The organism is Microbacterium sp. Marseille-Q6965 (assembly GCF_946151065.1).
Lineage (GTDB): Bacteria > Actinomycetota > Actinomycetes > Actinomycetales > Microbacteriaceae > Microbacterium.
In genome coordinates, this window is record NZ_CAMGZA010000003.1 from 169,855 (window position 1) to 280,947 (window position 111,093).

A 111,093-nucleotide genomic window follows, 5' to 3' on the forward strand; every position below is an offset into this window, starting at 1 on the left:
CGATGCCCTGCTCGAACGCGTCGCGGTCGCCCTCACTCAGGAGCTGCCGCCCGAGGAAGAACAGCTGCAGCCCCTCCAGCGGCGCGCCCGTGCGGGCCTGCTCGGCCTCCGCGCGCTGCCGGAAGACCCCCGTGTCGTCGTGCGTCAGGTCGGTGAGCGTGGCGTACATGAGGTTCGGCTCCGGCGCACCGGGGGCGCTGTACGGGTCGCTGGCCGAGACCTCGGTGTAGTGCTCCCACACCGCCTGAGTGGCGGGATCCGCGGAGCCGTAGAGCTTCTCGAGGGTGTCCTCGGTGATGCCCTGCGACTCGTTCAGGGGGTACAACGTCCAGTAGTTGCCCGCGTCGAGGAGCACCTCGTCGATCGCCGCCATGACGGCCCGCTTGTCGGACAGGGATCGGATCGGTTGCTCGGTCGCCCACACCGGAGCGCTGTACTCCACGAGCATCGACTCCCCGCCGTATCCGTTGCGCTCCGGGCGGGTGCTCTCGTCCGCCACCCGTACCCAGGTGAAGCCGAATCGCGCCGAGAGCTCATCGCGGATGAGTTGCGACAGCTCCTCGAAGCGCGCCCTCACCTGCTCGAGCGAGTCGGCCTGCAGCACGAGATCCGGGTCGACGTCGCGCACCCCGGGATACGCCCGCTCGCCCTGCTCCTCCACCGTCGTGCCGTCGTACGCGCCGGCGGCCGAGGAGCGCAGCGCGCTCGCGGCACCGACGGTGCCGACGTTGAACAGCACCACGGTGGCGAGGGCGAACGCGGCGATCGGACGGGCGCCGGGCAGGAACAGGGCCGCGACGACGACCGCCGCGACGACGAGCTGCAGCGCGAGCATCGTGGCGCCGTAGATCGCGTCGGTGGCGCCGCGGGCCAGCATGACGAGCAGCACGAGCGCGAACAGGATCGCCGCGCCGAGCGCGACCCACCCGAGCCAGTGACGCCGCGCGCGCCCGCCCACCCGCGCCGGGGGCGGCACGGGCGCGCCGGCGGGCAGCAGCTCGGGGGCGAAGGGCGAGGAGGGGAACCGGCGCGGCCGCTGGTAGCCGCCCGGAGGCGGCGTGGGCGGCGCGCCCTCGTGGTGGGAGACGAAGCGGGCCCGATTCACCATGGCTTGTCCGTTCCGCTCCCGGAGCCCTCGCCGTCGTCGCCCTGCTCGCGCTCCTCGGCTCCGCTCTCGAGCTTCTCCTCGATCTCGTCGAGCTTGTCCTGCTGCTCCTGCTGCTCCTGCTCGCTCGGCTGGTCTGGCTCATCCTCGCCGGAGTCGCCGTCCTGGGGCGGCGGGTCCTGCTGCTTCTGCTGCAGGCGGTCCTGCTGCTCGTCCTGTGTCTGCGCGTTCTCGCGCTCGGGATCGGGCGACTGCGCGTCGGCCTCCGGGGAGCGACACTCCTCCGGCAGCGACACGTTCAGCGCGAGCGCCTCGGCGTAGAACTCCTGCGCGCGCGCCGGGTCGTCCGCCGCGTCGCCCTGGCGCTCGATGACGAGCGCCAGGTTCAGCTGCACGGCGCACACTTCGAGCCCGTGGGCCAGCGGCAGCGCGCGCTCGAACTGCGCGCGCGCCTCCGGCAGACGCTCCATGCCGGCCAGCCCGACCCCCTGGTTGTAGGGCGCCTTGTAGGGCTCGAACCAGTTCAACGGCTCCTGGCCCAGCGCGGCCACGACGGTGCGACCCGGGTCGCCCTGCACGTGGGCCGTGATGGCCTGGTGCGCGAAGGCGTACATGCTGAGGATCTTCACCACCACGACGAGCCCGGCCACGGCCAGCGGCGCGAAGCCGATGAGCAACCACATGCGCACCCGGTTGCGGGTCATCGCGCACCTCCCTTTGCGGGGCGAGCCAGCCGGAGCGTGCGTCCGATCCGCGTCGACGCGACGAGGACCTCGGCGAGCAGCAGGACCGCGACCGCGATCGCGAGGATCCACGACAGCTCGGTGCGGGCGCCGGGCGTCGCCTGGTCGGCGACCGTGGTCGTCTCGGCCGGCGCCGCGGGAAGCTCGGGATCGTCGCCCGCCTGCCGGTGCTGATACGGCACGCCCAGCTGCTCGGCGATCGTGCCGAGCGCCGACTCGTCGATGCGCGACAGGGCCGGTTCGCCGGTACCGGGGTCCTCGAGGTACTCGCCCGACGGGCCGTCGACTCCCGCATCGACGCGGGGGATGCGGCCGCCCTCCGCCGTGCCGTATCCCAGCACGGCGCCGCCGTCGACGAGCTCGGCGCTGCCGGCGAACGACTCCGGCTCGTCGGCGGCGGTCTGCTCCCCGTCGCCCAGGTAGAACACCATGCGCGCGCGGCCGGCGGCCGACTCCTGCGCGTTGCGCAGCGTCTGCTCCAGCACGGGCGCCGCGATGCCGATCGAGCTCCCCGAGGCCCGGTCGGCCGGCGGCGGGCTCATCACCTCGATCGAGGCCATGAGCGCGCTCGTGTCGGTGGTGAGGGGCAGGCGCAGCTGGGCGCTGTCGTCGAAGGCGATGAGCGCGAACCGGGCGCCGGGGTACTCCGCGACGATCGCGCGGACGTCCGCCGCCACGCCATCCATGCGGCGCTCGCCCTCCTCGCCCGCCCAGTCCTCCGCGAGCATGCTCGCGGTGTTGTCGAGCGCGATGACGATGTCGACATCGGTGGCGACCGAACGCGCGGCGCCGTCGGGCACGCCGGGGCGGAAAGCGAGGGCCGTGCAGGCGAGCACGAGCGCGATGCGCAGGGCCCAGGTGACGCGATCGGCACCGGCGCGCGCCCTCACCAGGGCCCAGACGGCCGCCGCCAGCACCGGCAGGCACAGGGCCAGCAGGAGCACGGGATGCAGGACGGGCAGGACGGTCACAGTCTCACCCTCCAGGCGACGAGGATCAGGACGAGCACGAGGATCAGCGTGACGACGATCCAGAGCGTGGGCTCATCGGTCCACACCACCTCGATCTCGCCGCGCAGGGCCGTGGCCTCCTGCTGCTGCACCTGGTCGACGATCTCGGAGACGGTGGTCGTGCCGCGCAGGCCGTAGGCCTCGCCGCCCGTCGCCTGCGCCGCCGCGACGAGCTGCTGCGAGAGCTCGTCCTCGCCCTGGATGGGGTTGAGCGAGAACACCCGCACGCCCACCGAGGCGGAGTACGCCGCCGCCTCCTCGAGCGTCAGCACGCTGGCGCCGGCCACCTCGTTATCGGTGGCGAGGATGATCGAGCGCGAGCGCTCCTCATCCGCGTGGTCGAAACGCATGGCGCAGGCGGCCAGGCCGTCTCCGATGAGCGAGGCGCCGGGCCCGTCAAGCGTGCCGAGCCAGTGCTCCGGCGTCACGTCGCCATACTCGAAGCTCTCGCGCATCGACTGGAGGTGCTCCCGCACGAAGGCGTAATCGTCGGTGAGGGGGAACACCTGCACGGGCGACGCATTGAAGATCGTCAGCCCGATCCGCTCGCCCTCGAAGCCGTCGACGAGCTCCAGGAAGACGTCGAGCACCTCCTTGTCGACCTCCGTCATCGATCCGGAGACGTCGAGGCACAACATGATGTCGCGGCTGGTGTTCTCGGGCACGATCGTCTGCGCCGCCATCGGACGCGACACGATCACGCCGCTGGCGAGCGCCGACACCCCGGCCAGGGCGGCGATCGCGGCCAACCCGACGGCCCGGCGGCGCGTGGCCCGCCGGACGGCGGGGAGCTCGCGCAGCCGCTCGGCCCGCGCGACCAGCCGGCCCTCGCCGCCACGCGCGCTCCGGCCTCGCAGCAGCCCCCACGCCAGGCCCGCCCCGACGGCGACGACCACGGCGGCGGCGACGGCGATGAGGGGCCAGATGCTCGTCAATGCCATGCGTTCACCACCTCACGGGCCGCCCCGGCGCCCGCGTGCGGGTCGATCACGGGTCCGCGCCCGAACAGGCTGGGGTAGTAGTGGCGCTTGACCGCGTCGACGAGGGCGGGGTGCACGCCGTGGGCCTCGAGCTCGTCGAGCGACATCACGGGCGTGGCGATGCCGGTGTACTCGTTCACGAATGCGCGCGTGAGGCCGCTGAGCTCCTGGTTCGCCCGGCGCGGGCTCAGGGCGCCGTCGGCGTAGGCGCGCTCCACCTCGTCGATGCGCCGCAGGTAGCCCGCGCGCAGTTCCTCGAGCGCCTGGGCCGTGGGCAGCGCGGTGTCGGTGGCATCGGCGCGCGGTCGCCGCGGGCGGGTGAGGAACAGGATGAGCCACACGGCCAGCACGATGAGGAGGAGGATCGCGGCGGCGAGCAGCAGCCAGCCGCCGCCGTACTGCACGGGCGGGTAGAGCTCGTCGGCGGGCGCGGTCAGCCGCGCCGCCGCCTCAACGCGCGCCGACATGGGCGGCCCTCCTGTGCAGCAGCGCGACGAGGCGCGGCACGACGTCGTCGTGCGTCGACACCTCGGTGTGGCTGATCTCCAGCGCGTTGAGCGTCTCCGCGCGGCGGGCGTCCTCCGCCTCGCGCTCGGCCGCGAGCTCGCGGCGCACCGCGTCGTCGCCGTGCAGGAACTCCGGAACGCGCCAGCCGCTGTCCACGTCGCGCCGCGCGCCCCGCGAGGCGTGGTCGAGCACGGGATCCGCGTCGCGCACCGTGATCCAGAGCACGTCGTGCTGCACGCGCAGCCGGCGCAGGGCGGCCGCGTGCTCCTCGCTGATCGGGGCCTCGTCCGTGACGATCACCACGATCATGCGCCGCTGCACGGTGCGCGCGATGGTGCGCAGCAGCGCCGCGCGGTCGCTCGGCGCCGAGGCCGGCGTGCACGCACCCTCGATCGTGCGCAGCGCGTGCTCGAGCGCGCCCTCCGATCGGCGTGGCGGGGTGCGGCGCACCTCGGCGGCATCGCCGTAGAGCACGCTCACGTCGTCGCCGTGTCGCACGCTGAGCAGGCCCAGCGCGCCGACGGTCATGATCGCCAGCTCCTTCTTCGAGGTCTCGTCCGGCGCCACCGCCGCCATGCGCCGCCCCGTGTCGACCGCGAACAGGATCGTGTGCATCCGTGTGGCGCGGGAGCGCTTCACGAGCAGGGTGGACAGCCGCGCCGTCGCGCGCCAGTCGATGTCGCGGATGTCGTCGCCGTGCTCGTAGCGCCGCAGGTCCTCGAAGTCCAGGCTGCGCCCGTGCAGCAGCGAGGCGTACGCGCCGTCGAGCGCATGCACCGACTTGCGTCGCGAGTGGATGAAGAGCCGGCCCTTCACCCGCGTGAGCAGGGTGGCCATGGGCTTACGGGGTGGGCACCGACTGGAAGATCGCGTCGATGAGGTCCTCGCTGCGTACGCCGTCGGCCTCGCCCTCGAACGTGAGCAGCACGCGGTGGCGCAGCACGAGGTGCCGCAGCGCGCGCACGTCCTCCGGCAGCACGTGCGTGCGGCCGTTGATGAGCGCGAGCGCGCGGGCGGACTGCAGGAAGGCGATGCTCGCGCGGGGGCTCGCGCCGTACTTGATGTACCGCGCCTTCTCCTCGCCGATGTAGGGCGCGGGGTTCCGCGTGACGTACGCCAGACCCACGATGTAGTTCCGGATCGCGTCCGAGACGTGGATCCGGCGAGCGACGTCCTGCATCAGCAGCACGTCGTCCAGCGTGGCCGTGCTCTGCAGGTGACGGTCGGGGTCGAGCACGCCCGTGTCGATCCGCCGCAGCACCTCGAACTCCTCGGCGGGGCTCGGGTACTCGACGATCTCCTTGATGAGGAAGCGGTCCAGCTGCGCCTCGGGCAGCTCGTACGTGCCCTCCTGCTCGATCGGGTTCTGCGTGGCGATGACGAGGAACGGCTTGGGCAGGTGATGCACCTCGCCGCCGATCGTGGTCTGGCGCTCCTGCATCGCCTCGAGCATGGCGCTCTGGGTCTTGGCGCTGGAGCGGTTGATCTCGTCCAGCAGCACGAAGTTGGCGTGCACGGGGCCGAGGACGGTGCGGAACGTGCCGGTGGAGGCGTCGTAGACCTGGTTGCCCGTGATGTCGCTCGGCAGCAGGTCGGGCGTGCACTGGATGCGCTTGAAGTCGGCCGCGACGGTGTCGGCGAGCGTGCTGGCGGCGGTGGTCTTGGCCAGTCCCGGCACCGACTCCAGCAGGATGTGTCCGTTCGCGATGAGCGCGACGAGCAGGCTCGTGCGCAGCCGCTCCTGCCCGACCATGCGCAGCGAGTACGCGCTCGCGATGTGGTCGAGGACCTCGCGCGCGCGGGCCAGTTCCTGCTCGGTCGGTGCGGCGCTCGTCGCGGGCATCGGCTCCCCCTACCTGTGTGCTGAACGCAAGACGCATGGTGCCGCGGCGCGGGCGGCCCTTCGTCAGCCTACGTGCGCGGGGGCGGCGCGCGCCTGGTGGAGTTCTGCCCTGTGCGCCACCCGCGGAAAGCGGACCGAGCGGGCTGTCGGGGCCGCTCGGTAGGATCACGGGGTAGCGCACCCGATCAGAGGGGGAACCCGTGCCAGGCATCGTCATCGTGGGCGTCCAGTGGGGCGACGAAGGCAAGGGCAAGGCCACCGACCTGCTCGGCGACCGTACCGACTGGGTGGTGAAGTTCAACGGCGGCAACAACGCCGGCCACACCGTGGTGATCGGCGACGAGAAGTACGCGCTGCACCTGCTGCCCTCCGGCATCCTGTCGCCGGGCGTCACGCCGGTCATCGGCAACGGCGTCGTCATCGACCCCGAGGTGCTCTTCGCCGAGCTCGATGCCCTCTCCGCCCGCGGCGTGGACGTGTCGAAGCTGCGGGTGAGCGCGAACGCGCACCTCATCACGCACTACCACCGAACGCTCGACAAGGTGACCGAGCGATTCCTCGGCAAGAAGCAGATCGGCACGACCGGCCGCGGCATCGGCCCCGCGTACGCCGACAAGATCAGCCGCGTGGGCATCCGCGTGCAGGACCTGTTCGACGAGTCGATCCTGCGCCAGAAGGTGGAGGGCGCGCTCGACCAGAAGAACCACCTGCTCGTGAAGGTGTTCAACCGGCGCGCCATCGCGGTCGAGGAGATCGTGGACGAGCTCCTCTCGTACGCCGAGCGCCTGCGGCCCATGGTGGCCGACACCGGCTACCTGCTCGACGAGGCGCTGCAGCGCGGCGAGGTCGTCGTGTTCGAGGGCGGTCAGGCCACCATGCTCGACGTCGACCACGGCACCTACCCCTACGTCACGTCGTCGTCGGCGACGGCCGGCGGCGCCGCCACCGGTTCGGGCGTGGGCCCGAACCGCCTCGACCGGATCGTCGGCATCGTCAAGGCGTACACGACGCGTGTGGGCGCCGGCCCGTTCCCCACGGAGCTGTTCGACGAGCAGGGCGACTGGCTGCGCGCGAAGGGCTTCGAGTTCGGCACGACGACGGGCCGCGCTCGCCGGGTGGGCTGGTACGACGCGCCCATCACGCGCTACGCGACCCGGATCAACGGCATCACCGACCTCGTGCTCACGAAGCTCGACGTGCTCACGGGCCTCGAGCAGATCCCCGTCTGCGTGGCGTACGACGTGGAGGGGCGCCGGTTCGACGAGGTACCCGTGAACCAGACCGACTTCCACCACGCGCGGCCGATCCTCGAGCACTTCCCCGGCTGGAGCGAGGACATCTCCGGATGCCGCACCTTCGAGGATCTGCCGCAGACGGCGCAGGACTACGTGCTCGCGCTGGAGCGGATGAGCGGCACGCGCATCTCGGTCATCGGCGTCGGCCCGTCTCGCGACCAGGTGATCGTCCGCCACGGCCTCGTCGACTGAGTTTCGCCCGGGCCTGGTCGGGGCCGGGCGTGGCGCCGCGCGAGCGGGCAGGATGGGCGCATGAGGTTCTTCATCGGCGGCCGCGGGGCCGACCTGGGCGGCGAGGGCGTCGGGATCGGTGTGGTCACGGCGGGCGAGGCCGAGTCGCCGCTCGCATCCGGCGCGCTCGCGCATCGCGGCGACGCGGTGGAGGTCCCGTCGCCGACCTGGCTCGCGCCGCACCCGTCGGCGCCCGTCGTGTACGCCGCGCTTGAGGGCTCGGGTCGGGTCGCCGCCTTCCGCCGCACGGGCGAGGCGACCCTGCAGCCGCTGGGCGAGCAGGTCGACGCCGGCGAGGCCGTGTGCCACGTCGCGGCGGCACCCGACGGCTCGCGCCTGGTCGCCTCCTGCTGGGGCGACGGGCGCGTCGTGCACATCCCGCTCGCGCGCGACGGACGCCTCGGCGATCCCGCGATCGCCCCCGCCGCGCGCGATCCGTACCGCCCCGCCGATCCCCTCTCGTCCGTCGCCGGGCAGGACGCCGTCGACGCCGTCGCCGGCGGCGAGGACCCCGCCGAGATCGCGGCGCGGCTGCTGCGCCAGGCCTCGGGCGAACCGGAGCCCGCGCTCCCGGACTGGGCGGGGGCCGTGGACCTCAGCGCGCTCGTGGCGGGCGGAGGGGATCCGAGCCGGATCGCGGCGATGCTCGCGGGCACGGATGACGGCTCGGACCCGGCCGCCGAGCTGCGGGCGCTCCTCGGCGGGACGACGGACCCGTTCGACGATCCCGCCGTGCGAGACCTCCTGCGCCGCGACGCGAGCGGGAGCGAGGGCGATGCGCTCACCGACGCCCTGCGCGGCGCCGCGCCCGCGCCCGCCGAGCCGCGGCCGTCGCGCGCGCATGCGGCGCTGTTCCTGCCCGACGGGCGCGTGGCGACCACCGATCTCGGCTACGACCTGGTGCGAATCTGGCGGGTCGGCGCGGCCGGCCTCGTGCCCGATCACGAGGTGGTGTTGCCCTTCGGCACGGGCCCGCGACACCTGGTGCTGCACCCGAGCGGCTTCGTCTACGTGGTCACGGAGCTGTCCTGCGAGGTGTTCGTGCTGGCTCGCGCTGCCGACGGTCGATACGTCCTCCGCGCCGGCGCGCAGACCGGCGCGGCCGAGGGCGACACGGCCGCCGAGCTCGCGCCCTCCCGCGACGGCGCCTTTCTGTATGCCGGCCTGCGTGGCAGCGACACGATCTCGGTGCTCCGTGTCGCCGGCGACGGCGATCGCCTGGAGCGCGTCGCGCTCGCCGAATCGGGCATCGTCACCCCGCGACATCACGTCATCGTGCGCGACACGCTGCTCGTGGCCGGACAGGGATCCAGCGAGATCGTCTCGCTTCCGCTCGACGAGCGCACCGGGTTCCCCGGCAGCGTCCGGCAGCGCCTGGACTACCCGACTCCCACGCGCATCCTCCCGCTCGCACGCTGAGCGTCAGGAGGGGCCCATGCGCAGGGCGCCGTCCATGCGGATCGTCTCACCGTTGAGGTAGTCGTGCTCCACGACCGCCAGCACGAGGCGGGCGAACTCCTCGGGGCGCGCCAGACGCCTCGGGAAGGGGACGGACGCCGAGAGCGAGGCGGCGACCTCCGGGCCGAGCGAGGCCAGCATGGGGGTGTCGACGATTCCGGGGGCGATGGTGTTGACGCGGATGCCGTGGGGCGCCAGATCCCGCGCCGCCGGCAGCGCCAATCCCACGACCCCCGCCTTCGACGCCGCGTACGCGGCCTGGCCGATCTGGCCCTCGAACGCCGCGACGGACGCCGTGTTGACGATCACCCCGCGCTGCCCGTCCCGGCCGGGCTCAGCGCGGGCCATCCGCTCCGCTCCCAGGCGCAGCACGTTGAACGTTCCGACGAGGTTGACCTCGACCGCCCGGCGGAACAGGTCCAGCTCGTGCGGGCCACGCGAGGACAGGATCTTCCGGGCCGGCGCGATGCCCGCGCAGTTCACGACGACGCGCAGGGCCGGATCCCCGTCGCCCAGCACGTCGAGGGCCGCGGCGACGTCGGCCGGCTCCGTGACGTCGCCGCCGACGTAGCGGACCGCGTCGCTCCATGTGCGTCCCTCCACGGCGGGCGGCAGATCGAGGGCGACGACGAGGGCGCCCGACGCGGCGAGAAGCTCGACCGTCGCGGCGCCGAGGCCCGAGGCACCGCCGGTGACCAGGGCGGCGGTGTTCGACAGCTCCATGATTCCTCCTGCCTCGTCGCGGGGGGTGGACGCGGGCCCCGCATCCTGTGACCATTCGAAGGGATCGACGCGTCGATGTCGAGGGCGACGCGCAGGCGAAGGGGGAGCGCACATGCAGAACGCGGTGATCGTCGACGCCGTGCGGACCCCTTCGGCCAAGGGCAAGCCGGGCGGTGCGCTCGCCGAGATGCATCCGGTCGATCTCGCGGCGCATGTGCTCGCGGTGCTCCTCGAGCGCAGCGGCCTGGAGTCGACGCAGGTCGACGACGTGATCATGGGCTGCGTCAGCCAGCTGCGCGATCAGGGCTCCAACATCGCGCGTCAGGCGGTGCTCGCCGCCGGGTTCGCCGAGTCGGTGCCCGCGGTGACCATCGACCGGCAGTGCGGATCGAGCCAGCAGGCCGTCTCGTTTGCGGCGCAGGCCGTCATGGCGGGTGCGTATGACGTCGTCATCGCCGCGGGCGTGGAGTCCATGAGCCGCGTCCCCCTCGGGTCGTCGGCGGAGGGCTCGGTGCGGGCCGACGGGATGGCGCGGAGGTACCCGGACGGACTGGTCGGGCAGGGCGTCTCGGCCGAGCTGGTCGCGCGCAGGTGGGACCTGTCCCGCGAGCGCCTCGACGCGTACGCCGCCGAGTCGCACCGGCGCGCTGTCGCGGCGTGGGACGCGGGCCTGTTCGACTCGCAGGTCGTGCCCGTGCCGGTCGGCGCCGGCGCCTTCGACCGCGACGAGACGATCCGCTCCGGTACGACGCCCGAGGCGCTGGCCGCGCTGCCGCCCGCCTTCCGCACGTCCGAGCTGGAGCAGCGCTTCCCCGAGCTCACCTGGGACATCACGGCAGGCAACTCGTCGCCGCTCACCGACGCCGCCTCCGCCGTGCTCATCATGAGCGAGGAGGGCGCCGCGCGGCTTCGGCTGCGCCCTCGCGCGCGGTTCCACGCCTTCAGCGCCGTCGGCGACGATCCTCTGCTCATGCTGACGGCCCCGATCCCCGCCACGCGGCGGGTGCTCGAGCGCGCGGGGCTGTCGCTCGACGACATCGACGTGTACGAGGTCAACGAGGCCTTCGCCTCGGTTCCGCTGGCCTGGGAGGCCGAGTTCGGCGCCGACCCCGCACGGCTCAACCCGTGGGGCGGCGCGATCGCGCTCGGGCACGCCGTGGGCGCATCGGGTACCCGACTGCTGGGCACGATGCTCGCGTACCTCGAGCACACGGGCGGACGATACGGGCTGCAGACCATGTGCGAGGGCGGCGGCATGGCGAACGCGACGATCATCGAGCGCCTCTGATCGCCGCGCGCCGATTCTCCCCTTCTCGGCATCGGGCCACGGCCGACGTCTCGCCCGGCTCGGTAGGCTCGCCATATGAGCACGCCCGAGGATCCGTACGCCGCCCTGCTGCGCCTGCGCGCCAGCATCGACAACATCGACGCGGCGCTCGTCTATCTGCTCGCGGAGCGGTTCCGGGCCACACAGCAGGTGGGGCTCCTCAAGGCGCAGCACGACATGCCCGCGTCCGATCCGGACCGCGAGCGCCAGCAGATCGCGCGCCTGCGCGAGCTCGCGGAGGCGGCTCACCTCGACCCGGAGTTCGCGGAGAAGTGGTTCAAGTTCGTCGTCGCCGAGGTCATCCGGCACCACGTCGCGGCGGGTGCCGAGGAGAACGAGCGGCCGTGACGGCGCACGCCGATCCCGCCGAGCAAGGAGCAGCATGACCGTCATCCACCCCGTCCGAACGTATCGCAGCGACGAGCCGCTGCCCCGTGAAGAGCAGCTGGCGTGGAAGATCGCCGCGGTCGCCGCCGATCCCGTCGATGTCGAGGACGACGTCGCGGAGATGATCATCAACCGGGTCATCGACAACGCCGCCGTCGCCGCGGCGTCGCTGACGCGCGGGCCGATCAACGCGGCCCGGGCCCAGGCGCTGGACCACCCCGTCTCGCGCGGCGGCGCCGGGGCGACCGTGTTCGGCTGCGCCGTCGACCGGCTCACCAGCCCCGAGTGGGCGGCCTGGGCCAACGGCGTCGCGGTGCGGGAGCTGGACTACCACGACACGTTCCTCGCGGCGGAGTACTCGCACCCCGGCGACAACATCCCGCCGATTCTGGCCGTGGCGCAGCACGTGGGATCTGACGGTCGCGCCGTGCTGCGCGGCATCGCGACCGGATACGAGATCCAGATGGACCTCGTGCGCGCCATAAGCCTGCACAAGCACAAGATCGATCACGTCGCGCACCTGGGCCCGTCGGCCGCCGCCGGCATCGGCACGACGCTGGGACTCGCGCCCGAGGTGATCTACCAGGCGGTGAGCCAGGCCCTCCACACCACCACGGCGACGCGCCAGAGCCGCAAGGGCGAGATCTCCACGTGGAAGGCCCACGCGCCGGCCTTCGCCGGCAAGATGGCGGTCGAGGCGGTGGATCGCGCCATGCGAGGTCAGACGAGCCCGTCGCCCATCTACGAGGGTGAGGACGGCGTCATCGCGTGGCTGCTCGACGGGCCGGAGGGCCGGTACGAGGTGCCGCTGCCCGCGGCGGGCGAGCCGAAGCGCGCCATCCTCGACTCGTACACGAAGGAGCACTCGGCCGAGTACCAGGCGCAGGCCTGGATCGACCTGGCGCGCCGCCTCGGCGCCGAGCGCCCCGAGATCCGCGACCCGCGCAACGTCGAGAGCATCGTGCTGCACACGAGCCACCACACGCACGTCGTCATCGGGTCGGGATCGGGCGATCCGCAGAAGTACGACCCGACGGCGTCGCGCGAGACGCTCGATCACTCCATCCCGTACATCTTCACGGTCGCGCTGCAGGACGGCGGCTGGCACCACGTCGACTCGTACGCGCCCGAGCGCGCCGCACGCCCCGACACGGTGCAGCTGTGGCGCAAGGTCACCACGGCCCTCGACGAGGAGTGGACGCGCCGCTATCACTCCGAGGACCCGGACGAGAAGGCGTTCGGGGGCCGGGTGGAGATCCGCCTCACCGACGGATCGACGATCGTCGACGAGATCGCCGTCGCCGACGCCCACCCGCTCGGTGCGCGGCCGTTCGCGCGCGCCGACTACATCCGCAAGTTCCGCCTGCTGGCCGAGCCCGCGCTCGAGTCGGACGAGATCGAGCGCTTCCTCGACCTCGCCCAGCGCCTGCCCGAGCTCACCGCCGACGAGGTGCGCCTGCTCACGATCGTGGCGCGCCCGGGCCTGATCGAGCAGGCCCCGAGCCCGAGGGGGTTGTTCTGATGCTGTACGCCCAGACACCGGCTCACGAGAAGCGGCGACTGTTTCGCGAACGCCTCGATTCCGGTGAGCTGCTGCGCTTCCCGGGCGCGTTCAACCCGCTGTCGGCGCGCCTGATCGAGCGAAAGGGCTTCGACGGCGTCTACATCTCAGGAGCGGTGCTCTCGGCCGATCTGGGGCTGCCCGACATCGGGCTCACCACGCTGACCGAGGTCGCCGCACGTGCGCAGCAGATCGCGCGGATGACCGAGCTGCCGGCCATCGTCGACGCCGACACCGGTTTCGGCGAGCCGATGAACGTCGCGCGCACCGTGCAGACCCTGGAGGACGCGGGCCTGGCGGGGTGCCACATCGAGGACCAGGTCAACCCGAAGCGATGCGGACACCTCGACGGCAAGGAGGTCGTCGACGAGCACACGGCGCTGCAGCGCATCCGCGCCGCCGCCGACGCTCGGCGCGACGCGAACTTCCTCATCATGGCCCGCACCGACATCCGCGCGATCGCGGGGCTCGATGCGGCCGTGGAGCGCGCGCGGAAGCTCGTCGATGCCGGCGCCGACGCGATCTTCCCCGAGGCGATGGCCGACCTCGCCGAATTCGAGGCGGTCGCGAAGGCGGTCGACGTGCCGATCCTGGCCAACATGACGGAGTTCGGCAAGAGCGACCTGTTCACCGTCGACCAGCTGCGCGACGCCGGCGTGCGGATCGTGATCTGGCCGGTTTCGCTGCTGCGGATGGCGATGGGCGCCGCCGAGCGTGCGCTCGATACGCTGAACGACGAGGGCCGGCTCACGTCTCGTCTCGGCGAGATGCAGCACCGCGCCGACCTGTACGACCTGCTCGACTACGCGGGCTACAACACCTTCGATTCGGGCATCTTCGACTTCGAGATCACCAGGTGATCCGACCGATCTGCAAGGGAGCGCCGGTCATGACGGAAGACATCAAGAAGGGCCTCGCGGGCGTGGTGGTCGACACGACCGCCGTGTCGAAGGTGAACCCCCAGACGAACAGCCTGCTGTACCGCGGCTACCCCGTGCAGCAGCTGGCCGCGACGCAGCCGTTCGAGGCGGTCGCGCACCTGCTGTGGCACGGCGAGCTGCCGACGGACGAGGAGCTGGCCGCGCTGCGCGCCGAGGAGCGCCGGCACCGCGCGCTCGCCCCCGAGGTGCGGGCGGCGATCGACCTGCTGCCGCTCGAGGCGCACCCGATGGACGAGGCGCGCACGGCCGTGAGCGTGATCGGGGCGGGCGACACCGCGGGATCCGCCTCGGTGATGGACGCGCTCGGCACGCCCGAGCAGAACCTGGAACGCAGCGTGCGGCTGTTCGCCGCGCTGCCGGCCATCGTGGCCTACGGCCAGCGCCGGCGCCGTGGCCAGGAGCTCATCGAGCCGCGCGACGACCTCGACTACGCCGCGAACTTCCTGTGGATGACGTTCGGCGAGGAGGCCGATCCGGTCGTCGTCGACGCGTTCAACCGGTCGATGATCCTGTACGCCGAGCACTCGTTCAACGCCTCGACCTTCACCGCGCGGGTCATCACGTCGACGCTGAGCGACCTGTACTCGGCCGTCGTCGGGGCGATCGGCGCCCTGAAGGGCCCGCTGCACGGCGGCGCGAACGAGGCCGTCCTGCACATCTTCGACGAGATCGGATCGGCCGAGAATGTCGTGCCGTGGCTCGAGAACGCCCTCGCCGAAAAGCGCAAGATCATGGGCTTCGGGCACCGGGTGTACAAGCGCGGCGACTCCCGCGTGCCCACGATGCAGGCGGCGCTCGAGAGCCTCGCCGCCCACTACGACCGCCCCGACGTGCTCGAGCTGTACCGCGCCCTCGAGCGCGAGTTCGTGGAGCGCAAGGGCATCTACCCCAACCTCGACTACCCGTCCGGGCCGGCGTACAGCCTCATCGGCTTCGACACCCTCACCTTCACGCCGCTGTTCATCGCCGCGCGGGTGACGGGCTGGACCGCCCACATCATGGAGCAGCAGGCGTCCAACGCCCTCATTCGCCCGCTGTCGGCCTACAGCGGCCCGGACGAGCGGCACGTGGAGGGCTACGTTCCCACGCAGGCCGAGCGCGAGGCGACCGAACGCGAGGCCGAGGCCGGCTGATCGGACGGACGAGAGGGGGACGGATCCGTGGGATCCGTCCCCCTCCTCGGCGAGGGTGACGCGGCTACACCGTCGCCTTGCGAAGCGTCGCGTAGGCGCCCACCGACAGGACGGCCGTGAGCAACAGCCCCCACAGCGTGAGGAGGAAGGGGCCGGTCTCGGTGAACCACCCGATGACGGCGGGCCACGACTCCGTGCGCGTGATGACGAAGATGGCCACGACGAGCGCGAGGCCGAGGGCGGTGAACACGGTCGAGAGCACGAGGGTGCCGAAGCGCTTCCACACGGTCGCCGCCCAGAAGCCGATCACGTACAGCAGCAGGGTCACCGTGAAGTAGGTCAGCCAGGCCGAGGCCCAGCCCGGCTCGAAGAACCACTCGAGGTAGGCGATGCGCCCGTTCATGCCGTAGCCGTTCGTCACCCTCTCGATGCCCGCGAGGGCGAGGAAGATCGTCGCCATCATCGCCGCGCCGATCGCACCGACCACGAGGGTGCCCACGAAGAACTCGCGCCGCGTGATGCTCATCGCCTGCGAGAACGGGAACGTGAGCGTCATCGCCTGGATGCCGAGGGCGACGAAGTACCAGAGGGGGGCCTGTGCGGCGCCCGTGGGCTTGACGCCGTCGCCCGGGATCATCGCGAAGATCAGCAGGCAGATCGCAACGGTGCCGGCCATGATCAGCAGCGGCACCCAGACGAACGACTGCGTGTTGATGAGTTGCAGGCGCACGACGCTGAGGGTGCGGCTGCGGATGCCGGAGCGCGCAGGGGCGGTGGTGGTGGTCATCGCAGTGCTCCTTCCGTGGAAGTGGGGGAGACCCCGGCGGCGTCGCCGGAGCGCTGGGTCAGGCGCACGATCAGCTGCTGGAGGGGAACCGGCGCGAGGTCCAGCCCCGCGTCGGCGACCTCGCGACGTTCCACGGCCGACAGCTGTCCGAGGAACGTGACCGACGCCACGCGCCCGAGCGACTCGCGGTGCAGCACCTCGCGGCCGCGGATGAACCCCTCGATGAGCGCGGCGTCGCCGACGATGTTCGTGGCCTGCTCGCGCGCCTGGTCGACGGGCTGGTCCATGATGATGCGACCCTCGTCGATCACGAGGACCCGCTCGATGAGGTTGGAGATCTCATCGATCAGGTGGCTCGACAGCAGAATCGTGCGCGGGTGCTCGGCGTAGTCCTGCAGCAGGCGGTCGTAGAACACCTGCCGGGCGACCGCGTCCAGGCCGAGGTACGGCTCATCGAAGAACGTGATCTCGGCGCGCGAGGCCAGGCCGATGATCACGCCGACCGCGGAGAGCTGACCGCGCGAGAGCTTCTTCGTGATCGTCTTCATCGGAAGGCGGAAGTCGTCGATCAGCTCGTCGGCCAGGCCCTGATCCCAGTTCGGGAAGAACAGGCGGGCCGACGCGAACGCCGTCCTCGCGTTGGCCTCGTCCGGGTACTTCTGGCTCTCGCGGACGAAGCACACCCGGCGCAGCACCCGGGCGTTCTCGTACGGGTTCTCGCCGAACACCTTGACCGAGCCGCTCGTGGGGAAGTTCTGAGCGGTGAGAATCGACATCGCCGTGGTCTTCCCGGCGCCGTTGCGGCCCAGGAAGCCGTAGATCGCGTTGCGCTCGATCTGGAAGCTCACGTCGTCCAGGGCGAGCTTGTCCTTGTAGCGCTTGGTGAGGTTGTGCACCTCGATGACGGGGTCCATCACGGTCCTTCCGTGTCAGGTGGTGGGCTGGTTTGCGTGCTCGCTGATGAGCGCGCGGACATCGTCGGGGGAGAGGCCGATCCGGCGGGCCTCATTCAACAGCGGCAGCACGTAGGCGTCGGCGAACGCGGCGCGGCGCTCGGCGAGCAGCAGCTCGCGAGCCCCCTCGGCCACGAACATGCCGATGCCGCGGCGCTTGTAGAGCACGCCCTTCTCGACGAGCATGCCGACTCCTTTCGCGGCCGTAGCCGGGTTGATGCGGTGGAACGCGGCGAGCTCGTTCGTCGACGGCGCCTGCGTCTCCTCAGGCAGCGTGCCGTCCACGATCTCGTCCTCGACGCGCTCGGCGATCTGGAGGAACAGGGGCCTGCCGTCGTCGGGCACCGCGTCTCCCATCGGTTATGTGGTTAGTTACTTGAGTAATGAACCATGAAAGCCGGGCGCTGTCAACAGGGAGGACGATCGCACCGCGCGGAGTAGGGTGACGAGGGTGGGCAGCAGAATCCCGTCGATCGCCGAGGTCGCGGGCGACGCCGGTCGATTCACGGACTACAGCGTCCCCGACGCCGGGATCCGCGCCATCTACACGCAGGAGAGCATCTGGCAGGCGTGGCTCGACGTCGAGGTCGCCCTCGCGCAGGCCGAGGCGGAGCTGGGCGTCGTCCCCGCCGACGCCGCGGCTCGCATCACGGAGGTCGCGCGGCTCGAGAACCTCGACCTCGGGCGCGTCGTGGAGGGCATGCGCATCCAGGGTCACCCGCTCATGCCGCTCATCGAGGAGCTCGTGCGCGTGGCGGGCGAGCCGCGGGCGGGTGGGTGCACTGGGGCGCGACGAGCCAGAACATCACGCAGTCGGGCAACGCGATCCTCATCAAGCGCGCCCACCGCATCATCAACCAGCTCCTGCTGGACTGCCTCGAATCGATGGCCGACCTCGCCGAGCGTTCGGCGACGATGATCATGCCCGGGCGCACGCACGGGCAGCACGCCGTGCCGATCACCTTCGGGCTCAAGGTGGCGACCTGGATCGACGATTTCCTCCGCGGGCACGATCGGCTGCGCCGCGGCGTGCAGCCGTGCCTGCGCGTCATGATGGCAGGCGCCGTGGGCAGCTTCGGCTCGCTCGGCTCCGTCGGCCCCCGGGTGCAGCAGCGCGTGGCCGAGAAGCTGCGGCTGGATCCCATGCCCGTGCCCTCGCGGGCCCTGCTGTCGCCGCAGTCGGCCTACATCTCCGACCTCGCCCTCGTGGCGGCATCCGCGGGACGGATCGCCATCGAGATCGAGACGGGCATGCAGACGGAGTTCGGCGAGGTCTCCGAGCCGGTGCCCGAGGGGTCCGTGGGCAGCTCGACCATGCCGCACAAGCGCAACCCCAAGCTCTGCGCCGACGTGCTCGACCTGTCGGCGCAGGTGCGCGCCCTCGCTCCCGAAGCGGTGGGTGCCGTGATCCACCCGCACGAGGCAGACGGCGGGGCGACCGCCAAGCTCGAGACGACCATGGCGAACGCGCTCATCGCGATGGGCGACATGCTGATGCGGCTGAAGATCGTGCTGCGCGGGCTCGAGCTGTTCCCCGACCGCATGCGCCGCAACCTCGAGCTCAGCGGGAACATGATCGGCTCGGAGGCGGTCATGCTCGCGCTCGGCGAGGAGATCGGCCGCGACGAGGCGCACCGGATCGTGTACGAGATCGCCATGCAGGCGATCCGCACGGACGAGGACGACTTCGAGGAGCTGCTCATCGACGATGAACGGGTGGCGGGAGCGCTCTCGGCGCCGCAGATCCGCGAACTGCTCGACCCCACCAAGCACGTGGGCCTCTCGCCGCGGATCGCGCGCGACGCCGCGCACCGCGCCCGTGAGGCCGTCGCCGGCCGGTGAGGGGCCGCCCGGCGCGGGGACGGATGCCGGCCGGGCTTACGCTGGGCCGGTGGCGAAGAAGCGAGTGACCCTGCGCGATGTGGCGCACGCGGCCGGGGTGTCGCGCACCACCGCGTCCAACGTGGTGGCCGGCGTCGGCCGCGTGTCGGATGAGACGCGCGAGCGGGTGCGCGAGGTCATGGCCGAGCTCGGTTACGTCTACCATCAGGCGGCCGGCTCCCTGCGCCGCCGTTCGTCGCGCAGCGTGGGCGTGGTGGTGACGAACATCCACCGCCCCCACTACGGCGAACTCCTCATCGGGCTCGAGTCCACGCTCACCGAGGCCGGGTACACCCTGCTGATGGTCTCGACGATGGACCGCGTGGACCGTCAGCGGCGGGCAATCGCGACGTTGCGCGAGCACGACGTGGCCGGCGTGGCGATCATCCCGGCCACGGGTTCGGACACGGGCCTCATCGACGAGCTGCGCGAGTGGGGCGTGCCGAGCGCCTTCGTGAGCCGGCACGTGCCGGCCGGCACGCATCCGTACATCGGCATCGACAACGCCGCCGGCGCCTATCTGGCGGTGCGGCACCTGCTCGAGCACGGCTGCCGGCGCATCGCCTACGTCGGCAGCTTCCCCGGGGTGTCCTCGCGGCAGGAGCGCGTGGCGGGCGCGCGGCGCGCGATCGACGAGAGCGGCACGGACGCGACGTTCGAGCAGTTCGAGGGCGAGCCCACCGCCGAGGGCGGACAGTCCGTGGCGCGGCGGATGATTCGCGAGGGGGCGCTGCCCGACGGCGTGATCTGTCATGGCGATCTCGTCGCGCTCGGTTTCGGCCGCGAGCTGCACGACGCCGGGCGCGGTGGCGACGTGCGGGTGATCGGCTTCGACGGCCTCGCGCAGACGGCCTTCTGGACCCCCGCCCTCACGACCGTGGACACGCATGCGGCCGACATCGGGGCCGAAGTGGCGCGCGCCCTTCTCGCGGCGATCGACGCGGACGGCGAGGTGGCATCGCGGATGCTCGAGCCGCGGCTGATCGTGCGCGAGTCCTGCGGTCCGCACGAAATCTCCTGACGGGTGTTGGTGGATCGATCCGCCACCCTGTAGGGTGCATGCTGGATCGATCCACCAGCGGTCGATAACACCCATTTCCGGTCGATGGACGACCGGCACACCGCGCGCCAAAGGGGGCACCTGGAATGAACCGCAAGATCATCGTCGCGACGGCATCGACCGTCGCCCTCGGTCTCGCTCTCACCGGCTGCGGTCTGCAGCCCTCGGGGTCGGGATCGGCCGGTGGCGACGGCACCGCAGAGCCGCAGGGCACCGTGACCATCTACTCCCCGCGACCCTCGGCGATCACCGACGAGATCATCCCCATGTTCGAGGAGGCGTCGGGCTACGACGTGCAGCTCGTGACCCTCGGCGCCGCCGAAGTGGCCGACCGCATCCGTGCCGAGGCGAGCAACCCGCAGGCCGACGTGTGGTGGGGCGGCACGCCGTCGCTGTTCACGCCGGCGGCGGAGGAGGATCTCATCGAGCCGTGGGGCGACGCCGTGCTCGACCTCGTGAACGACGAGTACCAGTTCGACGACGACAAGTGGGTCGCCGAGATGCTGCAGCTGCAGCTGATCGCCTACAACACCGAGATGATCGACGAGTCCGACGCGCCCCAGGACTGGGACGACCTGATCGACCCGAAGTACGCCGACCAGATCATCATCCGCGACGTGGCCGCCTCGGGCACGATGCGAGCGATCTACGCCGCCATGATCGATCGCTTCTACGAGGAGGACGGCAACCCCGAGGGCGGGTACGAGTGGCTGCGCGCCCTCGACGCCAACACCAAGGCCTACGCGGCGAACCCGGAGGACCTCTACCTCCGGCTGGAGCGGCAGGAGGCGGCGATCACCCTCTGGAACCACCAGGACATCATGGCCCAGGCCGCGCAGGGCGCCTCGTTCGACATCATCGAGCCGGCGTCGGGCTCGCCCATCAACACCGACGGCATCGCGAAGGTGGCGGGCGCCCCCAACCCGGAGGGCGCCGAGGCGTTCGCCGAGTTCCTCTTCAGCGCCGAGACCCAGGACTGGCTCATCAACAACGCGTTCCAGATCCCCACGGTCGACGTGGACTCCGAGCCGGACTGGCTGGCCGAGCTGAGCCTGAAGGAGCTCGAGTACGACAAGGTGCGCGTCGCCGAGCCCACGAGACCGAGGCTGATCGAGTACTGGACCGAGCACATCAAGGACCAGGGCTGATCCCCACCCGCCATCGCGGGCACTCCCGCCCCGGCCGGCCGCGCTCCGGCCGGGGCTCCCCCCACCGCGGCCCCGCGGGCCCCAGCAGAGACGAGGAAACGACGTGATCCCCATCCACCTCGACGGCGTCAGCAAGACCTATGGCGAGCAGGCCGACGCGCGGCCGACCGTCACCGTCGATCTCACCGTGGAGGCGGGGGAATTCTTCACCCTGCTCGGACCCTCGGGCTGCGGAAAGTCCACACTGCTGCGGATGATCGCGGGCTTCGTGGCTCCCACGGACGGCCGCATCCGCTTCGGCGACGTCGACGTCACGCGCACGCCCGCGCACAAGCGCGGCATCGGCATGGTGTTCCAGAACTACGCGCTCTTCCCCCACCTGTCGGTGGCCGACAACGTGGCGTACGGGCTCAAGCTGCGCGGCGTCGGCAAGGCAGATCGCGTCACGCGCATCGACCGGGCGCTCGAGCGAGTGGGCCTGGCCCGCTACGGCAAACGCCGCATCGACCAGCTCTCGGGGGGTCAGCAGCAGCGCGTCGCGCTGGCGCGAGCCATCGTGATCGAGCCCGAGGTGCTGCTGCTGGACGAGCCGCTGTCCAACCTCGACGCCAAGCTGCGCGAGGAGACGCGCATGCAGATCCGTCAGGTTCAGAAGGCGGCGGCCACCACGGCGATCTACGTCACGCACGACCAGTCGGAGGCGATGGCGATGAGCGACCGTATCGCGGTGCTCGCCGACGGTCGCGCGCACCAGGTCGACACCCCGCGGCGGATCTACGCCGAGCCGGCGACCGCCTTCGTGGCCCGGTTCATCGGGCGCAGCAACGTCGTCCCCGCCGTCGTGGTGCGCGCCGAGGCCGACGCCGCCGTCGTCCGGATCGGCGAGAGCGAGGTGGTGGTGCGGCGCCACCCCGACGTGGCGGTGGCTCCCGGTCAGCCGGTCGAGGTGTCGCTGCGCCCCGAGGCGCTCCGGGTGGTCGGCGAGGCCGACGCGGCGCTGCACGGCGTCGTGAGCTCGCTGGAGTTCCTCGGCTCCACCGCGATGCTCGAGGTCGACGTGGCCGGTTCGGTCGTGTCGGTCTCGACGCCCGACATCGATGTGGCAGCCGGCTCCCGCGTCGGGCTCGGCGTGGATGCGCGAACGGGGTGGCTCATCCCGGAGTCGGCCACCGATGGGGCCGGACGATGAGCACCGTCCTCCAGACCCAGACCGAGGTCGTCGCCCTCGAACGCACCGAGCCCGGCGGCCCCCGCCGCCGGCGACGGCTGACCCCGGGGGAGCGGTTCGTCGTCTTCCTCGCTCTGCCCATCTTCGCGGTCATCGTCTTCTTCGTCGTGCTGCCGATGCTCCAGACGGCGGTGCACAGCACGGGCGGCGCGGGGCTGTGGCAGAACTACGCCACGTTCTTCACCGGCGCCACCTCGAGAGCGCTGTGGACCTCCGTGTGGATATCGGTGGCCACGGTGGCGATCTGCGCCGTGGTCGGCACGGCCCTCGCGGTGCTGCTGACGCGCTTCGACTTCCCGGGGCGCCGGCTGCTCGACGTCATCTCGGTGCTCCCGCTCGCGCTGCCGTCACTCATCGGGGCGCTCGCGTTCACGCTGCTCTACAACGAGACCGGCATCTTCCCCCGCGCCATCGAGCAGCTCACCGGCATCGACGCCGGCGCCGTGTCGGTCACGGGCGTCAGCGGCGTGCTGCTCGTGCACGTGCTGACGATGTACCCGTACTTCTACCTCTCGGTCTCGGCCGGTCTCGCCGGCATGGACACGTCGCTCGAGGAGGCGGCGGCCGGTCTCGGGGCGCCGAAGTGGAAGGTGTGGACCACCGTCGTGCTGCCCATGCTCACCCCCGCCATGGTCGCCGGCGCGCTGCTGACCTTCATGACCTCCATGGCGTCGTTCACCGCACCTCAGCTGTACGGCGTCACCATGCTGACGAACCGGATCGTCGAGACCCGCGTCAGCGGCAACTACGAGCTCGCCTCGGCGCAGTCGACGGTGCTCGCGATCGTCTCGATCGCGTTCCTGTTCCTCATGCGCTGGTACCAGGGGCGTCAGACCTACCGCAGCCTCTCCAAGGGCATCCAGCGGGGGCGCACCCGGACCCGCGGCTGGCGGTCGGCGCTGGCCGGTGTCGTGAGCGCGTTGCTCGCGGCGATCCTCGTCGCCCCGGTCGCGGTGATCGTCCTCGTGTCGTTCTCCCAGAACCGCAGCTGGACCACGCAGGTGCTGCCGCCCGCGTACACGCTCGAGAACTACGCGTCGATCTTCACCGACCCCGACGCGTTCCTGCCCATCAACGTGTCGCTGCAGATGGCGTTCTTCGCCACGATCGCCGCGGTGGTGATCGGCGGCAGCGCCGCCTGGATCGTGTCCCGCTGGCCGCTGCGTCGGGGCCGCGGCGCCCTCGACGCCATGGTGATGCTGCCGTGGGCCCTGCCCGGCACGGTCATCGGCGTGAACGTCGCGACGGCGTTCGCCTCTCCCACCCCGGTGAACCTGGGGCTCGTGCTCATCGGGTCCCTGTACATCCTCCCGGTTGCCTACTTCGTGCGTTACGTGCCGCTGGTGTTCCGCGAGACGTCGGCATCCATCGACACGATCGATCCGTCGGTCGACGAGGCGGCGCAGTCGCTCGGCGCCTCCCCGCTGCGCTCGATCGTCACCGTCGTGATGCCGCTCGTGTGGAAGGGCCTCGTGGCGGGCGCTCTGCTGGCCTTCATCGACGGCGTCGGGGAGTACGTCGCCTCCGCGGTGGTCTACCCGGCCGGGTTCCCGCCCATGTCGATCGAGATCTACAACCGCATCTACTCGAGCGACTTCGGCTCGGCCGCCGCCTACGGCACGCTGCAGATCGCGATCATCTTCGTCGTGCTGCTGGTCATGAACCTCATGGAGCGACGACCGAAGGGCGACGAGGCGGCCCCCGTCGTGGCCGCAGCGGCCGGGATGCGATGAGAGCGCCCGACGCGGCCGCCCCGACGATCGCCGAGATCGCCGGGGAGGCCGACCGGTTCACCGATCATCGAGTGCCCGACGCGGGCATCCGGCGGCTGTTCTCGGAACGCAGCGTGTGGCAGGCGCGGCTCGACGTGGAGGCTGCGCTCGCGCGCGCCGAGGCCCGCCTGGGGATCATCCCGCACGCCGCCGCGGAGCGGATCACCGAGTGCGCCCGCGTCGAGGCGTTGGACGCGGCGCGGATCGAGGCGGCCACGCGTGTGCAGGCCCACCCGCTCGTCCCGCTCGTCGAGGAGCTCACGCGGGTCGTCGGCGGCGACGCCTCCGGCTGGGTGCACTGGGGCGCGACGACGCAGAACATCATGCAGTCGGGCATGGCCCTGCTGATCCGCGACGCGCACACCATCGTCGCCGCGCTCATCGGTGACTGCCTGACGGCGCTGGCGGAGCTCGCCGAGCGCTCCGCCGACATGATCATGCCGGGGCGCACGCACGGCCAGCACGCGGTGCCCATCACCTTCGGTCTCAAGGCGGCCACGTGGATCGACGACCTGCTGCGGGTGCGTGACCGCATCGACCGCGGCGTCGAGCCGTGCCTGCGCGTGATGATGGGCGGTGCCGTGGGGAGCTTCGCGTCGCTGGGTGACCGCGGGCCGGAGGTGCAGCGGCTCGTGGCGCGCGACCTCGGCCTCGGGGTCATGCCGATCCCCTCGCGCGCCGTGCTGTCGCCGCAGTCGGGGTACGTCATGGACCTGTCGCTGCTGGCGGCCGTCTGCGCGCGCATCGCGGTGGAGGTCGAGACCCTCATGGGCACCGAGTTCGGCGAGGTCTCGGAGCCCGTCCCCCCGGGGTCCGTCGGGAGCTCGACGATGCCCCACAAGCGCAATCCCAAGCTCGCGCCCGACATGATCGAGCTGTCGGCGCAGATCCGGGCGCTCGCACCGGAGGCGGTGCAGGCGCTCATCCACCCTCATGAGGCCGACAGCGGGGCCACGGCGGCGCTCGATGCGGCCATCGAGCAGGCGCTCGTGAAGACCGGCGATCTGCTTGTGCGCCTGCGGATCGTCGTGGAGGGGCTGGAGCTGTTCCCCCTGCGGATGCGGCGCAACCTGCAGCTGAGCGGCTCGATGCTCGGGTCGGAGTCGGTGATGCTCGCGCTGGGCGAGCGCATCGGCCGCGACGAGGCGCACCGCATCGTCTACGAGCACGCGATGCGGGCGGCCACCGAGGGGCTCGCCTTCGAGGAGCTGCTCATCACCGACCCTCGTGTGGCGGGGACCCTGGGGGCCGAGCGCGTCGTCGCGCTGCTCGATCCCTCGGCCCATGTCGGGCTCTCGCCGCGCCTCGCGCGCGAGGCGGCCGCCCGCGCCCGCGAGGCCGTCGGCTGAGCGGACGGCGACCGCCCGCGCTCAGGCCGCGCCGGCGAGCCACCGGACGACGTCGCCGGCCGGGCCCTCCGGGGCGGAGCGGAAGCCCGTGCCCGCCCACAGGTGCGCGACGTCGGCGTCGCCGGCGCGCACGGCCGCCTGCCGCAGCTCGCGCGTGAGGTGGTGCACGGCGGGGTACGCGACCGGCGCGAGGGCGCCGTACTCGTCGATGAAGCGGTTTCGCAGCGCTCGCGCAGGCCTGCCCGTGAACGCGCGGGTCAGCACCGTCTCCGTGAAGGCGGGATCGGCCAGCGCCGCCCGATGCACCGGGTTGGTGCCCGCCTCGTCCGTGCGCAGCAGCAGCGTGCCGATCGCCACGGCCTCCGCGCCGACGGCGAGGAGCCGGTGCGCGGCCTCGGGACCGTCGACCCCGCCGGCCGCGATGAGCGGGAGCCCGACGGCGGCGCGCACGTGCTCGACGACCTCCGTCGTGGGCACGTGACCGGGCATGCGCTCGGGCTGGTGAGCGGCGCTGTGCCCGCCCGCGTCGGGGCCCTGCACGACGAGGCCGTCGACGCCCGCCTCGGCCGCCGCCAGCGCCTCCTGGGTGGTGGTGACGCTGGCGAGCACCCGCGAGCCGGCACGCCGCAACGCCGCGATGTCGTGGGCGGACGGCAGGCCGAAGGTGAGCGAGACCACGGGCACGGGGTCGTTCACGAGCAGCGACAGCTTCTCGGCCCACGCGTCGTCGTCGGCGACCGGCGTCGGGTCGAGGGCGATGCCGTAACGCTCGGCCTCCGCCCGGATCGCGCCCGCGTAGGCGGCGAGGACGCCCTCGTCGGGAAGGTCCGGTGCCGGGACGAAGAGGTTCACGCCGAAGGGCGCGCCGTGTGCGCGCAGCCGCGCGATCTCGTCCGCGAGGCTCGCCGGCGCCTGATAGCCGCCGGCGAGGAAGGGGAAGCCGCCGGCGTCGGCGACGGCGGTGGCCAGCTCGACGGTGGTCGGGCCGCCGGCCATCGGAGCGGCGACGATCGGCACGCGGGACTCGAGCAGGGGAGTGGGCATGCGAGGCTCCTTCGGTTCGATCCCCCCACGCTACGCCGCGCGTCACGAACGGTCATCCCGGTGCCCGTTCCCCGTGGCCCTGCGAGGATGGAAGCACGCCCTTCCGTTCGACCGAAGGATTCTCGTGACCGACATCCGCCCCGACGCCGGCGCCGCGCCGGCCGTCTACGTGCTGCACGACAACCCCGACTGGATCCCGCCGCTGCGCGAGGCGTTCGACGAGCTGGGAGTGCCGCTCGTGGAGTGGGTGCTCGAGGAGGGCTCCGTCGACCTCGCCGGCGAGCCGCCCCAGGGCGTCTTCTGGTCGCGGCTCTCGGCGTCGAGCCACACCCGCGACCGCGCCCACGCCAAGGACTACGCGCGCGCCGTGCTGCGGTGGCTCGAGTCGCACGGCCGACGCACCGTGAACGGGTCATCGGTCGTGGAGATCGAGGTGTCGAAGGTCGTCCAGTACTCGCTGCTGCGCGCCGCCGGCTTCACCGTGCCGCACACCGTCGCGGTGTTCGGCAGGGCCGACCTCAAGCGCCGCGCGCGCGAGCTGCCGGTGCCGTTCATCACCAAGCACAACCAGGGCGGCAAGGGCCTCGGCGTGCGCCGGTTCGACAGTTACGACGCGTTCGACCGGTACGTGGACTCCGCCGAGTTCGAGGAGGCCTCGGACGGGATCACCCTTCTGCAGGAGTTCGTCGAGTCGGCGGATCAGTCGATCACGCGCGCGGAGTTCGCGGGCGGCGCCTTCGTCTACGCCGTGCGGGTGGACACATCCGCGGGATCGTTCGAGCTGTGCCCCGCCGACGCCTGCCAGGTCGACTTCTCCGCGCAGGCCGTGTGTGCCGTGCCCGGCTCGGAATCGACGCAGGACGCGCAGGCGGCGGCCGCCGCCGGCACCGCGGCGTTCCGCGAGCGCCTCGACATCGACGCGACCGATCCGCTCATCCGCCGCCTGGAGGCGTTCCTCGCGGCGCACCGCATCGAGATCGCGGGCGTCGAGTTCATCGAGAAGGCCGACGGCACCCGCGTCGTGTACGACGTGAACACGAACACGAACTACAACAGCGACGTCGAGGCGCTCACGAACCGCTCCCCGCGCCTCGCGCTCGCCCGCTTCCTCGGCGCCGAGCTGGCCAAGGCCGCCCCCGCCCTCGTCTGACGCGGCTGCGGCCGCGCGCTAGCACGGTGTGACGGCGCCGTCGACCGCGTCGCCTGCAGCGCCACGCCGGTTACGCTCGTCGAAGACCGCCGGCGATCGTCGCCGAGCCGGTTTCCCGTGGGACGGTCGTGAACCGTGCCCCCGACGCTGATGGAGAGCCCCATGCCGCAGCTGCACCCCCACCTCGTGCCGATCTTCGACGAGATCGTCCGCCGCAATCCGGGCGAGCCCGAGTTCCACCAGGCGGCCCGTGAGGTCATCGAGAGCCTCGCCCCCGTGGTCGAGCGACACCCGGAGTACGCCGACGCCGAGATCCTGCGGCGCCTGTGCGAGCCCGAGCGGCAGATCATCTTCCGTGTGCCGTGGGTGGACGACGCCGGCCGCACGCAGGTGAACCGCGGCTTCCGCGTGGAGTTCAACTCCGCGCTCGGGCCCTTCAAGGGCGGCCTGCGCTTCCACCCGTCGGTGAACCTCGGCATCGTCAAGTTCCTCGGCTTCGAGCAGATCTTCAAGAACGCCCTCACCGGCATGCCGATCGGCGGCGGCAAGGGCGGCAGCGACTTCGACCCCAAGGGCAAGTCCGATGCCGAGGTGATGCGGTTCTGCCAGTCCTTCATGACGGAGCTCTACCGCCACATCGGGGAGTACACCGATGTGCCGGCGGGCGACATCGGCGTCGGCGGACGCGAGATCGGCTACCTGTTCGGGCAGTACAAGCGGATCACCAACCGCTACGAGTCGGGCGTGCTCACCGGCAAGGGGATCAGCTGGGGCGGGTCGCTCGTGCGCACCGAATCGACCGGCTACGGGGCGGTCTTCTTCGCCCAGGAGATCCTGCGCACGGGCGGCGACTCGTTCGACGGCAAGCGCGTGGTGGTCTCGGGCGCGGGCAACGTCGCGACGTACGCGATCGAGAAGGTGCATCAGCTCGGAGGCACCGTGGTGGCATGCTCCGACTCGAGCGGCTACGTCGTCGACGAGGCCGGGATCGACCTCGAGCTTCTCCGCGAGGTCAAGGACGTCCGGCGCGCCCGCATCCGTGAGTACGCGGAGGCGCGTGCGGGGGCGACGTACGTGTCGGACGGCTCGATCTGGGATGTCCCCGCCGACGTGGCGATCCCCTCCGCCACGCAGAACGAGCTTGACGAGAGCGGAGCGGCCGCTCTCGTGCGGGGCGGCGTGAGGATCGTCGCCGAGGGGGCCAACATGCCCACCACGCCCCAGGCGATCCGCGTGCTGCGGGAGGCGGGCGTCATCTTCGCACCGGGCAAGGCCGCCAACGCCGGCGGGGTGGCCACGAGCGCGCTCGAGATGCAGCAGAACGCCTCGCGCGACGCGTGGACGTTCGAGCACACCGAGGAGCGGCTGCACGAGACCATGCGCGCCATCCACGACCGGTGCCTCGAGACCGCCGAGCGGTACGGCGCGCCGGGTGACTACGTGGTCGGCGCCAACATCGCCGGCTTCACCCGCGTCGCCGACGCGATGCTCGCCCTCGGCGTGATCTGACGCCACCGGCGCCGGACCGCGGCTCCCGCATGTGCGCGAGCCGCGGTTCCCGGGTCAGCGGACGACCGCGACGCCCCGCGGCGCGAGCACCGGGCCGCCGACGAGGTACTCGCCCTCGATGCCGTCGAGGCGCACCTCGTCGTCGGTGCGGTTGATGAGGAAGCGCATGCGCACGTCGCCGGCGCGGCGCACCGCCAGCTCGACGGTGCCCCGCAGCGGCTCCGGCAGCTCCGACTCGACGCCCGCGCGCTCGAGCAGCAGGGGCAGCAGCGCGCCGAGCCCGTCCACGCCGAGGCGCGTCGAGACGTATGCCGCCGCACCCTCGTCGACGGGGCGCCACGTCACCGCCGCGCCGCCCTCGAGGTCGCTCTCCGTGTAGCGGGCGAGCACCTCGACGTCGTCGGCGACGACATCGACGGGCTCGCTCCACAGCGAGCCGCGCGCGCCGATCGAGAGGCCGATCGTCTCGCCCTCCCACAGCGGGCGGAACTCCTCCACGCGCACGCCGAGCAGCTCCCGGAAGGCCCCCGGGTACCCGCCGAGCCACGCGCGGTCGTCCTCGTTCACGATGCCCGAGAAGTAGGTCGCCACGAGGCTGCCGCCGCCGCGCACGTACGACTCCAGACGCGTGCGCAGCCCCTCCGGCACCGCGTAGAGCACGGGCGCGATGACCATCCGGTAGCCGGACAGGTCGGCGTCGGCGGGCAGCACGTCGGCGCGGATGCCGGCGTTCAGCAGGGCCGTCCACCACTCCACGGCTTCGCGGCGGTAGCGCAGCCGCTCGGTCGGGTGGGAGTCGAGCTCGCTGCCCCACCACGAGTCCCAGTCGAACAGGATCGCCACCTGCGACGGGTCGCGGTCCGAGCCGGCGACGGGCTGCAGGTCCTGCAGCAGGCCGCCGAGCCGCACGACCTCGCGGTACACGCGCGTGTCCTCGCCGCCGTGCGGGACCATCGACGAGTGGTACTTCTCGGCCCCGGCGGCCGACTGGCGCCACTGGAAGTAGCAGACCGCGTCGGCTCCGTGGGCGACGTGCGTGAGCGAGTCGCGCACGAGCTCGTTCTCGCGCTTGGGCCGGTTGATCGGCTGCCAGTTGACGGCGCTCGTGGAGTGCTCCATGAGGAACCAAGGCCGCAGTCCCGCGACGCCGCTCGTCAGTGCCGCGGAGAAGGCGAGCTCATCGCGTCCCTCGGTGACGTAGTGGTCGTTCGAGACGAAGTCGACCTCGTGCGCCCAGTCGGCGTAGTCGGCATGCCGGGTCTCGCCCATGATCATGAAGTTCGTCGTCACGGGGATGTCCGGGGTGATGCGGTTCAGGATCTCGCGCTCCGCGATCAGGTGGTCCTTGAGCGCGTCGGACGAGAAACGCGCGAAGTCGAGCTGCTGCGTCGGGTTGGGGAACGCGTACGAGCGGCGCGGCGGCAGGATCTCGTCGAACGAGCCGTAGCGCTGCGACCAGAAGGCCGTTCCCCACGCGTGGTTGAGACGATCGATGCCGCCGTAGCGCGCCTCGAGCCACGCGCGGAACGCGCGCGCCGCGTCGTCGGAGTAGTCGTAGGCGTTGTGGCAGCCGAGCTCATTGTTGACGTGCCACGCGACGATGCCGGGGTGGGCGGCGTACCGCTCGGCGAGCTTCTCGACGAGGGCGAGGGCGTAGCGGCGGAAGACCGGTGACGTCGGGCGCCAGTGCTGCCGGCCGCCGGGCCAGGCGGTGGCGCCGTCGGCGGTCTGGGGAAGCACCTCGGGGTGTGCCGTCGTGAGCCACGGCGGCGGCGAGGCCGTCGCGGTGGCGAGGTCGACGCCGATGCCGTTGGCGTGCAGGAGGTCGATGACCTCGTCGAGCCACGCGAAGTCCCACTGGTCCGCGGCCGGCTGCAGCTTCGCCCACGAGAAGATCGCGACCGACACCACGTCGACCCCGGCCTGCTTCATGAGGCGGACGTCCTCGTCCCACACCTCCCGCGGCCACTGATCCGGGTTGTAGTCGGCGCCGTAGGAGATGCGTCGGGGCGTGCCGTCGGGCGTGCGAAGCCAGCGGTGATTCTGCATGCGGGAGGGAGGTCCTTCGGTGTCGTCAAAAAGGGAATGGGGCGGGGTCCGGCCGCGGACCCCGCCCCATCGCGGGTCATTCGATGGTGAAGCCCTGCTCGGTGCCGTAGTCCTCGAGCGTGGACTGCCAGGCGGCGAGGCCGTCGGCGATGGTCGTCTGGCCCAGGAACGCCTGGCCCACCGAGTCGCTGAAGACGGTGTTGGCGTACACCTGGTAGGGCAGGTACTGCCAGCCCTCGACCACGGCGGCGGACGAGGCGGCGAACACCTCGTTGGCCTTCTGGCCGCCGAAGTAGTCGAACTCGACGTTCAGGAACTCCTCCGACTCGAGGTCGGCGACCGTCGCGGGGAAGGCGCCGCCGTCGAGGCGGGTCTGCACGCCGTCGCCCGCGTTCGCGTACTCGATGAACTCGTAGGCGAGCTCCTTGTTCTCGGCGTCGGCCGGGATGGCCAGCGAGCTGCCGCCGTTCTCGGACGACGTCTCGACGCCCTCCTCCCACTGCGGCATCGGCGCGACGCGCCACGAGCCGGCGCCCTCGGGCGCGCTGCCCTCGAGGTTGGCGGGCATCCACGCGCCGATCGGCAGCGTGGCGATCGTGCCGTCGGCGAGGCCGGCGAACCACTCGTCCGACCAACCGGAGATCGGCGAGACGAGGTCCTCGTCCAGCATCGTCTGCCAGACCTCGGCGTAGCGCTGTGCGCCCTCGTCGCCCGTGAGGTCGAAGCCCACCGTGGTGTCCTCGACGGTCCACGGGGTGCCGCCGGCCTGCCACATGATGGAGGCGGCGAGGCCGGCGTCACCCGAGTCGTTCGTGATGTAGACGTCCGGGTTGGCGGCGTGCAGGTCGCGCGCGGCCTGGAGGTACTCGTCCCACGTGGTGGGCACCTCGATGCCGTACTGGTCGAAGATGTCCTTGTTGTAGAACAGCGCCATGGGGCCCGAGTCCATCGGCAGCCCGATGATCTGGTCTCCCGACTGCACCGACGACCAGGGGCCGGGGGCGTAGGTGCCCTCGTACTCGTTGGCGCCGTACTCGGTGAGGTCCTGCAGCGCGCCCTGCAGGGCGTACTGGGGCAGCGCGTAGTACTCGACCTGCGCGACGTCAGGAAGGCCCGTGCCGGCCGTGATCGCGTTCGACAGCGCCGTGTACGAGTCGATGCCGGTGCCGACGTTGACGAGCTCCACCGTGACGCCCGGGTTCTCGGCCTCGAAGTCCTCGACGACCTGGTCGAGCGTGGGCTCCCAGGCCCACACGGTGATGGTGCCGCCCTCCTCCAGGGCGTCGTCGGTGTCGGTGGCGCCCCCGCCGGTGCAGCCGGCCAGGGCGAGGGTGGCCACGCCGGTGACGGCGGTGCCGATCAGGACGCGACGCGTCCGGGGTGTGATCCGGGTCATGTGATTCTCACTTCTTCGTGTGGGGTGGGGTGGGGATCATTCCTTGACGGAGCCGGCCGCCAGGCCGGACTGCCAGTACCGCTGCAGGAAGAGGAACGCGATGATGAGCGGCACGATCGTGAGCAGCGATCCGGTCAGCACGAGGTCGAAGATCGCCGTGCCGCCCGCGGTCGCCGCCTGCGCGTTCCACTGGTTCAGACCGATGATGAGCGGATACCAGTCGGGGTCGCGCAGCATGATGAGGGGCAGGAAGTAGTTGTTCCAGGTGGCCACCATGGTGAACAGCAGCACCGTGACGAACCCGGGCGCGAGCAGACGCAGCGCCACCTGCCAGAAGATGCGGAACTCGCTGGCGCCGTCGATCCGCGCGGCCTCCATGAGCTCGGTCGGGACGGCCTCGCTCGCGAACGTCCACATCAGGTACAGGCCGAACGGCGAGATGAGCGACGGGATGATGACCGACCAGGGCGTGTTCGTCAGGCCCATCGAGCTGAACATGAGGAACGTCGGCACCGCCAGCGCCGTGCCGGGCACCGCGACGGCGCCGATGACGACGGCGAAGACCGCGCGCTTGCCGGGGAAGTCGTACTTCGCCAGCGCGTAGCCGCCGAGCACGGCCAGCAGCGTGGCGCCGCCGGCGCCGACGACGACGTAGAGCAGCGTGTTGCCGAACCAGCGCAAGAAGATGCCGTCGTCGTACGTCAGGGCGCGGCCGATGTTGTCGAAGAGCGCGAACTCGTCGCCGAACCACAGGCCGAAGCTGCTGAAGAGGTCGCTCTGCGTCTTCGAGGCGTTGATGAAGAGCCAGATGAGCGGGATGAGCGAGTACACGAGCACGATGGCCGTGAGCACGGTGAGCGTGATGCTGCGGCGCGGCTTGTCGACGGTGCCGACGGAACGGCGGCGCGTGGTGGTCGGCGAGAGGGTGAGCAGGCGGGTGGTCGTCATGTCAGTCGGCCTTCCGCATCCCGCGCAGCTGCACGACGTAGGCGATGATCATCGTGATCAGGCCCATGATGATCGCGACGGTCGCGGAGTAGTTGAGCTGCTGCCCCGCGAACGCGAGGTTGTAGGCGTAGAGGTTGGGCGTGAACGAGGTCGTGATCGCGTTCGGCGCGAGCGACTGCATGATGCTGGGCTCGTTGAACAGCTGGAAGCTGCCGATGATCGAGAAGATCGTCGCCACGACGAGGGACCCGCGGATCGCCGGAAGCTTGATGGCGCGGATGATCCGGAACTGGCTCGCACCGTCGATCGCCGCCGCCTCGTAGAGCGAGGAGGGGATGACGCGCAGCGCCGAGTAGAAGATGAGCATGTTGTAGCCCAGGAACTCCCAGGTGACGATGTTGCCGATCGAGGCGAGCACGAGCTCGGGCGACAGCAGGTCGGGCAGCTGGATGCCGAAGAAGTCGTTGAGGTTGCCGACCAGACCGAAGCGGGTGCCATACATGAAGCCCCACATCAGCGCCGCCACGACCGCGGGCACGGCGTAGGGGAGGAAGATCGACAGGCGGAAGAACCCGGCGCCGTACAGCCGGCCGCTGTCGATCGCGAGGGCCGCGAGCAGCGACAGGAAGAGCATGATCGGCACCTGGATGAGCAGGAACAGCCCCACGCGGATCACGCCGGCCCAGAACGCCGCGTCGCCGAACGCCGCGACGTAGTTGTCGAGGCCGACGAAGGCGTTGCCGCCGACGAGCTGGTTGCGGAACAGGCTCAGCCAGAGGGCGTACAGGATCGGCGCGATGAAGACGAGGACGAACACGAGCGCGAAGGGCGCCAGGAACCCCCATCCCGTCCATCGTCCGCCCGCATGACGCGTGCGACGTGCCGGGGGCCGGACCGGTCCCGTGATCGCCGTCGGTGGTGGTGACGTCGTCGTCATCGCTGCAGCTCGCCTCCTCGCGTGGTCGCCGCGCTGATGTTTACGCAAACATCATCACATATCGCGAGCGCTCGCAACCCGAGCGGACGCGATACGGTGATGCCACCATGTCTGAGAATCGGGTGCGCCGCGAGACCCGGCGCGTGTCGATGGCCGACGTCGCCGCGCGCGCCGGGGTGTCGATGCAGACCGTCTCGCGCGTGGCGAACGGCACGGCCGCCGTCGTGCCCGAGACCCGTCAGCGCGTGCTGCGCGCGATGAGTGAGCTGGGCTACCGGCCCAACAGCGCGGCGCGCGCGCTCAAGCTCGGCTCCTTCCGCACGCTCGGCGTGCTCTCCCACACCCTCTCCACCCTCGGCGATGTGCGCACGATCGAGGCCATCGCGCTCTCGGCGGCGGCCGAGGGGTATGCCACGACGCTCATCCCCGTGCACGCCACCAGTCAGGCCGGGGTGGATCGGGTGTTCTCGCGCCTGCAGGAGCTCACGGTCGACGCGCTCATCCTCAACATGGAGGCGCCGATGCTCGCGCACGCGGCGGAGATGCTGCCGCCGGGCGTTCCCGTCGTGTACATGGATCCCGACGTCGCCGAGGCGCAGGTCATCGTCGACACCGACCAGGCCGGTGGTGCGCGCCAGGCGACCGAGCACCTGCTCGGGCTCGGGCACCGCACCGTGCACCATCTGGCCGGGCCCGAGACCTCCCGTCCCGCCGCGCGCCGCATCGAGGGCTGGAGCGCCGTGCTGCGGGGCGCCGGCCGCGAGGTGCCGCCGATCGTGCGCGGGGACTGGAGCGTCGAGTCGGGGTACCGTGCGGGCCGGGCGTTCGCCGCCGATCCGGCGTGCACGGCGGTGTTCTGCTCGAACGACCAGATGGCTCTCGGTCTGTATCGCGCCCTCGCGGAGGCGGGGCGCCGCGTGCCGGAGGACGTGAGCGTGGTGGGCTTCGACGACACCGCCGACGGGCGAGGCTATGCGCCGCCGCTGACCTCGGTGCACCAGGACTTCGCCGACGTGGGGCGCCGCTGCGTGGCCTCGGCCCTCGACCTCGTGCGGTCCGGACCGCCGCCGCGGCCGCAGATCACGATCGTCGGCACGGAGCTCGTCGTGCGCGAGAGCACCGCCCCGCCCCGCTGACGGGACGGCGGCGGGGCGGCTCAGGCCGCCTGCACGTCGATGATCATGGCCTGCTGCGGCGCGAGCGCCGGCAGCGGCAACCCCACCGTCGTGAGCGCGACGGCGGGCACCGTGATGCCACCGGCGCTCCGAGCGGCATCCACCCAGGACGGCTCGACGTCGCTCATCGTGCGCGCGGGGCCGAACTCCTCGCGGATCCGCACGCGCACCCGATCCGACGCGACCCCGGTCAGGCCGGGCAGGGTCACGACGCCCGAGCGTGTCTGCGGCACCGTCTCGGTGCGGCTCCACCGATACACCGCGCGGGTGCCGTCGTGCGCCACCACGCCCTCGAGCGCCGCGCCCGCATCGAGGCCGTCGGCGTGCACGACGCGGCCGGAGTGCAGCAGGGGCCGCAGCTCTCGGTACAGCGAGCCCCACGCGCGGATCGCGTCCAGCTCGTCATCGGAGCACTCCAGCAGGTTCCACTCCACGCCCGCGTGCCCGAACAGGGCGGTGGCGAGGCGGTAGGCAAGGCCCGTGGTGCGACCCGTCGTGTGTGCCGTGGGCGGGCCGACGTGCCCGCCGATGAGCTCGGGCGGCAGCAGCAGACCCGTCCACTGCTGGATGCGCGCCCGCTCGACCGGGTCGTTGCAGTCCGAGGCCCACACGCGGTCCGTGCGCGCGAGGATCCCCAGGTCGATGCGGCCGCCGCCGGCCGAGCACGACTCGATCTCCAGCCCGGGGTGCCGGCGACGCAGCTCGTCCATGAGACGGTACAGCGCGAGGGTCTGCTCGCGCACGATCGGGCGATCCCGGCCGTCGCGCTGCGCCACCGCCTCGAGCAGTTCGCGGTTGTGATCCCACTTGAGGTAGGCGATGTCGTACTCGTCCACGAGCGCGGAGATCCGATCCCGCAGGTAGGCCCACGCGTCCGGCCGCGAGATGTCGAGCACGTGCTGCCCGCGCATCGTGCCGCCGCGTCCCCGGGACGGGCCCAGAACCCAGTCCGGATGGGCCCTTGCGAGGTCCGAGTCCTCGCTGATCATCTCGGGCTCGAACCACAGTCCGAAGCTCATGCCGTGCCGACGCAGGATCTCCACGAGCGGGGAGAGGCCCTGCGGCCACACCTCGGGCGAGACGAACCAGTCGCCGAGCCCCCGCGTGGCGTCGCGGCGCGCCCCGAACCAGCCGTCGTCCAGCACGACCCGCTCCACGCCCACGCGCGCCGCCCGCTCGACGAGCCGCTCCAGCGTCGGGAGGTCGTGGTCGAAGTACACGGCCTCCCACGTGTTCAGCACGAGGGGGCGGGGTGACACCGGGTGACCGGGTCGCGCCCGCAGCCGGTCGTGCAGCCGCGCCGCCACCCCGTCCATGCCGGCGTCCGACCAGACGTACAGGACGGTGGGGGCACGGTAGGCGTCGCCCGGCGCCAGGACGACCTCGCCCGGCGCGAGCCCCTCACCCGCGCCGATGACGCCGGCATGCGACCCGGCTCCCTCGGGGAGGCGCTCGGCGAGGTAGCGCTGATCGCCGCTCCACGCCAGGTGCGTGGCCCACACCTCGCCCGACCGGAACCCGAAGCCGGCGGTCCCGGCCATGAGGAGGAACGGGGAGTCGTGGCCGGGCCGTCCGCGCCGTGACCGCCGCACGTGCGCGCCGAACCCGAACGACGAGCGCTGTGGCGCGCGCTCCCGGCACCAGCGACCCGTGAAATCCAGCAACTCGGCGGCGCGCTCGGGCACCGGCATGAGCGCGAGGGCCCCGTCGAGGGTGTACGGCGCGGCGTCGTCGGCCAGCGTCAGGGCCTGCTCGACGGCGAGCACCCCGTGGCGATCGAGGGTGAGCCGGATGTCGGCCGTCAGCCCGGTGATCTCGTCGGCGAGGCGCACGTGGAGCCGCTGCGTGCCGCCCTCCTCGCCCACCTCGTGCGAGACCAGCCGCGGCCGCGGCGTGGTGGCCGCACCGCTCGCGTGCCCGGAGACGGAGGGCGTGCCGACCCAGCCGTCGCGTTCGGTGGCCCACAGCGACAGCACGCGCGGCACGTCCGGCTCGGAACCGGACGTGCCGACGGCGTCGTACGCGGCGAGGTCCCGCAGCGCCGCGGTGCCGAGGTCGCCCACGTCGGCGCCCCAGTGCACGATGCGCGGCACCGCCCCGTCGAGCGCGACGACGACGCTCGTCCCCGCGGCGCGCAACAGCACCGGGGAGGGCGTGTCAGACATCGCGACCGGCGCCCGCAGACGCGGTGACGGGGAAGATGCGCGGCTGCGCGAAGCCGGCCTGCGCGAAGGCGTCGGTCACCGCGCGCGAGACGTGCTCCTCCGCACCGGCCTCGACGAGGGCGATGGCCGCGCCACCGAAGCCGCCGCCCGTCATGCGTGCGCCCAGGGCGCCCGCGGCGACGGCCGCGTCGACGGCGGTGTCGAGCTCGGCGACGGAGATCTCGAAGTCGTCGCGCATCGAGGCATGGGAGGCCAGGAGCAGCTCTCCGATCGCGCGCGGACCCTGCTCGCGCAGGGTGCGTACCGTGTCGAGCACGCGCTGGTTCTCGGTGACGATGTGGCGCACCCGTCGGAACGTCACCTCGTCGAGCACGCTCCGGGCGCGGTCGAGGTCGTCCACGCCCACGTTGCGCAGCGCCGGCACGCCGAGGTGGGCGGCTCCGCGCTCGCAGGCCTCGCGTCGGTCGCGGTAGCCGCCCGTGGAGTGGGCGTGCTTCACCTGCGTGTCGATGACCAGCAGCACCAGTCCCTCGCGCGCGAAGCCCAAGTCCACGGGCTCAAACTCGAGCGAGCGGCAGTCCAGGAACGTGCCGGCGTCGACGCGGCCGAGCATCGACGAGACCTGGTCCATGATGCCGGTCGGAGCGCCGACGGCCTCGTTCTCGGCGGTCCTGCCGATCTGCGCGAGCTGGATGCCCTCCAGGCCCAACTGCCACAGCTCGTCCAGGGCGAACGCGGTCGCCCCCTCGATGGCGGCCGACGACGACAGCCCTGCCCCGACGGGCACGTCCGACGCGAAGGCGATGTCGAGACCCGCGACGGTGTGCGCGCCCCGGCCGGCGGCGTCGAGCGCGGCCCAGGCGACGCCGAGCGGGTACGCCGCCCACTCGGGCACCTCGCCGCGCTGAACGGCGGCGCCGGCGTCGCCCGCGAAGACCGTGGCGAGCCGGGCGATGGGCATCTCCACCGGGTGGTCCGGGTCGAACGTCGAGGCGACCCGGACGATGTCGTCCGCACGCACGCCGACAGCGGCGTAGGTGCGTCGATCGATCGCGAAGGGCAGCACGAAGCCCTCGTTGTAGTCCGTATGCTCGCCGATGAGGTTCACGCGCCCGGCGGACGACCACACCCCGGCGACCGGGGCGCCGCTGAGCGAGGCGAGGAGGTCGCGAGCCTCGTCGAGGGCGCTCACGCGATCTCCCCGACCTCGGCGATGGCGGCGCGCAGCCGCTCGGCGGACTGCTCCGGCGGGATGTCTCCGACCCAGGCGCCCATGGCGGCCTCCGACCCCGCGAGGAACTTCAGCTTGTCGGCCGCGCGACGCGGCGACGTGAGCTGCAGATGCAGCCGGGCGCTGTCGCGCGCCACGTTGACGGGCGCCTGGTGCCACGCCGCGATGTACGGGGTGGGCGTGTCGTAGAGGCGGTCCACGCCGCGCAGCAGCCGCAGGTACACCCGAGCGAGCTCATCGCGCTCGGCGTCGGTCAGCTCGGCGAAGTCGGCGGCGTGACGACGCGGCGCGAGGTGCACCTCGACCGGCCAGCGTGCGGCGAAGGGGACGTACGCGACCCAGTGCTCCGCCTCGAGGACCACGCGGGGGCCCGCCAGCTCGAAGTCGAGGATGCGGGCGAACAGATCGCGGCCCTCGCGCTCGATCGACCGCAGCAGGAGCTGCGTGCGCGGGGTGATGTACGGGTAGGCGTAGATCTGCCCGTGCGGGTGGTGCAGCGTGACGCCGATCGCCTCGCCGCGGTTCTCGAACGGGAAGACCTGCTCCACGCCCGGCAGGGTGGAGAGCACGGCCGTGCGGTCGGCCCAGGCCTCGATCACCGTGCGGGCGCGCGTGACCGACTGCGTGCCGAACGACCCCTCACGCTCCGGGCTGAAGCAGACCACCTCGCACCGGCCCACCGACGTGAAGGTGCGGCCGAGGCCGGGGGCCTCGAGGTCGCCCGGCGGGTTCTCGCCGGCGGGCGCCTCTCCCGTGGCCTCGGCCAGAGCCGGCCCGAACGAGGGGGAGCGGTTCTCGAACACCACGACGTCGTACTGGCCCGGGACCTCCGACGGGTTCGTCGGGGTCTGCGGGGCGAGCGGATCCAGGTCGGCGGGTGGCAGGTGTGCGCGGTTCTGGCGGGCGGCGGCCACCGAGATCCAGTCGCCCGTGAGCACGTCCCGCCGCATGGTCGCCGTCGCGGGGCGGGGGTCGAGGGTGCGCTCGTCGACGCGTCGCTCGGGCGGCAGCGTCGTGCCGGCGTCGTCGAAGTAGATGAGCTCTCGACCGTCGGGCATGCGCGTCGAGCGCTTGACGACGCCCGCGCCAAGCGGGGTGGGGGAGGGTGTCACGACGGTGGGAGTCACGACGTGATCCTACCTACGGTGCGACCGGGATCAGCGCTCCACGGCGGGGGCGACCTTGTGCTCGAGCACCTCGATCGCGTCGTCGGAGAGCGCGATGAGACCGTCCAGCTCCTCGCGCACGCGCTTGTAGGCCACCTGGCGCTCGGAGGCGGTGGCCGATTGGTCGACGGCCACCTGCAGCAGCTGCCGCGCGCGTTCCAGCCGCCGGCGCTCGGAATCCGTGAAGCCGCTGTCGCGCACGCGTCGCGCGTCCTGCTCCGCCACGTCGAAGGCCACCTCGAAGTCGTGCACGGCGTCGCGGTACTCGGCCAGCGTCTCGGGATCGATGCGGGCATCGGCTGAGGCGGGGCGGAGGGCGTCGGCGGCCTTCTTGGCCCGCAGGAACGCGGCCGTCAGGGGCTGGCGCCCGTCGCTCATGGTCGGGAAGGCGATCAGCTTGGCCACGTCGAGCTCGTAGTCGAGCCAACGGCGTGTGACCTCGTCGTGGGTGTCGAGCAGCCGCCGCAGCCGCTCCACCCGGCCCTTCCGGTCGAGTTCTTCGATCGGCTCGTCGCCCGTGCGACCCGCCGCGATCGCCTTCGCCTGGGCGCGGGCGGCCAGCTCGGCGGTCTTCGCCTGGCTGCGTGCCTGGATGAGCTCGAGCCTGCGCTGGTGGCGCAGCTTCGATTCCTTGCGCCACCAGGACCCGAACCCGTTGGCGGCAGCGGCGACGGCGGCGCCGAACGGGAAGATCAGCCACCAGTAGTCGCCGGCCCAGGTCAGGAACTCGCCCACTTGCTCAGCGTAGGGGCTGTGGTGCGGCGACGACCACCGGCCGCCCGCCGTCCGGCGCTCTCGGCCCGGGGTTTGCGCGCGAAGCCCGATCCTCCTACGCTGGCGTGCAGCTACTGCAACGATGTTGCGTAGACCGCAACAATCCCCGACGAAGTGGATGACACATGGCCAAGTCCCGCACTCGACTGATCCTTCTCACCGTCGCCGCGGCGACCTCGGCGGCCCTCGCTCTCACGGGCTGCGCGAACCGCAGCGGAGGCGGGGGCGGCGACGCCGCCGACTTCCCCTCGAAGCAGATCACGTTCTACACGCCCACCCAGGCGGGCGGCGCGACCGACCTCACGGCGCGGACCCTCGCCGAGGAGCTCGAGGCCGAGCTCGGGCAGGCGCTCGTCGTCGACAACCGTCCCGGCGGGGCCGGCTCGGTCGGCATGGCCCACCTGGCGGGCCTCGAGCCCGACGGCTACTCGATCATGGTGTTCCCCGTGGAGGTCAGCCTGCTGGGCCACCAGGGCTACGACACCGACCCGGCGGACTACGACTTCCTGGGCATCGTGAATGAGCAGCCAGGCGCGATCGCCGTCCCCGCCGACAGCCCCTACCAGACGCTCGAGGACCTCGTCTCGGCGGCCGCCGAGCAGCCGGGCTCCGTCACCGTCTCGAACGCCGGTCCCGGTTCGATCTGGGAGGTCGGCGCGCTCGAACTGGGCCGTGTGGCGGACGTCGAGTTCCAGGGTGTGCCGTTCGACGGCGGCGCGCCCGCCGTGACCGCGGCGGTCGGCAAGCAGGTCGACGCCGTCGTCGCCGGCGCCGCGGAGATGGCGCAGGCGCACGCCGACGGCCAGCTGCGCGTGCTCGCCGTCTTCACGGAGGAGCCGGTGCCCGTGCTCGAGGACGTGCCGACCGCCGGTGACGCGGGCTTCGACGTCGTCATCGGCAGCTGGGCCGCCATCGGCGCCCCGGCAGGCCTCGACGACGGCGTGAAGGAGACGCTGGAGTCCGCGCTGGAGGTCGCCGCCACGAGCGACGCCTACACCTCGTTCATCGAGAAGAGCGGGAACATTCCCGTCTTCGTCGGTGCCGACGACGCGGCCGAGTTCGTGCAGGCCGAGCACGAGCGCTTCGCCGAGCTGCTCGCCGAGTGATGAGCGGCGCAACGGTGCTCCCCGAGGAGGTGACCGAGGTGACACAGGACGATGCGACCGCCGAGGCGGACTCGCCCGCCGCGGGCTCGCGGCCCCGCGAGATCGCGATCGGGGTCGGCGTGGCCGTGCTGGGCGCGGCGGTGCTGCTCGCCGTGCAGGCGCTCCTTCCCGAGGCCGGCCGAGACGCGTTCGGGCCGCGCTGGTGGCCGGGCGGCCTCGCCCTCGCCCTCACTGCGCTGGGCGTGGCCCTCGCGATCGTCGGCGGCCTGCGTCCGGCGGCGGCCACGGAGGACGCCCCGACGCGGCGCGGCATCGTGCGCCTCGTGATCCTGCTCGCCCTCATCGTCGCGTACGGCGCGGCGTGGCAGTTCATCCACTTCATCCCCGTGACGCTCGTGCTGTCGTGCGCCGCCGCCGTGGTGCTCGGAGCGCGCGGATGGAAGGGCCTGATCGTCTTCCCGATCGTCATCACCGCGATCCTCTTCCTCCTGTTCGGCGTGCTCCTGGGGGTGCCCCTGTGAACCCGTTCCTCTCCGGGCTCGAGGCCCTCCTCGACCCGACCATTGCGCTGTGCCTGGTCGTCGGCGTGCTCATCGGCACGATCGTCGGCGCGGCGCCCGGCATCACGGCGACGATGGCGGTCGCGCTCGCCGCCGGCTTCACGCTGACCATGGAGCCGCTGCAGGGCCTGTCGGTGCTGCTGGCCATCTACGTCGCGGCGCAGTTCGGCGACCGTGTGCCCTCGATCCTCGTGAACACCCCGGGCACCCCGGCGTCGATCGCGACGACGTTCGACGGCTATCCGATGGCCAAGCAGGGCCGAGCGGGAATCGCCCTGACCAGCTCGGCGATCGTCTCGGCGGTCGGCACGCTCATCGGCGTGGCGATCCTCATCTTCCTCGCCCGGCCGATCTCCTCTGTCGCCCTGAGCTTCGGACCCGCCGAGATGTTCGCCCTCGTCGTGTTCGGCATGACGATGATGGTCGGCGTCTCGGGCGGGCGCATCATCAAGGGCCTCGCGGCCGGCGCGTTCGGTCTGCTGCTCGGCACGGTCGGCAACGACCCCATCAGCGGCGCCCAGCGCTTCACCTTCGGGATCCCCGAGCTCAGCAGCGGCATCCCGTTCATCGCGGCCATCATCGGCCTGTTCGGGATCGCGGAGGTCTTCAACCAGGTGGTCTCGTCGCGTTCGGGCGAGCTGCCCGCGCCGATCACGCAGCTGGGCCGCTGGTGGCCCAACCGCGAGGAGCGGCGGGAGCTGCGCAAGCCCACGCTCATCGGCTCGGGGGTGGGTGCCGTGGTCGGCGTCATCCCGGCCGCGGGCGGTGACATCGCGGGGGTCGTGGCGTGGGACCAGGCCCGGCGCGCCTCGAAGCACCCCGAGGCGTTCGGCAAGGGCGCGCTCGAGGGCGTCGCGGCGGCCGACAGCTCCAGCGCCGCAACGATGGGCGGGTCGGTGACGACCACGCTGTCGCTCGGCGTGCCCGGTGACTCCGTGATGGCCGTCATGCTCGGGTCCATGGTGGTCTGGGGCCTCCAGCCCGGCCCGGGGCTTCTCACGAGCCGTCCCGATCTCGTCTTCAGCCTCGCGGGAATCATGATCCTCGCGACGCTGCTCGCGCTGGCGCTGGCCCTCGTGCGGATGCGTGGCGTGGTGAAGCTGCTCGCGATGCCCACGCACTACCTGTCGGTGGTCATCCTGCTGTTCTGCATGGTGGGCACCTACGCGGTGTCGAACTCGGTCTTCGACGTGATCCTCATGTTCCTGTTCGGGCTCGTGGGTCTCGCCATGCGCCGGTTCGGCTTCCCCGCCGGCCCGCTCGTGCTGGGGCTGATCCTGGGCCCGCTCGCGGAGTCGAACCTGCGTCGCGCCCTGCTCATCGACGGTGTCGGCACCTTCCTGACGAGCCCCATCGCCATCGCGCTCATCCTGCTCAGCGTGGGGGCGGTCGTGGCGCCCCGCATCCGCTCCCTCATGAAAGGACGCGCACGTGAGCTCGACAGCGTCTCGGCCGGCTGACGCCGCCCCGCGCCCGAGCGTGCTGTGCCTCGGGGAGACGATGGCGCTCGTCACGCCGCGGGAGGCCGTGCGGCTGCGGACGGCCGAAACGTTCGCGATCAAGGCGGGCGGCGCCGAGTCGACGGTGGCGATGTATGTCGCCGATTCCGGTCACGTCGCCCGCTGGGTCAGCTGGCTCGGTGACGACCCGCTCGGAGAGCGCATCCTCGACGAACTGCGCGCGCACGGCGTCGACGTGTCGGCCGTGCGCCGGCGGCACGACGCGCCCACGGCGGTGTACCTCAAGGATCCCGGCGACGGCGACACGACCGTCTACTACTACCGCGCGGGCTCGGCCGCGTCGCGGATGGACGAGTCGGTGTTGCGCGACATCGACTGGTCGGGCGCGGCGGTCCTGCACGTGACGGGCATCACGGCAGGCCTCTCCGAGAGCTGCGCCGGCATGCTCGCCGCGGTGGTGGCCGAGGCGCGGCGGCGCGGCGTGACCGTCTCGTTCGATGTCAACTATCGGCCGCGGCTGTGGCCCGTCGAGACGGCGGCGCCGCGGCTGGCGGCGCTCGCGGCCGGGGCCGACATCGTGTTCGTGGGGCGCGACGAGGCCGAGACGCTGTGGGGCGACGGCGACGCCGCCCGGCTGCGGTCGGCGCTGGGGATCGCCGGCCGGCTCGTGGTCAAGGACGGCGACATCGGCGCCACGGAGGTGTGGAGCGAGGACGGGATCGACCGCCGCGCCTTCGTCCCGGCCAATACGGTGGATGTCGTCGAGCCCGTGGGTGCGGGCGACGCCTTCACGGGCGGCTACCTCGTGGGCCTCCTGGAGGGGGAGGGGCCCGAGGGCCGTCTTCGCCGGGGGCATCGTTTCGCGGCGCGCGCGCTCGGCAGCACGCACGACTTCGTCCCCCGAGGAGCGGTCTGAACATGTCGCAGAGCATCCACCGTGCCGCCGAGATCCTTGAGCTGGTGAGCGTCGAGCCGCGCACGCAATCGGAGGTGGCGGCTCACCTCGGCGTGCACCGCTCGACGGCGCTGCGGATGCTGCAGGCGCTCACCGAGACCGGCCTGACGCGCCGGCACGCGGACGGGCGCTACGGCGTGGGGTATCGCCTCAGTGGACTCGCGCGGACGGCGCGCGACCAGTTCGATCTGGCGAACATCGCGCGCGCCACGCTGGCCGAGCTGGGCCGTGAATGCCGCCACACGGTGCACCTGGCCACGCTCGACGGCGATCGCATCGTGTACGTCGACAAGATCGAGCAACCCGGTATGGTTCGGCTGTACTCGCAGATCGGCCAGCCGGTCGTGCTCCACACCGCCGGGGTGAGCAAGGCGATCCTCGCGTATCAACCCGCCGAGACGGTGGATCGCATGCTCGCCGGGCACGAGTTCGCGCGATACACCGACACGACGCTCACCTCGCGGGCGGCGTTCGAGGAGGACCTCGAGCGCACCCGGGAGCGCGGGTGGGCCGTCGACGACGCGGAGTACGAGAGCTTCGTCAACTGCATCGCCATGCCCATCCGCGACGCGAGCGACGAGGTCATCGCGGCCGTGTCGATCACGGCGCTCAAGGCCAGCGCGGAGCTCGAAGACCTCGAGCGCCTGCAGGGTCGCCTGGACGAGGTCGTGAGGGCGATCTCCTATGACATCGGCTGGAGGGAGTCGCCATGAGCGGCATCGCATTCGAGGACCTTTTCGCGCGGACGCCCGTGATGGCGATCCTGCGCGGCTACACGACCGAGCGCACCCTGGAGCTGACGCGTCTGGCCTGGTCGGTCGGCGTGAGCGGCGTGGAGGTGCCGATCCAGTCACCGCAGGGCATCGAGGCCCTCGAGGTTACCGCCGCCGCGGCGCGGGACGCCGGACGGGCGGTCGGGGCGGGCACGGTCGTCTCCGTGGAGCATGTGCGCGTCGCTCGCGCCGCGGGGGCCGCATTCACGGTGGCGCCCGGGTTCGACCCCGATGTCGCGCGCGCGAGCCTCGATGCGGGCATGCCCCATCTGCCGGGCGTGGCCACGGGCACCGAGATCCAGGCCGCCGCGCGCTTCGGGCTCGGCTGGCTCAAGGCCTTCCCCGCCTCGGTGCTCGGCTCACCGTGGTTCACGGCGATGCGCGGGCCGTTCCCGCAGGTGCGGCTCGTGGCCACCGGCGGCATCACCGCGCGCAACGCGGAGGAGTACCTCCGCTCCGGCGCCGACGCGGTCGCCGTGGGCAGCGCGCTGGAGGACGAGTCCCAGCTGCCGCTGCTCGCGGGGCTCGCCTACGCCTCCTGACCTTCCTCCCCACACCGACGACGCCTCCGAGGAGCACGATGAACGCCCACCTGACCCCGCGCTTCGCCCCCGCCGCCGATCGTTACGACTCCATGGAGTACCGTCGCGTCGGGCGCAGCGGGCTGAAGCTGCCCGCCATCTCGTTCGGCACATGGCACAACTTCGGTGACGACACCGAGGTCTCTCGGCAGCGGGAGATGCTGCGGCACGCGTTCGACCTCGGCATCTTCCACTTCGACCTGGCCAATGGATACGGGCCGCCCGCCGGTTCCACCGAGGCGAACGTGGGACGCATCCTTCGCGAGGACTTTGCGGGGCTGCGTGCGGAGCTCGTGCTGTCGACGAAGGCGGGCTACCCGGTCTACCCCGGGCCGAACGGCTCAGGCGGCGGGCGCAAGCACCTCTTCGACAGCCTCGACAACAGCCTGCGCCTGCTCGGCACCGACTACGTCGACATCTTCTACAGCCACCGCTTCGACCCCGAGACGCCGCTGGAGGAGACCGCGTCGGCGCTCGACGCGATCGTCCGCTCGGGCCGGGCCCGCTACGTCGGCATCTCCTCGTACTCGCCGGCGCGCACCCGCGAGATCGCCGGGCTGCTGCGCGAACTGGGCACCCCGCTGCTGATCCATCAGCCCTCGTACTCCATGCTCAATCGCTGGATCGAGGACGGTGAGCCGTCGCTGCTGGAGGTCACGGACGAGGAGGGCGTCGGCGTCATCGCGTTCTCCGGCCTCGCCCAGGGCATCCTGACCAACAAGTACCTCAACGGCGTGCCGGAGGGGTCGCGCGCCACCCAGGGAAAGACGCTGCGGGAGGGCATGCTCAGCGAGGAGAACCTCGAGCGCGTGCGTGCGCTCAACGAGATCGCCGGCCGCCGCGGCCAGACGCTCGCGCAGATGGCGATCGCGTGGGTGCTGCGCGATCCGCGCGTCACCTCCGCGCTCATCGGTGCCTCCCGCCCGTCGCAGCTCGACGACCTCGTGCAGGCCGTGAGCGGGCCCGCCTTCTCCGCCGAGGAGCTCGCCGAGATCGACCGGTACGCCGTCGACGGCGGCGTGAACATCTGGACGGCGTCCTCCGATGCCTGACAGCAACGCCGCCGCCGAGCTGGCGCGCATCGAAGCGGAGGAGCGCGAGCTGATCTTCGACCGGTTCACGCGGGAGGATGCGTGGCGACTCGGGTGCCGCCTCCGCGAGGCGGCGGTCGCGCGTGAGCTGCCGATCGTGATCGGGATCACCGTGGGGCGGCAGCGCGTGTTCCACAGCGCCCTCGCGGGCGCCTCGCCCGACAACGACGCGTGGCTGGAGCGCAAGGCGCGTGCGACGGCGCACTTCGAGCGCTCATCGTTCGGGGTCGGCGCCTGGTTCCGCGCGCAGGGCCGCGACTACGAGCGTGACTCCCGGCTCGACGCGCGCGAGATCGCGGCGAACGGCGGGGTCTTCCCGATCACCGTGCGCGGCGTCGGCGTCGTCGGCACCGTCGGCGTCTCGGGCCTTCCCCAGGCCGAGGATCACGCCTTCGTCGTGGAGCAGCTCAGGGCGTTCCTCACCGCGCAGCCGGAGGGGTGACGACACCCGCCCCGCGGCGAGGGGTGGTGCCCTATCGTGGGGTCCGGCACCGGTGAAAGGACCTCATGAACCCCCTCGTTCCCACCCGGATCGACGCGATCGGCATGGCGGCCGCGCTCGCGGCGCTCGCGCTGGCGATCGCGGCGGTGCTGTCGATCCTGCGCGCCCCCGGGCTCGGCGCGGCCGCGCGGCCGCTGTGGGTGCTCGTCGCGGTCTTCGTGCCCGTTGTCGGGCCGCTCGCGTGGTTCGCCGCGGCGGCCGGTCGCGCGCCCGGCACCCGGGCGTGACGCTCGCCGCCGCTCAGCCGAACAGCAGCGCGAAGGCCGAGGCGCCGCCGCCGGTGACGAGCAGGGTGACGATGACGACCCACGCCACGGTGCGGATGCGACGGTTGCGGCGCTCCGAGTAGACCTCGGCCGATTCGCCGTCGGGCTCCAGCTCGGAGTGGTTGACCGTCGTCACGTCAGACGACCGGCTCCGCGACCGTGGCGCCGAAGTGCGCGGGAAGCGTCGAGGTCGACAGCTGCCGCAGCTCGGCGACCGAGAAGGTGAACTGGTCCTGGACCTCGAGGTTCGGCACCGTGTCCGTCACGCCGATCCGCAGCACGGGGTACTGGCGGCCCGCGCACAGCCCGCGGAACTTCACGTCGTCCTCCCGCGGCACCGAGACGAGCACGCGCCCGGTGGACTCGGAGAAGAGTGCGGTGGCCGCGTCGACGCCGTCGCGCTCCATGAGCTCGGTCAGCCAGACGCGCGCGCCCACGCCGAAGCGCATCACACACTCGGCCAGGGCCTGCGCCAGCCCGCCCTCGGAGAGGTCGTGCGCGCTCGAGATGAGCCACTCGTCGTTCGCCGCGCGCAGCAGGCCGGCGAGGCGCTTCTCGGCGTCGAGGTCGACCGCCGGAGGAAGGCCGCCGAGGTGACCGTGGACGACGTCGGCCCAGGCCGATCCCCCCAGCTCGGTGGCGGTGACGCCGAGCAGGTAGATGTTCTGGCCCGGGTCCTGCCATCCGCTCGGCACGCGACGCGAGACGTCCTCCATGATCCCGAGCACACCGACGACCGGCGTCGGGTGGATCGGGGTGTCACCGGTCTGGTTGTAGAACGACACGTTGCCGCCCGTCACCGGCACACCCAACTCGAGGCAGGCGTCCGACAGGCCCTCGACCGCCTGCGAGAACTGCCACATGACCTCGGGGTTCTCGGGAGAGCCGAAGTTGAGGCAGTCCGTCACGGCGGCGGGCGTCGCCCCCGTCACGGCGACGTTGCGGTACGCCTCGGCCAGCGCCAGCTGGGCACCGCGGTACGGGTCGAGCTGGCAGTAGCGGCCGTTGGCGTCGGTGGCGATGGCGAAGCCGAGGCCCGACTCCTCGTCCACACGGATCATGCCGGCGTCGTCGGGGAAGGACAGCGCCGTGTTACCGAGCACGTAGTAGTCGTACTGGTTCGTGATCCAGCTCGTGTCGGCCAGGTTCGGCGACGCGACGAGCTTCGCGAACTGGTCCTTGAGAGCGGCGGGATCGGTCGGTCGCGGCAGCGCCGAGGCGCTGTCGTCGCGGAGCGCGTCGATCCACGTCGGGTAGGCGACCGGGCGGTCGTAGACGGGACCGTCGACGGCGACGGTCGAGGGGTCCACGTCGACGATCGTCTCGCCGTCCCACGTGATGACGAGGCGCCCGTCGCCGGTGACCTCGCCGAGCACGCTCGTCTCGACCTCCCACTTGCGCACGACGTCGAGGAAGGCGTCGAGCTTCGCGGGGGAGACGATCGCCATCATGCGCTCCTGCGACTCGCTCATGAGGATCTCCTCGGCGGTGAGCGACGGGTCGCGCAGCAACACGTTCGTGAGCTCGACGCGCATGCCCGAGCCGCCGTTGGCCGCCAGCTCGCTCGTGGCGCACGAGATGCCGGCGGCGCCGAGGTCCTGGATCGCCTCGACGAGGTCGTTGCGATACAGCTCCATGCAGCACTCGATGAGCACCTTCTCGGCGAAGGGGTCGCCCACCTGCACGGCGGGGCGCTTGGTCGGGCCGCCGTCGCTGAACGAGTCGGAGGCGAGGATCGACGCGCCGCCGATCCCGTCGCCACCGGTACGCGCGCCGAAGAGCACGACCTTGTTGCCGGCGCCCGTGGCGTTGGCGAGCCGGATGTCCTCGTGGCGCATGACGCCCACGGCGAGGGCGTTGACGAGCGGGTTGGCCTGGTAGACGGAGTCGAAGACCGTCTCGCCGCCGATGTTGGGCAGTCCCAGGCAGTTGCCGTAGCTCGAGATGCCCGAGACCACGCCGTGCACGACGCGCGCGGTGTCGGGGTGGTCGATGGCTCCGAAGCGCAGCTGGTCCATGACCGCCACGGGGCGCGCGCCCATCGAGATGATGTCGCGCACGATGCCGCCCACGCCGGTCGCGGCCCCCTGGAACGGCTCGATGTAGCTGGGGTGGTTGTGGCTCTCGACCTTGAAGGTCACGGCCCAGCCCTCGCCCACGTCGACGACGCCCGCGTTCTGGCCCATGCCGACCATGAGGCGCTCGCGCATCTCGTCCGAGACCTTCTGCCCGAACTGTCGCAGGTACTTCTTGCTCGACTTGTACGAGCAGTGCTCGGACCACATCACGGAGTACATCGCGAGCTCACCGCTCGTGGGGCGGCGGCCCAGGATCTCGCGGATCTTCGCGTACTCGTCGGCCTTCAGGCCGAGCGCCTCGTACGGCTGCTCCTTCTCGGGCGTCGCCGCGGCATTCGCGACGGTGTCGACGACGTGTTCGGTGCTCACGCGCAGGGGCTCCAGACTCGCGAAATGGCGGGACGCCTCGATTCTAGTTCGGCGGGCGGGCCCCGCGGCGCGGACGGGCGTGCGTAGGATCGGCGGAGCGATGGAAGGACGTGCATGCGAATTGGGATGATCGGGCTGGGAGCGCTCGGAGGGATGTACCTGGACCGGATCGCGCGCGGTCTGCCGGAGGCGGACGTGTTCGTCATCGCCGACGCCGAGCGCGCGGATCGCCTCGAGCGCGACGGCGTCGTGATCAACGGGCGCGAGGTGCGCTTCCCCGTCGTGCGTCCCGGGAACGCGGCGGAGGTCGCCGAGCTGCTGATCATCGCGACGAAGGCCGGCGGCCTGGAGGCCGCCATCGAGCTGGCCCGGCCGTTCGTCGGGCACGGCACCCTGATCCTCAGCCTCATCAACGGCATCCACAGCGAGGACGCGCTCGCCGAGGCGTTCCCCGAGGCCGACGTGCTGCTGTCCATGACGGCGGGCAGCGACGTGGTGCGGCGCGGCAACGACATCTCCTACGAGAACTTCGGGCGCATCGCGTTCGGACGCGAGGCCGACGCGCCCGCCGACGACGCGGTGCAGCGCCTCGATGCGCTGCTCACCGAGGCCGACGTGCCGCACGAGGTGCCGGCGGACATGCGGCGGACGATGTGGTGGAAGTTCATGGGAAACGTCGGCATCAACCCGACCTCCGCCCTGCTCGACGCCGAGTACGGAGCGTTCACCCTGCCCGACTCGCACGCGCGGGAGGTGATGCTGGCCGCCCAGCGCGAGGTGATCCGGATCGCCAACGCGCAGTGGGTCGACCTGGGGGAGGCCGACATCCAGACATGGCTGCGCACCGTCTCGACCCTGGCCCCGCGCGGCGAGACCTCCATGCTGCAGGACATGCGCGCCGGCCGGCTCACCGAGGTCGACATCTTCAGCGGGGTGGTCGTTCAGCTGGGGCAGGAACTCGGTATCCCGACGCCGGTGAACGAGATGCTCCTGCACGGCGTGAAGGCCCGCGAGCAGATCCTCGGCGCCGCCTAGGACGCCCGCTCAGGCAGTTCCGCGCATCCCGCGCGCGATGATCTCGCCGACGAGGATGGCGCTGGCCGCGGGGCCCCGCGTCGGTGTGACCGGCAGGATCGACGTGTCGGCCAGCCGCAGCCGCTCCGTCCCGTGCACGCGCCCGGCGCCGTCGGTCACCGCACCGGGGTCGCTCGCGGGGCCCATCCGCGCGCTGCCGCAGAGATGGATGGCGGTGCCGAGGTGGGACCTCACCCAGGCGTCGAGCGCGCGGTCGTCCTGGAGGACGTCCGCCGCGACATCCGTGAGGCCCGCGAAGACCGGTGCGAACTCCCGCCGAGCGAGCAGCCCGGCCGCCGCTCGCACGCCGTGACGCGCGAGCGCCCGGTCGTCCGCCGACGACAGGTAGTGGTGCTCGAGCAGGGGCGGGGCGGTGGGGTCGGGGACGAGGGTCAGGCGGCCGCGCGAGCCCTCGGCCTGCCAGCCGAGGATCACGGGCAGGCGATGCGGCATGCCCAGGCCCGGCAGCAGCTCGTCGAACCGCCGGAGCCCCACGAGCAGTTCGAGGTCGCCCGACGCCGCACCTCTCGCTCGCCAGTTCAGCGCGGTGGCGAAGGGGCTGCCGTCGAGCGGTCGGCGGGCGACGACACCGGGGCGCGCGTGCCACGTGAGCGTGACGTTGGGGTGGTCCGTGAAGTCCCGACCCACCCCGGGCAGGTCGGCGACGACGGGGATCCCGTGCCGGCGGAGCTCGTCGGCCGGGCCGATGCCCGACAGCAGCAGCAGGTGCGGCGTCGCGACGGATCCCGCGCAGAGCACGACCTCGTCGCCGTAGAGCACCTCCTCTCCCGCCAGCTCCACGCCCCTGGCGCGCGTGCCGTCGAAGCGGATGCGCCGCGCGACGGCGCCGCCGCGCACATCGAGGTTCGGCCGCCGCAGGGCCGGCAGGAGGTACTGCATGGCCGCATTGCGCCGCACACCCGCCACGACGTTCTGCGGCACCGGACCCACGCCCGGCGTTCCCGGCGCGTTCTTGTCGGCCTCCAGGGGGTGACCGGCGGCGAGCGCCGCCTCGATGAAGGCACGGGCGACCGGGTGATCGGCGCCGGCCCGGCGCACGGGAGTGGGGCCGTCGCCGCCGTGGACGTCCGTCGCGCCGTAGTCGAGGTCGGTCTCCATCGCGCGCAGCACGGGCAGCGCCGCGGCGTACGACCACGGTGGGCCGCCGGCCGCCGCCCACCGCTCCAGGTCGGTCGCGCGGGGGCGCACGAAGTATCCGCCGTTGATGGCGCTCGAGCCGCCGAGGATGCGCCCGCGCACGAGATCGTAGGCCCGGCCGGGGATGAGCTCGGTGCGATAGGTCCAGGCGGCGGCGTTGCCGGGGGCCGCCGCCGCGACCGTCGTTCCGTCGCGGATCACGGCCGGAAAGTCCGCGGCGCGGCGGGGCGCCGGCCCCGCTTCCAGCAGGAGGACGCGCCGATCCGGGTCTTCGCTCAGCCGCGCGGCGAGCGCGGAGCCGGCCGACCCGCCGCCCACGACGACGACGTCCCAGCCGGCGCCTCGCGTCATGTCGATCCGTTCCCTTCCGGGGTGCGGGAGGGGTCCCCGCCCGCGCCGAAGACGCGATGGAGCTCGGCGAAACCGTCGCGGATGAGCTCGGTGAGCACGCTCGTCTCGTCGCTGAGCCAGTGCTCGTACGCGGCCAGGGTGACGGCAAGGCAGGCGCGACCGATCGTGTTCGCCAGCATCGATGTGGGCGTCGTTCCGAGGCGTCCAGCCGCGAACTCGGCGACCACGCGGCGCCATTCCTCGTAGCGCAGGGCGGAGTGCGCGACGAGCGTGGGCGTGCCGAGCAGCACCGCCATGCGCTTGCGGTGCTGCGGCAGATCCTCGGCGGGGAACCGGTTGAACTCCATGGTGGCGTCGCACAGGGCGTCGGCCAGGGGGACGGAGGGGGGCACCTCGGCGAGGTGCCCGCGCATGCGCTCGAGGAGCGCGTCGAAGTCGCCCCACGGCAGGTCGTTCTTGGAGGGGAAGTAGCGGAAGAACGTGCGGCGCCCGATGCCCGCCGCCGCCGCGATCTCGTCGACCGTGACGGCGTCGAAGCCCCGCTCGAAGATGAGCTCGAGGCCCACACGGCTGAGCTCGGCCGCGTTCGTCACGGGCAGGCGCCCGGCGCGCGGGGTCTCACGCATCCCCATTCGAAAGACCCTCTTCCCTTACGGCACCGAGTGCCATTAGCATCGCGGTCACAGTAACCGCCGTGATCGGCGGACGCAATGGAATCCCGCCGACGAGGGCGATCGATCAGCCGCCAATGGGGGCGGCGGAAGTGGAGAACCATGAAGACTGTAGCCATCACGAACCGTCAGACGCCGCGCGACGACGAGAACTCCGCGCCGCCGGTCGAGAGCGACTCGCTCGTCGAGGAGGTCTCGATCGACGGGATGTGCGGCGTCTACTGACGCCATGACCGAGTTCGACCCCGATCAGGCGTGGCGCCTGCACCCGCAGGTCGCGGTGCGCCCGGAGCCCTTCGGGGCGCTGCTGTATCACTTCGGCACGCGCAAGCTGTCGTTCCTCAAGGACCCGACGCTGCTCGATGTCGTCCGCACGCTCGACGGGCACGTCAGCGCACGGGCGGCACTCGCCGCAGCGGGTGTTCCCGCGGCCGCCGCCGAGCCGTACGTGGGTGCGATGCGCACGCTGGCGGCCTCTCACATGATCGTGGAGCGTGACGCATGACCCTCATCAGCCCGCCGACCGAGACCTCTTTCTCGCCGCCTCGGCCCCAGCGACTCGTCGACCACTTCGAGTACGGCCTCGACGCGCCGATCTGCCTGACGTGGGAGCTCACCTACGCGTGCAACCTCTCGTGCGTGCACTGCCTGTCGAGCTCCGGGCGGCGCGACCCGCGCGAGCTGACGACCGCCGAGTGCAAGGCGATCATCGACGAGCTCGAGCGGATGCAGGTGTTCTACGTCAACATCGGGGGCGGCGAGCCGACCGTTCGCGCCGACTTCTGGGAGCTGGTCGACTACGCCACCGCGCACCACGTGGGCGTGAAGTTCTCGACGAACGGGGTGAAGATCACGCCCGAGATCGCGGCGAAGCTGGCGGCCAACGACTACGTCGACGTGCAGATCTCGCTGGACGGCGCGACCGCCGACGTCAACGACCGGATCCGGGGCCCGCGCTCCTACGAGATGGCGCTGCAGGCCATGGCGAACCTGCAGGCGGCCGGCATGACGAACTTCAAGCTCTCGGTGGTCTGCACCCGCCAGAACATCGGCCAGCTCGACGAGTTCAAGTCGCTCGCCGATCGCTATGGTGCGCAGCTGCGGCTCACCCGTCTGCGCCCCTCGGGCCGCGGGGCCGACGTGTGGGACGAACTTCATCCCTTGCCCGAGCAGCAGCGGGAGCTGTTCGATTGGCTCGTCGCGCACGACGGCGAGGTGCTCACGGGCGACTCGTTCTTCCACCTCTCCGCATACGGGCAGTCGCTGTCGGGCCTCAACCTGTGCGGAGCCGGTCGCGTGGTCTGCCTCATCGATCCCGTCGGCGACGTGTACGCCTGCCCCTTCGCGATCCACGACGAGTTCCTCGCGGGGAACGTGCGCGCACCCGGCGGCTTCCAGGGCGTGTGGCGGACCTCCGAGCTGTTCGCGCGCCTGCGCGCGCCGCAGTCCGGGGGCGCGTGCTCCTCCTGCTCGTTCTTCGACTCGTGCAAGGGCGGGTGCATGGCCGCGAAGTTCTTCACCGGGCTGCCGCTCGACGGGCCCGATCCGGAGTGCGTGCAGGGCTATGGCGAAGCAGCGCTCGAGCAGCGCAAGGGGGACAAGCCCAAGCCCACCGGCGATCACTCGCACCGCACCACGCCGCCGCGCCCGCGCACGGGGATGGGCCCCGTGCGCGTGACCCTGTCGCGTCGCGCGGATCTCGCGGCGCCGCCGGCCTCGGCGTGCGACGAGAGCCCGATCGCGGGATTCCGGCCGCCGAGCCCGATCGAGGGGACGGGACGCGTCGACGCCGTCGAGGACGGCATGTCGACCTGAGCTGACGAGGGCGCCGCGCGAGCGGCGCCCTCGCTCGTTCCGGGCCGCGTCTCGGGACGGGATCGGATCTCCCGGCCGCGTCGGCCGGGACAGTGAGAACGCACGCAACGGAGCGTGCGGGAAGGAGCAGGACCATGGGGATGCTCGAAGGCAAGGTGGCGTTGATCACCGGCGGTTCGCGGGGGCAGGGGCGCGCCCACGCCGTGACCTGCGCGCGCGAGGGGGCCGACGTCATCGTCGTCGACACGCTGCAGCAGATCGGCACCGTCGCCTACCCGATGGCGCAGCAGTCGGATTTCGACGAGACGGTCGCCCAGGTCGAGGCGCTCGACCGCCGGATCGTCGCCGTCGAGGGCGACGTGCGCAATCAGGCCGACCTCGATCGCGCCGTCGAGCGGGGGCTGGCGGAGTTCGGCCGGCTCGACATCCTGATCGCCAACGCCGGGATCTTCTCCCTCGCGCCCGCGCACGAGATGACCGACGAGATGTGGGACGACATGATCGCGGTCAACCTCACCGGCGTCTGGAAGTCGGCCAAGGCGGTGCTGCCGCACATGATGCAGCAGGGCGGCGGATCGATCGTCATGACGTCGTCGATCAACGGCCTCGAACCCGGCGCGAACTACGTGCACTACTGCGCGGCCAAGTTCGGCGTGGTCGGGATCATGAAGACGCTGGCCCTGGAGTACGCGCGGCACGGCATCCGCGTCAATGCCGTGCACCCGGGCGCGATCCTCACGCCCATGACGAGCTGGCAGGGCGCCTGGGACATGATGTCGGGCAAGCCCGCCGGTGAGGGAACCGAGGCCGACATGCTCGAGGCCGGCTACTCGTTCCACGCCCTCAAGGGCCACGGGTTCCTCTCGCCGCAGCGCATCGCCGATGCCGCGCTGTGGCTGAACTCCGATCTCGCGTCGGCCGTCACGGGGATCTCCGTTCCCGTCGACGCCGGCCACCTCCTGCAGCCGGGCTACAACCCCGACCCGGTGAAGGAGTAACGCGCCGCCCGGAGGGACGTGCGCGGCGGATACCGAAGGAAGGGACGCGCCGCCACGACGCCAGGGGTCGTCGGGTGCGCCAGGGAGGTCAACCAGCCGGCCGGCGGTCATCCGCCGGCCCCGTCAGAGGAAGGAGCACGCGATGGGGCGTGTGGAAGGAAAGGTCGCGCTGATCACGGGAGCGGCGCGGGGACAGGGCCGGTCTCACGCGATCCGGCTCGCTCAGGAGGGCGCGGACATCATCGCCGTCGACGTCTGCGAGTCGCTGCCCGGGATGGAGCGCTACTACGCAGGTGCCACCGAGGCCGACCTGGAGGAGACGGTGCGGCAGGTCGAGGCGCTCGACCGCCGGATCGTCGCGCGCAAGGCGGACGTCCGCGATTTCGGCAGTCTCAGCGCCGCCGTGGGCGAGGGCGTCGCCGAGCTGGGGCACGTCGACATCGTGTCGGCCAACGCGGGCATCTTCGCCTTCGGCGACCAGTCGCAGGATGCGTCCGAGGAGGAGTGGGACCTCGTCAACGACATCAACGCGAAGGGGGTCTGGCTCACCGCGAAGGCCGTGATCCCGCACCTCATCGAGCAGGGGACGGGCGGGTCCATGATCCTCACCAGCTCGACGGCCGGGCTCAAGGGCACCCCCAACGTCGTCGCCTACACGGCGAGCAAGCACGCGGTGGTCGGCATCATGCGCACCCTTGCGCTCGAGCTCGCCCCGCACCGCGTGCGCGTCAACACCGTCCACCCGACGGGCGTGGCGACGGACATGATCCAGAACGAGGCGACCTATCGGCTCTTCATGCCGGATGTGGAGCACCCGACGAAGGAGCAGGCAGCACCGATCTTCGAGTCCACCAACGCCCTGCCGATCCCGTGGGTCGAGCCCGTCGACATCTCCAACGCGGTGCTCTTCCTCGCCTCCGACGAGGCCAGGTACATCACGGGCACGGAGCTCAAGGTCGACGCCGGATACACCATCAAGTAGACGCCGCCAGGGCGTCCGAGAGAAAGGAGCACGCAATGGGGCGTGTCGAAGGAAAGGTCGCGTTCATCACGGGCGCGGCCCGCGGGCAGGGCCGGTCGCACGCGATCCGGCTGGCGCAGGAGGGCGCGGACATCATCGCGCTCGACATCTGCGAGGCGATCCCCGAGAACCCGTACAGTCCGGCCACCGAGGAGGATCTGGCCGAGACGGTGCGGCAGGTCGAGGCACTGGATCGGCGGATCATCGCCGAGAAGGCCGATGTGCGCGACTTCGAGCAGGTCAAGGCGGTGGTGGATCGCGGTGTCGCGGAGCTCGGACGGCTCGACATCGTCTCCGCCAACGCGGGCATCTCCGGGTCGCCGAACCGGTCGGAGGACATCCCCGACGAGGAGTTCGTCAACATGCAGGAGATCAACCTCACGGGCGTCTGGCGCACGTGCAAGGCGGCGATCCCGCACATCCGCGCCGGCGGGCGCGGCGGATCGCTCATCCTGACGAGCTCGGACGCCGGCCTGTTCGCCTACGAGAACATCTCGCACTACGTCGCCGCCAAGCACGGCGTGGTGGGTCTCATGCGGACGCTGGCGCTGGAACTGGCGCCCGAGATGATCCGCGTGAACAGCATCCATCCCACCACGGTGGACACCGACATGGTGCAGAACGAGGCGATCTACAAGCTGTTCCGGCCCGACATGGACAGCCCGTCGAAGGACGACTTCGCCGCGGCGGCGACGCAGATGAACGCGCTGCCGATCCCGTGGGTCGAGGCCGTGGACATCTCCAACGCACTGCTGTTCCTCGCCTCGGACGAGGCCCGCTACATCACGGGCGTCGCGCTGCCCGTGGACGCGGGGGCCGCGGTCAAGTGACCATGGCCCGGGTGACGACGTCCGAACGCGACCTGGCCGCGAGCCGGGAGCGGATCGCCGCCCACCTCGTCGGCCGCGAGCGTGAGCTGGAGCTCACGCTCGCGGCCGTGGCGGCGGGGCGCGACATCGTGCTGGAGGGGCCGCCCGGCACGAGCAAGACGACGATCCTCACCGCCATCACGGCGGAGTGGGGGATCCCCCTCGTCTTCGTGGAGGGAAACGCCGACCTCACCCCGGCCAAGCTCGTGGGCCACCACAACCCCGCGCGGGTGCTGCGCGAGGACTACAGCGCCGAGAACTTCGTCGAGGGGCCGCTCGTCGAGGCCATGCGGACGGGCGGTTTCCTCTACATCGAGGAGTTCAACCGCGCGCCGGAGGACACCCTCAACACGCTGCTCACCGCCATGGCCGACCGCTCCCTCACGGTGCCGCGCGTGGGGCGGATCGTCGCGGAGCCGACGTTCCGCGTCATCGCCTCGATGAATCCGTACGACAACGTGGGCACCACGCGACTGTCGACGAGCGTGCACGACCGCCTCAATCGCCTCGCGGTGGACTACCAGGACGCGGAAGCGGAGGAGCGGATCGTCGCGCTGCGCACAGGCGCCACCGGTTCGCTCGGCCGTCGGCTCATCGCCGATGCGGTCGCCGTGACACGGGCGACGCGACGGCATCCCGACGTGCGGCAGGGCTCGAGCGTGCGCGGGGCGATCGATTGCACGCTCGTCGGGTTGCAGCTGGCCGAGCTGCGCGGGCTCGTCGCACCGGAGGACGAGGCGTACCCACCCGCGGTGTTCGACGCCATGCTCGTCGCGCTGTCGGGCCGCATTCACGTGGACGAGGCCGCCGAGACCACCCCGGAACGGGTGCTGCGGGAGATCTGGGAGGACCGGTTCATCCTGGAGCCGCACGCGGCGGCGCCCGGCTGAAGGGAGGTGGAGGCCGACTCGCCGCTGCGGCGGGAGGCGCGGCGTGACCGACCGGCCCGGCCGTTGCGCCGCGTGCCGAAGCGGCTCGATCGGGCGCCGACGGTCTTCGAGGCCGGCGGCGGGACCGGCGGCCTCGTGCTGCGCGCCGCGTCGACCACGGCGCGGGCGGGCGGCGCCGCGCGATCGGGCGATCCCGGCCGCGGATTCACGGACGAGCGCGGTGAGGTCGTCGCCGCCGACGCCGAGGCCGTCGATCCCGACCCCGAGGTGCGTGCGCGGGCGACTCAGATCGCCGCCCGGCTGGCCATGCCCCGCCCGCGGCTCGACGTCACGGCCTCCCGCGGCGCGGGCCAGCTGGCGAGCATGGCCTATCGCGGCGGGTCCGACGACATCGACCTGGATCGCACCATCGAGGTGCTGGCCGAGCGGCCGGTCCCCGAGGACGAGGACATCGTCGTGCGCGACCGTGTGCGCACGCGTCGATCCGTCGTGCTGGCCATCGACGTCTCGGGCTCGATGCGCGGGGAGCGCGTGCGCACCGCCGCCGCCGCGGTCGGGGCGTTGGCGGCAGAGCTCGCGCACGATGCGCTCGCCGTGATCGCGTTCTGGTCGGACGCGGCGATCCTGCAGAAGCTCGGCCACGCCGTACCGCCCTCCGACGTGCTGGACGCGCTCCTTCGCATCCCGGCGCGGGGGCTGACGAACGTGGCCTTTCCGCTCGAGCTGGCAGCGCGGCAGTTGGCCCGGGTGCCGGTGCGCGATGCGCGCGTGTTGCTGCTGTCGGACTGCGTGCACAACGCGGGCCCCGATCCGCGGCCGTTCGCGGCCCGGCTGCCGCGCGTCGACGTGCTCCTCGACGCCAGTGGGGAGAAGGACGTCGAGCTGGGGCGCGAGATCGCCGCGCGCGGACGCGGCGTCATCAAGATCGTCCGGGGTCACCGCGACGTGGCCCCGGCGCTGGGCGAGATGTTCGCCCGGTAGGTCTCGTTTTTGGCACCGAGTGTCATTAACATGTGGGCCACGGCGCGAGGACGCGTCGTGCGAGGGCCGGCGGACGGTCCGCCGGCCACTGCGATGACGCAGGAGGAAGCATGGGAAAGCTGGACGGGAAGGTCGCCTTCATCACCGGGGCCGCCCGCGGTCAGGGCCGCGCCCACGCGGTGAAGCTCGCCAGCGAGGGGGCGGACATCATCGCCGTCGACCTCGCCGGGCCCATCGACTACGTGCCCTACGACTCGCCCACACCGGCGGATCTCGAGGAGACCGTGCGGCAGGTGGAGGCGGTCGATCGCCGCATCGTCGCGGAGAAGGCGGACGTGCGCGACCTCGAGGCGCTCCGCGCCGTCGTGGAGCGGGGCGTCGCGCAGCTGGGCCGGTTGGACATCATCGTGGCCAACGCGGGCATCTGCATCCCCGAGACCTGGGACGCCATCACGCCTCAGACCTTCGCCGCGGTGATGGACACGAACGTGACGGGCGTTTGGAACACCGTGATGGCGGGTGCCCATCACCTCGTCGCCGCGGGTGGCGGGTCGATCATCCTGACCAGCTCCTACGCCGGCAAGAAGATGCAGCCGTTCATGATCCACTACACCGCGTCGAAGCACGCCGTGGTGGGCCTGACGCGCGGCTTCGCCGCGGAGCTCGGCAAGCACCGCATCCGGGTGAACAGCATTCACCCGGGCGCGGTGAACACGCCCATGGGCTCGGGCAACATGCAGCAGGCGCTGCAGCAGGCGGGGGAGACGAACCCGGCGTTGAACGGCATGGGCACGCCGTTCCTGCCGACCTGGGCTGTCGAGCCCGAGGACATCTCCGAGGCGGTCGCCTTCCTCGCTTCCGACGCGGCCGCGTACATCACGTCCGAGCACCTGTCGATCGACGCGGGATCGCAGTACTTCTAGTCCACTCGACCCGGCGCACCGGCGCCGGAGAGGAGCAGTAACATGGCAAACCGCTGGTTCGAGACCGTCGCGCAGGCGCAGCGCCGCGCCAAGCGACGCCTCCCCAAGTCCGTCTACGGTGCCCTCATCGCGGGAAGCGAGAAGGGCGTCACCATCGAGCAGAACCAGAACGCCTTCGCGCGGATCGGCTTCGCGCCCCACGTGGCGGGGCACCAGAGCGAGCGCGACCTGTCGACCACGGTGATGGGCATCCCCATCTCCTTCCCGGTGCTCATCTCGCCGACCGGGGTGCAGGCCGTGCACCCCGAGGGCGAGGTGGCCGTCGCGCGGGCCGCGGCGAACCGCGGCACGATCATGGGCCTGAGCTCCTTCGCGTCCAAACCCGTCGAGGAGGTGACGCAGGCCAACCCGAACACCCTCTTCCAGATGTACTGGTCGGGCTCGCGCGAGGCGATGCTGCAGCGCATGGAGCGCGCGCGGGCCGCCGGTGCGAAGGGCCTCATCTCGACGCTCGACTGGTCGTTCTCGAACGGGCGGGACTGGGGCAGCCCCTGGATTCCCGAGAAGCTCACGCTCACGGCGGCGCTGCGGTTCGCGCCGCAGGCCCTGACGCGGCCGGCCTGGCTCGCCGATTACCTCAAGACGCTCCGGGTGCCCGACCTCTCCACGCCCAACCTGCGGCCGCCGGGCGGCGAGGCGCCGACGTTCTTCGGGGCCTACTACGAGTGGATGACCACGCCGCCTCCCACGTGGGAGGACATCGCGTGGCTGCGCGAGCAGTGGGGCGGGCCGTTCATGCTCAAGGGCATCACGCGCATCGATGACGCCAAGCGGGCCGTCGACGCGGGCGTCACGGCGATCTCGGTGTCGAACCACGGCGGCAACAACCTCGACACCACCCCCGCGACCATCCGCGTGCTGCCGGGCATCGCGGAGGCGGTGGGATCGCAGATCGAGGTGCTGCTGGACGGCGGTGTGCGCCGCGGCAGCGATGTCGCCAAGGCGCTGGCCTTCGGCGCCAAGGCCGTCATGATCGGGCGCGCGTACCTGTGGGGGCTCGCGGCGAACGGACAGGCCGGCGTGGAGAACGTGCTCGATCTGCTGCGGGGCGGACTCGACTCGGCGGTGCTGGGGCTCGGGAAGGCCTCGACCGAGGAGCTGGATCCCGCCGACTTCGTCGTGCCCGAGGGGTTCTTCCTGCGGCTCGGCGACGGCCCCGCGACCCCCGGGCGGCGCACCCCCCGCAAGCCGCCCCGGCCCGCCTCCGAGGAGCACCCGGACGAGGTGACCGCCGCGTCGGCGCAGGGAGCCTGAGGTGACCGCGGGCCGACGGGCGGCGGCGCCGGAGCGCGCCGCGCCGATCGGGCGCCGTGTGCGACGGCGGCGCCGCGCCGCCTCGACCCGCCGCGTGCCATGCTCGGGGGCATGACCGGGATGCTCGCCGATCGCGCGTGGCCGGAGGTCGAGCGGCCGACCCTCCTCGTGCCGCTCGGCTCGCTCGAGCAGCACGGTCCGCACCTGCCGCTCGACACCGACACGCGCATCGCCCACGCGGTCGCGGAGCGGCTCGCGGCGACGCGGGGGCGGGAGGCGCTCGTGGCGCCCGCGCTGGCGTACGGGTCCTCGGGCGAGCACGACGGCTTCCCGGGAACGGTGTCGATCGGCGGGGAGGCGCTGCGGTCCGTCCTGCTCGAATACGCGCGGTCGGCCTCGGCCTGGGCCGCGACCGTGGTGTTCGTCAACGGGCACGGCGGCAACGCGGAAGCCGTGCGGCAGGCCGTGGCGACCCTGCGCGACGAGGAGGCCAGGGCGGTCGCCTGGACGCCGTGCGCACCGGATGAGGGGTGGACGGTCGACGCGCACGCCGGTCGGACGGAGACCTCGCTGCTGCTGCACCTGGCGCCCGAGCACGTTCGTCTCGAGCGGGCGGTGCCCGGCGCGCGCGACCCTCTCGCAGCGTTGCTCCCGCGCCTGCGCCGCGACGGCGTACGCGCCGTGTCGCCATCCGGCGTGCTGGGCGACCCCGCCGGGGCCTCCGCGGAGGAGGGGGCGGCGCTGCTGGACGCCATGGTCGGGCACGCGCGGCGACGGCTGGCGGAGTTCGGGGCGGGACCGTGGTGAGGGCCCCGGCGGACGACGCGCGGCAGGCGCTTCCCGACGGCGCCGTCGTGCGCCTCGCCCGCCGCACGCGCGTCTTCTCCCGGGGCGATGTGCTCGTCGGGGGCGCCCCCCTCCGCGTGACGCGGCTCGCGCCGGCGGCACGCGGTCTTCTCCGGGACGGAGCGATCACGGTACGCGACGCGAAGACGAGGGCGCTCGCGGCGCGCCTCGTCGCGTCGGGTCAGGCGAACCCCGACCCCCGCACGCTTCCGGAGGGCGACCCGAGGCTCGTCTCGGTGGTCGTGCCGGCGTATGGGCGGGCGCGCCAGCTGGGGCGGCTCCTCCGCAGCGTCAGGGCCGAACTCGGGGGCGCTCCCGTCATCGTGGTCGATGACGGGTCGGCGCCGGCAGATGCGGCCGGCATCCGCCGTGCCGCGGAGGCGGGGGGTGCGGAGCTCGTCGTCATGCCGCGCAACGGCGGCCCCGCCGACGCCCGCAACGCGGGCCTGGCCCGCGTGAGGACGCCGTTCGTCCTGTTCGTCGACACCGACGTGGTGCTGCGTCCCGGCGCCGTGGCCCTGCTGCTGCCACACTTCGTCGACCCGCGGCTCGCGCTCGTCGCGCCGCGGGTGACCGGGCTGCCGGCACCGCGACCGACGGCGGTCCTGCGCTATGAGCAGGCTCGATCCTCGCTCGACCACGGGGAGCACGGTGGCCTCGTGCTCCCGCACTCGTCGCTGTCGTGGGTGTCGACCACCTGCGTGCTCGCGCGCGTCAGCGCGCTCGGGGAGGGGTTCGGGGCGGGGATGCGCGTGGCCGAAGACGTCGATCTCGTCTGGCGGCTGGCGGAGGGCGGCTGGCGGGTGCGCTTCGAGCCACTCGCCGAAGTCGCCCACGAGCATCGCGCCCGCCTCGGCCCGTGGGCCGCTCGGAAGTTCGTGTACGGTACGGGCGCGGCGCCGCTCGAGCGCCGACACGGACCGCTCACGGCGCCTGCCGTGCTCGCCCCGTGGGCGGCGGGGCTGCTGGTCGCCGTCGGCGCCCAGCGATCGTGGTCGGCGCCGGTTGCGGTAGGCCTGACGGCAGCGGTGGCCGCGAGCACGGCCCGCCGCGTCGGCGCGCTGCCTCGCCGCGGCCGGCTCGCGGTGCGGCTCGCGGCGCAGGGGGTGGCCGCCACCCTCACGCAGGGCTCGGCGCTCGTGGTGCGTCACTGGTGGCCGGTCTTCGCGCTCGCCGCGGTCGTCTCACGACGGGCGCGGCTCCTCGTCGCCGTCTCGGCGCTCGGCGACGCGGCCATCGAGTACGCGCGGCTGAGACCACGGCTCGACCCCCTGCGCTTTCTCGTGCTCCGGCGCCTTGACGACCTCGCCTACGGCGCGGGTGTCTGGTGGGGAGCGGTGCGAAGCGGATCGCTCCGCGCGTTGGCACCCTTCGTCCGCACCGCGGCCCCTCGCACGGCGTTGCAGCGAGCGGAGGAGACCCGCGCGCGTGCCCTGCTCACCGCCGCGGAGTCGACGCCGTCCCCGATACGACGGCGGGCCTGACCCCTTCGCGTGCTTTCACGCCAGCAACCCGAGCTCGGTCGCAAAGCCGCGGACACGGTCGGCCATGTCATGCGGAACCTCGGCCGCGGCGAAGTGACCGCCCCGCTCGAGCCGCGCAAAGACGCGCAGGTCGCGGTAGAACCGGTGCGCGAGCGATTCGGGGTAGTCCGCCTCGTGGCGCTGGATGAACACCGCGGCGGGCACGGCGGTCGGCGCCATGGGCGTCTCGACGCTCTCGTGATACGGGCGGAAGGAGGAACCGATCGACTGCGTGACCCAGTAGATCGTGGCCTCGGTGAGGATCCGCTCGCGCGAGAGGAGCTGCTCCACCTCGCGCGGGTCGGCCGGCTTCGCTCCCGGTGGGGACCCGGCGGGAACGTCGCTCCACTCCACGAGCTTCTCGGTGAGCCACGCCAGGAGCCCGGTGGGCGAATCGTTGAGCGCGGCGGCCAGGGTGTCGGGCCGCGTGCCCTGGAGGTGCGCGTAGCCGCTCTCGGCGCCCTGATCGGCCTCGAGCCGGGCGAAGAAGGCGCGCTCCTGCGCGTCGCGCGTCGCCGCCCGCTCCTCGTTCGTGGGGAAGTGCGCGTGCGTCGCGATGATGCCCGCCACGTGATCCGGGTGACGTGACGCGAGCAGATCGCTGACGTTGGCCGAGACGTCCTCCCCGTAGGTGAGGTACCGCCCGTAGCCGAGCACCTCGGTCATGAGGGTGTGCATCGTCGCCGCCATCCGTTCCTCCGTCAGCGGCCCACGCCGGTACGGCGACGAGAACCCGAAGCCGGGAAGGCTCGGCACGACGACGTGGAAGTCCGGCAGCAGGCGCGCGAAGTCGAGCTGCAGGGCGAAGGTATGCGGCCAGCCGTGCATCACGAGCAGGGCCGGGGCGGACGGATCCGACGCGCGCCGGTGCACGAAGTGGAGCTCGGCGTCGTCGATGGTGGCGGTGAACTGCGGGCTCTCGTTCAGCCATTCCTCACGGGCGCGCCAGTCCCACGCCGCCCAGCTCGACACGAGCTCCCGCAGGTACGCCGCCGTCATACCGGAGGCCGGGCGGCGCGGGGAGTCGTCCAGGAGGCGCGCCGCGTCGAGCCGGGCACGCAGGTCGTGGAGGACGGTTTCGGGCACGTCGATGCGGAACGGTCGGGGCGCGGCGCTGGGCATGATGCGACGCTACGGGCCGCCTCCGACATCGCCGTCGCGACCGCAGGCGCGCGAGCCGCGGATTCCGTGCGGAGTGCGGAGCGACGGCGGGCGGCGCCGCAAGCCCCCTGACGAACGGCGCGTGTCGACCTAGGCTCGGCGCACGCAAGGACGATTGGAGCGCGAGATGAACGCATCCCGGGTTCTGGCGACCGGCGGGCGTGCGCCCGGCGTGCGCGCCCGACATCGAGGAGGGGTGTGACCATGCGCACCCTCCACGTGGGCCTGCGGGTGAGCGACCTCGAGCGTTCGCTCGAGTTCTACGCCGCGCTGGGCTACGAGGTGCTGGGGCAGGTGCCGGAGACCGACTTCGGCACCCTCGCGATGCTCAAGCTGCCGGGCGACGAGTTCGTCACCCTCGAGTTCGTGCACAATCCCGCCGGCGGGTCGTTCGAGCCCCGCGGCATCAGCCACATCGTCGTGCAGGTCGACTCGGTGGCCGAGGCGGCGGAGCGTTTGAGCGCTCGCGGCGTGGCGACCGAGGAGCCACGGTGTCTCGACCCGGAGGCCGACTTCTGGACCATGTGGCTCACCGATCCCGACGGGTATCGCATCGAGCTCGTGCAGTGGCCCGCCGGTCATGCGCTGGGGATGACGGCGGCCGACTTCGCGGACGACGACGAGGAGGAGTGAGCGGGGGCGCGTCGCCGCCCGGATAGGCTCGTGCGCATGTTCAGCCTCGAGCAGCTGCGGGGGTTCGTCGCCGTCGCGGAGCACCTGCATTTCGGAAGGGCCGCTCAGGAGCTGCAGATGACACAACCGCCCCTGAGCCGGCAGATCCAGAAGCTCGAGACCGATCTGGGCGCGCAGCTCTTCGATCGCTCCAATCGCTCCGTCGCCCTCACCCCGGTCGGTGAGCTGCTGCTCGATCGCGCCCGACAGCTCCTGGCCCTCGCGGAGCGCTCGCGGGAGGCCGTGCGCAGCGCCGCGCGGGGCGACGAGGGATCGCTGACGGTGGGCTTCACCGCGGCGTCGTCGATCTCTGTTCTCGGACCCCTGCTGGCGCGGTTCCGGGAACACATCCCGCGGATCGAGATCGATCTGCGTGAGCGCGTCACCAATCAGCAGCTCGCGGAGATCGAGCGCGGCGCCATCGACCTCGGCCTCGTCCGGAACGCGCCTCGCCAGGACCCGGCGATGCAGGCGCGCGAGCTGTTCGTGGAGCATCTTGCCGCCGCTCTGCCCGCCGGGCATCCGCTCGCGGACGACGAGGGGCCGATCCGGCTCGACGACCTCGCGGCGCACCCGATGATCGGGTACGCGCGCCCCGACTCCGAGTACTTCGTGCGCAAGACCCAGGCGTTGCTCGGCGCCCGCGACGTCCAGGTCGCCTTCCAGGTCAGCCAGATCCTCAGCCTGCTCGCGCTCGTCGGCATGGGTCTCGGGTTCGGGCTCGTGCCGCGCTCCGCCGAGCACATGCGCGTCGACGGCGTGGTGATCCGCGAGCTCGATCTCGACCCGGGCGATGCGGCTCACGCGCGGGTGTCCATTCACGCGGTGTGGTCGCGCGACTCCCGGAACCCGGCGCTGTGGCGTGCGCTCGAGGCGCTCGGTTCGTCGCCGCTGAACGTGTCGTAGGCACTCGATACCTCCGCGGCATGCCCTGATCGCGATATCGCATTGGAGCGGTCCGGCGAGGCCTCCGTATGCTGACGACGCTCAGGGCAGAGGGTTCTGCAGCGAGGCCGGGCAGGCGGCGAAAGGCGGACGATGGGGTCGGGGCACACGACGGCGACGGTGGCGATCGGCGGGTTCACGGGCGATGGCGGCGAGGCGCCGTCCGGCCTGGCGCTGCATGCGTGGCGGGCGGGGACACCGCAGCTCGAGGCGCTGATCGACATCCCGAATCCCACGTGGTTCGAGTGGGACGCCGTGCGGCGGGTGCTCTTCGTCAGTCAGAGCGCGCTCACCACGGTGACGGCGATCGCCATTCCAGGCGGGCCGGAGTCGGCGCGCGTGCTCGATGTGATCGACATCGGGTGCGTGAACCCCGCCCACCTCGCCCTCGCGCCGGACCGGCGGGCGGTCGTCGTCGCCTGCTTCACCGGCGGGGAGGTGATCGGCATCGAGATCGACGAGGCAGGCCGCTTCGTTGCGGTGCGTTCACGTGTCGCGGTGGCGGGGCTCGCCCCGCAGGCGACGCGGCGCAACGCACTCCAGTCCGACGCGGAGCCGCACCAGGTGGTCTTCGCCCCGGGCGGTGCCTCGTTCGACGTACCCGATCGTGCGCAGGATGTGGTCCACCGGTTCCGATGGCGCGGCGGCGGCTCCTTCGCGCATGACGGCGTGGTGTCGCTGCGGCCCGGAAGCGGGCCCCGTCATCTCGTCCGCCACCCGGCACGGCCGGAGGTGGCATATCTCGTCGGCGAGCTCGACAACACGCTCGCGGTCTTGCGCGACGGGCCGAAGGGGTTCGCCCCACAGCACGTGCAGAGCACGCTGCCGGCCGACGTCTTCGGCGATAGCGCGGCGGCCGCAATCTTCACCACCGACGACGGCGAGCGCGTGTTCGTCTCGAATCGGGGGCACGACAGCCTCGCCGTGTTCGACGCGCGCACCGATCCCCTCCGGCCCCGCCCGGAGGGGTGGATCCCGATCGGCGGCCGCACTCCCCGCTTCTGCGGATATCTGGAACGCATCGGCCGGATCGCGCTCGCCGCGCAGGAGTCGGACGCCGTGGCCTTCGTGGCCGACGTCGACGCCGAGCTGACCGGCGAGGGCGAACGCACGATCGTCGCGCACCGAGCGCCGGCGTGCGTACGGGCCCTCGCCCTCTGAGTGCGATACCCAACGCATATCGCACGATGCACATTCATGTGTTGACGGTATGACCGGCCGGCACTTGGCTGAAACACGACCCAACGACGGGAAACCAGACAAGGCACTCGATGACGAACCTTCTCACGAGGACCATCACGACCTCACGTGACGGTCGACCTCCCCAGACCTCCGACATCCCCGTGCTCGCGCGGCGCTCGAGCGCCGCGCGCTGGCGCAGGGGGGCCACGCCCTGGCTGCTGCTGTCGCCCGTGATCGTCCTCATGATCGCCTTCATCGCCGTGCCGGTCGTGTCGGTGTTCTGGGACAGCCTGTTCCAGCGCAAGCTGAGCGAGCCGTGGAACGACGGCTTCGTCGGGTTGGAGAACTACCGCAGGATGCTCTTCGACGACCCCCTCTTCTGGCCGTCGCTGCGGTTCTCGGCCGTGTGGGTGGTGGCCGAGGTGGGGCTGCAGCTGGTGCTGGGGCTCATCATCGCGCTCGTCGTCAACGAGACGTTCCGCGGTCGCGGCGCCATGCGCGCCATCGTGTTCTCGCCCTGGGCCATCTCGGGGGTGCTCACGACCGCCATCTGGATCCTCGTGTACAACCCCGGCACCGGCGTCTTCCGCTTTCTGGCCGACCTCGGGATCGGCACGGGCACCCAGGCCGTGCTCGTGAACCCCGACACCGTCATCCCCGCGGTCGTCGTCGCCGAGCTGTGGCGCGGCGTGCCGTTCTTCGCCATCATGCTGCTCGCCGAGCTCCAGAGCGCACCCCGCGAGCTCTACGAGGCCGCGGCCGTCGACGGCGCGGGCCGCATCAAGCGCTTCTTCCACGTCACGCTGCCGCACCTCAAGACCGCCATCGTCCTCACGACCCTGCTGCGCGGGGTGTGGGAGTTCAACAACGTCGACCTGCTGCTGACCATGACCAACGGCGGCCCGGCCGACATGACGACGACGCTGCCCCTCTACGTGGCCAAGCTCGCGACCGTCTCGCACGACTTCGGGTACGGATCGGCGCTCACGGTCTTCGGGTTCGTGATCCTGCTCATCGTGTCCCTCGTCTACCTCAAGCTCACCGCGTTCCAGAAGGAGCAGGACTGACATGGCCATCGCCGCCCCCGCGCCCCTTTCCGCCGCGCGACGCAAGCCGGCCGCCGTCCGTCTGCGAGAGAGCCTGAGCTTCCAGGGCCGCATCACGCTGCCGATGGCTCTCTACCTCGTGTTCACGGTGGTGCCGTTCTACTGGATCTTCCTCTTCGCCTTCCGTGAGGCCGGATCGACCGCATGGTTCCCCTGGCCGCTGACCTTTGACAACTTCGTCACGGTCTGGAACGAGGTGGGCTACCGCCACTTCTTCTGGAACAGCATGTGGGTCGGGGTGGCGACCACGGCGGCGACTCTTCTGCTCGCGCTGCCCTCCGGCTACGCGCTGGCGCGCTTCCGGTTCAAGGGCAAGGGCGGGTTCATGCTCGTGCTGCTGTGCACGCAGTTCATCCCGGGCGCGATGATGCTCATTCCGCTGTTCCAGGCCTTCAATGCGCTGGGACTGATCAACAACCTCGCGAGCCTGATCATCGCCGACACCGTCTTCGGCCTGCCGCTCGCGATCATGTTCATGCAGTCGTTCATCTCGAAGGTGCCGTTCGAGCTCGAGGAGGCGGCGATGATCGACGGCTGCAGCCGGTTCCACGCGTTCCGGCTGGCGGTGCTGCCCGTCCTCGGACCGGCGACGATCGCCGTGGGCTCGTTCAGCTTCATCAACGCGTGGAACAACTTCCTCTTCGGGCTCATGTTCATCCACACCCAGGAGCGGTTCACCCTGCCCGTGGGGCTCAGCTTCACGATGGGGGAGTTCGGCGTCGACTTCGGTGTGCTCGCCGCGGGCGGCCTCGTCGCGGCGCTACCCGTCATCGTCATCTTCGCCTTCATTCAGAAGTACCTCGTCCAGGGGCTCGGCGCCGGCGCCGTCAAGGGCTGACGCGCCCGCCGACCCGCACCCAACAAGGAGAAAATCATGCGTATGCGCAAGCCGATCGTGGCGCTCGCGGTGGGCAGTGTCGCCCTGTCGCTGGCTCTGGCCGGATGCAGCGGCGAGTCCGCCGCCTCCGACGGCTCCGTCACCATCACGTTCTGGGATCACAGCGGCAACCCCACGCGGGCCGAGACGTACCGGGAGCTCGCCGCCCAGTACGAGGAGGAGAACCCGGGCGTGACGGTCGACTTCCTCACGCTGCCGAGCGACTCGGCGTTCGACAAGATCCAGACCAGCCTCGCCTCGGGAGACGGCCCCGACATCGCCTCGATGAGCGGCACGTTCGTGGCACCGCTGAGCGCCCAGGGCGCCCTCGTGCCGCTGGACGAGTGGTTCGCCGACTCGCCCCTGGCCGACGAGCTCGATCCGGCACTCGTGGAGGTCTCGCGTGCGGACGCCCGCGACGGCAACCTCTACGCGCTGCCCTACACCATGACCAACGGCATCCTCTGGTACCAGACCGAGAAGTGGGCCGAGGCCGGATACCCCGAGGGCCCGCAGAGCTGGGACGACTTCTACGAGGGCGCCGAGAAGCTCACCGACCCGGGCGCCGGTCAGTACGGCTTCGCCATGCGCGGGGGCGCGGGCGGCGTGTTCCAGTTCATGCAGGCGATGTACGCGGAATCGGGCGTCGACCGGCTCTTCGACGACGAGGGGGTCTCGACGATCGACGACCCGGCGAACCTCGAGGCGTTCGAGCGCTACGTCTCCCTCTACAAGACCGCCACGAGCGAGGCCGATCTGGGGTACGGCTACCCCGACATGATCGCGGCGTTCGGCTCGGGCGCCGCCGCCTCCGTGCAGCACAACCTGGGCTCGTACCCCGAGCACGAGGCCGCCCTGCCCGGCCAGTTCGCCGCGACATCGCTGTTCGAGAGCGCCGACGGTGATCGCGTGGTCATCGCCGATCCGGTGCCGTCCTTCGGCATCTTCGAGCGCAGCGAGCACCCCGAGGAGACGTGGGACTTCCTGGAGTTCATGCTCAGTGCCGAGGCCAACGGGGCCCTGAACGAGACGATCGGGCAGATTCCCGCCAACGTCGAGGCCCGCGACGCGGAGTGGATCTCGGAGCGGCAGTCGGTGAGCACGGCGAGCGCCTGGATCAGCGACGAGAAGGCCGTGATCCTCTCCCCGCCCACCTACCTGCCCGACTACGGCACGATCCTGCGCAACGAGATGGAGCCCCAGCTGCAGAAGGTGCTGCTGGGGGAGCTGGACCCGGCCGATTTCCTCACGCAGTGGGCCGACCGGATGACCGAGGAGCAGCAGGAATACATGGAGCAGCAGTGACCGCCAGGATCGACTCCTTCGAGGTCCGCGTCTTCGAGACCGAGACGCGCTCGACCCGCGACCATCACGGACACCGGCATCCCGGTCCGCTCGCCGCCGCCCACGAAGCGCTCGTGACCGTGCGGGACAGCGAGGGCGCCGAGGGGCACGTCCTCACCCCGGTGCGGAACGTCCGCGAGGACGCCTTCGCCGATCCGCTCCTGCGGGGGCTGGTCGGGCGGCCGGTGATGAGCGTGGAGCAGGTGATGCGCGACGTCGTCATGGCACAACGCGGCAACCCGGTCGACATCGCCGATCGGCGCATCGCCGTCGTGGACGAGCTGCTGTGGGACCTCATCGGTGTGCGGGCAGGCGCGCCGGTGTGGCGGCTGCTGGGCGGTGCCCAGGAGAGGGTGCGGGCCTACGCGAGCACGATGTGCGGAGACGAGATCGAGGGAGGCCTGGCCACTCCGGAGGACTACGCGCGCTTCGCGCGGCAGCTCGTCGAGCAGGGGTATCGCGCGATCAAGCTGCACACCTGGTTCCCGCCCGTGGCGTTCGCGCCGAGCGTGAAGCGCGACATCGAGGCGTGTGCGGCCGTTCGCGAGGCGGTGGGCCCCGATGTCGACCTCATGCTCGACGGGTACCACTGGTACAACCGGCAGGAGGCCCTCACCATCGGCCGCGCCATCGAGGAGCTGGGGTTCCGGTGGTTCGAGGAGCCGATGGAGGAGGTCTCGATCACCGCGTACCGATGGTTGAGCGACCAGCTCGACATCCCCGTGATCGGGCCCGAGACCGCCTCGGGGCGGAACCTCTCACGCGGAGACTGGGCGCACTTCGGTGCCGTCGACATCCTCCGCATCGGCCCGCAGAACGGGGGCGGCATCACCTCGTCGATGAAGGCGCTGCACATGGCCGAGAGCCTCGGCATGACCTGCGAGATCCACGGCAACGGCGCGGCCAGCCTCGCCGTGGTCGCGGCCACCTATGCCTCGCAGTTCTACGAGCGCGGTTTGCTGCATCCGCACTCCGACTACGACTGGCTGCCGCCGCACCTGTCGGGCCAGGTCGACCCGCTGGACGACGACGGCGGGGTGACGCTCCACGAGCGCCCCGGGATCGGCCAGCAGATCGACCTCGACCACATCCGACGCCACACCGTCCGCGCGTACGAGGTGACGGCGTGACGACCGAAGGGGGAGCGACGATGACGGAGCGCGTGGTGCTCATCACCGGGGCGGCCGGGCAGGTCGGCCGCATTCTGATGGACAGGCCGCCGCGTCCCGGGTGGCGCTATGTGCTGCTGGACGTCGTCGCGCCCGAGGGCGCCGACCGGCGCGACGACGCGACCGTCGTCATCGGCAGTGTCACGGACGAGGTCCTCGTCCGCTCGGCCATGGCGGGGGTCACCGATGTCGTGCATCTGGGCGCGCTCAGCGTCGAGGACGAGTGGCAGCGCATCGTGCAGGTGAACATCGACGGCACGCGGATCGTCCTCGACGCGGCCCGCGATGCCGGCGTCGGTCGATTCGTCTTCGCGTCGAGCAACCATGCCATGGGCTTCTACACACCGGCCGACGCCCCCGCCGGCGGTCTGCCCGATGACGCCCCGGCCCGCGCCGACACCTACTACGGCTGGAGCAAGGTGGCCGGGGAGGAGCTGCTGCGCCTGTACTGCGAGCGGTACGGCATGAGGGGGGTGGCCGTGCGCATCGGACACTGCTTCCCCGAGCCGCTCACGGGCTCGCGCCTGGCCGTCTGGCTCTCGCCCGCCGATGCGCGCGCGCTCGTCGACGCCGCCCTCGAGAACGACATCGACGCCTTCCAGATCGTCTGGGGCGCGTCGGCGAACACGCGCAGCTGGCTCTCGCGCGAGGGCGGGCGCCGCATCGGCTTCATCGCCCGCGACGACTCCGAGCGGTTCGCGGACCGCTTCCCACCGGAGCAGACGCGGGTGGACCCGACGACACCGCTCGGCGCCCACTTCACCGGGGTGCCGCTCGGCGAGCCGATGCGCACGCGCTGACCGCGCGCTTTCCACGGGCTTGCGCTCCCGCGGCGATGCTCAGAGCGCATCGAAACATATCTATTTGGAGCTGGACAGGTATTGGTGCGCGGTGTGGGCTGAAGACATCAGGCGCTCCGATACGAACGCAGAGAGGCGACGAAAGTGACGAACACGCAGGGCCGGGAACTGGCCGCGCAACTGGGGAGCGGGCTGCTGTCGTTTCCCGTGACGACGTTCGACGAGAGCGGTGATGTCGACCCGGCGCGCTACCGCGAGCACCTCGAGTGGCAGTCGAGTTTCGAGGTGGCCGGCCTGTTCGCGGCGGGTGGCACGGGGGAGTTCTTCTCGCTCACGCTCGAGGAGGTGCGCCAGGTGGTGGGGCTCGCGGTGGCGAGCGCGGCACCCGGTGTGCCGATCCTCGCCCCCGCGGGCGGCGCGACGCGCAACGCGATGCAGTACGTGCGCATCGCGGAGGAGGCGGGCGCGGCCGGCATCCTGCTGTTCCCGCCGTACCTCACCGAGGTGAGCGAGGACGGGCTCTTCGAGCACGTCAGCGCGATCGCGGCCAGCACGGTGCTGCCGATCATCGTCTACGGTCGCGCCAACGGCGTGCCGACGCCGCGGACGGTGGTGCGCCTGGCGGAGAGCTGCCCCAATGTCATCGGATACAAGGACGGCCTCGGCGACCTCGAGCTGATGGCGAAGATCGTCTCGGCCGTGGGTGACCGCCTGCTCTACGTGGGCGGGCTGCCGACGGCCGAGACCTTCGCGCTCCCGTACCTCGAGCTGGGGGTCACCACCTACTCGTCGGCGATGTTCAACTTCGTGCCCGACTTCGCTCTCGGGTTCTATGCCGACGTGCGGGCCCGCGATCACGCCGAGGTCCGGCGCAAGCTGAACGAGTTCGTGCTGCCGTACATCGACATCCGCGACCGCGGGAAGGGGTACGCGGTGTCGATCGTCAAGGCGGGGGTGGACGCGGTGGGACGCTACGGCGGACCGGTGCGGCCGCCGCTGAGCGACCTGACCGCTGCCGAGCGGGCCGAGCTGTCGGAGCTCGTCGCGAGCGTGGCGCTGCCGGAGGCGGTGGCATGAGCGCGGCGCAGACCGTGATCACCGGGGAGCTTCTCATCGACGGGGCGTGGCGAGCGGGCACGGCCGGCGCGATGCGCGCCTTCGATCCCGTGCGCGGGGAAGAGGTGGGACCGGCGTTCGGGATGGCCACGATCGACGACGCGCGCGACGCGGCGCGGGCGGCCGCCGCGGCCTTCCCTGCATTCCGTGCCCTGGAGCCCGCGGCCCGCGCCGCGTTCCTGCGGTCGATCGCGGACGGCCTGGATGAGGCCCGCGACGCCCTCGTGGAGCGCGCGCTCGTCGAGACCGGGCTGCCGGAGGCGCGCCTGGTGGGGGAGGTCGCGCGCACCAGCGGCCAGATGAGGTTGTTCGCCGATGTCCTCGACCGCGGCACGGCGGAAGGAATCCGCATCGATCCCGCGCTCCCGGATCGCGCACCCGCGCCCCGGCTCGACATCCGTCAGCGGAAGGTTCCGCTGGGCCCCGTCGTCGTCTTCGGCGCGAGCAACTTCCCCTTCGCGTTCAGCAACGGCGGCGGGGACACGGCAGCCGCGCTCGCCGCCGGGTGCCCCGTGATCGTGAAGGCCCACCAGGCCCACCCGGGCGTGGCGGAGCTCGTCTCGCGGGTCATCGAGAGGGCGATGCGCGAGCACGGCCTTCCCGGCGGCGTCTACCAGTCGCTGCTCGGTTCGGGACGGGACGTGGGCACCGCCCTGGTGAAGGACGCGAGGGTGAAGGCCGTGGGCTTCACCGGCTCGCGGTCCGGCGGGCTGGCGCTCGTCCGCGCGGCGCAGGACCGGCCGGAGCCGATCCCCGTGTACGCCGAGATGAGCAGCATCAATCCCGTCTTCGTTCTTCCCTCGGCCGCGGACGGGACGCTCGGCGAGGGCTTCGTCGGCTCGCTCACCCTCGGCGCCGGCCAGTTCTGCACCAACCCGGGCCTCGTCTTCGTGCCACGCGACCCGGCGGGCGACGCGTTCGTCGATGCGGCCGTGGCGGCGGTCCGCCGGGCCGTGGGGCAGCCGATGCTGACCCGCGGCATCCACGACGCGTTCCAGTCCGGCTGCCAGCGGCTCGCCACCGTCGCGACCGAGATCGCACGCGGCACGCGCGGTCCGGGGCCCTGCGCCCCGGCCCCGCGCCTCTTCGAGGCGCATCTCGAGCAGTTCCTGGCGCGCCCCGAGCTGTCGGAGGAGGTATTCGGGGCCGCGGCCCTGCTCGTGCGCTACGACGACGCGGAGCGGCTGCCGGAGGTGGCGAGCCGTCTGGAGGGACAGCTCACCGCGACGATCCATGTCGATCCCGAGGCGGAGGATGCGGCGGTGGCGGCGCGGCTCGCGACCGAGCTCGAGCTGCGGGTCGGCCGGATCCTCGTGGGCGGGTGGCCGACCGGCGTCGAGGTCGGCCACGCGATGGTGCACGGCGGACCGTTCCCGTCGACGTCGGACGGCCGCAGCACCTCGGTGGGCTCGCTGGCGATCGAGCGCTTCCTGCGCCCCGTCGCCTACCAGTCCTTCCCGGCGGCGCTCCTTCCCCGGTCCCTCCGCGACGGCACCGCGCTGCCGCGGCTCGTCGACGGGCAGCCGCTCGTGTAGCCGACCGCGCGGCGACACCACCCGCCCGCGGCGCGTCTCGCCGCCAGGGGGGAGGGGGGATCAGTCGCCCGGGTACGCGACGCCCGTGAGCTCCTCTGACAGCCGCCACAATCGGGCGGCGTCGCCCGCGCGCCGGAGCGGCCGGTAGGGCGCCTGCTCGGCCGGCGCACCTCCGAGGTGGCCGGGGCCGCTCGGCCCGTACAGCCGGCCCGGCCGCGCGTCGGGAGAGGTCGCGGCGTGCAGTGCCGGCAGCGCGGCGGTCTCCGGCGTGCCGGCCAGCAGCCCGCGCGCGGACGCCCAGCGGATCATCCGCACCCCTGCCGTGTCATCGGATCGACCGAGTTCGGGGCGGGCGGAGAGCAGGCTGGTCGGGGCCACGCCGGGGTGTGAGAGGTTGCTCGTGATCCCCCAGCCCAGCGCCTCGCTGCGGCGCTGCAGCTCGAGGCCGAAGTGACCGACGGCGATCTTCGACTGGCGATAGGCGCGCATGCCGTTGTACCCGCGGGCCCAGGCGGGGTCGTCCCAGTTGATGCCGCCGCGTGCCGCCGCGATGCTCAATTGCGACGTCACGCGGGCGCGCCCGGCGCGCAGGAGCGGCAGCAGCTGCGCCACGAGCGCGAAGTGGCCGAGGTGATTCGTCCCGAACTGCAGCTCGAACCCGTCGGCCGTCGTCTGCCGCGTCGGCGGCGTCATGACGCCCGCGTTGTTGATGAGGACGTGGATCGGGCGACCATCGGCGCGCAGACGCTCGCCGAGCGCGGCGACGGAGTCGAGCGACGACAGGTCCAGCGGCAGCAGCTCGACCTCGGCGCCGGGCACGGCCCGGCGGATGCTGCCGGCCGCCGCCTCCCCCTTGCGCGGATTGCGCACGGGCAGCGCGAGGCGCGCGCCGGCCCGGGCGAGGCGGGTGGCGATGCGCAGCCCGATGCCGTCGCTTCCCCCCGTCACGACGGCTCGGCGGCCGTCGAGCGGCGGGATGGTGATATCGATGTTCCTGCGCGGCATGTGGGTTCTCCTTCGTGTCGCGTCTCACTCTGCGGTCATCGCCGCACCGCATCCAGGACACGGCAGGTCGTGGATCACGCGACGCACGGGTGCGAGGATCGGTCCGATGACGGGAGGCGCGGTGGCGATCGACAGGAGCGGCCTGGGAGAGTTCCTCCGCCGGCGACGCGGCGTGCTGCAGCCGGAGGACGTGGGTCTTCCGCGCGGGCAGCGCCGCCGAACCGAGGGTCTGCGCCGGGAGGAGGTGGCGGCGCTGTGCCACATGTCCTCCGACTACTACGCGCGGCTCGAGCGTGGTGACGGGCCGCTTCCGTCCGAGCAGATGCTCGCCTCGATCGCGCAGGGGCTGCACCTGACGGTCGACGAGCGCGATCACCTGTTCCGTCTCGCCGGCCACCCGCCGCCGGCGCGCGGTGCCGAGAGCGAGCACGTCTCACCCGGCCTGCTGCGCGTGCTGGATCGCCTGCACGACACGCCCGCCGAGATCGTGACCGAGCTCGGCGAGACGCTCCGCCAGACGCCGCTCGGCGTCGCCCTCACGGGCGACCTCACGGCGCTCGCCGGGCCGGAGCGCAGCATCGGTTTCCGCTGGTTCTCCGATCCCCGCGTCCGCAGCCTGTACCCCGAGGAGGACCACGGCTTCCTCTCGCGGCTGTGGGCCTCGGGCCTTCGCGAGGTCGTCTCGCGGCGTGGCCCACGCTCGCGAGCGGCGCGCATGGCCGAGCTGCTGCTCGAGCGCAGCGCCGAGTTCCGTGAGGTGTGGGCGCGGCATGAGGTGGGCCTGCGGCCGGCCGAGACGAAGCGATTCGTCCATCCCGAGGTCGGGCTGCTCGAGCTGTCGTGCCAGAACCTCGTCGATCCGTCGCAGTCGCACTCGCTGCTCGTCTACACCGCGGTGCCCGGCAGTGAGAGCCACGCGAAGCTCGCGCTGCTGTCGGCGCTCGCGCCGCGTGCCGCCTCCTGACGGGGTCGCGTCGCACGCGGAGGAGGGGCGGCACCTGCGGGGTGCCGCCCCTCCTCATCGGGCCTGCGCGATGCGGCTCACGCCGCGATCGCCGGGGCGTCGCTGCCGCGCTGGATCTCGATCTTGCGGGGCTTGGCCTTCTCGCTGATCGGGATGAGCACGCTGAGCACACCGTTCTCGTAGCGGGCCGAGATCGCCTCGGTGTCGATGCCCTGACCGAGGTTCAACTGGCGCAGGAAGCTGCCGGAGGCGCGCTCGCGCGTGATCCACGAGACGCCCTCGTTGCTGCGCACCGTGCGCTCGGCGCGGATGGTGAGGACCTGGCCGTCGACATCGATGTCCACGCTGCCGGGATCGATCCCCGGCAGGTCGGCGCTGAGAACGTAATGGTCGCCGTCGCGGTACAGGTCCATCGGCATCAGCCGCGGACCCTGCCGGTCGAGCATCTGCTGGGCGACGCGGTCCAGCTCGCGGAACGGATCGAAGAACATCGCCATCGTGATCGTCCTCCTTCTGTCTGGCGCTGTTCACCTCACAGAATCGAGTCGGATCGACTCATTTCGATTATTAGCACTCTCGGGGTGAGAGTGCTAACTTCTCAGCGACTTCGAAGCTGCATCGCTCAGGGCAGCAGGAACCTCAGCACGTTCGCCGCGATCCACGTGACCGCGAGGATCACGGCCGCCACGCTGGCCCAGGTCCAACCCTTCCTGAGCCGCCGACCCTGCGCCGCCACGCCCGGTGCCGGCGCCGGCGGCGGCGGTGCGTGAGCGGCGTCCTCGCGGAACGGCAGCGCGCCGGGAGTCGCCGGCAGGGCCGACGGCGCGACCTCGCGTGCCAGCCGCTCGTCGCGCCAGCGACCCCACTGCGCGAGCTTGTCCATGAGCGCCGCCACCACCGAGAACAGCCAGGCCCACGTCGCCGGGTCGAGGGTCGACGCGCCGCGGCGCATGTACAGGAACAGCCAGTCATCCACGATCTCGACGTCGAGCTGCCCGGCGTGGTCGATGAACCGGGCCATGATGTCGGGCGTGAACAGGTACAGCGCGTCGCGCTCATAGCCCTGCGGGCAGTACAGCGCGAAGTGCCGATCGAAGTCGCCCTCCAGGCTCAGGCGCTGATCCCTGTCGAACGCCGTCGGCAGGTTCGAGCCGAACAGGCTGTTATTGCCGAGTGCGTCGAGGACGATGTGAGGCAGCGGTGCGTCGAGATGGATCGCCACATACCCCCAGTTGTGGATCCGGCGGTTCTTTCCGGAGCCGGTGGTGTACCGGTAGTTGCCGAACTCGACGAATCGCGGCCGCGTGCCGCGCACCCGGTCGCTCGCGATTCGGCCGCTGCCGCGGTTGAAGATGAGCCCGGGCAGCCGCGGGTCGGCCATCCGCGGCACATACTCCATGCCGTTCGCACGCGCGAAGTGGTCGAGGCGGTAGCCGCTGTGGCGCCCACCGCGCACGGCGCGCACCGCCACCGCACCGATGAGCGTCGGCACCGCGAGGAACAGGATCGGCACGATCAGCAGCGGCAGATCGTCGATGCCCGCCCGGGCGAGGATCGGGGGAAGCAGCGCGACCCCCACCAGTGCGAACACGACGCAGAGGGCGATCATGAACCCCAGCACCCAGCCCTGCGCGGCGCCGGGGTCCGGCGTGCCGCGGGCCTTCATCTGCTGGCGCCACGAGCGCAGCGCCTCGGGGTCGATGGGCGAGGTCAGGGGTCGCGCATCGAACGCGTAAACGGAGTGCGGGGCGCGGCTCGGTTGGCTCACCCTGCCACGGTACGACGGCCGGACCCCGCGCCGCGGCAACGGGTTACGGGACCGCGGGTCCCGTAACCCCGCGTTCACGAAGCCGTCGATTCCCGTATCGGCAGTCTCGTAATTGCCGGACACCTTCGGCGCGCACTGTGGAGCCGAGCCCCGGCCCCACCCGAGCGGGCACCCCCTTCCGAAAGGCACCTCATGCGACTCCGTACTCCGCTCGTTCTCGGCGCGCTCGCCGCGGGCTCGGCCGTGCTCCTCGCGGGCTGCTCCGCCGCCTCGGCCGACGAGGCCCCCGACACCATCCGGATGGCCACCCTGCCTCTCGGCGACGACCCCAACGCCGTCACCCCGGTCGACGCCCTGCAGGACCTTCTCTCCGAGGAGACCGGCATGGAGGTCGAGATCACCGACGTGCCCAGCTACTCGGCGGCGATCGAGGCCGTTCGGGCCGGACACTCCGACATCGTCATGATGAGCGGGTTCCCGTCGGCGCTCGCCGTGAACACCGGCGAGGTCGACTCGTTGGTGGCATGGCCGGGCACCGATGAGCCGGTCTCGACCTGTCTCGTGCTCGACGACTCGCCGCTGCAGTCGCTCCAGGACATCACGCCCGACACGGTCGTCGCGTTCGCCGACCCGGCGTCCAGCTCGGGCTACTTCATGCCGGTCCACATGCTCGACGCCGCGGGCTTGACGAAGGACGAGGACTACACGGCCCTCATGTCGGGCGGTCACGACCGCAGCTTCATCGCGCTGCAGCAGGGCCAGGCGGACGTCGCCTGCACGTCGACGATCTTCCCGGCCATGGCCGGTCAGGGTTCGCCGCTGTTCCCGTTCGAGCAGGGCGAGACGCGCTCCCTGGGTGAGAGCATCTCGATGCCCATCGCCATCAGCGTGCTCGGCAGCCAGCACATGACGGACGAGAAGCGCGAGGCGCTGCTCACGGCGATTCCGGCGGTGTGGAACACCGACAACGCCGACGAGCTCGGCCTCTATGTCGAAGGCATCCCCGAGGGTGTCGAGCCGATCCTCGAGCCGGAGAAGGATCTCTTCCAGCCCTTCGTCGACATCGCAGCCGTCGCGGGCGTCGACATCTCGGACCTGGAGTGAGCGCGGTGTCGGCACCCCTCGCCACCCCCACCAACGCCGAGATGCGCGCCCGCATCCCCCTCGTCACGGTGCGCGACCTGCGGGTGCGGTACGCGTCCGACGCCCCCTTCGTGCTGGACGGCGTGGACCTCGACCTGCACCCCGGCGAGATGGTCGCGCTGCTCGGGGCGTCGGGCTCGGGCAAATCCACCCTCATGAGGGCGCTGACGGGGTTCGCCCCCGTCAGCGCCGGCACGGCGAGGGTCGGCGGCTTCGATCTGACGAACCTCCGTCGCGGCCAGCTGCGCGAGCTGCGCTCGAACGTGGGGCAGGTCTTCCAGCAGTTCAACCTCATCGGCCGGCTGTCGGTGCTCACGAACGTGCTCACCGGCTCGCTGTACTCCGCCGGCCCCGTCAACATGCTCGGCACGTTCCGCCGCGCCGACCGCACGCGCGCGCTGGATCTGCTGGATCGTGTCGGTATCGGTCACAAGGCGAACGAGGAGGCCCGGTCGCTCTCGGGCGGGCAGCAGCAGCGCGTCGCGATCGCCCGCGCTCTGATGCAGAACCCGAAGCTGATCCTCGCCGACGAACCGGTCGCTTCCCTCGACCCCAAGATGAGCCGCACGGTGCTGGAGCTGCTGCGGTCGATCGCCCACGAGGAGGGCATCCCGGTGCTGGTCAGCCTGCACGTGCTGCCGCTCGCGCTCGCGCACTCCGACCGGATCGTCGGCCTGCGTCACGGCGAGATGGTCGTGCAGGGCGCCACCTCTCAGCTCGACGCGCACAAGCTCGCCGCCGTGTACGACATCGACGACGAGGAGGACGAGGACTGATGTCGACGATCAACCCGGCCGACGCCGCGCAGGCCGCCGCGTCGGCCCCGCGCCCGCCCCGCCGCAAGGGGGGCGAGCCCACGACGCTTGCCCCGAAGGATCGTGAGCGCCTGGAGCGGGCGTTCCGCATCCCGCGGGCGCGCTTCCTCATCGGTGCGGTCATCGCCGTCGCGATCGTGCTGTGGTCGGCCGACGGCGCGCAGTTCAACTTCCTCAAGCTCGGCGAGGGCGCCGCGAACATGGGCGAGTTTTTGCTGCGCCTGTTCCCGCCCGACTTCTCGCAGTTCGGCCGGATCGTGGCGCTGCTCGTCGAGACCCTGCAGATGGCGATCGTCGGCACCGTGCTCGGTACCGTGCTCTCGCTCATCGTCGCGTTCGGCGCGGCGAGCAACATCGCGCCGCGGTGGCTCTACTACGTGTGCCGCTGGGTGATGAACATCATCCGCGCGCTGCCCGACCTGGTCATCGCGCTGATGTTCGTCTCGGCCGTCGGTCTCGGCCCGTTCGCGGGCATCCTCGCCATGACCGTGGGGTCCATCGGATCGATCGGGAAGGTGTTCGCGGAGGCGATGGAAGCGGTCGATCGCGGGCCCATCACCGCGATGGAGTCGGTCGGGGCCTCGAGGCGCCAGATCGTGCAGTACGGCATCCTGCCCCAGGCGCTGCCGATGCTCACCAGCTACACGCTGTTGCTTTTCGAGGGCAACGTGCGTGGCGCGACGATCCTCGGCCTCGTCGGCGCCGGGGGCATCGGCCTGGAGCTCACGACCGCCATGAACATGTACAACTACGGCCACCTGTCTGCCATGGTGATCTGCATCATCCTGCTCGTCACCGTCATCGACCAGGCCTCGGCCATCATCCGGAGGAAGATCACATGACCACCGCAGACATCCCCGCCATCGACGAGCTCGTCCGCAGCGCGCCCGTCAATCTGCGCGACATGGGCGGCATCCGGGTGGCCGGTGGCGAGATCCGCCAGGGCTTCGCGATCCGCGCCGACGACCTGTCTCTCATCACCGACGAGGTCGCGTCCGAGCTGGTCGAGGCGGGGCTCACCTCCGTGATCGATCTGCGCTCCAACCTGGAGACGCGCATCACCGGCCGGGGCCCGCTCGCGGATCACGCGGTGACCTACCACCACGTGTCGCTCATGCCCGACATCCGTCGCGGCATCACCCGCGAGGACCTGGTGTCGCGGGACTACCGCGGCACCTACGCGCCGATGTATGTGGCGCTGTTCGAGAACGCCGCGCCCCTCATCGTCAACGCCCTCGCCGTCATGGCGACGGCGCCGGGAACCGTCGCGTTCCACTGCGCCGCGGGCAAGGACCGCACGGGGGTGCTCGCGGCCTCGCTGTTGCTCGCGCTCGATGCCACCGACGACGAGATCGTGGCCGACTACGGCAGGACGGGCCCGAACGTGCCCGCCATCCTTCAGCGCACCCGCGCGGTGGTCGGCCCGATGATGCGGGCGCTGGGCGTCGAGATCGACGCCGCCGCCCTGGCCGCGGGGGAGCAGGACTTCCACGAGGACGCCATGCGCCGCACCCTCGACGCCCTGCGGGAGCGCCACGACGGCGACGCGCTCGCCCCCGTGCGCCGCGCGGGACTGAACGAGGCCCTCATCGACATGCTGCGTCAGCGGGCGCTCGCCGCGTGAGCGCGGAGGCACCGCCGGTCGGGATTCCGCCGCGCCGGCGCGGTCCCGGGCGCCCGCGCGTGGAGGAGCACGACGAGCGCATCCTGCGCGCGGCCCTGGAGCTGATCGACTCCGGCCGCGAGGTGACGGTGAACGCCGTCGTCGCCGCCAGTGGCGTCTCGCGGGCCGCGCTCTACCGCCGCTGGGGGAGCGTGACCGACCTCGTCGCAGCGGCGCTGGACCACGGGCGCAACAACGCGATCGAGATCCCGACCGAGGGCGATCTCAGGCAGAACATCATCGACGCGTACTTCACGCGCGGACGCGAGTCGCTCGGGGCCGACTATCCCGACCGTCGCTTCCGCCTGCGTATGCGCCTCGTGATGGCCGACCGCGATCTGCAGCGCACGTACTGGCGCTCGCACGTGAATCGGCGCCGGGCCAGCATCGAACGCGCGTTGCAGGCCGGAATCGAGCGGGGCATCCTGCGGCAGGACCTCGACGTCGACGCGAGCATCGACCTCATCAACGGCGTCTTCTACTACCAGGGCTTCGTGCGAGGCGTTTCGATGGGCGACCCCGAGGCGCTCGCCCGCTGCCGCGCCGCGTTCGAGACGGCCTGGCGCGGCATGCTGGCCTGAGGGGTCTTCTGCGCTGCGCCCGCGGATGGAAGCATCGGGGCATGCTGACGCTGAGCAGACAGGAGGCGCGGCGCATCGCCGTGCGCGCGCAGTTCCTCGACGCCTACCGGCCGCAGTCGCTGCTCGAGGTGCTCGACCAACTCACGGGCGTGCAGATCGATCCGACCACCGCGATCGCCCGCAGCCAGGAGCTGGTGCTGTGGTCGCGCCTGCATGACGCGTTCACGCCCTCCGACCTGACGCACGCGTTGGAGGTGGAGCGCACGGTCGCCGAGCACGTCACGCTGATCCGCCCGATGGCCGACATGGGGGTCGTCCTGGCGGTGGCGGACGAGTGGATCCACCCCTCCACGCACGCGTGGGTGATGGCGAACGCCCACTTCCGCGATCGGATCCTGGAGCGCCTGCGGGCCGAGGGACCGCAGACCACCGCGACGCTGCCGAACGACCCCGAGGTGCCGTACGCGTCCACCGGGTGGGACGACGAGCGCAACGCGGGTCGCATGCTCGAGGTGCTGTGTCTGCGCGGCGAGGTGGCGGTGTCGGGCCGGGAGGGCCGCCGGCGGCTGTGGGACCTCGCCGAGCGCGTGTACCCCGCCGACCTGCACGCCCCGCCACCGGAGGAGGCCCGGGCGATTCGCGACGACCGTCGGCTGCTGTCCCTCGGGATCGCGCGCGAGAAGCCGCTGCGCTCGCCGGCGGAACCCTCGCCGCTCGGACCGATCGGCGAGGAGGCCGTCGTCGAGGGAGTGGAGGGCACGTGGCGCGTGCATCCCGACGTGCTCGCGACGGAGTGGGCGGGCGACCGGGTGGCCCTGCTGTCGCCGTTCGACCGGATGGTCTACGACCGCGACCGCGCGCTCGACCTGTTCGACTTCGAGTACGTGCTCGAGATGTACAAGCCGGCCGCCCAGCGCCGGTGGGGCTACTTCGCCCTGCCGATCCTGTGCGGGGACCGTCTCATCGGCAAGCTCGACGCCAGGGCCGACCGTAAGAAGGGGGTGCTCACCGTCAACGCGATCCACGAGGACATCCCGTTCTCGCCCGCCGATGCCGACGCGGTCGACGCCGAACTCGAGGACCTGGCCGGTTGGCTGGGACTCGAGCTGCGGCGCTGAAGCGGTCGCGAGAGCGCGCAGCTTGGGCCTGCGCGCGCCATGGCAGAGCCGAAACGGGCAGGTAATACGAGCGCCCTACAGTGACGGCATGCTCGACAACGCCACGCCCGGTCACCACGCGGAGGCGTTGCCCCTCAACCGCTACGGCACCGGACCGACGCCGCAGTTCGCTCCGGTGCCGATTCTCCAGCCCGGGGTGTTTCCCCCGCACGACGCACTGCCCGAGATGCCGTACGTGCCCGTCACGCCGGAGACGGTGCTGTGGGGTCGGCTGCCGAGCCGGCGGGATGCTCCGGTCGTCACGATCGCTTCGGGCGACACGATCATCGTCGACACCCTCAGCCATGAGGGCCTCCTTCCCGATCAGGGGCAGGATCCGGCGGCGTTCTTCGCGCAGCACGGCGTGCCGCGCGACGCGGTGTTGCGCGACGCGATCGCGGTCGCCGCATCCACGCCGCGCGACGCGGTGCACGACGGCCCGCACGTCATCACGGGCCCGATCCGCGTCGAGGGCGCCCGCCCCGGCGACCTGCTGCGCATCGCCATCGAGCGCCTCGAACCGCGCGTGCCGTACGGCGTCATCAGCAACCGACACGGGAGGGGCGCACTGCCGGCCGAGCTTCCGCGATCCGGGCGGACGGTCAGCGTCTTCACCCCCGTCGAGGAGCGCGCCGGGGCCCTCCGCGGTGTGCTGCCGAGGGTCGAGGGCGCGCAGCGCGAGGTGGCCTTCCCGCTCGCTCCGTTCCTCGGCGCGATCGGGGTGGCGCCCGACAGCGACGAGCGCCCGCATTCGGTGCCGCCGTCCGAGTTCGGCGGCAACATCGACATCAAGCTCCTCGTCGAAGGGACGGCCATCTACCTGCCCGTCCAGGTCGACGGAGCGCTCGCCTATGTCGGAGATCCGCACTTCGCGCAGGGCGACGGGGAGGTGGCGCTGACGGCCGTGGAGGCCTCGCTGCGCGCCACACTGCGGTTCGACGTCGTGCCGGCGGCGCGTGCACACGCCGAGTTCGGCCGGGTGAAGGGGCCGCTCGTGGAGACCGACGAGTATCTCGTGCCCACGGGCCTCGACCCCGACCTGAACGAGGCGATGCGCAAGGCGACCCGGGCCGCGCTGGATCTCCTCCGCGCGCGCTGGGGGATGGCGGAGCACCTCGCGTACGCCTATCTCTCGGCCGCCGTGGACTTCGACATCTCGCAGGTGGTCGACGGGACGTGCGGCGTGCATGCCCGCATCCGCACCTCCGATCTCTCCGATTCCGTCTTCGCCGCGCGCCCCGCTCGCGGCCCCGGGGCGGGCGGGAGCCGGCGATGACGGACCAGGAGCGCGGGCCGTACGCCGGGGTGCAGGGCGCTGGTGGCGTGCCCGAGGACCTGCTCGCCGCGCTATCGGCATATGAGCGCGCGATCCTCACCAACGAGCTCGACGAACTCGACCGCTGGTTCCTCGATTCCCCGAGCACGCTGCGCGCCGACCATGCGGGTCTGCTCCTCGGTCACGACGAGATCAGCGCTTTCCGTGGGCTTCGGGGTGGCGTGCCCGCTCGGGTCATCGAGCGGCTCGAGTACCGCCGCCTCGGCGCGGAGGCCGCGCTCGTCGTCTCGGTCTCACGGTTCGCGGCCGGGGGCCACGGGGTGCAGACCCAGCTGTGGCAGCTCACCGAGATCGGCTGGCGTATCGCCGCCGCCCACGTCTCGAGCCGTCCCCAGAGCTTCGACCGGTCGATCTGGCGGGCGGTCGGTGCCCCGCTCGTCCACGCCGACGACCCGAAAGGTCCCCTGGGGGGCCTCACCGTGGCCGTGAAGGACCTCTTCGCGATCGAGGGGTTCCGCATCGGCGCGGGCAATCCGGCCTACCTCGACAGCGCCGCACCACAGACCGCGACCGCAACGGCGGTGGCCGACCTGCTGCAAGGGGGAGCGGCGGTCCGCGGCATCTCTCAGACCGACGAGTTCGCCTATTCGATCGCCGGTGACAACCCCCACTACGGCACCCCGCCGAACGACGCGCTGCCGGGAGCCCTTCCGGGGGGATCCTCCTCGGGTCCGGCCAGTGCCGTCGCGATGGGTCAGGCCGACATCGGGTTGGCGACGGACACCGCCGGGTCGGTGCGGGTACCTGCCTCCTATCAGGGGCTGTGGGGACTGCGCACGACCCACGGCCTCGTGCCTCGCGACGGACTGCTTCCGCTCGCGCCGACCTTCGACACGGTGGGGTGGATCACGCGCGATGGGCACACCCTGCAACGGGTGGCCGACTGGTGCCTGCCCCCAAGCGATGCGGGCGCCGCGGACCACCCGCTGCCCTGGCGGATCCGGGTGCCGCTCGAGATGCGGGAGGCCGCCGCGCCGCAGACGCGAGCGGCATTCGACGCGTTCCTCACCCGCCTCGACGCACCGATCGAGCAGGTGAGCATCGGTGACCTGGCGTCCTATCAGCAGCCGTTCCGGGTGGTGCAGGCCGCCGAGGCGTGGCGCAGCAACGGCGAATGGGTTCGTGCCCATCCGGGCGCGCTCGGGCCCGCGGTGGAGGCGCGGTTCCGCGAGGCGGCCCGCGTCACGCCCGAGGAGGAGAACGCGGCGCGGGCGGCGCTCGAACCGCTCAGGGCCCGCATGCAGGCGCTCGTCGCCGACGCTCAGCTCCTCTTTCCCACGGTCCCCGGCCACGCGCCGTCGCGCGATGCGGACGGGGCGGCCGTCGATGCCGTGCGCACCGCGACGCTGCGGATGACGACGCCGGCCGCCGTCGCCGGGCTCCCGGCGCTCTCGTTCCCCGTTCTCCGGGTGCCGCTCGCGCAGCGTTCCGCGCCCGTGGGCGTCTGCGTCGTGGCCCGCCGCGGATGCGACGCCCAGCTCGTGGGTCACGCGCGGCGCCTGTCCTCCCTCGCGTAAGCGCGATCGAGCGCCCTCTGCGCGTGGCAGGCGTTCGCCCGCGACCACGTCGCGGAGCCTCGATCCGCGTCCGGGTCAGGAGTCGTCCGAGGATTCCTCCGAGCCGCCCTCCTGGGCCTCCGTTCCCGCGTCGGCGGCCGCCTCGCTGACCTCGTCGCTCACGACGGGGGTCGGCGGGGCGTCGTCGGCCCTCGCGTCGTCGGCGTGCCTGGAGTGGGGTGTGGGATCGCTCATGGTGTCTCCTCTCGACCTCGCCAGCCTCGCCGCCGGGCGGCCGGGACGCACCCCCTTGACAGAGGAACGACTCCGCCGTCGCGCCCGCGGCGGTGTCGCGCCCGCGGGGTCAGGCATCGGCCGCCCAGGTGTCGGGCGTGCCGATGCGGGTGAGCGGGCGGAACAGGGCCAGCGCGATCGCGACCGCGACAAGCGTCAGCGCGAGGATGAGCAGCGCGGTCGCGAGCCCGACACCCGACAGCAGTGCCGAGCCGACCAGCGGCGCGAGCGGGAACGACGCCGCTCCGGACAGCGCCGCGACCGACGAGAAGCGGCCCTGCATCTGCTCGGGGGTGACGACTGCGGCGTACGAGAAGATCGACGCGTTCAGGGCCGGAGCCAGCAGGTAGGCGACGGTGTAGCAGGCGAGGATCGGCACGTACGTGGGCAGGATCGCCATGGTGAGGAAGGCGAGCGACATCACCGCGATGCAGGCCGGCACGATGACGCCCGTGCGCACCCGGCGCACGAGCACCGGAGCGAGGAACGACCCGATCAGCAGCGAGGCGCCGATCATCGTGCTCAGCAGCCCGATGAGGAAGGGATCGGTGCCGCGCGCGGCGAGATCGAGCGTGACGGCGATCGTCGAGCCGTTGCTCGCCGTGTTGAGGACGATCGCCAGCGCGATCATCACGACGAACAGCGGCTTCGAGGCGACGTAGCGCAGGCCCTCGCCGAGCGCTCGCAGCGGGTGGGTGCGGCGGGCCTCCTGCAGGTCGCCGTTGAGCGGGCGGCGAATGAGGACCGCGCCCACCGCGGCGACGAGGTTGCCGATCGCCGATCCCAGCAGGGGCAGCGCGTGCGACACGGCGTACAGGACGCCTCCGACGGGCCCGGCGAGGAGCGAGGCCACCGATTCGCGCCCCTCGACCGCCGCACGTGCGGTGGGCATCTGCTCCGCCGGCACGACCGCGCGCAGGCCGCCGTCGCCGGCGGGGCCGACGAAGGCGGTGGCCACCTGCGAGCCGAACGAAACCAGCGCGAGGTGCGCGGGGTGCAGCGCGCCCATCCACAGCGCGGCGGCGGCCGTGAGCCACAGCGCGGCGGCGGTGCCGGCGGCGAGGAAGATCAGTCTGCGGCGATCCACCCGGTCGGCGATCACGCCGGCCGGCAGCGTCGCCACGAGGTAGCCGGCGCCGCCGATCGCGGAGATGATTCCCGCGTAGAGGACGTCGCCGGTGATGGCGAGCGCCACGAGGGGAATGGCGAATCCGGCGATTCCCATACCGAGCGCGCGCGCCGTCAGGCCGCTCATGAGCAGCAGGTACGACCCGTTGCGCAACAGTCGCGGCGGCGTCGTGCGCCCGGGGTCGGGGGCAGGGGCGGGCGGTTCCGCGACGGCGGGTGCGGAACCGCCCGCGGCGGCGAGCGCGGTGTTGGGCGGCATCGAGGTCATATCGCGACGATAAACCCGCAAGCGTTGTTGCGCAATAGATGTTGCGCAACTGGTGCTGCGCGTCTCGGTAGGCTCGGATCATGACGGAGGAATACCGGCCCTTCGAGGTGACCGAGGTCTCGATGATGCGCGCCCTGGCCCACCCCGTCCGGCAGCAGATCCTCGCCGAGCTCGTCGGTCGCCGGCACGCCCGCGCCGCAGATCTGGCGGGCGCCCTGGATCTGCCCGCGAACTCCGTGAGCTTCCACCTGCGCACGCTGGCGAAGGCCGGACTGATCGTCGAGGCGCCGGAACGGGCGCGCGACCGGCGGGACCGCGTCTGGAAGCCGCTGTCTCTCGACGGCTATCGGGTCAGCAAGAACTCGCCGGAGGCGCGCCTGGTCACCGAGCCGGTGCTGCGCTGGCTGCGCGCGCTGCTCGTCGGCGAGGCCGACGAGTTCCTCGGGGAGCCGCAGGAGACGGTGCGCATCAGCAACATCAGCCAGGTGCCGCTCACCAAGGCGGAGGCCGAGGAGCTCGCGGCGGAGGTCGACGAGCTCGGCAAGCGCTGGGCGGTGCGGGTGCGCGACGCGCGCGACGCCGACCCGGGCACTGCGCGCCCGCTGTACCAGGCCGTCTTCGCCCTCGGGCCGATGCTGCGCAACTCCCGGTCCGAAGCTGGGAGCCCCGCATCGCGGCCGGACGCGTGATCGGATAGACTACGAAGGTTGTGCGGCCTTGCGCCGCGCAGTGTGCAACACACCCTCCTGCCGTCGAGAGATGCTCGGCGGCCGATCTAGTCCGAAGGAGGTGGGTCAATGACGCACCAGTACGAACTCATGGCGATCCTTCAGCCGGAGATCGACGAGCGCCAGGTTCCCACGATTCTCGACAAGTTCCTGAAGGTCATCACGGATGCTGATGGCACGATCGACAAGGTCGACGTCTGGGGCAAGCGCCGTCTCGCCTACGAGATCCAGAAGAAGAACGAGGGCATCTACGCCGTCGTCAACTTCACCGCCACGAGCGAGGCCACGGTCGAGCTCGACCGCCAGCTCAAGCTGAACGAGCAGATCATGCGCACCAAGGTGCTGCGCGCCGAAGAGGCGATCGCCATGATCGAGTCCGAGGCCAAGCGGGCCGAGGCGAAGGCTGCTCGCAAGACGGCGGCGAAGGCCTAAGCACCATGGCCGGCGAAACCGTCATCACCGTTGTGGGGAACCTCACGGCCGACCCGGAGCTTCGTTACACGAACAACGGCGTCCCCGTGGCGAACTTCACGATCGCCTCGACGCCGCGCACGTTCGATCGCGCTTCGGGCGAGTGGAAGGACGGCGAAGCCCTCTTCCTCCGTGCGAGCGTGTGGCGCGACTTCGCCGAGCACGTGGCCGGATCGCTGACGAAGGGCATGCGCGTCATCGCGCAGGGACGCCTGAGCCAGCGCTCCTACCAGGACCGCGAGGGCAACCAGCGCACGGCGATCGAGCTGGAGGTCGACGAGATCGGCCCCTCGCTGCGCTTCGCCACCGCGCAGGTGACCCGCGTCGCCTCCGGCGGCCGCGGCGGTCAGCAGTTCGGCGGCGGGCAGCAGCCCCGCCAGCAGGTGTCGGAGGAGCCGTGGGCGACTCCGGGATCGGCCGGTGCCGACGCATGGAGCACCCCGGGATCCTTCGGCGACGACACCCCGTTCTGAGCCGGAATCCCATCGAGATCTCTCTTTTTCATTAAGGACCCAACATGGCTGGAAAGTCGAGCGGCGACCGCCGCAAGCCGCGGAAGGGCGCGAAGAACGCCGCTCCCGCGAAGTCGATCCGGGTCGGCGTCATCGATTACAAGGACGTCGCCACCCTTCGCAAGTTCATCTCGGAGCGCGGCAAGATCCGCGCCCGTCGTATCACCGGCGTCTCGGTGCAGGAGCAGCGTCTGATCGCGAAGGCGATCAAGAACGCTCGCGAGATGGCTCTCCTGCCCTACGCGGGCGCGGGCCGTTAAGGAGCACCCATGTCGAAGCTGATTCTCACGAACGAGGTCGACGGCCTGGGCAGCGCCGGAGACGTGGTCGAGGTCAAGGACGGGTACGCCCGCAACTACCTCATCCCCCAGGGCTTCGCCGTGGCGTGGACGCGTGGTGGCGAGAAGCAGGTGGCGTCGATCCGCGCCGCCCGCGAGGCCCGCGCGATCGCGACCCACGAGGAGGCCGTCGCCCTCAAGGCCAAGCTGGCCGAGGGCAAGGTCAAGCTCGCCGTCAAGGCGGGCGCCGAGGGCCGTCTTTTCGGCTCGGTCAAGCCGGCGGACATCGCCGCCGCGGTGACCGAGGCCGGCCTGGGCGACCTCGACAAGCGCAAGATCACCATCCCCTCGCCGATCAAGACGGTCGGCGACCACGAGGCGCTCGTTCGTCTGCACGACGACGTGACCGCCGTGATCAACCTCCAGGTGGTCGCTCTCAAGAAGTGACGCCCTGAGCGCACGCCGAGACGGCGCGGGTCCCCCGGGATCCGCGCCGTCTCGCGTGTTCGGGCCGCGCCGTCACGCCGCGCGGCGGGCGAACCGCGCCAGCCCGCCCACCAGCATCAGGCTCAGCGCCACCAGCAGAACCGTCACGGGCACGCCCCCGCCGGTGGCCGCGAGCCGCGTCGCCTCGGCGGTCACCACGGCCGATGCCTTCGGCGAGCCGCTGACCGTGACCGTCACACCGGTGCCGTCGCCGGCGACCCCGGCACTCCCCACGCCCGCGGGAGTGGTCGGCTCGGTCGGCTCCGCGGGCCCTGCCGGGTCCGTGGGATCCGTGGGATCCGTAGGATCGGTCGGGTCGGTGGGATCCGTCGGGTCGACCGGCTCCGCCGGGTCGCCGGGAACGGTGTTCGCGCGCGTGGTCGTGCTGTCGCCGACGACGGAGACGGCGTTGCCGCCGACCGTGAGCGGAAGCGCGATCGGCAGGTCGAGCTGACTGCCGCCGAGCAGCGACGCGTCGCCGCCCGTTGCCGCGTCCGTGCCGCCGCCGGCGGTGCCGGTGGCGGTGGTGGCGTCGGTGGTCGTGCTGTCGCCGAGCACGGAGAGGGCGTTGCCGCCGGCCGTGACGGGGAGCCCCACGGGTGCGGCGACCTGGGTGCCGCCGAGCAGCGCGTCGTCGCCGCCGGTGGTGGCGCCGGTGCCGCCGGTGGACCCGGTGGTGCCGGCGGCGGTGGTGGCGTCGGCGGTCGTGCTGTCGCCGACGATGGAAACGGCGTTGCCGCCGGCCGTTACCGGCGCGGTGATCGGCGCGATGACCTGGGTGCCGCCGGCGATGGAGTCGTCCCCGCCGGTGGTGGTGCCGGTGCCCGTGGTCCCGGTCGTGCCTGCCGTGGTGACGCTCTCACTGGTGCTGTCGCCGAGCACGGAGAGGGCGTTGCCGCCGGCCGTGACGGGGAGCCCCACGGGTGCGGCGACCTGGGTGCCGCCGAGCAGCGCGTCGTCGCCGCCGGTGGTGGCGCCGGTGCCGCCGGTGGACCCCGTGGTGCCGGTGGCGGTGGTGCCGTCGGCGGTCGTGCTGTCGCCGACGATCGAAACGGCGTTGCCGCCGGCCGTTACCGGCGCGGTGATCGGCGCGATGACCTGAGTGCCGCCGGCGATGGAGTCGTCCCCTCCGGTGGTGGTGCCGGTGCCCGTGGTCCCGGTCGTGCCTGCCGTGGTGACGCTCTCACTGGTGCTGTCGCCGAGCACGGAGAAGGCGTTGCCGCCGACCGTGACGGGAAGCCCCACGGGTGCGGCGACCTGGGTGGCGCCGAGCAGCGCGTCGTCGCCGTCCGTTGCCGCGTCCGTGCCGCCGCCGGTGGACCCGGTGGTGCCGGCGGCGGTGGTGGCGTCGGCGGTCGTGCTGTCGCCGGCCACCGAGAGGGCGTTGCCGCTCACGGTGGCGGGCGCCGCCACATCGATGATGCCCTGAGTGCCCGACAGCAGGCCGCCCTCCCCCGAGGTCTCACCGCTGTCGGTCGATGCGGCCGGCGCCGCCGTGGTGGTGCCGGCGTTCGACGCGCTGTCGCCCGCCACCGAGACGGCGTTGCCCGAGACGGTGACCGGCACGCTCACCGAGATGAGCGCCTGCGACCCGGACGCCGTAGCGTCGTCACCGCTCGTCGTCACGGCGCCGGCCGTGGCCGGCGCCGCCGCCTCGGTCGTTCCGCCGGTGCTCTCGGCATCGCCGAGCACGGAGGCCGAGGTGCCCGAGACGGTGACCGGCAGTTGGACGTCGATGAGCGCCTGCGTGCCCGAGAGCAGGCCGTCGTCCCCTGATGTCTCGGCCGCGCTGGCGGCCGTCGCGCCGAGCAGCGTGACGCCGCCGGCGATGAGCGTGCCCCACAGGGCGCGCGTGATGAATGTGCGCATGATGCTTCCCCCTTCGAAAGGTGTGATCGGATGACGCGCGCGAGCGCGCGGGCGTGTCCGCCTGCGAGCAGGCGGGAGCGCTCCGATCAGTCGGGGGAGACGTCCGTGAGGTCCGCCGGGGCCGGTGGAGCCTGTTCGTCCTGGGGGCGGGTGTGACGCGCGCCGAGGGCGCGTGAGGCCACGGGCCCCAGGGCGGCCAGGGCGAGCAGGCCGGCGCCGCCCCCGGCGCCGCTCGAGGCGGAGGAGCTCGGCGCCGTGGACCCGGGGCTGAGCGGGAGGACCGGAACGGTCTCCGCTCCGGTGTCGACCGCGGAAGAGGCGGTGTCGGCCCCGGCCGCGCTCCACACGGCCGGCACCCGAACTCCCACACCGTCGTGCAGGTGCGCGGCGACCGCCGCGTCCTCTGCGGTCGCGTCGTCAGGCGCCGCGAGGGGCGGCGCCGCTGCGCCGGACTCGTCCGCGGACGCGGCGCGATCGTCGTCGGTGGGGAGCGTGTCGTCGCGGGGTTCGGAGGCGGCGGGAGCATCCGGCTCCGCCGCGGGCGGGCCGGCGAGATCCTCGCCGCTCGTGCCGACGGTGTCGACGACGTCGACGAGCACATCGTCCACCGTGCCGCCGAGACCCTCCACGGCACGGTCCAGTCCGGTACCGGTGACCACGGCACCCACCACGGGCACCTGGGTCGCGAGCTCGACCACGGGCTCGCTCACCCTGCCCACGACGCCGCCCGACACGGCCTCCGCGACGGGCGCGGTCACGGCGCCGACGACCTCACCGGTTTCGCGCACCACGGTCTGCACCGGCTCCTGCACCGGGGCGGGAACGGCGGCCGCGGCATGGTCGACGACCGCCGTCGCGCCGCGCACGATGTCCGACGCCGCGCCGGTCGCGGCGTCGGCCGCGCCATCGACGAGCGAGGTGACGCCGCCCAGGAGTCCGGCATCCGTCCCTTCGTCCGCGTGCGCCTGACCGGCGCCCACGGTCAGGGTCAGCGCGAGGGCGCCGAAACCGGTTGCCGCGCCGAGCAGGGCGAGACGGACGAGGCGCGGCACGCGACGGTGCACGAGATCCATGTCCACCTCCCCCTGGCGACGGGGACCCCCGCGAGGGGAAGCCCTGTGTGCCGGCAGGCTATCGCCGGGCACCCAGGCTCCTTCAAAGGGGTTGCGGAGCGACCGCGGCTTGTGCCACGGTACGCCCGCGACGTCAGCCCAGCTCGGCGAGCACGCGCTCCACGATGCGGTCCTTTGCCAGTCCGTAGCGGTCGTGCAGGGTGGGAAGGGCACCCGCGTCGAGGAAGGCGTCGGGGAGAGCGATCGGCACGACGCGCCGTCCGAGACCGCGCGCGGTGACCGCCTCGGAGACCGCGCCGAAGAGACCGCCGACGACGGTGTGGTTCTCGAGGGTGAGCGCCAGGCGGGGCGTGTCGATCTCCGCGAGCACCGTGTCGGCGTCGAACGGCTTGATGGTCGGGGAATGCACCACGGCCACGTCCACGCGGTGCGCGGCCAGCGCCTCCGCCGCCTGCAGCGCGCGCATCGTCATGAGCCCCGACGAGACGAGGACCACATCGCGACCGTCGCGCAGGACCTTCGCCTTGCCGAGCTCGAAGCGGTAGTCGTACTCGTCCAGCACGGCCGGGACCTTCCCGCGCAGCAGCCGCAGGTACGTCGGACCGGGATGCGCGGCGAGCTGGGGGACCGACTGCTCGATGTCGATCGCGTCGCAGGGGTCGACGATCGTGAGGTTGGGCATGCCGCGGAAGATCGCGATGTCCTCCGTTGCCTGGTGGCTCGGGCCGTATCCCGTCGTGAGCCCGGGAAGGCCGCCGATGACGTTCACGTTGAGCCCGGGCTCCGCGATGTCCAGGCAGATGAAGTCGTACGCCCGACGCGCGGCGAAGACCGAGTACGTCGACGCGAACGGCACGAGGCCCGCCTCGGCCATTCCGGCCGCCGCGCCGAACAGCAGCTGCTCGCTCATACCCATCTGGAAGAAGCGATCGGGGTGAGCCTGCGCGAACACGTGCATGTCGGTGTACTTGCCGAGGTCGGCGGTCAGGCCCACCACCCGGTCGTCGCTCTCCGCGAGCGCTGCCAGCGCCCTGCCGAAGGGGGCGGGGCTCGTGCGCTGCCCGGGGTCGGCGAACGACGCGATCATCGCGCTGGTGCTCTGGCGCGTGGCCGGGGCGGTGCTCATCGGTTCTCCTCCTCGTGCCCGGCGGTGAGCTGCTCGCGGCAGATCTGCCACTCGTGCTCCTCGATCCGCATGAAGTGCGCCTTCTCACGCGTCTCCAGCAGCGGCACGCCGCGACCGATCCGCGTGTCGCAGATGACGACCTGGGGCCGTCCCTCCGCCGCCGCGACGGCGCTGCACTCGTCGAACGCGTCGATGAGGGCGGCGACGTCGTTGCCGTCGACGCGCACCGCATGCCAGCCGAAGGCGCGCCACTTGTCCTCCACCGGCTCGATGCGCAGCACGTCGGCCGTCGGGCCGTCGGCCTGCAGCGCGTTCATGTCGACCATGGCCGTGAGGTTGCCCAGGCGATGGTGCCAGGCGCCCATGGCCGCCTCCCAGGTCGAGCCCTCGTCGAGCTCGCCGTCGGAGAGGAAGTTGAACACGCGCTGCTCGCGGAGCCCGCGGTGCCGCAGGCCCAGGGCCATGCCCACCGCGACGGTAAGCCCGTGCCCCAACGAGCCGCCCGAGATCTCCATGCCCGGCGTGTACGAGGCCATGCCGGACATCGGCAGGCGGGAGTCATCGGACGCGTACGTCGGCAGCTCGTCGACCGGGACGATCCCGGCCTCGGCGAACGCGGCGTACGCGCCGATCGCGTAGTGGCCGGTGGAGAGCAGGAACCGGTCGCGTTCGTCCCACTCGGGGTCGGCCGGATCGAAGCGCAGCTGGTCGGCGTAGACCGTCGCGAGGATGTCGGCGGCCCCGAGGGCCTGACCGACGTAACCCTGGCCCTGCACTTCGCCCATGTCGAGCACGTGGTGACGCGCGCGATAGGCCGACTCGCGCACGGCGGCGATCCGCTGCTCGCGCGGGCGGCCCTCCTTCCCGCGCGTCCTGGTCTGCTGGAGCATCGTCATGCGGTGACCGCCTCTCGTCGGCTCTCGGGGGTGGCGGCGCCCGTGACCGCCGGGGCGGTCTCCCGTGCGCCGAGCGCGACGGCGGTGGAGATCACGCCGAGCGCCATGAACAGCAGTGCGGGGCCCAGCCACCCCATCCAGCCGTACAGCGCCGTGGCGAGGAACGGCAGCAGTCCGGCGACGATGGAGGCGCCGTTGTAGCCCAGCGAGATGCCCGACGTGCGCACGTCGGCGGGGAACAGCTCGGAGAACCAGCTCGACTCGACGGCGAAGATCGGGTCGTGGCTGAGCACGAGCCCCAGCGTGACCGCGACGACGATCATGACCAGAGAGCCGGTGTTGATGAGCAGGAACATCGGGATGCCGAAGATGATCGTGAAGACCGAGCCGATGAGGAACACCCGCTTGCGGCCGATGCGGTCGCTGAGGGCGCCGAACGCCAGGTGGCTGACGAGCCCGATCGCCGATCCCACCAGCGTGCCGATGAGCACGTTGCTCGAGTCGGTGATGGCGGCGAGGCCCACGTACGACAGCGTGAACGCCGTGGTGACGTAGTAGCCGCCCGTCTCCGCCAGGCGCAGCGCCACGATCCGCAGCACGATGCGCCAATCGCTGCGCAGCACGTCGATGGCGGGCAGCTTGCGCACCCGATCCTGCGCCTTGACGGCCTCGAAGTCGGGCGATTCGGTGATGCGCAGGCGGATGAAGATGCCCAGCGCGACCATGACGACCGACAGCAGGAACGGCGTGCGCCACGCCCAGTCGCCGGGCAGGCCGCTCGTGGCGAGGATGGTGCCGTTCGCCAGCAGCAGGCCGGCCGGGATGCCGATCTGCGGCACGGCCCCGAAGAAGCCGCGGCGACGGGCCGGGGCGTGTTCGACCGCCATGAGCACGGCCCCTCCCCACTCCGCGCCGAAGGCCACGCCTTGGATGATGCGGAGCAGGATGAGCAGGAGCGGGGCGAGCACGCCGACCGCGGCGAACGTGGGCAGCACGCCGATCGCCATGGTCGCGACGCCCATGACGACGAGCGACCACAGCAGCACGGCCTTGCGGCCGATGCGGTCACCGAAGTGCCCGGCGAGGTAGCCGCCGACCGGGCGGAAGAGGAAGCCGATCGCGAGGGAGGCGAACGACGACAGCACGCCGATGAACTCGTTGTCGGTGGCGAAGAACGCGGTGCCGAAGTAGGTGGCGGCCGCGGTGCCGTAGATGAAGAAGTCGTACGACTCGACGGCCGTGCCGATCATCGAGGCGACCGACACCTTCACGGGGTTGTCGCGACGGACGGCGGGGGTGGGCTGGGACACTGTTCCTCCTTGAGCAGGTCGACGGGGATTCAGGACAGGTAGGTTTCGATGACGCGGCTGTCGTCGCGGCGCTCGAGGCCCCGCTCGGCCGCGAGCAGATAGCGCTCGCGCGCCGCGTCGAGGACGGGGACGTCGGCATCCGCGGCGCGGGCGGCGTCGGCGACGAGGCCGGAGTCCTTGACGAAGATGCCGACGGTGCTCGTCACGGGGGCGTCGGTGCCGAGCAGCATGCGCGGGCCGCGGTCGGAGAGCATCCAGCTGCCGGCCGCCCCGTCGCGCACGAGGTCGAGGACCGCGGCCCGGTCGAGCCCGAGACGCTCGCCGAGGGCGAGGGCTTCGGCGGCCGCGACGATGTGCACCGAGCACAGGTGCTGGTTGACGACCTTGATCGACTGGCCCTGGCCCACGTCGGCGCCCACGACGCGTACCGTGCCGAAGGCTGCCAGGAGCGGCGCTGCCTCGTCCAGATCGGCGGAATCGCCGGCGGCGAAGATGATGAGCTCGCCCGTCTCGGCGCGCGCGACGCCGCCGGTGACCGGCGCGTCCACCACGCGAGCCCCGGCGCGACGCAGGGCGGCGGCCGCCTCGCGCACGGACTCCGGGCCGACGGTGGACATCACGATCCACAGCCGATCGCCGGCGGCGTCGGCCGCCTCGGCCTCCGCCACGAGCTGCGTGAGCTGATCCGGCGTGGCGACCATGACGACCACGGGGACCCCGCGCGGCGCCTCGGCGATCGAGCCGACGGCGGGCACGCCCTGCGCGGCGCTGCGCTCCCGCGCGGCGTCGAACGGGTCGACGCCCGTGACGGAGCCGCCCAGGCGCTCGGCGAGCCGTCGCGACATCGGGGTGCCGATCGCGCCGAGGCCGACGAAGACGGCGCCGCTCATCGTGCACCTCCCTCGGTGAGCGTGATGAGGGAGTGGATCTCGAAGTGGCGTCGGATGGCACTGCGGGCGCCGTCGGCATCGTTCGCCGCGAGCGCGTCGACGATGTCGTAGTGGATGGTGTCGGTCACGTAACGGCCTTCCTGCGGCTCCTCAGCCGCGAGCGCGCGGATGCGGCGCTCGTTCATGGCCTCGCGCAGCACGTGTGCGAGGCCCGAGTGGATCATGGTGAAGATCGGGTTGGCGACCACCTGCACGAGGCCCGCGTGGAAGGCGAGGTCGGCCTCGAGCGCGGCCTCGAGATCGCCGGCCGCGGTGGACTCCACCATCTCGTCCACGAGCGCGCGCAGCCGGGCGACGTCGTCCGCTTTCGCGCGCCGCGCCGCCTGCACGGTCACCACCGTCTCGAGCATCTCGCGGGCCTCCGCCACGTCGGCCGAGGAGAGGAATCCCAGCGCGCGCATCGTCGTGAAGTAGGTGCGGATGAACTCGGGGTCGGGGGCCTGGATGTAGGACCCGTGCCCCTGCCGCCGGGTGAGCACGCCGATCGACTCGAGACGCGAGAGCCGCTCCCGCAGCGCACCGCGGCTGACGTCCAGGCGCGCGCATAGCTCGCGCTCGGGGAGCAGTCGCCGCGTGCCGTCGGCCTGCGGCGTCGACAACTCGACGAGGCGCAGCGCCACGTCTTCGAGGGTGTCGTCCATGCGTCTCTCCTTTGAGTCATGACGGAATGGTCAACCAATTGAGGGACCCTAGGCGCCTCGGCTGCCTCTTGTCAACATTGGTTCGACCAATCTGGATGTCCGCTCTCTCGCGCGCGGATTTCCGGGGCACGCGACGGTCGCCGCGGGCGAGTGTCGAAGCGAGGTAGCAGATGACGGCGTTGTGCACATCCCCGGCGGCTGATGCGAACCTTCAACTCGCGCTTTAACCACAGTTTCATCCACAGTTTGTGGAATCGGGAAAGGCCCGATCACAGGGGCGTTCGCGCGCTGGAGTTCGCGACCCTCCGGCGTTTCTCCACAGGCGAGTTCCACACGGCGCGCGGCGTTTTACCCAAACGCTCCACAGAGTTATCCACAGGCTGGATTGCACCGCGGGAACCCGCGCACATAACGTGATGCGGCAGGCCGAGGCCGACGTGCGTCGCTGTCGGGGGTCCGTGTTCTCATCGAGGGAACGAACGGGCCGAAGGTCCGGTCCCGAGCAGCCGCGAAACGCAGAAGGGTGGTGCGCGTGTCGATCGCTGACATCTCGCCGGAACGGCTCGGTGGGCCGCGCGACGGTGAGCGCACGCCGCCGCACGACCTCCTCGCCGAGCAGAGCACGCTCGGCGGCATGCTCCTGTCGAAGGACGCAGTGGCCGATGTCATCGAGACGCTGCGAGGGCCGGACTTCTACGTCCCGAAGCACGAGCTGATCTTCGAGGCCATCCTCTCCCTGTACTCGCACGGCGAGCCGACGGATGTCGTCGCCGTCACCGACGAGCTCATCAAGAATGGCGACCTGCAGCGCGCGGGCGGGGCGGACTACCTCCACACGCTGACGTCGATCGTCCCGACGGCCGCAAACGCCGGATACTACGCCGGGATCGTGGCCGACAAGGCCCTGCTGCGCCGCCTTGTCGAGGCCGGCACGCGCATCGTGCAGATGGGCTATCAGGGTCAGGGCGACGCGACCGATCTCGTCAACGCCTCGCAGGCGGAGATCTACGCGGTCACGGGCACCGAGACGAGTGAGGACTACGTGCCGCTCACGGTGGCCGTCGACGCCGCGATCGAGGAGATCGAGGCCGCGCGCGGCCGCGACGGCCAGATGACGGGCATCCCCACCGGCTTCACCGAGCTCGACCAGCTCACCAACGGCCTGCACGGCGGCCAGATGATCGTCGTCGCCGCGCGCCCGGCGATGGGAAAGTCGACCCTCGCGCTCGACTTCGCGCGCGCCGCCGCGATCAAGCACAACCAGCCCGCCGTCTTCTTCTCGCTCGAGATGGGCCGGGCGGAGATCGCGATGCGTCTGCTCAGCGCCGAGGGCGCGATCCCGCTGCAGAATCTCCGCAAGGGCATGCTCGACTCGCGCGACTGGACGACCGTCGCCGCCACCCGCGGCCGCATCAACGACGCGCCGCTGTTCATCGACGACAGCCCGAACATGACGCTCGTCGAGATCCGCGCGAAGTGCCGGCGCCTGAAGCAGCGTGCCGGCCTCAAGATGGTCATCATCGACTACCTGCAGCTGATGACGAGCGGCAAGCGCGTCGAGTCGCGTCAGCAGGAGGTCAGCGAGTTCTCGCGTGCGCTCAAGCTGCTCGCGAAGGAGCTGCAGGTTCCGGTCATCGCGCTGTCGCAGCTGAACCGAGGGCCCGAGCAGCGCACCGACAAGCGCCCGCAGGTGTCGGACCTGCGCGAGTCGGGGTCGATCGAGCAGGACGCCGACATGGTGATCCTGCTGCACCGAGACTCGGTGTACGACAAGGACACCCGGCCCGGCGAGGCGGATCTCATCGTGGCCAAGCACCGTAACGGCCCTACCGCGACGATCGAGGTGGCGTTCCAGGGTCACTTCTCGCGCTTTACCGACATGGCTCCCGCCGGCTTCGGCGGCGAATAGGCGGTTACCCGAACCGGCGGCGCCCCTCCCGACCGCGGGAGGGGCGCCGCGCCGCATCCGCTGGACCTCGCCCCCGCGGGCGAGCGCCCCCTGGCAGAAGTCGTTCTCCCAGCCGGCCCGAATAGGATGGCGGGGTGATGATGACGGGCCGGCACGTGCAGCTGTTGCGCGCGCTCCTTGCGGCCGTCGCCGCCGCGATGATCACGTTCTCGCCGGATCACTCGGCCGAGGTGGGCCTTGCCGTCTTCAGCGGGTTCGCGGTCGCCAGCGCCGCCGTTCTGGGGCTCGCGACGTGGCTCGTGCAGCCGCAGGGGGAGCGCGGGCGACTGGTCCTCCTCGCCGCCGTCTACCTCGTCGCCGGCGTCGTCAGCGGCCTGCCGCAGCTGCGCAACACGACGGTGCTGTTCGCCGTCCTCATCGCCTGGGGCCTGCTCGCCGGCCTCGTGGAGCTCATCATCGGGCTCGTCGAGCGCCGCGCCGGCCGCGAGACCGCGCGCGACACGATCGGTGTCGGCGCGCTGGGCCTCGTGCTCGCGCTCGCCGTGGCCATCGTGCCGACGGGCTACCGTCTCGACTACTTCATCGAGGACGCCGGCCGCTCGTTCACCCTCACGGGCACGATCATCGCCGTCGGCCTGCTCGGCGGCTACGCCGCGCTCGTCGCCGTGTGGCTGGGGATCGCCGGTCTGTCGCCGCGCCCCACGGCGGTGTCGGGCCCCCGTGCGGCCTCCGCCGCCGAGGCGGCGCCGAGCGCCTCGATCCCCTCCGCCCCGACCCCGAAGGATCCGCAGTGACCGACAAGACCCGCCGCCGCGACCTCCTGCGCCCCGTGCAGCTGGTGGGGGTCGCGTTCATCGCCGCCGCGTTCGCCGGCCTGGTCACCGCGATGGCCATGGGCGCCTGGCAGTCGCTGCCCGGTGAGGACGTGCTGCGCGCGTGGGCGGTCGCGGGGATCGTCGCCGGCGTGTCGTTCATCGCCGTGCTGCTCATCCTTTCGCTGCTGATGCTGGCGGTCGACCCGGCGGAGGTGCAGCGTCCGCTGGACCGGCCCGTGCTGCTCCGGGAGTCGCCGCAGGATCCCCCGGCCGACGAGGCGCCGCGCGACGAGGACCCGCGCTCCTGAACGAATCCCCATCTCTCCCCTAGAATGCCCATGGATCGCGCGGCCGTCATTCTGCGCGGGGGACAGGGGCTTTCATGGCACACGACACTGGGGCTATCGAAGAGTCGACCATTCCTTCGGGAGTGAGCTCGACCAAGAAGCTGCGCGTGGAGTTCGCGGGCGAGTGGCACGAGCTGTCGCCCGACCAGCAGTTCACGATCGGCCGCGAGGGCGACCTCGAGGTGGACGACAACCAGTACCTGCACCGGATCTTCCTGGAGATCTCGTTCTACGACGGGCTCTGGTGGCTGGCCAACGTGGGGTCGCGTCTGTCGGCGACGGTCTCGAGCGCGGGCGGGGCCGTGCAGTCGTGGCTCTCCCCGGGAGCGCGCATGCCGATCGTCTTCGCCGAGAGCGTCGTGGTGTTCACCGCCGGCCCCACGACCTATGAGCTCAACCTGCACGCCGACGAGGCGCCCTTCGCCGTGTCGTCGGCGATCCAGAACCAGGTGAGCGGCGAGACCACCGTGATGCCGGTCAGTTTCACGCCGCTGCAGAAGCTGCTCATCGTCGCACTGGCCGAGCCGATGCTGCGCCGCGACGGGGTGAGCATGAGCGAGCTGCCCTCGAGCACGGTGGCGGCTCAGCGCCTGGGCTGGACGATGAGCAAGTTCAACCGCAAACTCGACAACGTCTGCGACAAGCTCGACCGCATGGGCGTGCAGGGGCTGCGCGGCGGCCCCGGCAAGCTCGCGACGAACCGCCGCGCGCGCCTCGTGGAGTACGCCGTGTCGTCGAACCTTGTGACGCGCGATGACCTCGCGCTGCTCGAGGACGAGGCGCTGCGCGCGCAGGACTGAGCCCGGGTTCCACCCGCGCGAGGCGGCCGGGGAGCCGACCCCCGGACGATCCTCCCGCTCACTCCTGCACCAGGGCGACGACGTCCGCCCAGGAGTACGACGGGAAGTACTTGTCGCGGTCGTTCGTCGACGACACCGGCTGGAGGCCGAGTTCGGCGGCCGCGGCGCTGAGGTCGATGCTCTCCGCCGCGCCGATCGGGCTCGTGGAGCGCGCATCGGCGACATCGAGACTGAGCATGCTGAACGCCTCGGGGTCGTCGGTCACCGTGTCGACGATGATCGTGAGGATCCGGCGGAGCTCATCGGCGGTCACGACGTCGCGCTCGATCGACACGACGACGGTGAGGTGGAAGGCGACGCCCGACTGGCTGCGCGAGGCGTCTGCCTCCGTGATGCCGAGGTCGCTGTCGAGGAGCGCCGCGGGCAGGTCCTCGCCGATGCGGCCGTCGTATTGCCGCACGTCGTGGCCGGTGCCGGAGCAGGCGCTGAGCGCGATCGCGAGGAGCGCCGCCACCATCGCCCACGGGGCGCGCCCCCATGCCCGGGCGTCCGCAGGCCGCCTGCCCGTGGCGTGGGCGACAGAGAGGGCGGTCAGGGCGCGTGTGCGCGCTGATGCCGACGTGCTCACCGTCCGGTGAAGCGGGAGAGATAGCTGTCGGGCCCGGCCTCGTCGTCGCCGTAGCGCTGCTGGATGTCGGCGCGCAACTCGGCGGTGAAGGCACCGTTGCCGAGGGCGTTCTCGGTGAGCGCCAGCGCGTGCTCGGCCGCCGCCTTCTGGGCGGCCCGAATGGTGCTCGTGATGAGGTCGCCGAGCGCCTGCGGGGCGAGATCCATCGCGGCGCTTCCGAGCTCGACGCGCGACACGGCGCCCTTCGCGGTCGCGACCACCGTCACCTCGCCACGCGGAGAGCTGGCGCGCGAGGTGGCGTCGTCGATCTCGCGCGCGAGCCGGTGCACGGCCTCCTGACGCCGACGCGCCTGATCCATCTGGGCCTGCACGCGCTCGCGCATCTCGGCGAAGCCGGCGAGGGGATCCGTCATGTTCACTCCTGTACCAGGGCGACGACGTCCGACCATTCGAACGCGAGCGCGTTCTTTCCGCTCGCGCTGGTCGGCTCGAGACCCAGCTCCTGCGCGGCCGGCGCAAGGTCGACGTACTCCTTCGAGCCGTAGACGTCCGTGGAGGCCGCGCTGCCGGCGTCCCGCACTCCGACGCGCACGAAGCCGTACGCCTCCGGGTCGGTCGTGAGCGTATCGACGAACACGGCGAGGATGTCACGCAGCTCTGCGGCGGTGACCGAGCCGCGCTCGAGGTCGATCGTCGCGCCGATGTTGTGGGTGAAGCCGTCGAGATACTGTGTCGCCTCGGCACCGGCGACGCCGAGATCCGACGACAGGAGCGCCTGGGGCAGCTCCTGCTCCACCCTGTCCGCGCGCGCGGAGGAGGCCGGCGCGGCGCACGATGCCACCGCCAGGAGCGCAGAGGCGCCGAGGACGGCGATCGCCGCGCGCAGGATCGGTTTCATCATTCGCTCCAGGTGTATTGCTGCTGATCCACCACGGTACCGAACAGCTCCGGGTGATTGTCGCTCAAGTGGTCGAAGGTCTCCTCGACGGTGTCGACGTACAGCGAGTTGCTGTGGGTGCCCGGTCCCGTGGAGCCGTCGTGCGCGGGCACCGTGTACTGGTGCTGATCGGTGGTCTGCGTTCCGCCGGGGTTGAGATCGAGCATCGGAACGATGTCGCCCTCGTGCTGGAAGTTGTAGACCGGGATGCCCTGAGGCAGGTCGAAGGTGTCGATGGGCGACCCGTTCGTCACCACGCCGATGGGCCGGCCCGGCATCGTCGGGTCACTCGCGAACGTCGCCGCCGCGATCCCGCCCTGGCTGAAACCCGTGTAGACGATGCGGTCGGCGTCGGTGATGCCCGCCTGCGCCATGGCATCGCGCACCGCACGCTGATACTGCGTCTCCAGCCCCGTGTCCGCGACGCTGTTGAGCATGAGGGCGATGTTCGAGTCGAGATCGTTCGTCGCCCCGTAGTCCCGGAAGGTGTCACCGTAGGGGGCGCCGTTCATCGGCCCCTTGAGCACGTTCCAGTCCTGCGTGGACGGCAGCGCGACGATGTAGTGGTATGTCCCGTCGGGGCCGAGCACCTTCTTGATGTCGACGACCGACCGGCTGTCCTCGTACGCGTTCCCGGACGTGCCCAGATCGTCCACGAGCCCGTTCGCGCGGATGAGCTCCGAAAAGCTCGTGATCTCCTGCCCGATCGCATTCTGTCCCGCCAGCTGGTCGATCTGATCGGCGGTGAGATCGTCGGGGTGCAGCTCGGTGACGCGGGGGTCGGGCGACAGCAGGTCGGTGAAGGCGGTGCCGAGCAGCCCGCCGCCGGCGCCGCCGACCAGGGCCCCCGGCCCCATCGCGAGGACGGCCAGCAGAGGGTTGCCCGTCAGCGCCAGCGTGCTCAGGCCGGCGACGCCGGCGCCGAGGGTCGACCCGGCCACGGCGAGCAGCCCCGGGGCGATGTCGCCGATGAACTCCGCGAGCTTCTGCATCGCCTTCTGAATGAGAGGGGCGAGCGCCTGCAGCAGCGCGATCAGCTGCTCGAAGGCCGAGAACATGCGCTCGATGAGAGCCCCGCACATCTCGATGAAGTAGGCGGCGCGGTCGGCGAGCTTCTGCAGCTTCTCGACCCGGTCGAACGGGTTCAGGCTGCTCAGGCTGAGCGAGAAGCCGAACAGATCGGTGACGAGCCCCGCGAGCTCGGACAGCGCGCCGACGACGGCGTCGTGGACGGCCGTGACGATCTGCGACGCGAGCTCCGCGGCCTCGGCGACCGCGCCGGTCCAGTGCGCGGCGTCCTCGACCTGTGTCGAGAGCTCGTCGTAGCGGCGCCGCATGGCGCGGATCGTGCGGCCCTCCTGCCCCTCCAGCAGGTTCCGGGCATTCACGATGTCGCCCTGGATCGTGTCGAGCGACCGCGAGACCGAGCGCCACGTGCTCGCCGTCTGCTGCACCTCGCCCTCGTCGCCGACGAGCCCGTCCAGCCACTCGTTCAGGGGCCACACGTACTCGAGGGCGAAACCGACGATCGTGCCGGCGATGCCGCCCGGGCTGCTGAAGTCGGTGCGGAAGGAGGCCGCCCCGCCCTGTGCCCAGGATGAACCGCCGATCTGGCCGGAGATCGCCGCGACCGCGCTCATCGCAGCCGTCCCGATGCCTCGACATCGGCGGTCGCCTGCGCATAGCCCGTCGCCGCGGCCGTGTCAACGTTCTCGAAGTCCGTCTTCGCGGCCTTCACCCCGGTGGCCAGGGCCTGAGCGGCGAGGGACGTGGCGTGGATGATGTCGGCCGCTGCGGCCGAGAGGGGTGCGACCGCCGCGCCGAGCGCGACGTTCAGGAGGCCGAACGACGTCGGCGAGATGGTGCTCCCGGCCGCCTTGCTGCTCGTGGCCGAGAGATCCTCCGCCACGGCGTCGATCCGATTCGCACTCGACTCGAGCACCCCGTAGTCGATGTGCACGGGGCTGAAACCGCCGTCCGACATGCCCTATCCCCCTCCTCGTTGGAAGCCGTGCTCAGCCTATGGCCGGGCGCTCCCGGAGCGGGATGGGCAGGAGTACCCGCCTCAGAGGTAGGTGCGGGTGAGCTTCTCGGCCAGGCCCGAGTACGTTGCGGGCGTGAGGGCGAGCAGTCGCTCCTTCGCGGCGTCGCCGATGTCCAGGCCGCGGACGAACGCGGCGAGGTCTTCGGCGCCCACCCGGCGACCGCGCGTGAGCTCCTTGAGGAGCGCGTAGGGATCCGTGATCTGTGAGCGGCCCGCGACCACCTCGGCGCGCACGACCGTCTGGATCGCCTCCCCGAGCACTTCCCAGTTCGCGTCGAGGTCGGCCAGCAGCACGTCGCGCGAGAGCGAGATCTCGCCCAGGCCGCGCAGCAGATTGTCGAGGGCGAGCAGCGAGTGGCCGAAGGCGACGCCGATGTTGCGCTGCGTCGTCGAGTCGGTGAGGTCGCGCTGCAGGCGCGAGGTGACGAGGGTCTGCGCGAGCGTCGTGAACAGGCCGCCGGCGATCTCGAGGTTCGCCTCGGCGTTCTCGAAGCGGATCGGGTTGATCTTGTGCGGCATCGTCGACGATCCCGTCGCGCCGGCGACCGGGATCTGCGCGAAGTAGCCAAGCGAGATGTACGTCCACACGTCCTGGGCGAGGTTGTGCAGGATGCCGCCCGCGTGCTTGGCCGCGTCGTAGAGCTCCACCTGCCAGTCGTGGGACTCGATCTGCGTCGTCACCGGGTTGAACGTGAGCCCCAGCGACTCGACGAACTCCCGCGCGATGTTCGGCCACGCCACCTCGGGGGCGGCGGCCAGGTGCGCCGACCAGGTGCCGGTGGCGCCCGAGAACTTGCCGAGGTACTCGGTCTGCTCGAGGCGGCGGATCACCCGCTCGAGGCGCCACACGAACACGCCGAGCTCCTTGCCCATGGTCGTGGGCGTGGCCGGCTGGCCGTGGGTGCGCGACAGCATCGGGGCGTCGGCGTGCTCCAGGGCGAGGCCGCGCAGCCGGGCGACGACCTCCTTGAGCTTGGGCAGCCATACCCGGGTGACGGCACGCTTGACGGTGAGGGCGTAGGCGAGCGAGTTGATGTCCTCGCTCGTGCAGCCGAAGTGCGTCAGCTCGGCGATGCCGTCCAGGCCCAGCTGCGCCAGCCGATCGCGCACGAGGTACTCGACGGCCTTCACATCGTGCCGGGTGACAGACTCCTTCTCGGCGAGCCAGTCGATCGCGTCCTGGCCGAAGGTCAGGTAGAGCGCGCGCAGCTTCTGCTTGGTCTCCAAGGGGAGCGGCCGGGTGCCGAAGAGCGCGTGGTCGGTGAGCGTGAGGATCCACTCGACCTCGACCTCGACCCTGGCGCGGTTGAGTCCCGCCTCGGAGAGGTAGTCGGCGAGCGGCGACACGGCGGCGCGGTAGCGGCCGTCGAGCGGGCTCAGGGGCTGGGGCGGGAAGTCGCTCAGGGGAGTCCTCCGGATCGCGGACGGATGGCGGGTTCGAGCTGCCGGAACAGCGCCCGTCCCGCCCTCTCGATCATACCCAGCACCTCGTCGAACGCCGCGTCGTCGTCGTAGTACGGGTCGGGCACGTCCTGCCCCTGCGCCTCCGGATCGAACGACAGCAGCAGGGCGATCTTGTCGCGGTCCTCGTCGGTGCGGGCCCAGCTCGCGAGGATCCGCTCGTGCGTGCGATCCAGCGCCACGACCAGGTCGTTGTCGCGGAAGTCGCTCGCCGTGAACTGGCGTGCGCGGTGCAGCGAGCCGTCGTACCCACGGCGCCGCAGCGCCTCGATCGTGCGCGCGTCGGCCCGCTCGCCCACGTGCCAGTCGCCGGTGCCCGCGCTCGCCGCCGCGACCCGGTCGCCGAGCCCCGCGGCGGTCGTGAGGTGTCGGAACACCACCTCCGCCATGGGGGACCGGCAGATGTTGCCGGTGCACACGAAGACGACGCGGAAGGCATCCGAGGGCATGCGGACATTCTGGCGGGACGAACCCCGTGCGCCCAAGGCCCGTGCCGGCGGATCGCCGGCCGCCCTCGATCCGCGGGCGGCCTTCCGGCTCCCCACAGCGGTGCGAGGGCGCGAATCCGTCCCCATGCGGCCACCGACGCAGCCCGGCCCGGCCGGGGTCTCGGAGGGTGGACCCATGACGAGCACGAACGCGGTTCACGAGGTGGTGGAGCTCGTCTGCACGGCGCTGCGGCGGGCGTCGGACGACCTGATCGCGGCAGCCGCCCTCATCACCGCCGCGCGAGAGGCGGCCATGTGGGAATCGCCGGCCGGCGCCGCGGCGCAGGCGGCGCTGCAGGAGCGAGCGCTGTCCGCGTCCGGAGCGGCGTCCGCATGCGACGACGTGGCGGCCCGTCTGCGCGGGGCGGCCGGGTAGGGGTGCGATGACGCTGGAGATCCGCTCGGGAGGCGCGATCGCGGTCGATCCCGGCACGCTGCGCGAGATGGCGGCGCGATTGACGCAGGCGCGGGCGTGGGTGGATTCGGCGCGAGCGGAGGCGGCCGATGCGGCGCGGACGATGCGCGGACTGCCCCTCCTCAGCCCCACCTCGTGGGACCTCCCCGGCCTCCAAGAGCAGATCGCGCGCCTCGGCCCCGAGCTCGACGACCTGGCGGGGCGCCTCCGTGCGACGGCCGACGCCTACGAGCTCGTCGAGCT

The 111,093-nt window shown here is 71.8% G+C and carries 112 protein-coding genes (2 of these 112 cut by a window edge); 68 read left to right on the forward strand and 44 right to left on the reverse strand.

What is annotated here, in order from left to right; translation table 11 throughout:
• The 7 genes in view from N8N77_RS09820 to N8N77_RS09850 are tightly spaced (at most 4 nt apart) and all read right to left on the reverse strand, a layout consistent with a single transcriptional unit that may run on beyond the window.
• Nucleotides 1-1,108: the 5' portion of a hypothetical protein gene (locus tag N8N77_RS09820; protein WP_261166609.1), read on the reverse strand. The gene continues 20 nt to the left of window position 1, outside the view; only the first 1,108 of its 1,128 coding nucleotides appear in the window; the start codon lies at nt 1,106-1,108; its stop codon lies beyond the left edge, outside the window.
• Nucleotides 1,102-1,809 (reverse strand): tetratricopeptide repeat protein, encoded by a 708-nt coding sequence (locus N8N77_RS09825; RefSeq protein ID WP_261166610.1) that lies wholly within the window; start codon nt 1,807-1,809, stop codon nt 1,102-1,104. The genes N8N77_RS09820 and N8N77_RS09825 overlap by 7 nt, the downstream gene beginning before the upstream one ends.
• A complete protein-coding gene (locus tag N8N77_RS09830; RefSeq protein ID WP_261166612.1) occupies nt 1,806-2,819 on the reverse strand; it encodes a VWA domain-containing protein in 1,014 nt (337 codons plus the stop codon). The genes N8N77_RS09825 and N8N77_RS09830 overlap by 4 nt, the downstream gene beginning before the upstream one ends.
• Complete coding sequence (locus N8N77_RS09835) at nt 2,816-3,799, reverse strand: VWA domain-containing protein (RefSeq protein WP_261166613.1); 984 nt, start codon at nt 3,797-3,799, stop codon at nt 2,816-2,818. Before N8N77_RS09835 ends, N8N77_RS09830 begins: the two co-directional genes overlap by 4 nt.
• Nucleotides 3,790-4,305 (reverse strand): hypothetical protein, encoded by a 516-nt coding sequence (locus tag N8N77_RS09840; RefSeq protein ID WP_261166614.1) that lies wholly within the window; start codon nt 4,303-4,305, stop codon nt 3,790-3,792. The genes N8N77_RS09835 and N8N77_RS09840 overlap by 10 nt, the downstream gene beginning before the upstream one ends.
• A complete protein-coding gene (locus tag N8N77_RS09845; protein WP_261166615.1) occupies nt 4,289-5,182 on the reverse strand; it encodes a DUF58 domain-containing protein in 894 nt (297 codons plus the stop codon). The genes N8N77_RS09840 and N8N77_RS09845 overlap by 17 nt, the downstream gene beginning before the upstream one ends.
• A 4-nt stretch (nt 5,183-5,186) precedes the next feature.
• Nucleotides 5,187-6,188, reverse strand: coding sequence for a MoxR family ATPase (locus tag N8N77_RS09850; RefSeq protein ID WP_261166617.1), 1,002 nt, complete (start codon nt 6,186-6,188; stop codon nt 5,187-5,189).
• Nucleotides 6,189-6,388: 200 nt separating this feature from the next.
• Here N8N77_RS09850 and N8N77_RS09855 point away from each other — a divergent pair, with 200 nt between their 5' ends.
• Nucleotides 6,389-7,675 carry an adenylosuccinate synthase gene (locus tag N8N77_RS09855; RefSeq protein ID WP_261166618.1) on the forward strand — a complete coding sequence of 429 codons (1,287 nt, stop codon included), beginning with the start codon at nt 6,389-6,391 and terminating at the stop codon, nt 7,673-7,675.
• Nucleotides 7,676-7,735: 60 nt separating this feature from the next.
• Nucleotides 7,736-9,133 (forward strand): lactonase family protein, encoded by a 1,398-nt coding sequence (locus N8N77_RS09860; protein WP_261166619.1) that lies wholly within the window; start codon nt 7,736-7,738, stop codon nt 9,131-9,133.
• Between the two features lie 3 nt (nt 9,134-9,136).
• On the opposite strand, the gene N8N77_RS09865 is transcribed toward N8N77_RS09860, so the two are convergent.
• Nucleotides 9,137-9,895, reverse strand: coding sequence for an SDR family NAD(P)-dependent oxidoreductase (locus N8N77_RS09865; protein ID WP_261166621.1), 759 nt, complete (start codon nt 9,893-9,895; stop codon nt 9,137-9,139).
• A 112-nt stretch (nt 9,896-10,007) separates the two neighbouring features.
• On the opposite strand from N8N77_RS09865, the gene N8N77_RS09870 reads away from it, so the two are divergent.
• The 5 genes from N8N77_RS09870 to N8N77_RS09890 all read left to right on the forward strand — a co-directional run bounded on the left by N8N77_RS09870 (nt 10,008) and on the right by N8N77_RS09890 (nt 15,244).
• Nucleotides 10,008-11,183: a thiolase family protein gene (locus N8N77_RS09870; protein WP_261166622.1), complete on the forward strand. Its 1,176-nt coding sequence runs from the start codon at nt 10,008-10,010 to the stop codon at nt 11,181-11,183.
• Nucleotides 11,184-11,258: 75 nt separating this feature from the next.
• Nucleotides 11,259-11,570, forward strand: a complete 312-nt coding sequence (locus N8N77_RS09875; protein ID WP_261166624.1) for a chorismate mutase — start codon at nt 11,259-11,261, stop codon at nt 11,568-11,570.
• A 34-nt stretch (nt 11,571-11,604) separates the two neighbouring features.
• Nucleotides 11,605-13,131: an MmgE/PrpD family protein gene (locus tag N8N77_RS09880; protein ID WP_261166626.1), complete on the forward strand. Its 1,527-nt coding sequence runs from the start codon at nt 11,605-11,607 to the stop codon at nt 13,129-13,131.
• Nucleotides 13,131-14,030 carry a methylisocitrate lyase gene (gene prpB / locus N8N77_RS09885; protein ID WP_261166628.1) on the forward strand — a complete coding sequence of 300 codons (900 nt, stop codon included), beginning with the start codon at nt 13,131-13,133 and terminating at the stop codon, nt 14,028-14,030. The genes N8N77_RS09880 and prpB overlap by 1 nt, the downstream gene beginning before the upstream one ends.
• A 29-nt stretch (nt 14,031-14,059) precedes the next feature.
• A complete protein-coding gene (locus N8N77_RS09890) occupies nt 14,060-15,244 on the forward strand; it encodes a bifunctional 2-methylcitrate synthase/citrate synthase (protein WP_261166629.1) in 1,185 nt (394 codons plus the stop codon).
• A gap of 64 nt (nt 15,245-15,308) precedes the next feature.
• On the opposite strand, the gene N8N77_RS09895 is transcribed toward N8N77_RS09890, so the two are convergent.
• From N8N77_RS09895 to N8N77_RS09905, 3 genes are read right to left on the reverse strand one after another with little or no spacing between them, the layout of a single operon-like run.
• Complete coding sequence (locus N8N77_RS09895) at nt 15,309-16,031, reverse strand: hypothetical protein (protein ID WP_261166630.1); 723 nt, start codon at nt 16,029-16,031, stop codon at nt 15,309-15,311.
• Nucleotides 16,028-16,945, reverse strand: a complete 918-nt coding sequence (locus N8N77_RS09900) for an ABC transporter ATP-binding protein (protein ID WP_261166632.1) — start codon at nt 16,943-16,945, stop codon at nt 16,028-16,030. Before N8N77_RS09900 ends, N8N77_RS09895 begins: the two co-directional genes overlap by 4 nt.
• Before the next feature lie 15 nt (nt 16,946-16,960).
• On the reverse strand, nt 16,961-17,341 hold the full coding sequence (locus N8N77_RS09905; RefSeq protein WP_396652821.1) for a GntR family transcriptional regulator: 381 nt from the start codon (nt 17,339-17,341) through the stop codon (nt 16,961-16,963).
• A gap of 94 nt (nt 17,342-17,435) precedes the next feature.
• Between N8N77_RS09905 and N8N77_RS09910 the strand changes: the two genes are divergently transcribed.
• The 6 genes from N8N77_RS09910 (at nt 17,436) to N8N77_RS09940 (ending at nt 25,422) form a co-directional block, all read left to right on the forward strand.
• Nucleotides 17,436-17,903, forward strand: coding sequence for a hypothetical protein (locus N8N77_RS09910; RefSeq protein ID WP_261166634.1), 468 nt, complete (start codon nt 17,436-17,438; stop codon nt 17,901-17,903).
• On the forward strand, nt 17,810-18,826 hold the full coding sequence (locus N8N77_RS09915; protein WP_261166864.1) for a lyase family protein: 1,017 nt from the start codon (nt 17,810-17,812) through the stop codon (nt 18,824-18,826). Before N8N77_RS09910 ends, N8N77_RS09915 begins: the two co-directional genes overlap by 94 nt.
• 49 nt (nt 18,827-18,875) lie before the next feature.
• Nucleotides 18,876-19,886 carry a LacI family DNA-binding transcriptional regulator gene (locus N8N77_RS09920; RefSeq protein ID WP_261166635.1) on the forward strand — a complete coding sequence of 337 codons (1,011 nt, stop codon included), beginning with the start codon at nt 18,876-18,878 and terminating at the stop codon, nt 19,884-19,886.
• Between the two features lie 1,290 nt (nt 19,887-21,176).
• Nucleotides 21,177-22,262: an ABC transporter ATP-binding protein gene (locus tag N8N77_RS09930; protein WP_261166638.1), complete on the forward strand. Its 1,086-nt coding sequence runs from the start codon at nt 21,177-21,179 to the stop codon at nt 22,260-22,262.
• Nucleotides 22,259-24,034, forward strand: a complete 1,776-nt coding sequence (locus N8N77_RS09935) for an iron ABC transporter permease (RefSeq protein WP_261166640.1) — start codon at nt 22,259-22,261, stop codon at nt 24,032-24,034. The genes N8N77_RS09930 and N8N77_RS09935 overlap by 4 nt, the downstream gene beginning before the upstream one ends.
• The gene (locus N8N77_RS09940; RefSeq protein WP_261166641.1) at nt 24,031-25,422 is read left to right on the forward strand and encodes an adenylosuccinate lyase family protein; all 1,392 of its coding nucleotides are present in this window, start codon (nt 24,031-24,033) and stop codon (nt 25,420-25,422) included. The genes N8N77_RS09935 and N8N77_RS09940 overlap by 4 nt, the downstream gene beginning before the upstream one ends.
• 21 nt (nt 25,423-25,443) lie before the next feature.
• Here the strand turns inward: N8N77_RS09940 and N8N77_RS09945 are convergent, their stop codons facing one another.
• Nucleotides 25,444-26,466 carry a nitronate monooxygenase family protein gene (locus N8N77_RS09945; protein WP_261166642.1) on the reverse strand — a complete coding sequence of 341 codons (1,023 nt, stop codon included), beginning with the start codon at nt 26,464-26,466 and terminating at the stop codon, nt 25,444-25,446.
• Between the two features lie 124 nt (nt 26,467-26,590).
• Here N8N77_RS09945 and N8N77_RS09950 point away from each other — a divergent pair, with 124 nt between their 5' ends.
• Together N8N77_RS09950 and gdhA are read left to right on the forward strand one after the other, a co-directional pair.
• Complete coding sequence (locus tag N8N77_RS09950; RefSeq protein ID WP_261166643.1) at nt 26,591-27,616, forward strand: RimK family alpha-L-glutamate ligase; 1,026 nt, start codon at nt 26,591-26,593, stop codon at nt 27,614-27,616.
• Nucleotides 27,617-27,778: 162 nt separating this feature from the next.
• Nucleotides 27,779-29,125, forward strand: a complete 1,347-nt coding sequence (gene gdhA, locus N8N77_RS09955) for an NADP-specific glutamate dehydrogenase (RefSeq protein ID WP_261166865.1) — start codon at nt 27,779-27,781, stop codon at nt 29,123-29,125.
• A gap of 54 nt (nt 29,126-29,179) precedes the next feature.
• On the opposite strand, the gene N8N77_RS09960 is transcribed toward gdhA, so the two are convergent.
• From N8N77_RS09960 to N8N77_RS09975, 4 genes are all read right to left on the reverse strand, one after another.
• Complete coding sequence (locus tag N8N77_RS09960) at nt 29,180-31,174, reverse strand: beta-galactosidase (RefSeq protein WP_261166644.1); 1,995 nt, start codon at nt 31,172-31,174, stop codon at nt 29,180-29,182.
• Between the two features lie 76 nt (nt 31,175-31,250).
• Entirely contained in the window at nt 31,251-32,570 is a 1,320-nt protein-coding gene (locus N8N77_RS09965; protein ID WP_261166645.1) for an ABC transporter substrate-binding protein, read from the reverse strand.
• Nucleotides 32,571-32,606: 36 nt separating this feature from the next.
• Nucleotides 32,607-33,518 (reverse strand): carbohydrate ABC transporter permease, encoded by a 912-nt coding sequence (locus N8N77_RS09970; RefSeq protein WP_261166646.1) that lies wholly within the window; start codon nt 33,516-33,518, stop codon nt 32,607-32,609.
• 1 nt (nt 33,519) lies between these two features.
• Nucleotides 33,520-34,455, reverse strand: coding sequence for a carbohydrate ABC transporter permease (locus N8N77_RS09975; protein WP_261166647.1), 936 nt, complete (start codon nt 34,453-34,455; stop codon nt 33,520-33,522).
• 107 nt (nt 34,456-34,562) lie between these two features.
• Here N8N77_RS09975 and N8N77_RS09980 point away from each other — a divergent pair, with 107 nt between their 5' ends.
• Nucleotides 34,563-35,591: a LacI family DNA-binding transcriptional regulator gene (locus tag N8N77_RS09980; protein WP_261166648.1), complete on the forward strand. Its 1,029-nt coding sequence runs from the start codon at nt 34,563-34,565 to the stop codon at nt 35,589-35,591.
• Nucleotides 35,592-35,611: 20 nt separating this feature from the next.
• Here N8N77_RS09980 and N8N77_RS09985 read toward each other — a convergent pair whose 3' ends face one another.
• The 4 genes from N8N77_RS09985 to N8N77_RS10000 form a co-directional block, all read right to left on the reverse strand.
• Complete coding sequence (locus N8N77_RS09985) at nt 35,612-37,795, reverse strand: alpha-galactosidase (RefSeq protein WP_261166649.1); 2,184 nt, start codon at nt 37,793-37,795, stop codon at nt 35,612-35,614.
• Nucleotides 37,788-38,987 (reverse strand): galactokinase, encoded by a 1,200-nt coding sequence (gene galK, locus N8N77_RS09990; protein ID WP_261166650.1) that lies wholly within the window; start codon nt 38,985-38,987, stop codon nt 37,788-37,790. The genes N8N77_RS09985 and galK overlap by 8 nt, the downstream gene beginning before the upstream one ends.
• A complete protein-coding gene (galT, locus tag N8N77_RS09995; RefSeq protein ID WP_261166866.1) occupies nt 38,984-40,084 on the reverse strand; it encodes a galactose-1-phosphate uridylyltransferase in 1,101 nt (366 codons plus the stop codon). Before galT ends, galK begins: the two co-directional genes overlap by 4 nt.
• A gap of 99 nt (nt 40,085-40,183) precedes the next feature.
• The gene (locus N8N77_RS10000) at nt 40,184-40,927 is read right to left on the reverse strand and encodes a hypothetical protein (protein ID WP_261166652.1); all 744 of its coding nucleotides are present in this window, start codon (nt 40,925-40,927) and stop codon (nt 40,184-40,186) included.
• A gap of 164 nt (nt 40,928-41,091) precedes the next feature.
• On the opposite strand from N8N77_RS10000, the gene N8N77_RS10005 reads away from it, so the two are divergent.
• From N8N77_RS10005 to N8N77_RS10045, 9 genes are all read left to right on the forward strand, one after another.
• Nucleotides 41,092-42,072: a tripartite tricarboxylate transporter substrate binding protein gene (locus tag N8N77_RS10005; RefSeq protein ID WP_261166653.1), complete on the forward strand. Its 981-nt coding sequence runs from the start codon at nt 41,092-41,094 to the stop codon at nt 42,070-42,072.
• Nucleotides 42,072-42,593: a tripartite tricarboxylate transporter TctB family protein gene (locus N8N77_RS10010; protein WP_261166654.1), complete on the forward strand. Its 522-nt coding sequence runs from the start codon at nt 42,072-42,074 to the stop codon at nt 42,591-42,593. Before N8N77_RS10005 ends, N8N77_RS10010 begins: the two co-directional genes overlap by 1 nt.
• Nucleotides 42,590-44,092, forward strand: a complete 1,503-nt coding sequence (locus N8N77_RS10015) for a tripartite tricarboxylate transporter permease (protein ID WP_261166655.1) — start codon at nt 42,590-42,592, stop codon at nt 44,090-44,092. The genes N8N77_RS10010 and N8N77_RS10015 overlap by 4 nt, the downstream gene beginning before the upstream one ends.
• On the forward strand, nt 44,064-45,008 hold the full coding sequence (locus N8N77_RS10020; protein WP_261166656.1) for a sugar kinase: 945 nt from the start codon (nt 44,064-44,066) through the stop codon (nt 45,006-45,008). The genes N8N77_RS10015 and N8N77_RS10020 overlap by 29 nt, the downstream gene beginning before the upstream one ends.
• Before the next feature lie 2 nt (nt 45,009-45,010).
• Complete coding sequence (locus N8N77_RS10025) at nt 45,011-45,760, forward strand: IclR family transcriptional regulator (protein ID WP_261166657.1); 750 nt, start codon at nt 45,011-45,013, stop codon at nt 45,758-45,760.
• The gene (locus tag N8N77_RS10030; protein ID WP_261166658.1) at nt 45,757-46,362 is read left to right on the forward strand and encodes a bifunctional 4-hydroxy-2-oxoglutarate aldolase/2-dehydro-3-deoxy-phosphogluconate aldolase; all 606 of its coding nucleotides are present in this window, start codon (nt 45,757-45,759) and stop codon (nt 46,360-46,362) included. Before N8N77_RS10025 ends, N8N77_RS10030 begins: the two co-directional genes overlap by 4 nt.
• A 38-nt stretch (nt 46,363-46,400) precedes the next feature.
• Nucleotides 46,401-47,453 carry an L-glyceraldehyde 3-phosphate reductase gene (gene mgrA, locus N8N77_RS10035; protein WP_261166659.1) on the forward strand — a complete coding sequence of 351 codons (1,053 nt, stop codon included), beginning with the start codon at nt 46,401-46,403 and terminating at the stop codon, nt 47,451-47,453.
• Nucleotides 47,446-47,934, forward strand: a complete 489-nt coding sequence (locus N8N77_RS10040) for a heme-degrading domain-containing protein (protein ID WP_261166661.1) — start codon at nt 47,446-47,448, stop codon at nt 47,932-47,934. Before mgrA ends, N8N77_RS10040 begins: the two co-directional genes overlap by 8 nt.
• 65 nt (nt 47,935-47,999) lie before the next feature.
• The gene (locus N8N77_RS10045; protein ID WP_261166662.1) at nt 48,000-48,221 is read left to right on the forward strand and encodes a PLDc N-terminal domain-containing protein; all 222 of its coding nucleotides are present in this window, start codon (nt 48,000-48,002) and stop codon (nt 48,219-48,221) included.
• A 13-nt stretch (nt 48,222-48,234) separates the two neighbouring features.
• On the opposite strand, the gene N8N77_RS10050 is transcribed toward N8N77_RS10045, so the two are convergent.
• Nucleotides 48,235-48,396: a hypothetical protein gene (locus N8N77_RS10050; protein WP_261166664.1), complete on the reverse strand. Its 162-nt coding sequence runs from the start codon at nt 48,394-48,396 to the stop codon at nt 48,235-48,237.
• Nucleotide 48,397: 1 nt separating this feature from the next.
• On the reverse strand, nt 48,398-50,713 hold the full coding sequence (purL, locus tag N8N77_RS10055) for a phosphoribosylformylglycinamidine synthase subunit PurL (RefSeq protein WP_396652828.1): 2,316 nt from the start codon (nt 50,711-50,713) through the stop codon (nt 48,398-48,400).
• Nucleotides 50,714-50,833: 120 nt separating this feature from the next.
• Here purL and N8N77_RS10060 point away from each other — a divergent pair, with 120 nt between their 5' ends.
• Complete coding sequence (locus tag N8N77_RS10060; protein WP_261166666.1) at nt 50,834-51,742, forward strand: ketopantoate reductase family protein; 909 nt, start codon at nt 50,834-50,836, stop codon at nt 51,740-51,742.
• A gap of 9 nt (nt 51,743-51,751) precedes the next feature.
• On the opposite strand, the gene mftG is transcribed toward N8N77_RS10060, so the two are convergent.
• Together mftG and mftR are read right to left on the reverse strand one after the other, a co-directional pair.
• Entirely contained in the window at nt 51,752-53,290 is a 1,539-nt protein-coding gene (gene mftG, locus N8N77_RS10065; RefSeq protein WP_261166667.1) for a mycofactocin system GMC family oxidoreductase MftG, read from the reverse strand.
• On the reverse strand, nt 53,287-53,922 hold the full coding sequence (mftR, locus tag N8N77_RS10070; protein WP_261166668.1) for a mycofactocin system transcriptional regulator: 636 nt from the start codon (nt 53,920-53,922) through the stop codon (nt 53,287-53,289). Before mftR ends, mftG begins: the two co-directional genes overlap by 4 nt.
• 141 nt (nt 53,923-54,063) lie before the next feature.
• On the opposite strand from mftR, the gene mftA reads away from it, so the two are divergent.
• The 12 genes from mftA (at nt 54,064) to mftF (ending at nt 65,102) form a co-directional block, all read left to right on the forward strand.
• A complete protein-coding gene (gene mftA, locus N8N77_RS10075; protein WP_261166669.1) occupies nt 54,064-54,186 on the forward strand; it encodes a mycofactocin precursor MftA in 123 nt (40 codons plus the stop codon).
• A gap of 4 nt (nt 54,187-54,190) precedes the next feature.
• Nucleotides 54,191-54,466 carry a mycofactocin biosynthesis chaperone MftB gene (mftB, locus tag N8N77_RS10080; protein ID WP_261166670.1) on the forward strand — a complete coding sequence of 92 codons (276 nt, stop codon included), beginning with the start codon at nt 54,191-54,193 and terminating at the stop codon, nt 54,464-54,466.
• On the forward strand, nt 54,463-55,776 hold the full coding sequence (gene mftC / locus N8N77_RS10085) for a mycofactocin radical SAM maturase (RefSeq protein WP_261166671.1): 1,314 nt from the start codon (nt 54,463-54,465) through the stop codon (nt 55,774-55,776). Before mftB ends, mftC begins: the two co-directional genes overlap by 4 nt.
• Before the next feature lie 134 nt (nt 55,777-55,910).
• Nucleotides 55,911-56,774: a mycofactocin-coupled SDR family oxidoreductase gene (locus tag N8N77_RS10090; RefSeq protein ID WP_261166672.1), complete on the forward strand. Its 864-nt coding sequence runs from the start codon at nt 55,911-55,913 to the stop codon at nt 56,772-56,774.
• A gap of 142 nt (nt 56,775-56,916) precedes the next feature.
• Nucleotides 56,917-57,756, forward strand: coding sequence for a mycofactocin-coupled SDR family oxidoreductase (locus N8N77_RS10095; protein ID WP_261166673.1), 840 nt, complete (start codon nt 56,917-56,919; stop codon nt 57,754-57,756).
• Nucleotides 57,757-57,791: 35 nt separating this feature from the next.
• Nucleotides 57,792-58,625, forward strand: a complete 834-nt coding sequence (locus N8N77_RS10100) for a mycofactocin-coupled SDR family oxidoreductase (RefSeq protein ID WP_261166674.1) — start codon at nt 57,792-57,794, stop codon at nt 58,623-58,625.
• A gap of 11 nt (nt 58,626-58,636) precedes the next feature.
• Nucleotides 58,637-59,554, forward strand: a complete 918-nt coding sequence (locus N8N77_RS10105; RefSeq protein ID WP_261166675.1) for a MoxR family ATPase — start codon at nt 58,637-58,639, stop codon at nt 59,552-59,554.
• A 6-nt stretch (nt 59,555-59,560) separates the two neighbouring features.
• Nucleotides 59,561-60,535 (forward strand): vWA domain-containing protein, encoded by a 975-nt coding sequence (locus N8N77_RS10110; protein WP_261166676.1) that lies wholly within the window; start codon nt 59,561-59,563, stop codon nt 60,533-60,535.
• A 110-nt stretch (nt 60,536-60,645) separates the two neighbouring features.
• A complete protein-coding gene (locus N8N77_RS10115) occupies nt 60,646-61,458 on the forward strand; it encodes a mycofactocin-coupled SDR family oxidoreductase (protein ID WP_261166677.1) in 813 nt (270 codons plus the stop codon).
• 42 nt (nt 61,459-61,500) lie between these two features.
• Nucleotides 61,501-62,772: a pre-mycofactocin synthase MftD gene (mftD, locus tag N8N77_RS10120; RefSeq protein WP_261166678.1), complete on the forward strand. Its 1,272-nt coding sequence runs from the start codon at nt 61,501-61,503 to the stop codon at nt 62,770-62,772.
• Nucleotides 62,773-62,883: 111 nt separating this feature from the next.
• On the forward strand, nt 62,884-63,579 hold the full coding sequence (gene mftE, locus N8N77_RS10125; protein WP_261166679.1) for a mycofactocin biosynthesis peptidyl-dipeptidase MftE: 696 nt from the start codon (nt 62,884-62,886) through the stop codon (nt 63,577-63,579).
• On the forward strand, nt 63,573-65,102 hold the full coding sequence (mftF, locus tag N8N77_RS10130) for a mycofactocin biosynthesis glycosyltransferase MftF (protein WP_261166680.1): 1,530 nt from the start codon (nt 63,573-63,575) through the stop codon (nt 65,100-65,102). Before mftE ends, mftF begins: the two co-directional genes overlap by 7 nt.
• Before the next feature lie 15 nt (nt 65,103-65,117).
• On the opposite strand, the gene N8N77_RS10135 is transcribed toward mftF, so the two are convergent.
• Nucleotides 65,118-66,263 (reverse strand): epoxide hydrolase family protein, encoded by a 1,146-nt coding sequence (locus N8N77_RS10135; protein WP_261166681.1) that lies wholly within the window; start codon nt 66,261-66,263, stop codon nt 65,118-65,120.
• Nucleotides 66,264-66,506: 243 nt separating this feature from the next.
• On the opposite strand from N8N77_RS10135, the gene N8N77_RS10140 reads away from it, so the two are divergent.
• The 10 genes from N8N77_RS10140 to N8N77_RS10185 all read left to right on the forward strand — a co-directional run bounded on the left by N8N77_RS10140 (nt 66,507) and on the right by N8N77_RS10185 (nt 77,048).
• Nucleotides 66,507-66,935 (forward strand): VOC family protein, encoded by a 429-nt coding sequence (locus tag N8N77_RS10140; RefSeq protein WP_261166682.1) that lies wholly within the window; start codon nt 66,507-66,509, stop codon nt 66,933-66,935.
• Nucleotides 66,936-66,971: 36 nt separating this feature from the next.
• On the forward strand, nt 66,972-67,880 hold the full coding sequence (locus N8N77_RS10145; protein ID WP_261166684.1) for a LysR family transcriptional regulator: 909 nt from the start codon (nt 66,972-66,974) through the stop codon (nt 67,878-67,880).
• A gap of 132 nt (nt 67,881-68,012) precedes the next feature.
• A complete protein-coding gene (locus N8N77_RS10150) occupies nt 68,013-69,080 on the forward strand; it encodes a lactonase family protein (protein WP_261166686.1) in 1,068 nt (355 codons plus the stop codon).
• 110 nt (nt 69,081-69,190) lie between these two features.
• Nucleotides 69,191-70,168, forward strand: coding sequence for a carbohydrate ABC transporter permease (locus tag N8N77_RS10155; protein ID WP_261166687.1), 978 nt, complete (start codon nt 69,191-69,193; stop codon nt 70,166-70,168).
• 1 nt (nt 70,169) lies between these two features.
• A complete protein-coding gene (locus N8N77_RS10160) occupies nt 70,170-71,045 on the forward strand; it encodes a carbohydrate ABC transporter permease (protein ID WP_261166689.1) in 876 nt (291 codons plus the stop codon).
• A 36-nt stretch (nt 71,046-71,081) separates the two neighbouring features.
• Nucleotides 71,082-72,389 carry a sugar ABC transporter substrate-binding protein gene (locus N8N77_RS10165; protein ID WP_261166690.1) on the forward strand — a complete coding sequence of 436 codons (1,308 nt, stop codon included), beginning with the start codon at nt 71,082-71,084 and terminating at the stop codon, nt 72,387-72,389.
• On the forward strand, nt 72,386-73,558 hold the full coding sequence (locus N8N77_RS10170; RefSeq protein ID WP_261166691.1) for an enolase C-terminal domain-like protein: 1,173 nt from the start codon (nt 72,386-72,388) through the stop codon (nt 73,556-73,558). Before N8N77_RS10165 ends, N8N77_RS10170 begins: the two co-directional genes overlap by 4 nt.
• Nucleotides 73,555-74,397, forward strand: a complete 843-nt coding sequence (locus N8N77_RS10175) for an NAD(P)-dependent oxidoreductase (RefSeq protein WP_261166693.1) — start codon at nt 73,555-73,557, stop codon at nt 74,395-74,397. Before N8N77_RS10170 ends, N8N77_RS10175 begins: the two co-directional genes overlap by 4 nt.
• Nucleotides 74,398-74,541: 144 nt before the next feature.
• Nucleotides 74,542-75,474: a 5-dehydro-4-deoxyglucarate dehydratase gene (gene kdgD, locus N8N77_RS10180; RefSeq protein WP_261166694.1), complete on the forward strand. Its 933-nt coding sequence runs from the start codon at nt 74,542-74,544 to the stop codon at nt 75,472-75,474.
• A complete protein-coding gene (locus tag N8N77_RS10185; protein WP_261166696.1) occupies nt 75,471-77,048 on the forward strand; it encodes an aldehyde dehydrogenase (NADP(+)) in 1,578 nt (525 codons plus the stop codon). The genes kdgD and N8N77_RS10185 overlap by 4 nt, the downstream gene beginning before the upstream one ends.
• Before the next feature lie 60 nt (nt 77,049-77,108).
• Here N8N77_RS10185 and N8N77_RS10190 read toward each other — a convergent pair whose 3' ends face one another.
• Nucleotides 77,109-78,053 (reverse strand): SDR family oxidoreductase, encoded by a 945-nt coding sequence (locus tag N8N77_RS10190; protein ID WP_261166697.1) that lies wholly within the window; start codon nt 78,051-78,053, stop codon nt 77,109-77,111.
• A 106-nt stretch (nt 78,054-78,159) separates the two neighbouring features.
• Between N8N77_RS10190 and N8N77_RS10195 the strand changes: the two genes are divergently transcribed.
• The gene (locus N8N77_RS10195; RefSeq protein WP_261166698.1) at nt 78,160-79,017 is read left to right on the forward strand and encodes a helix-turn-helix transcriptional regulator; all 858 of its coding nucleotides are present in this window, start codon (nt 78,160-78,162) and stop codon (nt 79,015-79,017) included.
• Nucleotides 79,018-79,094: 77 nt separating this feature from the next.
• Here N8N77_RS10195 and N8N77_RS10200 read toward each other — a convergent pair whose 3' ends face one another.
• Together N8N77_RS10200 and N8N77_RS10205 are read right to left on the reverse strand one after the other, a co-directional pair.
• Nucleotides 79,095-79,514: an Hsp20/alpha crystallin family protein gene (locus N8N77_RS10200; RefSeq protein ID WP_261166700.1), complete on the reverse strand. Its 420-nt coding sequence runs from the start codon at nt 79,512-79,514 to the stop codon at nt 79,095-79,097.
• Nucleotides 79,515-79,639: 125 nt separating this feature from the next.
• Nucleotides 79,640-80,785, reverse strand: a complete 1,146-nt coding sequence (locus tag N8N77_RS10205) for a DUF3137 domain-containing protein (protein ID WP_261166701.1) — start codon at nt 80,783-80,785, stop codon at nt 79,640-79,642.
• A 192-nt stretch (nt 80,786-80,977) separates the two neighbouring features.
• Here N8N77_RS10205 and phnD point away from each other — a divergent pair, with 192 nt between their 5' ends.
• The 8 genes from phnD to N8N77_RS10245 all read left to right on the forward strand — a co-directional run bounded on the left by phnD (nt 80,978) and on the right by N8N77_RS10245 (nt 88,997).
• Nucleotides 80,978-81,889 (forward strand): phosphate/phosphite/phosphonate ABC transporter substrate-binding protein, encoded by a 912-nt coding sequence (gene phnD / locus N8N77_RS10210; RefSeq protein WP_261166702.1) that lies wholly within the window; start codon nt 80,978-80,980, stop codon nt 81,887-81,889.
• A 5-nt stretch (nt 81,890-81,894) separates the two neighbouring features.
• Complete coding sequence (gene phnC, locus N8N77_RS10215) at nt 81,895-82,704, forward strand: phosphonate ABC transporter ATP-binding protein (RefSeq protein ID WP_261166703.1); 810 nt, start codon at nt 81,895-81,897, stop codon at nt 82,702-82,704.
• Nucleotides 82,704-83,585 (forward strand): phosphonate ABC transporter, permease protein PhnE, encoded by an 882-nt coding sequence (gene phnE / locus N8N77_RS10220; protein WP_261166704.1) that lies wholly within the window; start codon nt 82,704-82,706, stop codon nt 83,583-83,585. Before phnC ends, phnE begins: the two co-directional genes overlap by 1 nt.
• Nucleotides 83,582-84,367, forward strand: a complete 786-nt coding sequence (locus N8N77_RS10225) for a tyrosine-protein phosphatase (RefSeq protein ID WP_261166706.1) — start codon at nt 83,582-83,584, stop codon at nt 84,365-84,367. The genes phnE and N8N77_RS10225 overlap by 4 nt, the downstream gene beginning before the upstream one ends.
• Before the next feature lie 59 nt (nt 84,368-84,426).
• A complete protein-coding gene (locus tag N8N77_RS10230; protein ID WP_261166707.1) occupies nt 84,427-84,987 on the forward strand; it encodes a TetR/AcrR family transcriptional regulator in 561 nt (186 codons plus the stop codon).
• 41 nt (nt 84,988-85,028) lie between these two features.
• Nucleotides 85,029-86,105: a DNA glycosylase AlkZ-like family protein gene (locus N8N77_RS10235; RefSeq protein ID WP_261166709.1), complete on the forward strand. Its 1,077-nt coding sequence runs from the start codon at nt 85,029-85,031 to the stop codon at nt 86,103-86,105.
• A gap of 88 nt (nt 86,106-86,193) precedes the next feature.
• Nucleotides 86,194-87,420: an acetamidase/formamidase family protein gene (locus tag N8N77_RS10240; RefSeq protein WP_314732524.1), complete on the forward strand. Its 1,227-nt coding sequence runs from the start codon at nt 86,194-86,196 to the stop codon at nt 87,418-87,420.
• Nucleotides 87,417-88,997, forward strand: a complete 1,581-nt coding sequence (locus tag N8N77_RS10245; RefSeq protein ID WP_261166711.1) for an AtzH-like domain-containing protein — start codon at nt 87,417-87,419, stop codon at nt 88,995-88,997. The genes N8N77_RS10240 and N8N77_RS10245 overlap by 4 nt, the downstream gene beginning before the upstream one ends.
• A gap of 75 nt (nt 88,998-89,072) precedes the next feature.
• Here the strand turns inward: N8N77_RS10245 and N8N77_RS10250 are convergent, their stop codons facing one another.
• The gene (locus N8N77_RS10250; protein ID WP_261166713.1) at nt 89,073-89,231 is read right to left on the reverse strand and encodes a hypothetical protein; all 159 of its coding nucleotides are present in this window, start codon (nt 89,229-89,231) and stop codon (nt 89,073-89,075) included.
• A 109-nt stretch (nt 89,232-89,340) separates the two neighbouring features.
• The gene (locus N8N77_RS10255; protein ID WP_261166714.1) at nt 89,341-90,666 is read right to left on the reverse strand and encodes an MFS transporter; all 1,326 of its coding nucleotides are present in this window, start codon (nt 90,664-90,666) and stop codon (nt 89,341-89,343) included.
• A gap of 80 nt (nt 90,667-90,746) precedes the next feature.
• On the opposite strand from N8N77_RS10255, the gene N8N77_RS10260 reads away from it, so the two are divergent.
• From N8N77_RS10260 to rplI, 5 genes are all read left to right on the forward strand, one after another.
• Nucleotides 90,747-91,355 (forward strand): helix-turn-helix transcriptional regulator, encoded by a 609-nt coding sequence (locus N8N77_RS10260; RefSeq protein WP_261166716.1) that lies wholly within the window; start codon nt 90,747-90,749, stop codon nt 91,353-91,355.
• A 108-nt stretch (nt 91,356-91,463) separates the two neighbouring features.
• Nucleotides 91,464-91,826: a 30S ribosomal protein S6 gene (gene rpsF / locus N8N77_RS10265; protein ID WP_261166718.1), complete on the forward strand. Its 363-nt coding sequence runs from the start codon at nt 91,464-91,466 to the stop codon at nt 91,824-91,826.
• A 5-nt stretch (nt 91,827-91,831) separates the two neighbouring features.
• A complete protein-coding gene (locus N8N77_RS10270) occupies nt 91,832-92,338 on the forward strand; it encodes a single-stranded DNA-binding protein (protein WP_261166720.1) in 507 nt (168 codons plus the stop codon).
• Nucleotides 92,339-92,382: 44 nt separating this feature from the next.
• Complete coding sequence (gene rpsR, locus N8N77_RS10275) at nt 92,383-92,637, forward strand: 30S ribosomal protein S18 (RefSeq protein ID WP_040168021.1); 255 nt, start codon at nt 92,383-92,385, stop codon at nt 92,635-92,637.
• 9 nt (nt 92,638-92,646) lie between these two features.
• A complete protein-coding gene (gene rplI / locus N8N77_RS10280; protein WP_261166724.1) occupies nt 92,647-93,102 on the forward strand; it encodes a 50S ribosomal protein L9 in 456 nt (151 codons plus the stop codon).
• A gap of 72 nt (nt 93,103-93,174) precedes the next feature.
• Here rplI and N8N77_RS10285 read toward each other — a convergent pair whose 3' ends face one another.
• The 7 genes from N8N77_RS10285 to N8N77_RS10315 form a co-directional block, all read right to left on the reverse strand.
• Entirely contained in the window at nt 93,175-95,010 is a 1,836-nt protein-coding gene (locus N8N77_RS10285) for a chaplin family protein (protein WP_261166726.1), read from the reverse strand.
• Nucleotides 95,011-95,096: 86 nt separating this feature from the next.
• On the reverse strand, nt 95,097-96,083 hold the full coding sequence (locus N8N77_RS10290; RefSeq protein WP_261166728.1) for a hypothetical protein: 987 nt from the start codon (nt 96,081-96,083) through the stop codon (nt 95,097-95,099).
• A 133-nt stretch (nt 96,084-96,216) separates the two neighbouring features.
• Nucleotides 96,217-97,209, reverse strand: coding sequence for a transketolase family protein (locus tag N8N77_RS10295; protein WP_261166730.1), 993 nt, complete (start codon nt 97,207-97,209; stop codon nt 96,217-96,219).
• Complete coding sequence (locus N8N77_RS10300) at nt 97,206-98,105, reverse strand: transketolase (protein WP_261166731.1); 900 nt, start codon at nt 98,103-98,105, stop codon at nt 97,206-97,208. The genes N8N77_RS10295 and N8N77_RS10300 overlap by 4 nt, the downstream gene beginning before the upstream one ends.
• On the reverse strand, nt 98,102-99,415 hold the full coding sequence (locus N8N77_RS10305; protein WP_261166732.1) for an MFS transporter: 1,314 nt from the start codon (nt 99,413-99,415) through the stop codon (nt 98,102-98,104). The genes N8N77_RS10300 and N8N77_RS10305 overlap by 4 nt, the downstream gene beginning before the upstream one ends.
• A gap of 29 nt (nt 99,416-99,444) precedes the next feature.
• On the reverse strand, nt 99,445-100,305 hold the full coding sequence (locus tag N8N77_RS10310; RefSeq protein ID WP_261166733.1) for an NAD(P)-dependent oxidoreductase: 861 nt from the start codon (nt 100,303-100,305) through the stop codon (nt 99,445-99,447).
• A complete protein-coding gene (locus N8N77_RS10315) occupies nt 100,302-101,006 on the reverse strand; it encodes a FadR/GntR family transcriptional regulator (RefSeq protein ID WP_261166734.1) in 705 nt (234 codons plus the stop codon). Before N8N77_RS10315 ends, N8N77_RS10310 begins: the two co-directional genes overlap by 4 nt.
• A gap of 532 nt (nt 101,007-101,538) precedes the next feature.
• On the opposite strand from N8N77_RS10315, the gene dnaB reads away from it, so the two are divergent.
• The 4 genes from dnaB to N8N77_RS10335 all read left to right on the forward strand — a co-directional run bounded on the left by dnaB (nt 101,539) and on the right by N8N77_RS10335 (nt 104,877).
• The gene (dnaB, locus tag N8N77_RS10320; protein ID WP_261166735.1) at nt 101,539-102,915 is read left to right on the forward strand and encodes a replicative DNA helicase; all 1,377 of its coding nucleotides are present in this window, start codon (nt 101,539-101,541) and stop codon (nt 102,913-102,915) included.
• A gap of 137 nt (nt 102,916-103,052) precedes the next feature.
• Nucleotides 103,053-103,709 carry an acyl-CoA synthetase gene (locus N8N77_RS10325; protein WP_261166868.1) on the forward strand — a complete coding sequence of 219 codons (657 nt, stop codon included), beginning with the start codon at nt 103,053-103,055 and terminating at the stop codon, nt 103,707-103,709.
• On the forward strand, nt 103,706-104,038 hold the full coding sequence (locus N8N77_RS10330; protein ID WP_261166737.1) for an amino acid transporter: 333 nt from the start codon (nt 103,706-103,708) through the stop codon (nt 104,036-104,038). Before N8N77_RS10325 ends, N8N77_RS10330 begins: the two co-directional genes overlap by 4 nt.
• Before the next feature lie 74 nt (nt 104,039-104,112).
• Complete coding sequence (locus tag N8N77_RS10335; protein ID WP_396652824.1) at nt 104,113-104,877, forward strand: hypothetical protein; 765 nt, start codon at nt 104,113-104,115, stop codon at nt 104,875-104,877.
• Between the two features lie 58 nt (nt 104,878-104,935).
• Here the strand turns inward: N8N77_RS10335 and N8N77_RS10340 are convergent, their stop codons facing one another.
• The 7 genes from N8N77_RS10340 to N8N77_RS10370 form a co-directional block, all read right to left on the reverse strand.
• Nucleotides 104,936-105,394 carry a hypothetical protein gene (locus tag N8N77_RS10340; protein WP_261166740.1) on the reverse strand — a complete coding sequence of 153 codons (459 nt, stop codon included), beginning with the start codon at nt 105,392-105,394 and terminating at the stop codon, nt 104,936-104,938.
• Between the two features lie 107 nt (nt 105,395-105,501).
• Nucleotides 105,502-105,918, reverse strand: a complete 417-nt coding sequence (locus tag N8N77_RS10345) for a YbaB/EbfC family nucleoid-associated protein (RefSeq protein WP_261166742.1) — start codon at nt 105,916-105,918, stop codon at nt 105,502-105,504.
• Nucleotides 105,919-105,920: 2 nt separating this feature from the next.
• Nucleotides 105,921-106,406, reverse strand: a complete 486-nt coding sequence (locus N8N77_RS10350; protein ID WP_261166744.1) for a hypothetical protein — start codon at nt 106,404-106,406, stop codon at nt 105,921-105,923.
• Nucleotides 106,403-108,082 (reverse strand): hypothetical protein, encoded by a 1,680-nt coding sequence (locus N8N77_RS10355; RefSeq protein WP_261166745.1) that lies wholly within the window; start codon nt 108,080-108,082, stop codon nt 106,403-106,405. Before N8N77_RS10355 ends, N8N77_RS10350 begins: the two co-directional genes overlap by 4 nt.
• Nucleotides 108,079-108,426 (reverse strand): type VII secretion target, encoded by a 348-nt coding sequence (locus tag N8N77_RS10360; RefSeq protein WP_261166747.1) that lies wholly within the window; start codon nt 108,424-108,426, stop codon nt 108,079-108,081. Before N8N77_RS10360 ends, N8N77_RS10355 begins: the two co-directional genes overlap by 4 nt.
• Nucleotides 108,427-108,507: 81 nt before the next feature.
• Nucleotides 108,508-109,890 (reverse strand): adenylosuccinate lyase, encoded by a 1,383-nt coding sequence (purB, locus tag N8N77_RS10365; protein WP_261166869.1) that lies wholly within the window; start codon nt 109,888-109,890, stop codon nt 108,508-108,510.
• Entirely contained in the window at nt 109,887-110,396 is a 510-nt protein-coding gene (locus tag N8N77_RS10370; protein ID WP_261166748.1) for a low molecular weight protein-tyrosine-phosphatase, read from the reverse strand. Before N8N77_RS10370 ends, purB begins: the two co-directional genes overlap by 4 nt.
• Nucleotides 110,397-110,571: 175 nt before the next feature.
• Here N8N77_RS10370 and N8N77_RS10375 point away from each other — a divergent pair, with 175 nt between their 5' ends.
• Nucleotides 110,572-110,811, forward strand: coding sequence for a hypothetical protein (locus tag N8N77_RS10375; protein ID WP_261166749.1), 240 nt, complete (start codon nt 110,572-110,574; stop codon nt 110,809-110,811).
• 7 nt (nt 110,812-110,818) lie between these two features.
• On the forward strand, nt 110,819-111,093 hold the start of the coding sequence (locus N8N77_RS10380) for a hypothetical protein (RefSeq protein WP_261166751.1). The gene runs 1,039 nt beyond the window's last position; the window shows 275 of its 1,314 coding nt (coding positions 1-275); its start codon is at nt 110,819-110,821; its stop codon lies beyond the right edge, outside the window.

Bases quoted from the DNA above. Each gene is read 5' to 3' on its own strand.
- N8N77_RS09825 (WP_261166610.1), bottom strand. From the start codon at position 1,809: ATGACCCGCAACCGGGTGCGCATGTGGTTGCTCATCGGCTTCGCGCCG.
- N8N77_RS09835 (WP_261166613.1), bottom strand. From the start codon at position 3,799: ATGGCATTGACGAGCATCTGGCCCCTCATCGCCGTCGCCGCCGCCGTG.
- N8N77_RS09840 (WP_261166614.1), bottom strand. From the start codon at position 4,305: ATGTCGGCGCGCGTTGAGGCGGCGGCGCGGCTGACCGCGCCCGCCGAC.
- N8N77_RS09845 (WP_261166615.1), bottom strand. From the start codon at position 5,182: ATGGCCACCCTGCTCACGCGGGTGAAGGGCCGGCTCTTCATCCACTCG.
- N8N77_RS09850 (WP_261166617.1), bottom strand. From the start codon at position 6,188: ATGCCCGCGACGAGCGCCGCACCGACCGAGCAGGAACTGGCCCGCGCG.
- N8N77_RS09860 (WP_261166619.1), top strand. From the start codon at position 7,736: ATGAGGTTCTTCATCGGCGGCCGCGGGGCCGACCTGGGCGGCGAGGGC.
- N8N77_RS09865 (WP_261166621.1), bottom strand. From the start codon at position 9,895: ATGGAGCTGTCGAACACCGCCGCCCTGGTCACCGGCGGTGCCTCGGGC.
- N8N77_RS09870 (WP_261166622.1), top strand. From the start codon at position 10,008: ATGCAGAACGCGGTGATCGTCGACGCCGTGCGGACCCCTTCGGCCAAG.
- N8N77_RS09875 (WP_261166624.1), top strand. From the start codon at position 11,259: ATGAGCACGCCCGAGGATCCGTACGCCGCCCTGCTGCGCCTGCGCGCC.
- N8N77_RS09880 (WP_261166626.1), top strand. From the start codon at position 11,605: ATGACCGTCATCCACCCCGTCCGAACGTATCGCAGCGACGAGCCGCTG.
- prpB (WP_261166628.1), top strand. From the start codon at position 13,131: ATGCTGTACGCCCAGACACCGGCTCACGAGAAGCGGCGACTGTTTCGC.
- N8N77_RS09890 (WP_261166629.1), top strand. From the start codon at position 14,060: ATGACGGAAGACATCAAGAAGGGCCTCGCGGGCGTGGTGGTCGACACG.
- N8N77_RS09895 (WP_261166630.1), bottom strand. From the start codon at position 16,031: ATGACCACCACCACCGCCCCTGCGCGCTCCGGCATCCGCAGCCGCACC.
- N8N77_RS09900 (WP_261166632.1), bottom strand. From the start codon at position 16,945: ATGGACCCCGTCATCGAGGTGCACAACCTCACCAAGCGCTACAAGGAC.
- N8N77_RS09905 (WP_396652821.1), bottom strand. From the start codon at position 17,341: ATGGGAGACGCGGTGCCCGACGACGGCAGGCCCCTGTTCCTCCAGATC.
- N8N77_RS09935 (WP_261166640.1), top strand. From the start codon at position 22,259: ATGAGCACCGTCCTCCAGACCCAGACCGAGGTCGTCGCCCTCGAACGC.
- N8N77_RS09940 (WP_261166641.1), top strand. From the start codon at position 24,031: ATGAGAGCGCCCGACGCGGCCGCCCCGACGATCGCCGAGATCGCCGGG.
- N8N77_RS09945 (WP_261166642.1), bottom strand. From the start codon at position 26,466: ATGCCCACTCCCCTGCTCGAGTCCCGCGTGCCGATCGTCGCCGCTCCG.
- gdhA (WP_261166865.1), top strand. From the start codon at position 27,779: ATGCCGCAGCTGCACCCCCACCTCGTGCCGATCTTCGACGAGATCGTC.
- N8N77_RS09960 (WP_261166644.1), bottom strand. From the start codon at position 31,174: ATGCAGAATCACCGCTGGCTTCGCACGCCCGACGGCACGCCCCGACGC.
- N8N77_RS09965 (WP_261166645.1), bottom strand. From the start codon at position 32,570: ATGACCCGGATCACACCCCGGACGCGTCGCGTCCTGATCGGCACCGCC.
- N8N77_RS09970 (WP_261166646.1), bottom strand. From the start codon at position 33,518: ATGACGACCACCCGCCTGCTCACCCTCTCGCCGACCACCACGCGCCGC.
- N8N77_RS09975 (WP_261166647.1), bottom strand. From the start codon at position 34,455: ATGACGACGACGTCACCACCACCGACGGCGATCACGGGACCGGTCCGG.
- N8N77_RS09980 (WP_261166648.1), top strand. From the start codon at position 34,563: ATGTCTGAGAATCGGGTGCGCCGCGAGACCCGGCGCGTGTCGATGGCC.
- N8N77_RS09985 (WP_261166649.1), bottom strand. From the start codon at position 37,795: ATGTCTGACACGCCCTCCCCGGTGCTGTTGCGCGCCGCGGGGACGAGC.
- galT (WP_261166866.1), bottom strand. From the start codon at position 40,084: ATGCCCGACGGTCGAGAGCTCATCTACTTCGACGACGCCGGCACGACG.
- N8N77_RS10005 (WP_261166653.1), top strand. From the start codon at position 41,092: ATGGCCAAGTCCCGCACTCGACTGATCCTTCTCACCGTCGCCGCGGCG.
- N8N77_RS10010 (WP_261166654.1), top strand. From the start codon at position 42,072: ATGAGCGGCGCAACGGTGCTCCCCGAGGAGGTGACCGAGGTGACACAG.
- N8N77_RS10025 (WP_261166657.1), top strand. From the start codon at position 45,011: ATGTCGCAGAGCATCCACCGTGCCGCCGAGATCCTTGAGCTGGTGAGC.
- N8N77_RS10030 (WP_261166658.1), top strand. From the start codon at position 45,757: ATGAGCGGCATCGCATTCGAGGACCTTTTCGCGCGGACGCCCGTGATG.
- mgrA (WP_261166659.1), top strand. From the start codon at position 46,401: ATGAACGCCCACCTGACCCCGCGCTTCGCCCCCGCCGCCGATCGTTAC.
- N8N77_RS10040 (WP_261166661.1), top strand. From the start codon at position 47,446: ATGCCTGACAGCAACGCCGCCGCCGAGCTGGCGCGCATCGAAGCGGAG.
- N8N77_RS10045 (WP_261166662.1), top strand. From the start codon at position 48,000: ATGAACCCCCTCGTTCCCACCCGGATCGACGCGATCGGCATGGCGGCC.
- N8N77_RS10060 (WP_261166666.1), top strand. From the start codon at position 50,834: ATGATCGGGCTGGGAGCGCTCGGAGGGATGTACCTGGACCGGATCGCG.
- mftG (WP_261166667.1), bottom strand. From the start codon at position 53,290: ATGACGCGAGGCGCCGGCTGGGACGTCGTCGTCGTGGGCGGCGGGTCG.
- mftR (WP_261166668.1), bottom strand. From the start codon at position 53,922: ATGGGGATGCGTGAGACCCCGCGCGCCGGGCGCCTGCCCGTGACGAAC.
- mftA (WP_261166669.1), top strand. From the start codon at position 54,064: ATGAAGACTGTAGCCATCACGAACCGTCAGACGCCGCGCGACGACGAG.
- mftB (WP_261166670.1), top strand. From the start codon at position 54,191: ATGACCGAGTTCGACCCCGATCAGGCGTGGCGCCTGCACCCGCAGGTC.
- mftC (WP_261166671.1), top strand. From the start codon at position 54,463: ATGACCCTCATCAGCCCGCCGACCGAGACCTCTTTCTCGCCGCCTCGG.
- N8N77_RS10090 (WP_261166672.1), top strand. From the start codon at position 55,911: ATGGGGATGCTCGAAGGCAAGGTGGCGTTGATCACCGGCGGTTCGCGG.
- N8N77_RS10095 (WP_261166673.1), top strand. From the start codon at position 56,917: ATGGGGCGTGTGGAAGGAAAGGTCGCGCTGATCACGGGAGCGGCGCGG.
- N8N77_RS10100 (WP_261166674.1), top strand. From the start codon at position 57,792: ATGGGGCGTGTCGAAGGAAAGGTCGCGTTCATCACGGGCGCGGCCCGC.
- N8N77_RS10115 (WP_261166677.1), top strand. From the start codon at position 60,646: ATGGGAAAGCTGGACGGGAAGGTCGCCTTCATCACCGGGGCCGCCCGC.
- mftD (WP_261166678.1), top strand. From the start codon at position 61,501: ATGGCAAACCGCTGGTTCGAGACCGTCGCGCAGGCGCAGCGCCGCGCC.
- mftE (WP_261166679.1), top strand. From the start codon at position 62,884: ATGACCGGGATGCTCGCCGATCGCGCGTGGCCGGAGGTCGAGCGGCCG.
- N8N77_RS10135 (WP_261166681.1), bottom strand. From the start codon at position 66,263: ATGCCCAGCGCCGCGCCCCGACCGTTCCGCATCGACGTGCCCGAAACC.
- N8N77_RS10140 (WP_261166682.1), top strand. From the start codon at position 66,507: ATGCGCACCCTCCACGTGGGCCTGCGGGTGAGCGACCTCGAGCGTTCG.
- N8N77_RS10145 (WP_261166684.1), top strand. From the start codon at position 66,972: ATGTTCAGCCTCGAGCAGCTGCGGGGGTTCGTCGCCGTCGCGGAGCAC.
- N8N77_RS10150 (WP_261166686.1), top strand. From the start codon at position 68,013: ATGGGGTCGGGGCACACGACGGCGACGGTGGCGATCGGCGGGTTCACG.
- N8N77_RS10155 (WP_261166687.1), top strand. From the start codon at position 69,191: ATGACGAACCTTCTCACGAGGACCATCACGACCTCACGTGACGGTCGA.
- N8N77_RS10160 (WP_261166689.1), top strand. From the start codon at position 70,170: ATGGCCATCGCCGCCCCCGCGCCCCTTTCCGCCGCGCGACGCAAGCCG.
- N8N77_RS10165 (WP_261166690.1), top strand. From the start codon at position 71,082: ATGCGTATGCGCAAGCCGATCGTGGCGCTCGCGGTGGGCAGTGTCGCC.
- N8N77_RS10185 (WP_261166696.1), top strand. From the start codon at position 75,471: ATGAGCGCGGCGCAGACCGTGATCACCGGGGAGCTTCTCATCGACGGG.
- N8N77_RS10190 (WP_261166697.1), bottom strand. From the start codon at position 78,053: ATGCCGCGCAGGAACATCGATATCACCATCCCGCCGCTCGACGGCCGC.
- N8N77_RS10195 (WP_261166698.1), top strand. From the start codon at position 78,160: ATGACGGGAGGCGCGGTGGCGATCGACAGGAGCGGCCTGGGAGAGTTC.
- N8N77_RS10200 (WP_261166700.1), bottom strand. From the start codon at position 79,514: ATGGCGATGTTCTTCGATCCGTTCCGCGAGCTGGACCGCGTCGCCCAG.
- phnD (WP_261166702.1), top strand. From the start codon at position 80,978: ATGCGACTCCGTACTCCGCTCGTTCTCGGCGCGCTCGCCGCGGGCTCG.
- phnE (WP_261166704.1), top strand. From the start codon at position 82,704: ATGTCGACGATCAACCCGGCCGACGCCGCGCAGGCCGCCGCGTCGGCC.
- N8N77_RS10225 (WP_261166706.1), top strand. From the start codon at position 83,582: ATGACCACCGCAGACATCCCCGCCATCGACGAGCTCGTCCGCAGCGCG.
- N8N77_RS10235 (WP_261166709.1), top strand. From the start codon at position 85,029: ATGCTGACGCTGAGCAGACAGGAGGCGCGGCGCATCGCCGTGCGCGCG.
- N8N77_RS10240 (WP_314732524.1), top strand. From the start codon at position 86,194: ATGCTCGACAACGCCACGCCCGGTCACCACGCGGAGGCGTTGCCCCTC.
- N8N77_RS10245 (WP_261166711.1), top strand. From the start codon at position 87,417: ATGACGGACCAGGAGCGCGGGCCGTACGCCGGGGTGCAGGGCGCTGGT.
- N8N77_RS10250 (WP_261166713.1), bottom strand. From the start codon at position 89,231: ATGAGCGATCCCACACCCCACTCCAGGCACGCCGACGACGCGAGGGCC.
- N8N77_RS10255 (WP_261166714.1), bottom strand. From the start codon at position 90,666: ATGACCTCGATGCCGCCCAACACCGCGCTCGCCGCCGCGGGCGGTTCC.
- N8N77_RS10260 (WP_261166716.1), top strand. From the start codon at position 90,747: ATGACGGAGGAATACCGGCCCTTCGAGGTGACCGAGGTCTCGATGATG.
- rpsF (WP_261166718.1), top strand. From the start codon at position 91,464: ATGACGCACCAGTACGAACTCATGGCGATCCTTCAGCCGGAGATCGAC.
- N8N77_RS10270 (WP_261166720.1), top strand. From the start codon at position 91,832: ATGGCCGGCGAAACCGTCATCACCGTTGTGGGGAACCTCACGGCCGAC.
- rpsR (WP_040168021.1), top strand. From the start codon at position 92,383: ATGGCTGGAAAGTCGAGCGGCGACCGCCGCAAGCCGCGGAAGGGCGCG.
- rplI (WP_261166724.1), top strand. From the start codon at position 92,647: ATGTCGAAGCTGATTCTCACGAACGAGGTCGACGGCCTGGGCAGCGCC.
- N8N77_RS10285 (WP_261166726.1), bottom strand. From the start codon at position 95,010: ATGCGCACATTCATCACGCGCGCCCTGTGGGGCACGCTCATCGCCGGC.
- N8N77_RS10290 (WP_261166728.1), bottom strand. From the start codon at position 96,083: ATGGATCTCGTGCACCGTCGCGTGCCGCGCCTCGTCCGTCTCGCCCTG.
- N8N77_RS10295 (WP_261166730.1), bottom strand. From the start codon at position 97,209: ATGAGCACCGCCCCGGCCACGCGCCAGAGCACCAGCGCGATGATCGCG.
- N8N77_RS10300 (WP_261166731.1), bottom strand. From the start codon at position 98,105: ATGACGATGCTCCAGCAGACCAGGACGCGCGGGAAGGAGGGCCGCCCG.
- N8N77_RS10310 (WP_261166733.1), bottom strand. From the start codon at position 100,305: ATGAGCGGCGCCGTCTTCGTCGGCCTCGGCGCGATCGGCACCCCGATG.
- N8N77_RS10315 (WP_261166734.1), bottom strand. From the start codon at position 101,006: ATGGACGACACCCTCGAAGACGTGGCGCTGCGCCTCGTCGAGTTGTCG.
- N8N77_RS10325 (WP_261166868.1), top strand. From the start codon at position 103,053: ATGATGACGGGCCGGCACGTGCAGCTGTTGCGCGCGCTCCTTGCGGCC.
- N8N77_RS10335 (WP_396652824.1), top strand. From the start codon at position 104,113: ATGGCACACGACACTGGGGCTATCGAAGAGTCGACCATTCCTTCGGGA.
- N8N77_RS10340 (WP_261166740.1), bottom strand. From the start codon at position 105,394: ATGGTGGCGGCGCTCCTCGCGATCGCGCTCAGCGCCTGCTCCGGCACC.
- N8N77_RS10345 (WP_261166742.1), bottom strand. From the start codon at position 105,918: ATGACGGATCCCCTCGCCGGCTTCGCCGAGATGCGCGAGCGCGTGCAG.
- N8N77_RS10350 (WP_261166744.1), bottom strand. From the start codon at position 106,406: ATGATGAAACCGATCCTGCGCGCGGCGATCGCCGTCCTCGGCGCCTCT.
- N8N77_RS10355 (WP_261166745.1), bottom strand. From the start codon at position 108,082: ATGAGCGCGGTCGCGGCGATCTCCGGCCAGATCGGCGGTTCATCCTGG.
- N8N77_RS10360 (WP_261166747.1), bottom strand. From the start codon at position 108,426: ATGTCGGACGGCGGTTTCAGCCCCGTGCACATCGACTACGGGGTGCTC.
- N8N77_RS10370 (WP_261166748.1), bottom strand. From the start codon at position 110,396: ATGCCCTCGGATGCCTTCCGCGTCGTCTTCGTGTGCACCGGCAACATC.
- N8N77_RS10375 (WP_261166749.1), top strand. From the start codon at position 110,572: ATGACGAGCACGAACGCGGTTCACGAGGTGGTGGAGCTCGTCTGCACG.